Genomic DNA, 111578 nt, shown 5'->3' with positions numbered 1-111578 from the left:
AAGCCGACCACCTCGCCGAGGATGGTGGCGCCGCGCGCCTGGGCATGCTCCAGGCTTTCGAGCACCACGGCACCGCCGCCGCCCGACAGCACGAAACCGTCACGGTTCGCGTCATAGGCGCGGGAGGCCTTCTCGGGCGTGTCGTTGTACTTGCTGGACATCGCGCCCATGGCGTCGAACAGCAGTCCCATGCCCCAGGTGACCTCTTCGCCCCCCCCTGCGAACATCACGTCCTGCATGCCCCAGGCGATCTGCTGGGCTGCCGCGCCGATGCAGTGCGCCGACGTGCTGCAGGCCGAGGTGATCGAATAGTTGATCCCCTTGATGCCGAAATTCGTCGAAAGGCAGGCCGAGACGGTGGAGCTCATGCAGCGCGTGACCTGGTAGGGCCCCACGCGGCGAATGCCCTTGGAGCGCAGAATGTCCGCGGACTCGATCTGGTTCTCGGGCGAGCCTCCACCCGACCCCATGATGAGGCCGGTGCGCGGGTGCGAGACCTGGTCTGGCTTCAGGCCCGCCTGGGCGATGGCGTCTTCCAGGGCGATGTGGGCATAGGCCGCGGCATCGCCCATGAAGCGCAGCTGCTTGCGGTCGATGCGCGCCTCCAGGTCGATGTCGGGCACGCCAGCCACCTGGCTGCGCATGCCCAGCTCGGTGAACTTCGGCATGGCACGGATGCCCGGGCGGCTCTCGCGCAGCGAGGCCTCCACGGCGGCGAGGTCGTTGCCGATGCAGGAAACGATGCCCGCGCCGGTGATGACGACACGCTTTCTCATGCTCATGCCCCCGCCTCCTCCCGCGCCGGCGCAGCCGCCGCGGCGTCTTCCTTCTTGAACAGGCCCACACGCAGGTCGGAGGCCACGTAGATTTCCTGGCCGTCGGCCAGGAGGCGCGCATCGCCGATCGCCATCACCAGCTTGCGCTTGATGACGCGCTTGATGTCGATTTCGTAGGTCACGCGCTTGACGTTGGGGCCCACCTCGCCGGTGAACTTGACCTCGCCTGCGCCCAGCGCGCGGCCCCGGCCCGGCAGTTGCAGCCAGGTCAGGTAGAAACCGATGAGCTGCCACATCGCGTCCAGCCCCAGGCAGCCCGGCATGACCGGGTCGCCCTGGAAGTGGCAGTCGAAGAACCAGAGATCCGGCCGCACGTCGAGTTCGGCGCGAATCCCCCCCAGCCCGTGCGCGCCGCCGTCGGCGTCGATGTGCGTGATGCGGTCGAACATCAGCATGGGCGGCAGCGGGAGTCGTCCGCTGTCAGGGGTGAACAGCCTGCCTTCGCCCGAGGCGATCAGTTGTTCATAGGAAAAGGATTCAGCCATTGTCAGTCGTGCTCCAGGTCGGCGCGCAGCGCCGCGTTTCGTGTGCGCGGCCCCAGGCATCGCCGGGGCCGCGGATGCGCATTATCCAGTCTGCGGCGGGCGCAGCCACCACGCAGGGGCGACAGACCCCATGCGGCAATACCGCGCCGGCTTGACGCCGCGCAATAAAAAGGGCCGCACGCGGCGGCCCGGAGGGTCATCGGGCCCGGTGGCGCAGAGGCCGCCGGGCGCGCGGCCGAGCCGCTCAGTATTGCCAGAAGATGCGCTGCAGCTCCTGGCTGGTCTGCGGCTTGGTCAGGGCCACGGCCGCCAGGATACGGGCCTTCTGGGGATTCAGGTCGTGCGCGACCACCCAGTCGTACTTGTCGTCGGGCTGCTCGGCGTTGCGCAGTACGAAACCATCGGCCACTCGCGAGGAGCGCACGATCTGCACGCCCTTGCCGCGCAGTTCCTGCAGGGCAGGCACCACGCGGTCGGCCACGGAACCGTTGCCCGTGCCGGCGTGGATCAGGGCCTTCACGCCCGTATTGCCCACGGCATCGATGGTCGAGCGCGGCACGTTGCCGTAGGCATAGACGATGTCCACGGGCGCCAGGGTGGCGATGTCATCGATGTTGAACTCCGACTGCATCGTGTGGCGCTTGACGGGGGCGCGGAACCAGTAGGTCTTGCCCTCCACCACCATGCCCAGCGGGCCCCACTGGCTGCGGAACGCCTGGGTCTTGATGTTGACGCCCTTGGTCACGTCGCGGCCGCTCTGGATCTCGTCGCTCATGGTCACGAGCACGCCCTTGCCGGCCGACTCCTTGCTGGCGGCCACCGTGACGGCTTCCAGCAGGTTCAGCGAGCCGTCCGCGGACAGGGCGGTGCCCGGGCGCATGGAGCCGACGACGACGATGGGCTTGTCGGTGTGGACGACCAGGTTCAGGAAGTAGGCGGTCTCTTCCAGCGTGTCGGTGCCGTGGGTGACGACGATGCCGTCCACGTCGGCTTGCTTGGACAGCGCGGAGACGCGCTTGCCCAGTTGCAGCAGCTGGTCGTTGGTGAAACTCTCGGAAGCGATCTGGAAGACCTGCTCGCCCTTCACCGCTGCCACGTTGGACAGCTCCGGCAGCCCTGCCAGCAGCTTGTCCACCGGCACCTTGGCCGCTGCATAGGAAGCGCTGTTGGCGGCCGTGGCGCCCGCGCCGGCGATGGTGCCCCCGGTGGCCAGCACCACGACGTTGGGCTTGGCAGCCGGCTGCACGGGCGCTGCAGACTGCGTCTGCGCACCGGCCACGAGACCACAGGCAGCGAAGGCCGCGCCGGCCAGCAGGCGCTTGATATTCATTTGCGGGAACATGACTTGCTCATCTCCTTGGATTAATTGTTACAAGCCCGTTGTACGGGTGCCGTATGGTAGGAAGGACGCAACACGGCAGTGGGGAATAATCCGAGGCTGGGTATGAATGGAATTCATACCCCTCCCCGATCCGCCTCCCCAAGCCATGAACCTACGGCAACTCGAAGTCTTCCAGGCCGTCATGCAGGCGGGCAACATGAGCGCCGCCGCCCGGCTCGTCAGCATCACGCCGTCGGCCGTCAGCAAGACCATCGCCCATGCCGAGCTGCAACTCGGCTATCCGCTGTTCAACCGCGTGCGCGGAGCACTGGTGCCCACGCCCGAAGCGCAGGCATTGTTCGCGGCATCGGCCCAGGTCCACCGCCAGCTCGACGAACTGCGCCGCACCGCCGTCAACCTGCGCCAGCCCGAGGGCGGCCAGGTCCGCGTGGGCGCCATCCCCTCGGTCACGCACACCTTCCTGCCCACGGTGCTGGAACTGCACGTGCGCGAATCCCCCCGCGTGAAGGTGGAGGTGCGGACACTGCACCCCGACCAGATGGCCCAGGCGCTGCTGACCCGGGCGGTGGATTTCGCCCTGGGCTTCTATCCGCACCCGCACCCGCAGGTGTGCAGCGCCATCCTGGTCAGCGGCCCGCTCTCGATCGCGGTGGGCCGCGACATCTGGCAGCGGGCCGTGCGCCTGAGCCGCAACGACCCGATCTCGTTCCTGTCCAACACCCCGATGATCCAGTTGCTGGGCGACGACCCCATGCGCGCGCCCATGACCGAACTGGCCCGGGACCTCGGGGTGCACACCGAACTGGGCATCCAGGTGCAGACCTCGCAGCTGGCGGTGGAGCTGGTGCGGCGCGGGCTGGGCTGGACGGTGGTGGATTTCCTCACGGCCGGCAACCTGGATCCGGCCACGGTGGTGGCGGTACCGCTGCGCCACCTCCCGCCCATTCCCCTGCATGCCTACCATGCCGAGCATCGCCCGCCGGACCGGCACGCGGCCCGGATGCTGGCGCGGCTGCCGGGGCTGCTGCACGCGGTGCTGGCGCGCGCGCCCTCGACGGAACAGCCGGCGCCCACCGGCGGATGACCGGCGGCCGGACCGCGGCCCGCCGTGTCAGCGCGCGCGGGAGCGTGCCGCGAATGCCGCGGCCACGACCAGCCCGCCCAGGAGCCACAGCGGCCACAGGCCGGCCCGAGCCGCCCACCAGGCGAACGGCGTGGGCGGCCCGTCGCGGCCCTCCACCTCGCCGCGCAGGATGCCGCGCTGCACCGAAGGCAGCCGCGCGGCCACCACGCCGCGATGGTCGATCAGCGCGGTGGCGCCGGTGTTGGTGGCGCGGACCATCGGCCGCTCGAACTCCAGCGCCCGCATGCGGCTGATCGACAGATGCTGGTCGATGGCCACGGAGTCGCCGAACCAGGCGATGTTGCTCACGTTGACGAACACCGTCGGAGCGGCGGCGCGGTCCGCGAAGCGCGCGGCCAGTTCCTCTCCGAACAGATCCTCGTAGCAGATGTTCGGCGCCAGGCGCTGCCCGGCCCAGGCGAAGGGCGCCTGGACCATGCCGCCCCGGTTGAAGTCTCCCAGAGGGATATTCATCAACTCGGTGAACCACCGGAAGAACGGCGGGACGAACTCCCCGAAGGGTACGAGGTGGTGCTTGTCGTACTGGTAGGGCGCCGCCTGGCCCGGCGCATAGCCGATGACGGAGTTCGTGTAGCCCCGCTCCGGATCGCCCAGCGGGATCCCGATCAGCGCGGCCCGGCCGCCCTGCGGGTTGCTGCGGGTAAAGTGTTCGGCAATGGACTCCAGATACCCCGGCACCAGTTGCTGGGGCAACAGCGGAATGGCGGTTTCCGGCGCCACGACCAGGGCGGCATCCGCTTCGCGCAACGCGTCGCCATACCAGCGCAGCGCCATGGGCACGCCGCTGCCGGCCTGGAATTTCTCGTCCTGCGGGATATTGCCCTGCAGCAGCGCAACGGACAGCAGGGAGGGGGCTGCGGCCACCGGGGTGCCGCAGCGGTCCACCGCGCAGTGGCGCTGCGCGGCCAGCCCTGCCCAGGCGCATGCCAGCGCCACGGCCGCGGCCCAGCACCGCGGACGGCGCAGGTCCGCCACCCGCAGTTGCACGGCCAGCATCGCCAGCAGGGCCGCCACGGCGCCGATGCCATACACCCCCACCCAGCGCGCAAGCACCCGCAAGGGGCCCTCGACGTGCGCATAGCCACCGGCACCCCAGGGAAAGCCGGTCCACCACACGCCGCGCGCCAGTTCGGCCAGCAGCCAGAGTGCCCCGAAGGCGGCGGCCAGCCACCCCCTGCGGCGCGGGAGGCGGTCGCGCAAATGCACGAACACCGCCGACGCGGCCGCGTAGTAGCTGCCCAGGAAGGCCGCCAGCGCCAGCACCGCCAGCGCCGCCAGCGGCGCTGCCAGGCCGCCGTAGGTGTGCATGGAAATGAACAGCCACCAGAAGGTGCCTGCGAGCCAGGCCGTGGCGAAGGCGGCGCCGAGGCCAGCCCCCTGCCCTGCCCCGCGCGCCGACAGCAGGATGCGCGCGAAAGCCGCCAGCGAGGCGAGTTGCAGCCACCAGAGCGGCTCGCCGCCCCAGGGCCAGGCGATGGAGGCCGCCTGCGCCAGCCCGGCCAGCACGGCAGCCGTCCACAGGAGCGCCGCGGGCGCACGCGGGCGCCCGGTGCCATGGGCTTGCAGCAGCATGGTCAGCCGGCGTCCGGTTCGGCGCCCGGGGGCTGCGGCGACACCTTGAACCAGCGCACCGCGCCCCCCTTGGTGTGCAGCACGACGAAGCGCAGGCCGCCGAGGTCCAGCGATTCGCCGCGGCGCGGCGCATGGCCCAGCTCGTGCGCGATCAGGCCGCCGATGGTCTCGAACTCCTCGTCCCTGTCGGAGCCCTCGAGGGCGGGCAGGTCGAACGCCTCGGCCACGCGCTCCACGGGCGTGTCGCCGCTCACGCGGTAGGTCCGGTCCGCCAGGGCGAAGATGTCGCCCTCGTCCTCGGGAATGTCGAATTCGTCTTCGATCTCGCCCACGATCTGCTCGAGCACGTCCTCGATGGTGACCAGCCCGGCCACCCGGCCGAACTCGTCGATCACCACCGCCATGTGGATGCGGTTGGCGCGGAACTCGCGCAGCAGGTCGTTCAGGCCCTTGCTCTCGGGCACATACACCACGGAGCGCAGCAGCGCCCGGAGGTTCAGCTCGGGCGCCCGCTGCAGCTTGAGCAGGTCCTTCGCCATGAGGATGCCGATGATGTTGTCGCGCTCCCCCTGGTACACCGGGAACCGCGAATGGGCGGTATCGATCACCTGGTGCAGCAGCGCGTCGAACGGCTGTTCGATGTCGATCAGGTCCATGCGCGGCGCGGGCACCATCACGTCGCTGGCCGTCATCTCGGCCATGCGCAGGACGCGTTCGAGCATCACGCGCGCATCGGCATTGATGACGTCGTTGTCCTCCGCCTCGGCCAGGGTGGCGATCAGTTCATCCTTGGAATCGGGGCCGGGATGGATGAATTCGATGAAGCGCTGCAGGAGCGTGCGCTTGTCTTCGCGGTCGGAGGGGCGCGCGGGGTGGGGGTCGGACACGGTCTCGGTGTGCAGGACGTGCGGTGGTTGTCAGGCCTCCAAGGATAGCGGATGCCCGCGACACCCCCCGCTGGCGTGCCGCGGGCCGGCCCTCACACCCTGACACAAGTTCGGCCGGCGCAGCCCGGCCGCTGCGGGCTGCCGCTTCCTATCATGCCGCCTTCCGGGGCGGCGCCGGCGCCATGTGCGGCGGCAGCCGGCAGCCCCTGTGCACAGGCAATGCGACAGGATATCACCAGCATGGGAGGCATGGCGGCGGCGAGGCAGGCGGACGAGATAGGTCACGTGTCGGTGTGGGCGAGGCTGGCGCGGGTGGGGTTGAGGCTGGCGTCGGGCCGGGCTGCGATGCGTGCGGTGGCGGATGCGGCGGTGTGCCGCGACCATGGGCAGCCCAACGCCAAATTCATCGCCGAGGGCTCGGACTCCGTCTTCATCGAAACGTACCCGGCCGCGCGCAAGGGCGACAAGATGATGTGCGCGGCGCAGATCGCCAGCGGCTCGGACGACGTGCTGGTGGGGGGCAACAAGACGGCGTACCTGGAGATCGCCGATGACCGGGCGTGGTGGGAGACGGCGCTGGAGATCGGAGTGGGCCTGGCGATGGGCCGGGGCAGCTTCCTGGGCAAGGTGGGGTGCCTGGCGCTGGGGGCGGTGGTGGGCTACGCGCTGGGGCGGGGCTTTCGGGCGCTGATCGGCTACCCGGTGCACCCGGCCACGGGCGGCAAGGTGCTGGACGGCAGCCGGGACACGGACTTCGTGCTGCCCGGGCCGCTGGCGATTGCCTGGCGGCGCTTCTACAGCAGCCACGACCACCGGGAGGGCACGCTGCATGGCGCGGGCTGGAGCGTGCCCTACGAGATCGAGCTGCACGTCGAGCGGTGCTGGGCCGCATCGTGGCCGAGCATGCACAGGATGCGGCGAGCGGGCAGGTGCACACGCTGCGGCACGAGCACGACGCGCTGGGCAACCGCACGCGCACGCAACTGCCGGCCGTGGGCGGCGGCCGATCGGGACAGATGGGCCGGGCCGTGCTGCGGCGCAGCCTGAACTACCTGCACTACGGCTCGGGGCACCTGCACCAGATCAACCTGGGGCTGGCCGAGGAGGTGCTCGAAGGCGGGACGCACTGCACCGGGAGGTGCTGCGCACGCTGGCCACGCGCTACGCGCTGGATGCGCCGGGCCGGCGCACGGGCAGCTGGACGCGCTCCGGCGCGGGCCATAACATTGAAATCATATTCACCCATCCCGCCCAGATAAACGATCCTTTATATTTTAAAATAGATCCCGTCAAGGAATTCACAGAAGAAATCCCGCTTAGAAAACCAGCTTGCAGGCATGTCCATTCAGAATACAACCGCCCCTCAGGGCATTTCGCCTCAAATCCTCAGAAGGCGACTTCCTGGACATTGCCGCAGAAGGATCCAATATCAACACAGACTAGTCCATCACTCTCCCAGAGACCATTTAAAGAGCAACGAACGGCTGGCTTGTTGGCTGGACCAGCAGCCTACCCTAAAAATCCAGAACACCGTAAAGAACGAGCAACTGCGAATGATCGAATTAATTCCAGAAGATTTGTAATTTCAAATCAGCACCACCGGTGTCGAGATCACCTACTCCGTGCAGGAAGGTCTTTCCATCCAGCTCACGGTCATCAAGGACCACAGGACGGCTACTGCGAAGAGCTTATTCCCCATCGTTGCGGAATTCGAATGCGTAGGAATGAACCTCTATGACGCCCCGAAGCAAAGACTCGGGCTGGAGGAATACTATATACCCGGCAATGACCCATTCATCAGGGTCATTGCATCGAAATATCACATACAAATCGACAGAATTTAGTTCACCAGCACCTTGAAGGCCCGCCCCACTCCATATTGCATCAAGATCCCGTCATTACCGGATGCAGATGGCCGCGCCACGGCCTCACAAAACAGCGGAATTCAATGAACGCAAAAGGCTTCACGCCCCCGGCGGCGTACCACTCCGCGCAGCCTGCATCCCCGCCAGAAATGCCCGGAACTGTCGCGCCTGGCGCTTGAGCTGGTAGTCCATCTCGGCCAGGCGGTGCACCACCTTCTGGGCCATGCGCGATTGCAGGCCGGCAGGCGGGATCTCCAGGTAGGCCTCGGATTCCGAGCCGTCCCGGCGCACGACGGCGCCGGCCTTGCGGGCGATGCGCAGCATGGCGGTGTTTTCGCTGAGCGCGTGGATGAACACCATGCGCACGTCCCGGTTGCGCGCGTGCATCACGGCGCGCTCGAAAAGCCGGGCGCCGAAGCCGCGGCCCCGGGCCTGGGCGAGCACGGAGACGCCGAACTCGGCGCAACCGCGATGCTCGTTCGCGTCACCGTAGGCCAGGTGGGCGACGGCGATGAGTTCGAGCCGGCGGTTGTAGATGCCGAACACCTCGTCCCGCACGAAGTCGAGTTGCTGCACGTAGCGCAGCACCTGCTCGTCCGATGCGGCGTAGCCGAAGCGCAGGTAGCGGTCGCCGGGCTCCAGGCGCAACAGGTGGACGGCGATGCGTCCGCGGTGCTCGGGGCCCAGCGAGCGGATGGGCACCACGACAGGCGCACCGCGCCGCACGGGCGGGCGCGGAGGATGGGTGTCGGTGGCAGGCGCGGACATGCACGAATTTTAGGGTTTTCCCTAGCATATGGTGTGCCGTGGCCCGGAAACCACGCGAACTCCAGCCGTCCGACCGTCCGGGCATGGGCCAGCTCCAGACACCTGTCCCCCGGCGCTCGGTTGCTACCCATTCGATAGCGCATCTGTCGCCAAAGTGTCAGACGGGCACCGCGGTCGTGCTCTTCACGCGGTCGAGCACAAAGCTGGTCTTGCAGTCCTGCACGCTGGGATGCTTGAGCAGGGTGTCCATGATGAAGCGGCTGTAGTGGGCCATGTCGGCGACGACCACGCGCAGCAGGTAGTCCATCTCGCCGGTGAGCGCCGAGCATTCCACCACCTCGGGCCAGGTCTGCACGCTCGCGCGGAACAGGTCCATGGGGTTGCGCTTGTGGCTTTCGGTGTGTTTTTCGAGCCGCACGTTCAGGTAGGCCGTGAGGCCCAGGCCCACGGCTTCCGGCCGCACCAGGGCGACGTAGCGGTCGATCACGCCGGCATCCTCCAGGCGCTTGGCGCGGCGCAGCACCGCGCTGGGCGACAGGCCCACCTGCTCGCCGATGACGTCATAGGTTTCGCGGCCGTTGTCCTGAAGGCAGCGCAGGATCGCCCGATCAAGCCGGTCCAGTGCGTGGGAAGCGCTCATGGCACAGGATTCTACGAAGCCTCGCGCGCGCAGGCACGGCCCACCGCCACTTCCCCGGGTTTGTCCCGGTGGAACGCGGCCGTGGGCGGCGAATAATGGAATCCACAAAAAAGAACGATCGTTCTTTTTTGTGGACATCATTACAACGACGGAGACAAGCAACCATGAACGGAACCCTTCGCGGCCTCGGCCGCTGCAGGGCGCTGGCGGCGCGCGCCGCCCTCGCCTTTTCCATGGCCTGCGCGCTCTGCGCGCCGGCCGCCCACGCGCAGAGCGGCTACACGCAGACGCGCCATCCCATCGTGCTGGTGCATGGCCTGTTCGGGTTCGATTCGGCCCTGGGCGTGGATTACTTCTACGGCATCCCCGATGCCTTGCGCCGGGACGGCGCGCAGGTGTTCGTCGCCCAGGTGTCGGCCACCAACAGCACCGAGGTGCGCGGCGAGCAACTGCTCACCCAGGTCAGGCAGGTGCTGGCCGTCACGGGCGCGGCGAAGGTGAACCTGGTCGGGCATTCCCACGGCGGCCCGACCATCCGCTATGTGGCGGGCGTGGCGCCGCAGCTCGTGGCATCGGTCACGTCGGTCGGCGGGGTGAACAAGGGATCCCGCGTGGCGGATGTGGTGCGCGGCGTGGCCCCGCCGGGCTCGGTGTCCGAATCGGTGGCGAGCGCCGCGGCCGGGGCGCTGGCGCAGGTGATCAGCGCGGCGTCGGGCGGCTCCGGCCTGCCGCAGAAGCCGACGGCGGCGCTCGATTCGCTCACCACCGCCGGCGCGGCGGACTTCAACCGCCGCTTTCCCCAGGGGCTGGCCAGCGGCTGCGGGAGCGGCGCCGACGTGGTGAACGGCGTGCGCTATTACTCCTGGACGGGTACGCAGCCGGTCACGAACGTGCTCGATCCGGGCGATGCGGGCCTGGCCCTGCTGGCACCGTTGCACGGCGAGGCGAACGACGGGCTGGTGTCCGCCTGCTCTTCGCGGCTGGGCCGGCACCTGGGGGATTACCGCCAGAACCATCTGGATGAAATCAACCAGTTGGTGGGGCTGCGGGACCTGTTCTCACCCGACCCGGTGACGCTCTACCGCCAGCACGCCAACCGGCTGAAGCAGCAGGGGCTCTGACCCATGGCGGCGGCACGCGGGCGGATGGCTGCGGCGCTGCTGGCCGCCGCGGTGCCGGGCTTGGCCGGCTGGTGGGCGCAGCGCTCCACGGCGGACGGCGCAGACGGGGCGTCGGCGCGCGCCGCATCCGTTGCGGCGGTGGACGCCTCCGCCTTCGTGCGCCGGCCGTCCGGCGGCCCTGACCCACGGTTCCTGGCGTCCCGCTCCGCGGCCGAGCTGGAGGTGCTTCAGACCGACCCGCTGCTGGGCGCGGGCCTGCGCGACACGCTCGAAACCTTGATGCAGGAGGCCCTGGACGCCGGGCCGACCACCGATGCGGCCACGCTCAAGCGCCGGCTGGAGGGCCTGGTGGACCGCCATTTCCCGGCAGCGGTGCGCGAGCGTGCCCTGGCGCTGGCCGGCCGCTATGTGGACTACCGAGCCGCGCTCGGCACGGTGGCGCCGCCTGCGGACCTGTCCGACCCGAAGGCGCTGCGAGCCTCCATGGAGGAGCGCGACCGGCTGCGCGAGCGTTTCTTCGAGCCCGGCGAAGCCACCGCCTTGTTCGGGGGCGAAGCAGCGCTCGACCGCCACACGCTTGCACGGCTGCAGATCCTGCAGGACACCGCCCGCTCTCCGCAGGAGAAGGCCCGGGCGCTCCAGGCCGCGGAGGATGCGCTGCCCGCCGAACTGCGCGCCGCGCGGCAGGCGTATGCCACCCCGCAGGCGGTGGCGGAGCAGACGGCCGCGCTGGATGCCCGCCAGGCCGACGACGCGACGCGCCATGCGGAACGCAGCGCCCGCCATGGTGCGGCGGCTGCCAACGCCCTGGCGCGCCTGGACGGCGAGGAGCGGCAGTGGCAGCAGCGGCTGGACCAGTACCAGCAGGCCCGGGCCGCGCAGGGCGACGGTCCGGCGCTGCAGAAGCTGCGCGAGCAACTGTTCACGCCCGAAGAGCGGCTGCGCGTGGAAGGGGCCCTGGCGCTGCGGTCCACGCGCCCGGTCGCGACGGGCGGGGGCTGAAAGACGGTTTCGTGCCCATAGCCCGGCAGGGCCGCAGGCTGCGCACGACGGCATCACGGCGCAATTTTCCTGCGCGAGCCCGAAAGCTTCGCTCTGTTTACGCCAGAAACATGAGCCTCCGTGCGCCTACAGTGGCATGACGCAGATCAACGCGCCAACCCCGGAGACAACGCATGAACACCCCACTGCCCCACCCCGCCGTCCAGGACACCGCCGCCTGGGAGAACCCGATGGGTACCGACGGATTCGAATTCATCGAATACGCCGCCCCCGATCCGCAGGCCATGGGCCGGGTGTTCGAGGGCATGGGCTTCAAGCCCGTGGCGCGCCACCGCCACAAGAACGTGACGCTCTACCGCCAGGGCGAGATCAACTTCATCATCAACGCCGAGCCCGACAGCTTCGCGCAGCGTTTCGCGCGGCTGCATGGGCCCAGCGTCTGCGCCATTGCCTTCCGCGTGCACGACGCCAAGGCCGCCTACGAGCGCGCGCTCAACCTCGGTGCCTGGGGATACGCCGGCCAGGCCGGCCCGGGCGAGCTGAACATTCCCGCCATCAAGGGCATCGGCGACAGCCTGATCTATCTCGTGGACCGCTGGCGCGGCAAGAACGGCGCGAAGCCGGGCGACATCGGCAACATCGGCTTCTTCGACGTGGATTTCGAGCCGCTGCCGGGCGTGACGGCCGAGGAAGCGCTGAACCCCAAGGGCCACGGCCTGACCTATATCGATCACCTGACGCACAACGTGCACCGCGGCCGGATGATCGAATGGGCGAACTTCTACGAGCGCCTGTTCAACTTCCGCGAGATCCGCTACTTCGACATCGAAGGCCAGGTGACCGGCGTCAAGAGCAAGGCCATGACCAGCCCCTGCGGCAAGATCCGCATCCCGATCAATGAAGAAGGCAAGGAAAAGGCCGGCCAGATCCAGGAATACCTGGACATGTACAACGGCGAGGGCATCCAGCACATCGCCATGGGCTCGGACGATCTCTACGCCACGGTGGACGCGCTGCGCGCCTCCGGCGTGCGCCTGCTGGACACGATCGACACCTACTACGAGCTGGTGGACAAGCGCATTCCCGGCCACGGCGAGAGCGTGGAAGAGCTGCACAGGCGCAAGATCCTGATCGACGGCAAGAAGGACGCGATCCTGCTGCAGATCTTCAGCGAGAACCAGTTGGGCCCGATCTTCTTCGAGTTCATCCAGCGCAAGGGCGACGACGGCTTCGGCAATGGCAACTTCAAGGCGCTGTTCGAAAGCATCGAACTCGACCAGATGCGCCGCGGGGTGCTGCAGGGCGCTTGAAAGAACGCCTAAAAACATCTGCAAGCCGATTGACGTAACCAACTGCATCGGCATGGCGCCCGTCTCTATACTGCGCCCTCCCAATGAGCACGGAGAGAGAGACACCCATGTTGCGTCGCAGTTACCTTTTGGCCGTCCTGCTGGCGGGCGGAGCCTGGAGCGTCCAGGCCCAGAACGCCTCGGCGCCGCTGACCATCATTGTTCCGTACCCGGCCGGCGGGCCCGTGGACGCGTCTGCCCGCATCGTGGCGGAAGGCGTGCGCGGCACGCTGGGCCCGGTGGAGGTGCAGAACAAGCCGGGGGCTGGCGGCACGACGGGCGTGGCGCTGGTGGCCAAGGCCCCGAAGGACGCCAATTGGCTGGTGATGGGCGCGGTGGCGACGCACGCAGTGAATCCGTGGCTGCAGAAGGCCTTCCCGTACGACCCGCTGAAGGACTTCAAGCCGATCGCGCTGGTGGCGCGCACGCCCAACGTGCTCGTCATGGACGCGGAGCATGCCAAGTCGCTGGGCATCCGCACGACCGGGGAGCTGATGCAGTACCTCAAGAAGAATCCCGACCAGGTGCGCTACGGATCGGGCGGCAACGGCAGCATCGGCCACATCGCGGCCGAGATGTTCAAGTCGCTCACCAACACGCGCGTGGCGCATGTGCCCTTCCAGGGATCGGCGCCCGCGCTCAAGGCCCTGCAGTCGGGAGAGGTCGCGTTCGTGTTCGACAACCTGGCCTCGTCGCTGCCGCTGATCAAGGCCGGCAAGCTGAAGGCCCTGGGCGTGACCAGCCTGGGTCGGGACGACGAGCTGCCGGACGTGCGCAGCATCAACGACGAGGTGCCGGGATTCAACGTGGTGACGTGGTTCGGACTGTTCGCACCGGCCGCGCTGCCCGATGCGGATGCCCGCCGCTATGCGGCGGCCATCACCGCGGCGATGAAGGTGCCCGCCAGCGAGCAGAAGCTCAAGAAGATGGGCATCGACGCCGAGGACCTGACGCTGGAGCCCTTCGGCCAGTTCGTGCGCGCGGAGCACGCGAAGTACGGCTTCCTCATCAAGGCCGCGAAGATCAAGATGAACTGACAGCGCGGGGCGCCCTGGCATGGGCACTCCCGTGCATTGCATAACCAGGAGACATGCCATGGGACAAGCCCCCGTCGTTTACGGCCAATCCGACCGCCCCCCGCGCGGTGACTACGCCCGCGCCGGCAGCGACTACACCTGCCCGCAGGACTACGCGGCCTATACGCCGCAGGACCACGACACCTACCGGCGGCTGTACGCCCGCCAGTCGGCGCTGCTGCCCGGCCGCGCAAGCGAGGCCTTCATCGCCGCCCTGCCCTCGCTGGGCGCGAGCGACCGCATCCCGCGCTTCGACGAGATCAACGAGCGGCTGCAGCGGGCCACGGGCTGGGAGATCGTGGGCGTTCCGGGCCTGATTCCGGAGGTGCCCTTCTTCACGCTGCTGGCGAACCGCAAGTTCCCGGTGACGGACTGGATCCGCACGCCCGAGGAATTCGACTACATCGTGGAGCCGGACATCTTCCATGACCTGTTCGGGCATGTGCCGCTGCTGTTCAACCCGGTGTTCGCGGACTACGTGCAGCGCTACGGCCACGGGGGCCTGAAGGCGCACGGGCTGGGTGCCTGCGAGATGCTGTCGCGCCTGTACTGGTACACGATCGAGTTCGGCCTGATCCGCGAGCGTGGTGCGCTGCGTGCCTACGGGGCGGGCATCCTCAGCTCTTCCGGCGAACTGGAATATTCGGTGAACAGCCCCGAGCCGCAGCGCCTGCCGCTGCAGCTGGAGCGCACGATGCGCACGCGCTACAAGATCGACACCTACCAGCAGACGTATTTCGTGATCGACAGCTTCGAGCAGTTGTTCGCGATGACGGAGCCGGATTTCGGGCCGGTGTATGAACGCCTGCGCGGGCAGGCCGAATTCGCCGCGGACGAGCGCGAGGCCGTGGCGGCCTGAGCTCCCCACCCAGCCGCCCCGAACGGACCTCGCCCGGCCTGTTGCGGCGGCATGGGTGCCCTCTGGCGCCTGCACCTTCGCGCACCGGCAAAGCATTTCGGACGGCAAGGGCCGATTGCCGCCCGATGCGGCGAGGATGGCGGCAAACCCTTTTTGCCGCGCCCGCCGTCGCGGGACCGCTCCGTACGGCGCCGCCGGCCCCCCTTCTTGCATGAGGAAGCCGCCATGACCCGTGTCTCCGGCATCACATCCAACCTGCTGCGTCCGCCTCCAGGTCTTTCATCCGCGTCCCTGGAGGGCCGCGTCGCACCCGTCGCGCCGCTCGTCCGGCGCTTCCCTTCTCCCGCGCCCGAGCCCACCGTGCCAGGCGTCGCGCGCCGCACTTCGTCGGCCGCCTCGATGCCGCCGCGCGCCACTGCCGGCCTGCTGGCAGGGCCGGACGGCTTCGCACGGCATGGCCGGCTGCCTCCGCAGTTCCAGGCCCGGGAGCGGGCCCGGGCCTCGCGGCAGGCCACCCACGGCACGCCGCTCTGGAGCCCGCGCCCGGCGGCGGAGGCGCTGCTGGCGGCGCGCTCCGGCACGCTGCTGCACCGGCAGCCCCTCGCCGCCTGAAACGCACCTCACCGGAGACTGGCAGCCCGTCAGGGCTGCCCGGCGGTCTCCAGGCAGGCACGCACCACGTCCGGATGGAATGCCATGTGCACGTGGGCCGCGCCCGCCACGAAGCGGTTGTCCGCCCCGGCCAGCAGGGCCGTGCTGGCGGGATAGACCACGTTGTCGCAGTCCGAATGGAAGCAGGTGAAGCGCGCGCGCAAGGGCGGCGGCTCGGATGCATCCAGGGCCCGCAGCCACGGATGTCCGGGCACCATCTGCCGGCCGTTGTCCGAACGGCTGAACCGGGCCGCCTCGGTGCCGCCATGCGGCGTGCCCAGCGTGACCACGCGGTGCACCCGGCCGATGCCTGACGCGCCGCAGTCGCGCAGCCAGGCCCGGACCGCGAGGCCGCCCATGCTGTGGCCGATCACCAGCGGTGGCCGCCCTGTGGCTTCGGCCACCTGCCGCACGGCCGCATCGATGGTGGCGGCGTAGCCGTCGATCGCGCCGAAGGGCGGCTCCAGCGTCACGGCCACGAACGCATGGCCGCGGCGCCGCAGCAGCGCGAACCAGGGCATCCAGAAGCCGCGGTTGCACAGGAAGCCGTGCACCAGCACGACACCGCGCGGCGCGGGGGTGGAGCTGTCCGCCGCGGGCCGCGGGAGCCAGTCCGGCACGGCCGCGTGGCGAAAAGGCTGCCACCAGCCGAACACCCAGCTCGCCCACCGGGTTTCCGCCCACCAGGCGCGCAGCACGCGCCCCGCGGGAGGAGCCGGCACCGGATCGCTCCGGTTGGCATGCAGCATGACCAGGAACTGCAGTCCCAGCCAGAGACGGGGCCCCACCAGCCAGAGGGCGGCACCGGCCAGCGCCCCCGCGGGTGACCGGGGCCAGAACCAGGCCAGCCAACCCGCGGCCAGCGCGAACTGCGCTACCACCATCCATCGCTGCCACCTTGCATTCGTCACGTCGTTCCTTTCAGGTACCGGGGCCGATCGTGCCCCCGCCCAGCCCGCATCCTGTCACACAGGAAGGAGACGCGCAGCCGTGCGCGAGGCCCCGGCCCCGGGACTGTCCCGATGGACAGGCGCGCAGGGGTTTCCACAATCGCCTGCGGCCCCCGCCAATCGGCCCTTGCGCCCCTGCAATGCCGCATCAACCGCCCGCCGCCCGGCGGAGCGCGAAAGGAAAACGAATCCATGGACCGGATCTGGCTGAAGAACTACCCCCCCGGCGTGCCGCATGCAGTGGATCCCGAAAGCTACCGCTCGGTGGCGCACCTGCTGGAGGAATCGCTGCGCCGCCATGCGGACCATCCCTTCTCGGTCTGCATGGAGCAATGGATGGGCTATGCCGAGCTGGACCGCCTGAGCACCCGTCTGGGCGCGTGGCTGCAGGCCCAGGGACTGCAGCAGGGCGCGCGCGTGGCGATCATGCTGCCCAACGTGCCGCAGTTCGCAGTGGCCATGGCCGCGGTGCTGCGTGCCGGCTACACCTGCGTGAACGTGAACCCGCTCTACACGACGCGCGAGCTGGAGCACCAGCTGCGCGACTCCGGCGCGGAGGCGATCGTCATCCTCGAGAACTTCGCGCGCACGCTCTCCGAAGTGGTGAAGCGCACGGCCGTGAAGCACGTGGTGCTCACCGCGCTCGGCGACCTGCTCGGGCCCGTGCGCGGGCGCTGGATCAGCTTCGCGGTGCGGCACCTGGCGCGCATGGTGCCGGCCTTCGACCTGCCCCTGTCGGACGGCCGCCGCGTGACGACACTGCCCGCGGCCCTGGCCAACGGCGCGCGGCACACGCTGGCACCGAGCACCGCGACGCTGGATTCCACCGCGTTCCTGCAGTACACGGGCGGCACCACGGGGCTGTCGAAGGGCGCCGTGCTCACGCACCGCAACATCGTGGCGGCCACGCTGCAGGCGGAGGCCTGGTTCATGCCGGCGCTCTCGCGCATCGGCGACGTGCGCCAGGCCAACAGCATCGCGGCGCTGCCGCTCTACCACATCTTCGCACTCACCCTGTGCCTGCTGGCCATCCGCCAGGGCTCGCACCTCACGCTGATTCCGAATCCCAGGGACATCCCCAAGCTCGTGGCGGTGCTGAAGAAAAGGCCCTTCCACATGATGCCCGCGGTGAACACGCTCTTCAACGCACTGCTGCAGAACGCGGACTTCCGCACGCTCGACTTCTCGCCCCTGTGCGTCTCTCAGGCGGGCGGCATGGCCGCCTCGGAGAGCACCGCGCGGCAGTGGCAGAAGGTGACGGGCAGCACCATGATCGAAGGCTGGGGCATGAGCGAGACCTGCGCCATCGGCACCAACAATCCCGTGGACAACACGGAGTTCACCGGCACCATCGGCCTGCCATTGCCAGGCATCGATATCGCGATCAAGGACGACGCGGGCCAGAGCCTGCCCGTGGGCCAGTCCGGCGAGATCTGCATCCGTGGCCCGAACGTGATGGCAGGCTACTACCAGCAGCCCGGGGAGAACGCCCGCGCCTTCACGGCCGACGGTTTCCTGCGCACGGGCGACATCGGCGTGATGGACGACCGGGGTACCACGCGCATCATCGACCGCAAGAAGGACATGATCCTGGTGTCCGGTTTCAACGTGTTCCCCAACGAACTGGAGCAGGTCATCGCCCTGTGCCCCGGCGTGCTCGAGTGCGCTGCCATCGGCGTGACCGACGAGAAGCAGGGCGAGGCGATCAAGGTCTTCGTGGTGCGCAGCGACCCCTCGCTCACCGAAGAGACGGTGCTGCGCTACTGCCACGAACAGCTCACGGGCTACAAGCGCCCGCGCCACATCGAGTTCCGCGACGCGCTGCCCAAGACCAACGTGGGCAAGATCCTGCGGCGCGAACTGCGCGGCCCGGCGGCCTGAGCCCACGACGGAGGGAGCGACCAGCGGCGGCGAGTCGCCAGGATTTACGCCCCATCCCCTCTGCCCATCGCCAGGGCTTGCTGCAGCACGTTGCAGCTATGGTTTCGCATCCGGGCCGGTTTTCGCAGGAGATCAGCTTTTTTGCGTCCATATGTAAGCAACTTTGTGCATTGCCCGGGAAACGGACAAGTAACTCCTCGGCCCACGGATGAGCGCAAACGTTTGCGCAAACGTTTTCTTTGATTACCATAGCGGCCGCGCACCCGCTGCCACCAGAAGCCGGAGGCGCCTGCTGCCGACTTATTCTCTTTTTCCGCCATACCCACAGGAGACATCCATGCCTTTGACCCGCCGCACCCTCCAGACCGCCGCCGTGCTGGCCATCGCCGGCGGCCTGCTCGCGCAGCCCGCCTTCGCGCAGGACAAGCCCAAGGTCGCGCTGGTGATGAAGTCGCTCGCCAACGAGTTCTTCCGCACCATGGAGGACGGCGCCAAGGCGCACCAGAAGGCGCATGCCCCGGAATACACGCTGGTGGCCAACGGCATCAAGAACGAGACCGACACTGCCGCGCAGATCAAGATGATCGAGCAGGCCGTGGCGCAGAAGGTGAACGCCATCGTGCTCGCGCCCGCCGATTCCAAGGCCCTGGTGCCGGCCGTGAAGGCCGCGGTGGACAAGGGCATCCTCGTCGTGAACATCGACAACCGCCTGGATGCCGACGCGCTCAAGGAAAAGAGCCTGAACGTGCCCTTCGTCGGCCCGGACAACCGTGCCGGCGCCAAGCTGGTGGGCGACTACCTGGCCAGGCAGCTCAAGGCCGGCGACAAGGTCGGCATCATCGAGGGCGTGTCGACCACGTTCAACGCGCAGCAGCGCACGCTGGGCTTCCAGGACGCGATGAAGGCCGCCAACATCAACGTGGTGGGCGTGCAGTCGGGCCAGTGGGAAATCGAGAAGGGCAACACCGTGGCCGCCGGCATGCTGCGCGAGCACCCGGACCTGGTGGCACTGCTGGCCGGCAACGACAGCATGGCGCTGGGCGTCGTGGCCGCGGTCAAGGCCGCCGGCAAGGCCGGCAAGGTGCAGGTGGTGGGCTACGACAACATCAACGCCATCAAGCCCATGCTGGCCGACGGCCGCGTGCTGGCCACGGCCGACCAGTACGCCGCCAAGCAGGCGGTCTTCGGCATCGAGATGGCGCTCAAGGCGCTGTCGGCCAAGACGCCGCAGGCCCAACTGCCCGCCGAGGTCAAGACCGAGGTGGTGCTGGTGACCAAGGGCACCGGCAAGTAACACTGCGGCGCCACGCGGCGCCGCAGGGCGCCACGCGGCGCCGCAGGGCGCCGCGCTCGCCTTCCGCGCACCGCATGGCCGACGCCGCGCGCAGCCAGCGCGGCATTCCTCTTTTTTCCGGGTTTCCTTTTTTCCGGGTTCGCACACCGTGGCCGACCATTCCTCTCCCATTGCCGCCGCGCCGGCGCCCGCCCCCGTGCCTCTGCTGGAAATGCTGGGCGTGGGCAAGGACTACAGCGCCACCACCGTGCTGCACGGGGTCACGCTTTCGCTGCATGCCGGCGAAGTGCTCGCGCTGACCGGCGAGAACGGCGCGGGCAAGAGCACGCTGTCGAAGATCGTCTGCGGGCTGGAGCCCGCCACGCGCGGCAGCCTGCGCCTGGCGGGGCAGCCCTATGCGCCGTCCTCCCGCCGCGACGCGGAGCACCAGGGCGTGCGCATGGTCATGCAGGAGCTGGGTCTGGTGCCCACCCTTACCGTGGCCGAGAACCTGCTGATGGGCCGGCTTCCGCACCGCATGGGCTGGCTGCGCCGCCGTGCGCTGCACGATGCCGCGCGCGCGCAGCTCGCCAAGATCGGCCTCACGGGCATCGATCCGGCAACGCCCGTGTCCCGCCTGGGCATCGGCCAGCAGCAGATGGTGGAGATCGCCCGCAACCTGCAGGACGACACGCGCATCCTGGTGCTCGACGAGCCGACGGCGATGCTGACGCCGCGCGAGACCAATTACCTGTTCGAGCAGATCGCCCGGCTCACGGCCCGCGGCGTGGCCATCATCTACGTCTCCCACCGGCTGGAAGAACTGCGTCGCATCGCCGACCGCGTGGCGGTGCTGCGCGACGGCGCGCTGGTGGACGCCCGCCCGATGGCGGGACTGTCCGAGGACGACCTCGTGCAGCGCATGGTGGGACGCGCGGTGAACGACCTGGAGCACCGCCCCCGCCGCGCGGCCGGCCCCGTGGTGATGCGGGTGGACGGCATCGGCCGGGGCACCGCCGTGCAGGACGTGAGCCTGGCGCTGCGGGCCGGCGAGGTATTCGGCATTGCCGGCCTCGTGGGCTCGGGCCGCACCGAACTGCTGCGCCTGCTGTTCGGTGCGGACCGCGCCGACCGTGGCAGCGTGACGCTGGCCGCCGGGAGCACGGTCTCCGGCGAGGCCGCGGAGCGCACCTACGCGCGCGGCTTCCGCTCGCCGCTGGCGGCGATCGCCGCGGGCATCGGGCTCGTGAGCGAAGACCGCAAGTCGCAGGGCCTGCTGCTCAGCCAGCCGATCCGGGTGAATGCCACGCTGTCGGACCTGTCGGCCGTTTCGCACGCAGGCTGGCTGCGCCGCGCGCATGAGAGCGCGGTGGTGCAGGGCTTCATCCGCACGCTGCGGGTGCGCTGCCGCGGGCCGGAGCAGCCCGTGGGGCAGCTGTCCGGCGGCAACCAGCAGAAGGTGGTGTTCGCACGGTGGCTGCACCGCGACGGCCGCGTGCTGCTGCTGGACGAGCCCACCCGCGGCGTGGACGTGGGCGCGCGCGCCGACCTGTACGCCGAGCTCGACCGCATGGCCGCCGAGGGCCGCGCACTGCTCATGGTGTCGTCCGACCTGCGCGAGCTGATGGCCATGGCCGACCGCATCGGCGTGATGAGCGGCGGCCGCCTGGTCGCCGTGTTCGAGCGCGGCGAGTGGACCGAGCAGTCGCTGCTGGCCGCCGCCTTCTCCGAGGCCGAAGACCGTCCGCGCGCCGAAGGCGCCGGTTCCGCATCCCCCCTTTCCCCCGCTTCCGCATGACCGCCACCACGCCCCCCTCCTCCGCTTCCGCCGCGCCGTCGGTGCCGCTCTGGCGCACGCAGCTGGGCACCTACCTGGGCCTGGCCGCCGTGCTGGCCGGCATGGTGGCGCTGTTTTCCTGGCTGTCCGATTTCTTCTGGAGCGCCGAGACCTTCGTCACCATCGCCAACGAGATTCCCGCGCTGGCCGTGATGGCGGTGGGCATGACGTTCGTGCTCATCATCGCGGGCATCGACCTGTCGGTCGGCTCGGTGATGGCGCTGTCCGCGGCGACGTCGGCCGCAGCCATCCTGCAATGGAGCTGGAGCGTGCCGGCCGCGGCGGCCCTGGCGCTGGCCACCGGCCTGGTGTGCGGCACCATCACCGGCACCGTATCGGTCGCCTGGCGGCTGCCGTCGTTCATCGTGTCGCTGGGCATGCTGGAGGCGGTGCGCGGCAGCGCTTATCTGGTGACGGATTCGCGCACACAGTACGTGGGCGATGCGATCTCCTGGCTCGCCGCGCCCGTGGCGGCCGGCGTCTCGGTGGCTTTCGGCATCGCGCTGCTCATCGTGGTGCTGGCCCAGCTCGTGCTGTCGCGCACGGTGTTCGGCCGCTGCATGGTGGGCATCGGCACCAACGAGGAAGCCATGCGGCTGGCAGGCGTCGATCCGCGGCCCATCCGCATCGCCGTGTTCGCGCTCACCGGCCTGCTGGCCGGGCTGGCCGGCCTGATGCAGTCGGCACGCCTGGAGGCGGCCGACCCGAACGCCGGCGCCGGCATGGAACTGCAGGTGATCGCAGCCGTGGTGATCGGCGGCACCAGCCTGATGGGCGGGCGCGGATCGGTGGTGACCACGGCCTTCGGCGTGCTCATCATCGCGGTGCTGGAGGCCGGCCTCGCGCAGATCGGCGCGAGCGAGCCGAGCAAGCGCATCATCACCGGCTGCGTGATCGTGGCGGCCGTCATCATCGACACGCTGCGGCAGCGCCGCGCCGCGGTCTGACGCCGGCGCGCGGCATGGCAACCATCAAGGACGTCGCACGCGAGGCCGGGGTCTCGGTGACCACCGTCTCGCACGTGCTCAACGGCACGCGCCACGTGAGCGACGACGGACGCGCCCGCGTGGAGGCCGCCATCCGCCAGCTGGGCTATGTGCCCAGCGCGATCGCGCGCAGCCTCAAGAGCAACCACACGCGCACGCTGGGGATGCTGATCCCCAACAGCTCCAACCCCTATTTCGCCGAGGTGGTGCACAGCGTGGAGAACCGCTGCTTCGGCGCGGGCTACAACCTCATTCTGTGCAACACGCACGACGAGGCCCAGCGGCAGAGCTCGTACCTGCAGGTGCTGGCCGAACGGCGCATCGACGGGCTGATCTTGGTGACCACCGGGCAGGACGCGGCGCTCGCGCGCCAGCTCGAGGGGCTGGGCGTGCCCACCGTTCTGGTGGACCGCGAGATCGAAGTGCCCCGGCAGCCCTGCGACCTGGTGGAGACCGCGCACCGCGAAGGCGGCCGGCTGGCCACGCGCCACCTGCTCTGGCTGGGCCACCGCCGCATCGCCTGCATCGGCGGGCCATCGGACCTTGCCCCCAGCATGCAGCGCATCGAAGGCTGGCGCGACGCGCTGGCCGAGGCGGGCGTGAACGGCCGCAGCCTGCTGTGGCATGGCGACTTCACCAGCCAGAGCGGCTACGAGGCGATGCAATCCGTGCTGGCTTCACCCCACCCGCCGACGGCGGTGTTCGTGGGCAACGACCTCATGGCCATCGGCGCGCTCTGCGCGGTCCACGAACGCGGGCTCCGCGTGCCGGAGGCCATGTCCATTGTGGGTTTCGACGATATCGCGCTCGCCGCGTTCACAAGCCCCCCGCTCACCACCGTGGCCCAGCCCAAGCGGCAGATCGGCGTGGCCGCCGTGGACATGCTGCTCGAGCGCATCGACGGCGCGCGGCGCGAACCACGCCAGTTGCTGCTGCAGCCGGAGCTGCGGCTGCGCGCCTCGACCGCGGCCCTGCCCCCGGGCACCGCTTCCACCGCCGCTCCGCACGGCCGTTTTCCTTCCCGAAACCCTGCATGACCGCCTCTTCCCGCTCCGCTCCGGAGATGCTTTCCCGTTCCGCCGCACCGCGCATCGCGGTGGTGGGCAGCCTCAACATGGACATCGTCCTGCGCGTTCCCCGGGCTCCCGGGGCGGGTGAGACCGTGATGGCCGATTCACTGCACCACATCCCGGGCGGCAAGGGCGGCAACCAGGCCGTGGCCTGCGCACGCCAGGGTGCGAACGTGCATCTGCTGGGCCGCGTCGGGCACGATGCGCATGGCGCGGCGCTGCGTGCGGCGCTGGACACCGACGCCATCGACCACACCGGCGTGCAGACCGATCCGGAGGCCCCCACGGGCATCGCCTGCATCACGGTGGAATCCACCGCGCAGAACCGGATCGTCGTCGTCGGCGGGGCGAACGCCCGCTTCGGGATCGACGCACAGGCACTGGACGCGGCGCTGCAGGGGGCGAGCAGCCTGCTGCTGCAGTTCGAGGTGCCGATGCCGCAGGTGATGGCCGCCGCCAGGCAGGCACGCCAGCGGGGCTGCCCCGTGGTGCTCAACCCTTCGCCCATGCAGCCCGTTCCCGACGCCATGTGGCCGCTGGTGGACACCCTGGTGGCCAATGAGGTGGAAGCCGCGCTGTTCGCCGACTGCGACGTGGAGACACCCGACGACGCGGCCCATGCGGCGCGCCTGCTGCGTGCCCGGGGCCCCCGGCAGGTGGTGGTGACGCTGGGCGCTGCCGGCGCCGTGGCCTGCGACGGCAGCGGCTGCCGGCACCACCTGGGCCTGCGCGTGGACGCGGTGGACACCACGGCCGCCGGCGATACCTTCCTGGGCGCCCTGACCGTGGCCCTGGCGCGCGGCGAATCGCTCGACCTGGCCGTGCAGACCGGCGTCCGCGCCGCGGCGCTGTGCGTGACCCGTCCGGGCGCGCAGCCATCGATTCCCACGCGCGCCGAAGTGGCCGCTTCCCCCCTCCCCCCTGAATGGAGCCGCATCGCATGAAGCGCACCGCCCTGCTGCACGCCGACCTCTCCCGCGCCATCGCCGCCCTGGGCCATGGCGACATGATCGTGATCGGCGATGCCGGCCTGCCGATTCCGCCCAGTCCCCTGCGCATCGACCTGGCCGTGACCCCGGGGCTGCCCTCGGTGGCCGACGTGCTGGCCGCCGTGCTCTCCGAAATGCAGGTGGAGCGCGCCCTCGTTGCCACCGAGGCGGTGGAGCGCGCGGGCGGAGCCCTGCCCGGCTGGGCCGGCGCGCTGCCCATGGCCCCGCAGACCCTGTCCCACGAGGAATTCAAGCGCCTGACGCGCGATGCCCGCGCCGTGGTGCGGACGGGCGAATGCACGCCCTACGCCAACGTCATCCTCTGCGCGGGCGTGACGTTCTGACCGGACTTCAGGTGCGTCCCAGCGGCATCGCGCCGCGTGCGGGCCACCACAGGCCCAGCAGGCGCAGTGCCCGTCCCGCGCTGGCCCCGGCGAAGATGCCGTAGAGCAGGCTGGTGGCTCCGGCGAACACCGGGTCGCCCGCCAGCGCCGGCTGCAGGGCGAGCCCGACGACCACGGTGTACTTGGTGCAGAAGATGCCGAGCATCAGCAGGAGCGGGCGCACGCTGCCGGGCAGGTGGAAGACCGCGTCCACGGGATCGAAGCGCGTGCCCGCCGGTGCCGGACGCGACGCCACGAAGGCCGCCGCTGCCAGGGCCGCCAGGCCCCAGGCGGCCCAGGCGGCCGGCTGCGCGTGGCGCGCCGCCACCATGCCGTACAGCGAGAACGCTGCCATGGCCGCCGGCAGCAGCAGGGCCCGCCCGACGGTCCTGCGGGACGGGCGCAGCTGGCGCCCGCCCAGCGCGGCCAGGGCGGCCAGCAGCGCGAAGACCCAGGCAGGCGTCGCCTGGAGCATGTGGACGATGAAGGTCATGGGGATTCCTCGGCAGCGGCGCAGTGGTGCGATGGGGCACTGTCGGGCCTCCGGGCCGCCCGGGCCACCGCGGAGCGACGGCCTGCGCCGTGGCGGCGCGAAGGGTTGCGCCGGATGGATGAACGGCAGGGGCCGGTGCCATACTTTCATGCAGAGGCCCCGCATGCACATCCCCACGCCCCAGGCACCCACCGGCGCCACCCCGCCGCTCCTGCCACCCGGCACCATGGTGCTCGAACGCGGCTGGCTTTCGGCCAACAACATCGTCTGCGTGGGCGAGGACGCGGCGGCGGTGGTGGACACGGGCTACTGCGCGCATGCCGGCCAGACGGTGTCCCTGGTGGCGGCCACCCTGGGGGGCCGGCCTCTCGCGCTCATTGCCAACACCCACCTGCACAGCGACCATTGCGGTGGCAACGCAGCGCTGCAGCAGGCCTGGCCCGGTGCGCGCACGCTGGTGCCACCCGGGCAGGCCGCGCACGTGCGCGACTGGGATCCACAGGCCCTGAGCTATACCCCCACGGGGCAGGACTGCCCGCCCTTCCGCATGGACGGGCTGCTGGAGCCCGGAGGCACGGTGCGCCTGGGTGCGCACGACTGGCAGATCCATGCCGCGCCCGGGCACGATACCCATTCGGTGGTGCTGTTCGAGCCCCGGCACCGGGTGCTGCTCTCGGCCGATGCACTCTGGCAGAACGGATTCGGCGTGGTCTTCCCCGAACTGGAAGGCGAGCATGCCTTCGCGGATGTCGCGGCCACCCTGGACCTGATTGCCGGGCTGGCTCCGCGTACCGTCGTGCCCGGCCACGGCCCCGTGTTCACGGACGTGGGACCTGCGCTCGATGCCGCCCGGCGCCGTCTCGACGGCTTCGTGCGCGATCCGGCCCGCCATGCGCTCTACGCCGCGAAGGTGCTGCTCAAGTACAAGCTGCTCGAATGGCAGAGCGTGCCGCTTGCCCGGCTGCACGCCTGGGCTGGTGCCACCCCGTATTTCGGCCTGCTCCATGCCGGCCATTTCGCGGACCAGCCGCGCACTGCGTGGCAGGAGGCACTGGTGCACGAACTGGTGCGCAGCGGGGCCGCCCGGCTGGACGAGGAGACGCTGCACAACGCCTGAAGGGAGCCGCGGCGGGAGGGCTGGCGCTGCCCTCCGTGCTCAGGGCAGCTCGCGGCTCGGGTCCGGCGTGGCGGCGTCGCGCGGGCCCACGTTGCCGAGCCGGCCCTTGAGCGACTGGGGCTGGCCCGTCAGGATCGCGGCGTACATCGTGGTGTTGGAAAGCACCTTCTTCACGTAGTCGCGCGTTTCCGAGAAAGGGATGTTCTCGGCCCAGATCGCGGCCTCGAGCACCGGCCCGTTGCGCCAGTTGCGCGGCCGGCCGGGGCCGGCGTTGTAGGCAGCCGCGGCCATGGGCATGGAGCCGTCGAAGTCGTCGAGCGCGAGCTTGAGGTAGGCCGTGCCGATGGCGATGTTGGTGTCGCGGTCGTTGATCTGGTCGGGCGTGAAATCCGCCATGCCGATCTTGCGGGCCGTCCAGCGCGCGGTAGCGGGCATGACCTGCATCAGGCCGGAGGCACCGACGCCCGAGCGCGCATCCATGATGAAGCGGCTTTCCTGGCGGATGAGGCCATAGACGTAGGCCGGATCGAGCCCGATGGACTGCGCGCGCGCCACGACGGTGCTGCGGAACGGCATCGGGAAGCGCTGGCCCACGTCCGTGAAGGACCTGGTGCGCTCGCTGGTGTTGATGCAGCGATCCCAGATCTCGCGCTGGCAGGCGAGGTCGGCGGCAGCGAGCAGCTCGCGGTCGCCCATGCCGCCCGGCGAGTGCAGGTTGGTGGTGTAGTTCCACTCGCGCACGCCCTCGTGCCGCAGCCCCAGGCCGATGGCGTAGAGGCTGCGCACGAAGCCGGGGTTCGCGCGCGCAGCGGCCTTTTCCTCGGGCGTGGGCGGCAGCGGCGGCGCGGGCGGGACCACGCGCTGGCCGAGCTCTTCCAGCGCCAGTTGCTCATAGAAGCCGCCGGGGCCCGCGATGCGCTCGAGCAGTTCGCGCGCCTTCGCGCGGTCCTCGTCGCCTGGGCGGTTGGACAGCCAGGCGCGCGCGCGCCAGTAGGTCCAGGCGGGATCCTGCCGCCCGGCCGGGCTCATCGCGTCGATGGCGCGGGCCACCTGCTTCCACTGGCCTGCCCGCAGGGCGGCCCGCACCTTCCAGCCGAGCATGTCGTCGGTCAGGTCGGCCTCCCTGGAGACATTGCCGAAATAGCCCAGCGCATCCGGCGAGAGCGCCACGGCGGACTGCTTGCCGATCACGCCCCAGACCCAGTTGCGCTCCTCCGGGCTGAGCAGCGGTCCCCATTTGGAGTCCAGCAGCCGGGCCGCAGTGCCGGGGTCCGACATCGCCATCTTGACAAGGGACAGCACCACCAGTTCCTGCCGCATGCGGCCGGGTGCCGTGGCACGGCTCGCGAGGAACTTGGCGGGGGCATCGAACACCTCGCGCAGCAGGGGCAGCGCCTCGGGCGCGACGATCTCCACCGCGTTGCGCGTGGCGCGCGCCCGGTTGGCCTCGGCAGCCAGCCGTGCCTTGCGCCATACGTCCAGGGCCGCAATGCGCTTGTCGGAGTAGAACTCGGCCGCCGCATGCGTGCAGCCGTCGTCGGCCTCGCGCAGCGCATACCAGTTGCGCAGCACCTCGTCGGCCGCAGCGGCCGCAGCGGAGCCCTTGATCTGTTCCACCAGCAGGGCGTAGCAGCGCACCTCGCGGTCGTCGTTCATCCGGTAGAGGGCGTGCAGTTCGCTGAACTGCACCCAGTCGCGCCGCTGGCCGACGAGCAGCAGCCAGTCGTTGCGCAGCCGGTCCTCCTGGTAGGTGCCGGCAAAGCGCTGCAGGAAACCTGCCACTTCCTGGGACGTGGCCTGGTCGAGGCGGGCGCGCAGTTCCCAGTACGCTCCCCACGGTTCCAGCACATGCCCGCGCAGGTCGGGCAGCAGCTGCGTGAGCCGCGCGCGGTCGCCCTTGCGGTAGGCCTGCTGCATTTGTAACAGCGCGTCGTCGCCCCGGTTTTGGGCCTGGGCAGGCACCGCGGCAGTGGCAAAGGCCGCGGCGGCCAGGAGCGGTGTCAGAATCGTGAGCAATTGCATTAGGGAATTATGTGATGGACAAAGCAGCCCTGCGACGCGCATTGATCGAGGAACGCCTGAACCTGCCGGACCGCCTACAGCGCGCGGACCTTTTGCAGCGCGTGATGCGCATCTGGCTGGTGGACCGGCAGGACACCGTCATCGGCGCCTACTGGCCCATCAAGGGCGAGTTCGACCCCCTGCCGGCGCTGCACCGCTGGAAGGAGGACGGCGAACTGCTGGACGAACCGCAGCGCCGCCGCATCGGCCTGCCGGTGGTGAACAAGGAACACAAGACCCTCACCTTCCACGCATGGTATCCCGGCTGCCCTATGGAAGAGGATGCCTACGGTATCCCGAAGCCCAAGGACACCGAGATCATCGTGCCCACCCTCCTGTTCGTGCCCTGCGTGGGCTACGGCCCCGGCGGCTACCGCCTGGGGTACGGCGGCGGCTTCTATGACCGAACCCTGGCCACGCTCTACCCCCTGCCCACCACCGTGGGCCTGGGGTTCACCCACGGATTCCTGGAGGATTTCGAGCCCGAGCCGCATGACCTGCCGCTCGATGCCATCCTCAATGACAACGGAGTCGTCTGGCCACTGAAATAGGATTTCCCCCCTGAGTCGCCTTCGGCGCCTTCCCCCAGGGGGACGACGCCAGCGGCCCGGCGAAGCCGGTTCCGCGGCGTCCGCTGGCGTGGCCTGCTCCGCGGCCGTCTGATGGTTGAGGCCGTGCAGGCTCCAGGGCCGCACGCCGGGCAACCTCCGCCCGAAGCTATCCTCATGCCAACGCACTGAAGGTCGGGCAGTGACTGTCATGTCACCGTAGCCAGGTCGCTCGCAAAGGCGAAGCAGTCCGCCCCTTCCTGCGGGCCGCGGCGCTTGCTGGCGTACATGGCGGCATCGGCAGCGCGCAGCAGGGATTCCAGCGTCCGGCCGTCGCCGGGATGGCGGGCGATGCCCACGCTGAGGCCCACGGCCAGGTTCCGGCCCTCGAAGCCGAGGGGTGAGACCACGGCGTTGGCCATGGCGCGGGCCTTGTCCGCGAGGGCGGTGCGCGGCGGCGCGCCGGCCAGCAGCACCGCGAATTCGTCGCCGCCCAGGCGCGCGACCAGATCGCCGTCGCGCAGCAGGGCCCGCAGGCGCTGCACCAGGGCCACCAGCACGGCATCGCCTGCAGCGTGGCCGTGGGTGTCGTTCACGGCCTTGAAGCCGTCCAGGTCGAGCAGCATGAGCGTGAACGGCTCACCGGCCTCCAGCGCCGCTTCGGCACGGCGCGCCAGCCCCGCACGGTTGGCCGCGCCCGTGAGGGCGTCCGTGCCCAGCACCTCCACCAGTTCGCGGGTGCGCCGGCCGAGGGCCTGCTCGGACATGCGGAGCAGGCGCAGGCGCGACGCCATGGCGGCGGCGAAGATGACGGCTTCCGCCACAAGCGCGGCCTGCGTCAGGTCCATCTGGCCCGGCGTCCATGCCAGCCAGCCCCAGCTCGCGACGATGATCGCGCAGATACCCAGCAACAGCAGGAGCACGCCAGCGCTGTAGAGCACGGCGGGCCAGTAGCGCCGGCGCACCGCGATCAGCGCGCCGGCGGCCAGCACCGTGGTGGACACCATCACCGACGCCTGCACGGCCCGGAACAGCCAGAGCGGATGGGGGCCGAAAAGCCCGTACACGGTGGCCGCACCCAGCACCGCGACCAGGGCGAGCACCAGGCGGTCGATGCGCGGCGCATAGTGCGAGAGGCGCAGCAGGCTGCGCCCGAACAGCAGCTTGGACATCGCCCACAGCGGCGGAGCGAGGGTGTAGAACAGACCCGCCGCCGCCGGCGAGTGGGCAAACGGGTAGCGCAGCGTGTGCCCGTTCAGGCTGGCGAGCGCCAGCAAAGCGCAGGCGCACGAGAGCGAGTACCAGGCATAGATGCCCTCGCGGAACACCAGCAGCATCGCGAGGCTGAAGGCCAGCAGCCCCAGCAGCAGGCCATAGCAGGCGCCGTCGAACATGCGCTTGTCCTGGGTGGACTGCAGGTAGTCGGCCAGGTCCCAGGCCGTGACCGCGTAGAAGCGCGCGAAGGTCGACTCCACCCGGAAATAGGCCGTATAGGTCTGCGCGTCCGGCAGGCGGAAGCGCCAGGCCATCTGCTCCGATCCTGCCGGCCGCGTGGCCCATGGATGGCGCATGCCCGTCACCACCGGCGGCGCCAGTGCGCGGCCATCCGGGCCGCAGGGCCCGTAGAAGCGCAGTTCGTGGGTGGAAATGGTGGGCACGACCAGCAGCCATTCGCGCTGCGCATCCGCCGGATCGGCCAGGCGCAGCTGCACGCGGAACCAGAGCACCCGGTCGGATTCGGCCCCCCGCAGAGGATCGTCGGGATGGACGAAGCGCGCCGCGTTCCCGGGCGAGAGGATGTCGCCGATGCCGAGGCGGCGGCCCGGGTCTTCCAGCACCTCCATGTGGGGCACGAGCGAGACTCCGCCCTCGCGCGCAGCGAGCGATGCCGGCTCGACAGTAGCGGCACGCGCGGCCGGATGCACCAGCGCGAGGCAGAGCCAGGCCAGGGCGGCACGCAAGAGCAGCAGGCGGGAGAACGGGAAGACCGGCACGGATCGCTGAAAAAGCAGGGGCGGATTGTGCCGCAGGCCGCGCAGCAGTGCATTGATGCACGGCACGTATCAATCGGCGGGCCAACCGGCATTGGCAGGCGCGGCGCATGGCCCTAGCATCGGCCTTCCCTTTCCACTCCTGCGAGTGCGGTCCATGCTCCAGCTCTACATCGGCAACAAGAACTACTCCTCCTGGTCCATGCGCCCCTGGGTGCTGCTGCGCGAGGCCGGGATTCCCTTCGAGGAAGTGGCTGTGCGCTTCGACAGCTTCGAGCCCGGCTCGCGCTTCAAGCAGGCCCTGCAGGACGTGAGCCCCACCGGCAAGGTGCCCGTGCTCGTCGATGGCGGCATCACCGTGTGGGACACGCTGGCCATCGCCGAATACGTCGCGGAACGCCATCCCGACAGGCACCTGTGGCCGCAGGACGCGGCGGCCCGTGCGCAGGCGCGCAGCGTGGCCGCCGAGATGCACAGCGGCTTCGGCGCGCTGCGCAGCGCCTGCCCCATGAACATCGAGGCCCATCTGCCGGAGACGGGTGCCCTGCTCTGGCGTGACCGGCCCGGCGTGCGCGCCGACGTGCAACGCCTGGTGGAAATGTGGGGCGCCCTGCTGCGCGAGCACGGCGGCCCGCTGCTTTTCGGGAACCACTTCACCATCGCGGACGCCTTCTTCGCGCCGGTCTGCATGCGCCTGCGCACCTATGCCCTGCCCGTGCCGGAGCCGATCGCCGCCTATGTGGAGCATGTGGCCTCGCTGCCCGGCGTGAAGGCGTGGATCGACGCAGCACTGGCCGAGCAGGACTTCCTGGATTTCGAGGAACCCTACCGGCTCGGGCGCTGAACGCCCCGGCCGCAGCAGCCCCGGTCGTTTCCGCCCGAGTCAGCCCTGGCGGAACTGCTTGCGCAGGAAGGCGCGGTGCCGCGCGATGTGCGCCATCTGCGCCGGGGCGATGGAGCCGCCCAGGTCCTCGTCCTCGGTATTGAGCACCCGGTTCGCGAAGGCCAGCGCCCGGGCCACCACCTCTTCCTGGGGCACGCCCTGCTGCGCGGCGAGTTCCATGGCCACGCTGCGCATCGCGCGCTGCGACAGCACCCACATCGCGGCGAAGGCATCCCAGGCCGCGGCCGTTTCCTTGAACCGGTCGCGTTCGGCCAGGATCTCGCTGAGCGGCTTGTCCAGCACCTCCTGCAGCGACTCCAGCCGCTGCAGGAGGGCTTCGGCCTCCTCCTCGCGCCGCAGCGCTTCCACGGCCGCGTTGGCAGCGGCGTCCGGCGATTCGGGCACGGGCACGCTGCCGTCGGGGTTCATCTGGGCGATGGTGAGGGAGGAAGACAGGGACATGGCAGACGGGCAGGAAGGATCGCCGCCGAATATACCGAGACCGGCCCCTTACACTGCCCGCATGCAGATCTACATGGTGGGCGGCGCCGTGCGCGACCGGCTTCTGGGCCGCCCGGTGAACGACCGCGACTGGGTGGTGGTGGGTGCCACGCCCGACGACCTGGCCGCGCGCGGCTTCCTGCCCGTGGGGCGGGATTTTCCCGTCTTCCTCCACCCCGAGACGCGCGAGGAGTACGCGCTGGCGCGCACCGAGCGCAAGAGTGGCAGGGGCTACCGCGGCTTCGTGGTGGACACCGCCCCGGACGTGACGCTGGAACAGGACCTGTCGCGCCGCGATCTCACCATCAATGCGATGGCGGTACGCGGCGAGGATCCTGCGGCATGGGAACTGGCCGATCCCTACGGCGGCGCACGCGACCTGCAGGCGAAGCTGCTGCGCCACGTGACCGATGCCTTCCGCGAAGACCCTGTGCGCATCCTGCGCGTGGCGCGCTTCGCCGCGCGCTTCGCCGATTTTTCCGTCGCTCCCGAGACGATGGCGCTCATGCGGGAGATGGTCGATGCCGGCGAGGTGGCCGACCTCGTTCCCGAGCGTGTCTGGCAGGAGATCGCGCGCGGCCTGATGGAAGCCGCCCCGTCGCGCATGTTCGAGGTGCTGCGCGGCTGCGGCGCCCTGGCGGTGCTGCTGCCCGAGCTGGACCGGCTCTGGGGCGTGCCCCAGCGTGCCGAATACCACCCCGAGGTGGACACCGGCGTGCACGTGATGATGGTGCTGGACATGGCCGCGCGGCTGCAGGCACCGCTGCCGGTGCGGTTCGCCTGCCTGGTCCACGACCTGGGCAAGGGCACGACGCCGGCCGACGTGCTGCCGCGCCACATCGGGCACGAGCAGCGCAGCGCCACGCTGCTCGCCCGCGTGTGCGAGCGCCTGCGGGCGCCGGTGGAGTGCCGCGAGACCGCGGACGTGGTGGCGCGCGAGCACGGCAATATCCACCGCAGCGCGGAACTGGGTGCAGCGGCCCTGGTGCGGCTGCTGGAGCGCTGCGACGCGCTGCGCAAGCCCGCCCGTTTCGCCGACGTGCTGCTGGCCTGCGAATGCGATGCGCGCGGCCGGCTGGGATTCGAGGAGAAGCCTTACCCGCAGCGCGAACGCCTGCTGGGCGCGCTGCGGGCGGCGCGCTCCGTCGATACCGCCGCCGTGGCCGCACGGGCCCAGGCCCGCGGCGCCGCCGGCCCGCAGGTGGGCGACTGGATCCGCCGGGCGCGCGGCGACGCCGTGCAGGCTTGGATGGCGGCGCAGGAGCCCGCGGCCGGAACCTGACGGCCCCGTCCGCTCGAACGCGCCTTCAGGCGCCGCCGGCCGTCCGTACCCAGCGCACGATGTCGGCCGCCCCCAGCGCGCCGGAAATACGCGCGATCTCCTGCCCCTGGCGGAACATCACCATCGTCGGGATGCTGCGGATGCCCAGGCGCGCGCCGATGGCGGGATGCGCCTCGGTATCGAGCTTCGCGAGCCGCACGCCCGGCTCGAGCGTCCGGGCCGCCTGCGCGAAGGCCGGTGCCATGGTGCGGCAGGGACCACACCAGGGCGCCCAGAAATCGACCACCACCGGAATATGGTTGCGTTCGGCATGGCGCCCGAAGGAGGCATCGTCGAGCGCGACGGGTTCTCCCGTGAAGAGCGGACGGTGGCACTGCCCGCAGTCCGCCTCGACCGAGCCGGCCGGCGCGGCCAGGCGGTCGGCCGCGATGCGGTTGGTGGTGTGGCAGTGCGGGCAGACGACGTGCAGGGACTGGGGCATGGCGACAGATGCGCGGCGACGCCCGTGTTTTCAAGGCGCGCCGGCGGTGGCTGCGGCACGCCTACAGGGCACCAGCCTCGCGGCCTACAGGCTCGGCAATGCCATCTGGTAAGGTATGCGCCAATGCAAAAGCCACCGTTGCTGACCGCGCGCCATGCGCTGTTTCTCGACTTCGACGGCACGCTTGCCGACATTGCACCGCACCCCGATGCGGTGCAGGTACATCCTGGCGTGGTGCCGGCCCTGCGGGTCCTGCACGAGCGCCTGGAGGGCGCCCTGGCCATCGCCACGGGCCGCACGCAGGCCGATATCGATCATTTCCTCAGCCCCCTGCAGCTGCCGCTGGCCTGCGAACACGGCGCCCAGTACCGAATGGGCAACGGCGTCGTCGGCGGCGTGCCGGCGCCCGACCTCGCCCCCGTGGTGCGTGCCGTGCAGCCGCTGCTGGACCGCTATCCCGCGCTGGTGCTGGAACGCAAGAGCGCGGGCATGGCCCTGCACTACCGCCAGGCGGTGGAGCTGGAGCCGCTGTGCCGCGCGGCGCTCGAGCATGCGCTGGCGCAGGCGCCCGGCCTGGAGCTCATGCAGGGCAAATGCGTGCTGGAGATCAAGCCCTCCGGGCCGAACAAGGGCCGGGCGATCGCCGATTTCATGCGCCAGGCGCCCTTCGCAGGCCGCATCCCCGTGTTCGCGGGAGACGACGTGACCGATGAATACGGCTTCGAAGCCGCCCAGGCGCTCGGCGGCATCGGCATCAAGATCGGAGCCGGCGGCACCCGTGCGCTCGCGCGCTGCGACGACACCACGGAGCTGCGCGAATGGCTGTTCCAGATGGCATCGCCGGAAGGGTTTCCCGCATGACCTCGCCCACCTCCACGCCACCGTCCTCCCCGCCGCCCCCGGCATCCGCCGCCGCCAGCGCCGCGGCGGCCGCAGCGGCCAGCGCACCGCCCTTCGCCGACGGCAACCTCGGGCTGTCGCACGATCCGCTTCCGCGCCCGCCCGGCTTCGCTGCGCCCGGGGAGGTTTCTCTGTCTCTGGGCATGGTCGGCAACTGCTCGGTCAGCGCGCTGGTGGACGCCAACGCCCACATCGTGTGGTGCTGCCTGCCGCGCTTCGACGGCGATCCGGTGTTCAACGCCCTCATCCAGCCTGGCGAGCAGGGCAGCCGCTTCGCGATCGAACTGGAGGACCAGGTCGAGAGCCGCCAGTGGTACGAGCCCAATACCGCGGTGCTGCGCACGCGCCTCACGGACCGCTCGGGCAACAGCATCGAGGTGACCGATTTCGCGCCGCGCTTCCATGCGCGCTCGCGCTTCTTCCGCCCGATGCTGCTGGTGCGCCGCGTGCGCCCGGTGCAGGGCTCGCCGCGCATCCGCGTGACGGCGAACGTGCGCTTCGGCTGGGGCAGCGAGAAGCCCGGCATCACGCGCGGCAGCAACCACGTGCGCTTCGTGGGCGCGGACCAGACGCTGCGGCTGAACACCGATGCCCCGCTCTCGCACGTGCTCTCGGGCCAGCCGTTCGTCCTATCGCGCGAATACAACTTCCTGCTGGGAGCGGACGAATCGCTGCCCTTCGGCATCGCGGACACCGCCCGCTCCTACGAGCAGGAGACGGTGGCTTACTGGCGCCAGTGGACGCAGCGCCTGGCGGTGCCGCTGGAATGGCAGGACGCCGTGATCCGCGCGGCCATCACGCTCAAGCTCTCGCTCTACGAAGACACGGGCGCGATCGTCGCGGCCATGACCACGAGCATTCCCGAGTCCGCCCACAGCGGCCGCAACTGGGATTACCGCTACTGCTGGCTGCGCGACGCATTCTTCGTGGTGCGCGCGCTCAACAGCCTGTCCGAGACGGCCACGATGGAGGATTACCTGCGCTGGCTGAGCAACGTGGTGGTGGAGACCAGCAGCGGCCACATCCAGCCGCTCTACGGCATCGGGCTGGAGCGCGACCTGCCCGAGTATTTCGTGCCGCAGCTGGCCGGCTACCGCGGCATGGGCCCCGTGCGCGTCGGCAACCAGGCGGCGGAGCATTTCCAGCACGACGTGTACGGCAACATCGTGCTCGGCGCGGCCCAGGCCTTCCACGACCGGCGCCTGCTGCATCCCGCCGGCCCGGCCGAGTTCGCGCGCATGGAGCACATCGGCGAGCTGGCGGTGAAGGTGTACGGCACGCCGGACGCGGGCATGTGGGAGCTGCGCACGCGCGCGCGGGTGCACACCTCTTCCGCGCTCATGAGCTGGGCCGCATGCGACCGCCTGGCCAAGATCGCCGACTCGCTGCAGCTGTCCGACCGCGCCGGCTACTGGCACGGCCATGCGCGGCGCATGCGGGACGAGATCCTGGAGAAATCCTGGAGCGACAAGCGCCAGGCCTTCGCGGAAAGCTTCGGCGGCAATGAACTCGATGCCAGCGTGCTGCTCATGGCGGAGGTAGGCCTGATCGACCCGCGCGACCCGCGCTTCGTGAGCACGGTGGACGCCATGGAGCATACGCTCTGCGACGGCCCCTACATGCGCCGCTACGAGGCGGCGGACGACTTCGGCAAGCCCGACACGGCCTTCAACATCTGCACGTTCTGGCGCATCGACGCCCTGGCGCGCATCGGCCGCCGCAGCCAGGCCCGCGAAATCTTCGAGGCCATGCTCGCCGCCCGCAACCCGCTGGGCCTGCTGTCGGAAGACACGCACGCGCAGACGGGCGAGATGTGGGGCAACTTCCCGCAGACCTATTCCATGGTGGGCATCATCAATGCCGCGATGCGCCTGTCGGCGCCGTGGGACAGCGTGATCTGACGGACGGCCCCTGGATTGAATAACAAGGAATTCCCATGAGCCGACTCGTCGTCATTTCCAACCGCATCGCCGATCCCCGCAAACCCGCCGCGGGGGGGCTGGCCGTGGCCCTGGGCGAGACACTGAGCCGCACGGGTGGCATGTGGTTCGGCTGGAGCGGCACCATCACCGAGGACGGATTGCCCGGCGAGGGCAAGCTGCAGACGCGGCAGGCGGGCAGCGTGACGCTGGCCACGGTGGACCTGTGCCAGGAAGACCACGACAGCTACTACGCGGGCTACAGCAACAGCGTGCTGTGGCCGGTGTTCCACTATCGGCTGGATCTGGCCGATTTCAATGCGGGATACATCGCGGGCTACCGGCGCGTGAACCAGATGTTCGCGCGCAAGCTGCTGCCGCTGCTGAAGGAGGACGACATCCTCTGGGTGCACGACTACCACCTGATCCCGCTGGCGGCCGAGCTGCGCGCACTCGGATGCAAGCAGCGCATAGGCTTCTTCCTGCACATCCCCGTGCCGCCGCCGCTCATCATGGCCGCCATCCCGCAGCACGAGTGGCTGATGCGCTCGCTGTTCGCCTACGACCTCGTGGGCCTGCAGAGCGAGGCGGACGTGTCCCACTTCACGCAGTACCTGAGGACCGAAGGCGGCGCCGAAAGCGTGGGCCCGCAGCGGCTGCGCGCCTTCGGCGGCACGGTGCAGGTAGGGGCCTTCCCGATCGGCATCGACGTGGACGAGTTCTCGCACCTCACCGCCGCACCGGACGCCGTGCAGACCTACGAGGCGATGAAGAACGAGTATTCGCGCCGCCGCCTGCTGATGGGCATCGACCGGCTGGATTACTCCAAGGGCATTCCGCAGCGGGTGCGGGCCTTCCGCGAACTGCTGGCGCGCTATCCCGAGAACCAGCACAGTGCCACGCTCATCATGATCGCTTCCCCGACGCGCGACAGCGTGAACGCCTATGCCGACCTGCGGCACGAGCTCGAAGGCCTGTGCGGGGCCATCAATGGCGACCACGGCGACCTGGACTGGATGCCCGTGCGCTACATCCACCGCACCGTGGCCCGCAAGCGCGTGCCCGGGCTGTGCCGGGCTGCCGCCGTGGGACTGGTCACGCCGTTGCGCGACGGCATGAACCTCGTGGCCAAGGAATACGTGGCGGCGCAGGATCCGGAAGACCCGGGCGTTCTCGTGCTCTCGCGCTTCGCGGGGGCGGCGGAGCAGATGAAGGAAGCGCTGCTGGTGAATCCGTACGACACCCAGGGCATGGCCGACTGCATCCAGACCGCGCTGCGCATGCCGCTCGCGGAGCGCCAGCAGCGCCACCAGGCCCTGATGGACCGCATCCGCCGGCACGACATCCACTGGTGGCGGCGCACCTTCCTGGAGGCGCTGGAGAAGGCATAGGACTGAGCCGACACGCGGCACAATGCGCGCATGGCCCAAGGCAAACGCATCTCCGTGGACATCGCCGAGGACGCCCTCCAGGCGATCCGCGCCCTGGGCGCGGCGGCAAAACGGGCGCGCCTGGCGGCAGGCGACGGCCAGGCTGCGGCCGCAGCGCGGCTCGGGGTGCACGTGCAGACCATCGGCCGGATCGAATCCGGCGAGCCCGGTGTCGCCATCGGGCACGTGGTGGGGCTGCTGGCGCTCTACGGGGTCACTGCCACCGCCATTTCCCCGGCCACCGGGCCCTGAGCCTGCGAGGCCAGGCAGCCCCTTGCGCTCAGCCGGCCATGGCGAGCGCCGCGTAGTCCCCGATCTGATGCCCCAGGCCGGCCGGCACCACGAGCACCCCACCGGTGAGCGCGGGCAGGTGGCCCGACACTTCGGCCTGCAGCCGGGGCAGCAGGAAATCCTGGTGGTGCAGGAACACGCTGCCGCCGACGCTGATGCGCTGCAGGTCCAGGATGGCGACGAGGTTGTAGAGCATGCGGCCGAGCACGCGGCACATCTGCGCCACGGCCTCGGCGGCAGCGGCGTCGCCCTCGCGCGCGGCGCCGATCAGGCCGCCAGCATCGCGGCCCCAGCGGCGCGGAATGGCGTTGCCCGCCACCAATGATTCCACGTCGCCCACGTTGCCGCATCCGCAGGCGGCATCGGGCGGGCCGTCGCTGGAGAAGCTGTGGCCCGCGTGCCCCGCATTGCCGTTCTTGCCCCCCAGCACGCTGCCGTCCACGCACAGGCCCACGCCGACGCCGGTGCTCCAGGTGACGTAGGCGCAGTGGTCCTGCCCCTGCAGCGCACCCCAGCGGCGTTCGGCCACCAGGGCCGCCACGGCATCGTTCTGCACGTTCACGCGGCCCAGGGCCTTGGCCAGCGGGGCCTGCAGCGGAATGCGCGTCCAGTCGTTGGGCAGCAGGCTGCGGTCGGCGCCAGGCAGGCCGCCGCAGATATTGGGGGTGGATACCTCGACCATGCCGTCCTGCAGGGCGAAGGGCCCGCAGCTCGCCACGCCGGTGGACTGCAGCTGTGCGCGCGATATGCCGGCCTCGGCACAGGCCTCGTCCACCATGCGCAGGCACTGGCGCGCGAGCGCGTCGGGCGGCCCTTCCTTCAAGGTCGGCTCGCTGCGCCGCGCCACGAGCGCGGCCCGGTCCGTTCCCGCGGGCGCCAGCGCCACCGCGACCTTCGTTCCCCCTATGTCGATACAAGCTCTCATCGCCACCTCGGTCGATCGGAAAAGGCGGCGCGCCATGCCGGCGCCCGCCGCGAAACATCGAGCCGGCAGTATGGAGGCAACCGGCGTGCTTGCAGTGTAGGCCGGGGGCGCCGGAGGCCCGGAATGGGGCCGCCATCGCAGCGTAAGGCCTGCCCGGAGATTACGCGGACTGCCAGCCACAGGCTGAGCTGATCCTGTCCCAGTTTCCTGCGAGTCCCCTGCGCAGTCAGGCAGTGCTTGCTTCATGACTCCTGGACTGCTTGTATGCAGCACCAAATATTCTTTCCAAATTATTTTTATATCAAATCAATACTATTATTATTGTCGCCAAGGTGACAAACCCATATTTCCGTTGTATTCTCAGGCTGCAAAAAACGACAGGGAATCCACGATGCATTCCCAGGACAATCCACAAAACACCAATGGGCATTGACTGGAAATCCACACCTCCGAACCCGATGCATGTGCTTGCTATTGGTCCATGAGGTGTTTTTCTTGTGAACTGCATCTACCGGCCACTCGGATTTTTTCGTCTCGCCGTGATACGCACCATGTGTCGTCAAAAACCAATTCTGCCTCCTGATTCGACGGACGCTCCAGCAGGGATACTGCAGTTTCCCGTCCTGCATTCGCAGTTCACTGAACCACGCCGACGCTATCTGACGGGGAAGCCTCCATTCACTCCGATACCCCGACATCAAAAGCTTTGGCAGTTATTGTTCGGATTTCCCCCATTGCCTGGCGATTTCGAAAATCCTGTGCACCCATTGATGCCATATCTTACGAAATCCGGAAATCCCCCCAAACCTTCCGCACATGTATTTGATCCAATCCCGCCTTGGCAAGGTGACGTACCTGTTTTTTGTTTGCGCATCCCTGGCGGGATCGCACGCGGCCATGGCCGCGAATTCCGGGATACCGGTCCGCTTGGCCATAGCAACCAAGGCAGCGCCCGCGTCCTCCCCGGCAGCGGCACCGGATTTACGCCCGGTTGTACTGGTTCCGAAGTCCGTACCCGCCACGGCTCGTACCGTCAAGGCTTCGGACAGGGACCCGCACTACATCACCCGAAACGGCATGCATTTCACATACAGGTGCCACGTTCCCTGCACCCTTCCCGGCCAGGTGGCGGCCATCGAGGTCTGCGAAATCGAGCCAGTGGGTCTGGAAATCCTGCCGTGGCCGGAAACAGAGGTGATCCACATCATGCAGGGCATGGTGACCGTCACCGGAACAGATGGCTTGGGCAAGACCTATTCGGCAGGAGACATCTTCGTGCTGCCTCAAGGACTCAAGGGGTACGTGGAGCCAGACCCGGAAGCTCCTCAAGGTCGCTGCACGGCAGCCGCTGTATTGGAAGGAATGAAGGTGCCCTGCCAGGAAGCAGCAACATGACGGCGGCTCGTTCACACAACGCTGTGCCACGCAGGCCCGTCCATATCGGAGCGGCCTGCTACGCGGCGGGGCCGCTGGTGCCCCTCGAAGAAGCGATCAGCGACAAGGCCATGCGGACCAGGCTGCGCAATCCGAACCACGGTTCAGATACGTTCCCCGAATGGGACCACGACATCGCCGATCTGGTGGAATCTGCCATCACTCAGTGCATGGCATCGGCCGGCCGGCAGGCATCGCAAATCGACGCCGTCTTCCTCACATCCAACGGGCTGGACGCCCGGGACAACCTGGATGGAAGCTGGCTGGGCGTCCTGGATGCCCGCCTGGGCCTTTGCCATGCTCCGCACTACCAGTTGGGCATGGCTGGATGCGCAGGCTTTCACTGGGCCGCGAAGCTCGCAACGGGCCTGATCGAATCGGGACAGTGCGATCACATCCTTGTCGCCAGTTTCGACAAGGCACAGGACGGATTGCAACGCCTGTATGCGGAGAACCCGGACTTCCCCTACCTCACCGGCGATGCGGCCGCAGCATGCATCTTCAGCAGTTTTCCGGCATCACTGGATTACCGGCTGGTCGGGCGCATCATCAACAAGTGGGATGGACGACAAGCCATCCGGACATCCTTCAAAGAAGAAATCCGCTGCATTGCCCGCCTTATGGAAGAGACCCTCGAAAGCGCGACGATGCGCGCCGACGAGATAGACCTGCTCATCTCCAACAACTATTCGCTCGACATCAGCCGTCTCTACTGCCAGATCGCCGGGCTGGACTATGCGAAGGCATTCACGCACACCATCGCCAGCCACGCGCATTGTTTCGGCTCGGACAACCTCATCAACCTCCACCACGCCGGTCGCCTGACAAGGGTCGGCACAGGCCAGAAGACCATGCTTTTCAGTGCCGGACCGTTCCAGTGGGGTGCCTGCATCCTCGAAAGAACCGACGTTTTCGGGGAGGGGGCATGACCAGTGTGATGCACCGGCTCTCGGAAATCGTGCGTCGGCAGCCTCAAGCTGCGGCGCTCATCTCCGATGCACAAACGGTCAGCTACCAGGACCTGGGCCTGCGCATTGCAGAAATCGCCCGATCGATCGACATCTGGTTCCAGACGCACCTCGGCCGCGAAGCGGGCAGCGGCGACGCCATCGGCATCTGCATGGGAAAGAGCACCGATCTCTATGCGTCGATCCTGGCCATTCTCGCCACAGGCGCGAGCTATGTTCCTGTCGATCCCTCGCTCCCTGCGCAATGGCAGGCGCACATCCTGGAGACCTGCAAATGCAGGCTGGTTCTGGCGGCGGCCGGCACCCGGCTCCCGGTCTCCGGGGTATGCGTTGCCCCGCCCGGAGAAGCCGCCGACAGCCGTCCATCGCAGTCCGCAGCGTGGGCATTCCCATGTCGTGCAACGGGGCAGGACCGCTGCTACACCATCTTTACGTCCGGATCCACCGGGCGCCCGAAAGGCGTGCAAATCCGGCATCACGGCGTACTGCACCTCGTCGACTGGATGCTCCGCGAGATGGCGCTGAAGGCATCCCACCGGGTACTGCAGTACTCCACGATCAACTTCGACGCCTCGGTACTGGACATCTTCCCTGCGCTCCTGGCAGGTGCCACCCTCTGCATTCCCCACGATGACCAGCGGCTGTCCGCCACCGGGCTCGCGGAGTTCTGCGCGCGCCACGGGATCCATCAGGCGTTCCTGCCGCCAGCCATGCTCTCCGTGCTCGACCCGCAGCAGTTCCCGTCCCTGGAGACCCTGCTCACGGGCGGAGAAGCCTGCAGTCCTGCGGCCATCCAGGCGTGGGCGGCGGAGCGGCGGTTCTACAACCTCTACGGCCCCACGGAGTGCACTGTCCTCGTGGCGTTCAAGCGCATGGAGGCATATCAGGCGCGGACCAACATCGGGCAGCCTATCGACGGCGCACGGTTGCATGTCCTGGATGAACAGATGCAGCCGACAGTTCGGGGAGAACTGCACGTCGCCGGCTTGATGGTGTCACCGGGGTACATGGGCGACTCTCTGGCGACCGCGCGGAAGTTCGTCCTTTGCCCCGAAGTGGATGAAGGCCGCCTCTACAAGACTGGAGACATCGTCGAACGGGATGTCCACGGTGATCTTCATTTCCTGGGGCGCCTGGACCGGCAGGTGAAGGTCCGCGGATTTCGCGTGGAACTCGAGGAAATCGAAGGCGCCCTGGTGCAGTCGGGGTGTCTGCAGGCGGCGGTCAGGCTGTCACCGGAGGGACAGTTGGTCGCCTATGTCGCACTGCCCCCGCAGATAGGGCTGGACGCACTGCGCCAGCAGCTTGCTCAGCACTTGAGCGACTACAAGGTACCGCAGTGCTTCATCCCGATACAGCAGCTTCCCCTCAAGGCCAGCGGCAAAGTGGATTTCGATGCCCTGCCAGCCACTGCGCCACGGCATGTGGCGGGTGCTTCCAGCCGGCCCTGCGAGCCCATCCTGTCCCTGTGGGAGGAAATCCTGGATCTCCCGCAGGGCTCGCTGGATGCCCATTCCGACTTCCAGGAGGTCGGCGGGAACTCCATCAAGGCGATCCGCCTGCTGAGCGCCATGGAGGAACGCTTCGGAACGCGCATCCGGTTCTCGGAGTTTCTCGATAACCCCACGCCCCACTTTCTGTACAACGCGATACCTCATCCATGACAACGCCCCTGCTCCCCCAGCTGAACCACATTGGCCTGACAGTCCACAGCATCGCGGACACGATCGCCTTCTATCGACAGATCACCACGGTCGAAATCTACGAGGAGCCGGTCCACATTAGCGGCGACGGAGTGGGGCAGATCATTCGGGTCGAGAAGCCGGATTACCACTCGTGCATGGCCCGCATCGGCCAGCGCAATTTCGAACTCATCGAACACCACACCTCCAAGGGCCGGCATCTCCTGGCAGCCCACAGCGACGTCTGCGGCATCCATCTCGCTTTCATGGTCGAGGACATCGAAGGCGTTTTCCAACGGGTGAAAGCGCTGGGCATCGATCCCACCACGCCGGAGCCCTACACGGCCCACGAACTGGGAGGCTACAAGGCATTTTTCTTCCGGGATCTCAATGGTGTGCAGGTCGAAATCGGGCAAGTCCACTAACCCCCCACGGAATCAACATGCAAGTCATCCAATGCACCCTGGAACAACTCGACGTTCTGGCAGGCCTGTTCAACGACTACCGGATCTTCTACGAACAGGAAGACGACCTTGCGGCCTCTCGCGCCTTCATCCAGTCCAACCTCGAGAAAGAACGCTCGAAGATCTTTCTGCTGCTCGACGGGGACCGCAAGCCCGTCGGCTTCTCGCAGCTCTATCCGGCCACATGCTCTCTGGCCATGCGGCCCTATTACTACCTCTCGGATCTCTACGTCGCCAAGGCCGCGCGTCAGCATGGGTACGCGCGATACCTGATGAACTACATCACCGACCAATTCGCGCGCGAAGGCGCCCAGCGGTTGACGCTGGACACCGCCACGACCAACCAGATCGCCCAGCGCCTTTACGAATCCTTGGGATACGAGCGGGAGCAGGTCTACATCACCTATCACCAGATGCTCGAATGCCCGGCCGCGTAAGCATCCCGCACCTGCAAGGGGTGCTGGTCGACTCCCGTGCTCCAGCAGGTAAAGCCAGGTGAGAAGGCGGCGAGGATTCGCCGGCCTTCAGCCAGTGGCCAGTGCAGGTTACTGCGCGGGCTGGCGGCAAACAAACACGCATTGCAGATGCGCAGGAAGTGCCATGAATATGAGCGATGGGCAAGAAGCCGAAGACATACTCGACCTCATTGGGATCGGCATAGGTCCGTTCAATCTGGGGCTGGCAGCGCTGCTGCACCCCATCGATGCCGTGAAGGCGATATTTTTTGACACCAGGGGCACATTCGTCTGGCACGAAGGACTGCTGCTGGATAACTGCTATCTCCAGGTTCCCTTCATGGCAGACCTGGTCACCATGGTCGATCCCACCAGCCCCTTCAGCTTTCTCAACTACCTGAAAGAGCACGGGCGCCTCTACCAGTTCTACTTCTACGAGAGGTTCCACATCGCCCGCACGGAGTACAGCAGGTACTGCCGCTGGGTTGCCGAACAGCTCCGCAGCCTGCGGTTCTCGATGGAAGTCGTGGACATCGAGGCGCAGGATTCGATATTTTGCGTGACGGTAAGGAACACGGCGACCCGGGCACTCTCGAGGCATCTCGCGAAGAACATCGTCCTGGGCATAGGCACGGTCCCTTCGACGCCGGATGCACTGTCGGCCCTGCTGAACGGTACGGATTTCATCCACTCGTCGCAGTATGCATTCGCCAGGCCCCATCTGCATGCGAAGCGGAGCATCACGGTCATAGGGGGCGGGCAAAGCGCCGCGGAATGTTTCCTGGACCTGCTGGAAGGCCGGAAGCAGTTCGGATACGAACTGAACTGGCTCACCCGTGGCAGCGGCTTTCTCCCCATGGAGTACTCGAAGCTGGGATTGGAGCATTTCTCGCCGGACTACATAGAGCATTTCTTCGGACTACAGGAAGCGAAGCGCAAGGAAATACTCTCGAAGCAGGGCCATTGGTACAAGGGCATCTCGTTCAGCACCATCGCGGCCATCTACGACCGCATGTATGAGCAATCGGCGGACGGCGCGGAAACACACACCGTCCTGCAGGCCCGAAGCGAGCTTCTCACAGCATCCGGCACCCGCAACGGCTGGAAGCTTTCGTTCCGGCACCTCGATCTCCAGGAAAATTTCGACCTCCACACCGAGGCCGTGGTGCTGGGATCGGGCTATCGGTATGTGTTCCCTCCCTGCGTGGACAGACTCAGGCCGTTGCTCGCCTTCGACGGGCAAGGCCGCCCGGCCGTGCGGCGCGACTACACGCTGAAGGCCCGATGGAACGGTTCAGGCCGGATCTTCGTTCAGAACGCTGAAATGCACACCCACGGCATCGCTGCTCCGGATCTCGGACTCGGCGCCCATCGCAACGCCGCCATCGTCAACGGCTTGCTGGGGTTCCCGCGCTACCCCACTTCCCACAAGACCGCCTTCCAAACCTTTGGCATCGAAGATCGCTGGAAGGAAGAAGCCTCCAGCCGGCGGCCCACCATGGCAGGCACAGCATCATGAACAACCCTCTGGATTTCACCTTCCCGGCACCGCAGGACATCGGCGGCCCCATTGAACCCACTCCCCAGCGCCGGTTCCAGCAGGGAGTGGAACTGAGGAACCAGGAGCGTCTGGAATCGGAGGTGCGGTCCTACCCCCGGCGCTTTCCCATGGCAATCCGCAGGGCCCAGGGAGCCATCGTTGAAGACACGCTGGGCCAGCGCTATCTGGATTGCCTGGCCGGAGCCGGAGCACTGGCACTCGGTCACAACCACCCCGAAGTGACAGGAGCGGTGGTGGCCGCGATCCAATCAGGCATTCCCCAGCAGGCACTTGACGTGGCGACACCTTCCAAGGACGCGCTCATACAGGAAGTCATGGGATTTCTTCCTGCCAGCTTCACCCAGGACTCCTGCATTCAGTTCTGCGGTCCGTCGGGATCGGACGCCGTGGAGGCTGCCATCAAACTGGCGAAGCAATGCACGGGACGCCACAACATCGCCGCGTTCCATGGCGCCTACCATGGCATGACGAACGGTGCGCAGGCCCTGATGGGAAACCTGGGCGCGAAGCAGCGGCGCACCGGGCTGATGCCCGATGTGCATTTCTTCCCATTTCCCTACGGCCTGCGCTGCAAGTTCGGCCTCGGCGGAGAGGCCGGTGAACGGGCATCGATCAGGTACATCGAATCCGTGCTGCATGACCAGGAAAGCGGTATGGTCAAGCCCGCCGCCATGATTCTGGAACCCATTCAGGGCGAAGGAGGGGTTCTACCGGCCTCGGACTATTGGTTGCGGGAAATCCGGCGCATCACATCCGAACTGGGTATCGTTCTCATTTTCGACGAAATCCAGTGCGGAGTTGCTCGCTCCGGACGCCACTTCGCTTTCGAACACGCGGGTGTGGAACCGGACATCCTCGTACTGTCGAAGGCTATCGGTGGCGGGCTCCCTCTTTCGTGCCTGGTGTTCAAGAAGCGGTTCGACAACTGGACCCCGGGGGAGCACGCGGGCACCTTCCGGGGCACCCAGTGGGCCATGGTTGCCGGCACCAGAACATTGCAGATCATCCAGCGCGATGGCTTGGCCCTGAATGCGGACCGCATGGGAGCCAGCCTGAGCAGCAGGCTGGCAGCGCTACGGCAGGACCATCCGTGTATTGCGGAAGTCCGCGGCAAGGGTTTGATGCTGGGCCTTGAAATCGTTGACCCGAAACGCGTGGATGCGCTGGGTCAACCGCTTGCCGACGGGCAGCGCGCGGCCCGGATTCAGGCCGCGGCCTTGCGGCATGGCCTGATGATAGAAAAGGGTGGACGGCATGGCGCGGTCTTGCGCTTCCTCCCCCCATTGAACATCACGGATGATCAGATCGATTTTGCGGCCCGGGCCTTCACACACGCCATGCAGGCCACGGAGCAGGCACGGTGACGGAATCGTGGAAAGAGCATTTCATCCGGACGGGCAGCGGAGGTGCTGATCGTTATCGTGCCGTGATGGCGTCCTGCGTGGAGGAACTGTCGAGTCTTTTCGAGACTGCGGCGCGCCCCTATTCGGGCAGGGAGCCGTCCGATCTGCGCGAGCAGGTCTTCCGGCGTGACCTCGGAGTGCAAGCGGTGGCACCGCTGCAGCGGGTGATCCGGGAAGTACGCCAGGACATCGCTGCGCATGCCATCATCGTCCAGCATCCGCATTGCATCGCCCACCTGCACACGCCACCACTCCTGAGCGGCATCGCTGCGGAAAGCTTCATCGCGGCACAGAATCTTTCGATGGATTCGTGGGACCAGTCGGGCTCCGCCACTTTTGTCGAGCAACGGGTCGTGGACCACCTCTGCGCATTGTTCGGATACCCCCCCGGGGCGGACGGTGTGTTTACCAGCGGAGGTACCCAGGGCAACATCATGGCCCTGCTCACGGCGCGGGACTGGTTCCTGTGGACGTACCACGGGCACCAGGCCAGGCGTGACGGCATGCCCGATTTTTTCCCCAGGCTGAGGATCATCGCCTCGGCCAAGAGCCACTTCACGGTGGACAAGGCAGCCTTCATCATGGGGCTGGGGCAGCGCGGCGTGGTGAAGGTGCGGACCGGAAACGACGGCACCATCGACGTGGACGAGTTGACATCAACGGTCGAGTCGCTGCGGCAGGAGGGCCTGATCCCCTTTGCCGTGGTGGGAACGGCGGGCACCACGGACCATGGCGCCATCGACGATTTGCAGCGCATGGGCGAAATCGCCCGGGCGCACGGCTTATGGTTCCATGTGGATGGCGCCTACGGCTCTGCCCTGGTGCTGGGCCGCCACAGGCACCGGCTCGCCGGTATCGAGCAGGCCGATTCGATGGTGGCCGATTTCCACAAGCTGTGGTTCCAGCCCGTGAGTTGCGGGACCCTGCTGTTCCGCGAAGGGGAACGCTTCAGGCACCTGCTCTACCAGGCCGAATACCTGAACCGCGAAACCGATGATCTTCCCAACCTCGTGGACAAGACGATCTCCACGACGAGACGCTTCGACGCCTTGAAGGTCTACATGATGCTCCGGGCGGTCGGCACCGAAGTGCTGGGAGAGATGATCGACCACCTGCTTGGACAGGCGCGCGAGGTTGCCGAGGCCATACGATGCCGCAGCATGTTCGAGCTCCTGGCCGAGCCGAGCCTGACAACGATTCTTTTCAGGTACACCGGCCCCATGCCCGGTACTGATATCGACGATTTCAACCGCAGGCTTCGTGCCGAACTTCTCAAACACGGCATAGCCGTACTGGGGGAGACGACTGTCCAGCAACACGCGGCGCTGAAGCTGACCCTGTTGAACCCTTGCCTTGCCGCGGAGGATTTCGACAGCCTCCTGGACAACATTGCCGCCTTCGCAACCCGCGCGTCTACAGCGAGTAGCCGAGCATCATCGCCACACCCGCTTCCTTGTTGGGACGGCTGAAGCCCTCGCGCGTCAGGCGGCCCACCGGGATGGATATCTGGTCGTTCAGGAACCACTTCTTGTAGATGGGATCGATCTCGCGGCTGGTGTAGAGCCTGCCGAGCGTGCGGTCCACCACAGCCATGAGCGCGGTGTCGCTCTTGCGCGCCATGATGGCGTAGGGCTCCACGGACAGGACGAAGTTGCTGAGCGCCAGGGCATCCTGCGCCTTGTTGCGGGCCACCAGGCCGAGCAGCAGCGAGTCATCCTGGGCGAAGGCCGTCACCGTGCCGGCGCGCAGGGCTTTGAACGCGTCGTCGTTGTTGTCGAAGACCTTGACCGTGGCCTTCACCTCGTTCACGGTGAGCTGGGTGAGCAGCTTCTCGGAGGTGGAGCCCTTGCTCACGGCCACCGTCATGCCGGCAAGGTCCTGCACCGTGTCGGCCTTGGTGCCCTTGGGCACGAGCACGCGGATGCCCGCCACGAACATGGTGGGGCCGAAGGCCACCCGCTCCTGCCGCGCCTTGGTGTTGGTGGTGGAGCCGCACTCCAGGTCGATCTCCCCCGCTTCCAGCTTCGGGATGCGCTCGGCGGCGCTCACCGTGCGGTACTTGACCTCCAGGTCCTTGAGCTTGAGCGTGTTCTTGATGTCCTCGACGACCGCATGGCACAGGTCCACCGAATAGCCGGCCGCCTTGCCCCCGTTCTGTGCGTCCACGAACGCGAACGGCCAGGCCGACTCGCGCACCCCCAGGGTGATGGTGCGGGTCTGCTGGATGCGGGCCATCGTGTCGGCGGGCGCCTGGGCCAGCACGGGAGCGGAAAGGGCGGAAAAGGCCGCGGCGAGCGCCAGCAGCCGGAAAGAGCGGCGGATCATGGGAGAGGACCGGATCGAGGAGGAAAAGGAAGAAGGGACGGTGGAGCAGAAAGCGAGGCAATCACTGTGCCAGGAGAAAACGCCGTGCATGTGACGCCCCTCCCCGTGCTCAGATCCACCGGGCGATCAGGCTGGCCACGGCGCTGAGCAGCAGGGTGCTGACCAGGGGCAGCTGCCACTCCCGCCCGAACAGGCGGAAGTGGAAATCCCCCGGCAGGCGGCCCACGCCCAGCCGCCGCAGGAACGGCGCCAGCCCCTGGATCAGCACCAGGGCGAGGAAGACGACGATCAACCAGCGCAACATGCCGCGAGTGTAGGTGCAGAGCCGGTTCGCCGCATCCCCCGGTGCGCCGGGCGCGCGGGCCGACAGGCCGGGTTTTCCGCGTGCGGGAATACGTGTCGCACCTCAGAGGGACGGCAGCACGCCGCGCACGTGGTCGGCAAAAGCCTGCGCCAGCGGCGTCGCCCGCTCCTGGGCGAAAGCCAGGCTGATGCCCAGCCAGGGCAACTCGGGCAAGCCGGCATCGGCGGTCAGCACCTGCAGATCGGGCGGCACGGCGCAGCGGGTGAGCACGGCCACGGCCGAGCCCGCGCGCACCACGGCGGTCAGCCCGGTAAGGCTGCCGCTGGCATAGGCCACGCGGTACGCACGGCCCTGGGCCTGCAGGCCTTCGCAGGCGGCGCGGTGGTCCAGCACGTCGGGGTCGGAGAGGGCCAGCGGCAGCGGGTTCCAGCCCGCCACCGCCGTGCCCGGGCTGGCCACCCAGACCAGGGGCTCGCGCCGCAGCGGCGCCAGCGTACCGGACGGCGGTGCGTCGCCCCAGGGTAGCGAGACCAGGGCCACGTCCAGCGCGCGCGTGGCCAGGCGTTCGCGCAGGCGGGGGGTGGGTGCGCACACCACGTCCACCCGTGCCAAGGGATGCTGCTGCGAGAAGCCCCGCAGCAGGTGGGGCAGGAAGGCGGCGGCGTAATCATCCGGGCAGCCGACCGCCAGGGAGCCGGCCAGGCCCGTCCCCGCCAGGTCCGCCAGGGCTTCGTCATGGTGGTGCAGGATGCGCCGCGCATGCACCAGCAGGCGCTCGCCGTGGCTCGTCAGCCGCACGCCGCGCCCCGTGCGGTGCAGCAGCGGCTGGCCGCAGGCCTCCTCCAGGCGCTGCATCTGCATGCTCAAGGCGGACTGGGTGCGGCCCACGCGCGCGGCGGCGGCGCCCAGCGTGCCAGTCCGGGCCACGGCGGCAAAGCTGCGCAGCAGGTCGATGTCGAGGAGGGACGCCAAGATATCAATCAGTCTGATGTCAGGCTTTAAAATTATTCGTTTTACTGGAATCCGGCAAGTCCCTAGAGTCCCCTCAGCCTTCTTCCTTTCCTTTTCCCTGCCCAGGAGCCTGCATGTCCCGCAACGACGATCCCGATTTCTGGAACCGCGCCCGCCGGCACCTGGTGCGCTATGGCGGCAGCTTCGCACCCATGGTGATCGAGCGCGCGGCCGGCAGCTTCGTTTATGACGCGGACGACCGGCCCATCCTCGATTTCACGTCGGGCCAGATGAGCGCCGTGCTCGGCCACTGCCATCCGGAGATCAGCGCCGTGATCGCCGATTCCGCCCATCGGCTGGAGCACCTGTTCAGCGGCATGCTGTCGCGCCCCGTGGTCGATCTGGCCGCCGCACTGGCCGCCGTGGCGCCCGGCGCGCTGGAGCGCAGCCTGCTGCTGACCACGGGCGCCGAATCGAACGAGGCCGCGATCCGCATGGCCAAGCTGGTCACGGGCCGGTTCGAGATCGTGGGCTTCGCCCAGTCATGGCACGGCATGACGGGCGGCGCGGCCTCGGCCACCTACAGCGCCGGGCGGCGCGGTGTGGGCCCGGCGGCGGCCGGCTCGCTGGCCATCAATGCGCCCTTCGGCTTCCGGCCGCGCTTCTTCGATGCGAGCGGCGCCTACGACTGGCGGGCCGAACTGGACTACGGGTTCGATCTGGTGGACCGCCAGTCCTGCGGCAGCCTGGCCGCCTTCATCGCCGAACCCATCCTCAGCTCGGGCGGCATCATCGACCTGCCGCCAGGCTACATGGCGGCGCTCAAGAAAAAGTGCGAAGAGCGCGGCATGCTGCTGATCCTGGACGAGGCGCAGACCGGCGTGGGACGCACGGGCACGATGTTCGCGTGCGAACGCGACGGCGTGGTGCCGGACATCCTGACGCTGTCCAAGACCCTGGGCGCCGGCCTGCCGCTGGCGGCCATCGTCACCACGGCAGAGATCGAGGAGCGCGCCCACGAGCGCGGCTACCTTTTCTACACCACCCACGTGAGCGATCCGCTGCCCGCCGCCATCGGCCTGAAGGTGCTGGAGATCGTGCAGCGCGACCGCCTGGCCGACCGTGCCCGGGTGGCGGGCGCACGGCTCGAGGCCGGCCTGCGCGCGCTGCAGGAGCGCCACGAATGCATCGGCGACGTGCGCGGTCGCGGCCTGCTGCTGGGCCTGGAGATCGTCCGGGACCGCGCCACCAGGGAGCCCGCCGACGGACTGGGCGCCGCGATCACGCGCGAGTGCATGCAGCTCGGCCTGTCGATGAACGTGGTGCAGCTGCCCGGCATGGGCGGCGTGTTCCGCATCGCTCCGCCGCTGACGGTGAGCGACGCGGAGATCGACCTGGGCCTGGACCTGCTGGGGCAGGCGATCGCGCGCTGCGCGTGAGGCGCTGCAGCCCCTGCTACCGCTGCACGCCCCAGCGCCGCACCGTGAGCCGCTCCAGCGTGTGGAAGCCCAGGCTTTCCACCAGCAGGCCGATGAGGATGACGAGCACCAGCCCCGCGAAGACCTTGTCGGTGTAGAGCTCGTTGCGGTTCTGGAAGATGTACCAGCCCAGTCCACCCTGGCCGGAGGAGGCGCCGAAGACCAGTTCGGCAGCGATCAGCGTGCGCCAGGCGAAGGCCCAGCCGATCTTCAGGCCCGAGAGGATGGCCGGCAGCGCGGCGGGCACGAGGATCTGCAGCACGTAGCGGATGCCGGTGAGGCCGTAGTTGCGGCCGGCCATGCGCAGCGTCTCCGGTACGGCCTGGAATCCCGCATAGGTGTTGAGGGCCAGCGGCCACAGCACCGAGTGCACCAGCACGAAGACCAGGCTGCCCTGCCCCAGGCCGAACCACAGCAGCGCCAGCGGCAGCAGGGCGATGGCCGGCAGCGGGTTGAACATGGAGGTGAGCGTGGACAGCAGGTCGCGCCCGAACTGCGTCGAGACGGCCAGCGTGGTCAGCACGAAGGCACCTGCGATCCCGGCCAGGTAGCCCTTGAGCAGCACCGACAGCGAGATGGCCGTCTTGCCCACCAGTTCGCCGCTGGCCAGCCCGTCCCACAGCGCGCGGGCCGTCTGCAGGAAGGTGGGAAGCAGCAGGTCGTTGTTCTGCCAGCGCGCCGCGGCCTCCCACAGCACGGCCAGCACTGCCAGGATGACCAGGCGCCGCACGCTGCCCAGCTGCCAGATGCGCGCGGCCAGCGGCAGTGGCTGCACGGGGGCGATGCCCTGCAGCGGCGGCAGGACGTGTTCGGCTTCGGGGCGCACGGGCGGCACGCGGGGAGCGTGAAGAATGGGGGCGGACGAAGGCAGGGCGTGGCTCATACGGCGATCCGGAAAGGCAGGTGGCCCGGCACGGGCGTGGACACGGGTGGCGGGCGTTGCGCCAGCTGCACGGCATCCGCCGCCACCGAGCCCGGCGCGGACGCCGGCTCGTCGAACAGCAGGCGGTGGATGCGCCGGGCCGTGGCCTGAAAGTCCTGGCCGCCCAGGCTGTGCAGGCCGAACTGGTGGCTGTTGATCTCGGCGCGCAGGCGGCCGGGGTGCGGCGACAGGATGGCGATGCGGTTGCCCACCACCAGCGCCTCCTCGATGGAGTGGGTGACGAAGATCAGCGTGAAGCGGAACTCCTCCCACAGCGCGAGCAGTTCCTCCTGCATGCGCCGGCGTGTGAGCGCGTCCAGCGCGGCAAAGGGTTCGTCCATCAGGAGCACGCGCGGCTGCGCGGCCAGCGCGCGGGCGATGGCCACGCGCTGCTTCATGCCACCCGAGAGCTGGTGCGGGTGCACGTCGGCGAATTTCGACAGCCCCACCTTGTCCAGGTAGAGCGAGGCGCGCTCCGCGGCCTCGGCCCGGCCCGCGCGGCGCGATGCCAGCAGCGGGAACATGACGTTCTCGCGCACGGTCTTCCAGGGCGGCAGCTGGTCGAACTCCTGGAAGACGACCACGCGGTCCGGCCCCGGCCGCGTGACCGCCTGGCCGTCGAGCAGGATGCGCCCTTCGCTCGGCGCGATGAAGCCGGCGATGGACTTCAGCAGCGTGGACTTGCCGCAGCCCGAGGCGCCGAGCAGCACGAAACGGTCGGCCGCGTGCACGTCGAACCCCACACGGTGCGTGGCGCGCACCACCCGCTCGTGCGTGCGGTAGTCGATGCTCACGCCCTCCACACGCAGCAGGGGCTGCGCGATCGCCGCATGGCCAGCTTCCGCCGCGCCCACACGGCGTTCCGCGGTGCCGACCGGGAGATCGGCGCCCGCATACGAGCCCACCTCTTCCTGCACGCGCTCCAGCAAGGCGGTGGACACCGCGCCCCATCGTTGCATGGCCACCATGGTCATCGCTCCCCGGGCTGCCCGCTCAGCTGCCGCGCGCCGTCAGCGCGTCGTCGAAGAAATAGTCCTGCAGCGACCCGGGCTGGTTCCTGATCGCGCCCACGCGGTGCATGAACTGGCCCAGGCCCAGCGTGTTCTCGGGCTGCACCTTGAACTGCACCTCGGGGTTCTTCAGGATCTTGAGCAGCAGTGCGCGGTCGGTCTTCGCGCCCGTCACCTTGAGGTAGATGTCTGCGGCTTTCTCGGGGTTTGCGGCGACGAACCGGGCCGCCTCGTCCAGGCCCTCGATGAACGCCTTGTAGGTCCTGGGGCTTTCCTTGCGGAACTTCTCGGTCGCGTAGAGCACCGTGGCGGATGCGGGCCCGCCGAGGACGTCGTAGGAGTTGAGCACGATGCGGGCGTTCGGGTTGCCGGCCAGTTCCTGCTCCTGGAACGGCGGGTTGCCGAAATGCCCGGTGATTTCGGTGCCGCCCTTGATGATGGCTGCGGCGGCATCGGGGTGCGGCACGGCCACCTGGATCCTGTCGAGGCGGTTGAACTCCTTGTCGCCCCAGAGCTTGGCGGAGGCGAACTGCAGCACGCGCGATTGCACCGACACCCCCACGGCCGGCAGTGCGATGCGGTCCTTGTCCGTGAAATCGGCGATGGTCTTCACGGCCGGGTTGTTGCTCACCAGGTAGTAGGGGAAGTTGCCGAGCGAGGCCACGCCCTTGACGTTCTGCCGTCCCCGCGTGCGGTCCCACAGCGTGAAGAGAGGCCCCACGCCCGCCCCGGCGATGTCGATGCTGCCCGAGAGCAGCGCGTCGTTCACCGCGGAGCCGCCCGAGAGCTGGAGGAATTCCACCTGGATATCCACCCCGGCCGCCTTGCCGTGCTTCTCGATCAGCTTCTGGTCCTGCGCCACGTTGAGCAGCAGGTACACGATGCCGAACTGCTGGGCGATGCGCAGCCTGCCCTCTTCGGCCTGGGCCATGCCGGGCGCCGCCAGGCCCGTGGCCAGCAGGCCGGCCGCCGTGGCGAGGGAGGCGGTTTTGCGCACGAAGGCGCGGCGCAGAAGAGAGACGGTGATGAAACGTGGCATGGATCAGGCTTCCCAATGGATATCAAAATGAATGCGCGCGTGCCCTTCGAGCACTCCACCGCCCTCGCCCGTCGAGAGGCCGCGGAGCAGGCCACGCCAGCAGACGCCGTGGAGCGGGCTTCGCCCGGCCACCGGCGGCGTCCCCCCCTCCCACGCGCAGCGTGAGAGACAGGGTGAAAGCGCGCAGCGCCTCAGGGGGGTGTTCCCTCTCTACAACGGAAGATCGCCCTCCACCGTGGTGCGGTAGAGCTTGCGGCGCTCGCTGTCGGGCGTGCCGGCGGCCAGGTGCTGCACGGACCGGTTGTCCCAGAACACGAGGTCGTGCGGCTGCCACACGTGGCGATAGACGAACTCCGGTTTCACGGCGGCGGCGAAGAGTTCGGCCAGCAGGCTGCGGCTCTCGTCCTCGGGCAGGCCGACGATGCGGGTGGTGAAGTGTTCGTTCACGAAGAGGGCGCGGCGCCCGGTCTCCGGGTGCGTGCGCACCACGGGGTGCACGGCGGGCGCCACCTCGGCGATCTGCGCGGGCGTGAGCGCGGGGCGCCAGGGGCTCCGGGCGCGCAGTTCCTCGTACCGGGCCAGGTAGCTGTGCTCGGCCCGCAGCGGGGCGATGGCACGCCGCAGCGCCTCGGGCAGGGCTTCGTAGGCGGCGTGCTGGTCGGCGAACAGCGTGTCGCCGCCCTCGCCGGGCAGCTCCTGCGCGTGCAGCAGCGAGCCCAGGCTCGGACGCTCCTTGTACGACAGGTCCGAATGCCAGAAATGGCCGGCATCGCCCAGGCCGAGGGGCTGGCCGGCCGCGTCCTTGATGTTGGAGACGATGAGGATTTCCGGATGGTCCGCCAGCTGGAAGTTCTTCAGCACGTGGATCTGCAGGGGACCGAAGCGCCGGCTGAAGTCGATGTGCTGGCGCGGCGTGATGCGCTGGTCGCGAAACACCACCACGTGGTGGTCGAGATGCGCCTGGTGCAGGCGCGCGAAATCCGCATCGCCGAGAGGGCGCGAGAGGTCGAACCCCACCACCTCGGCACCCAGGGGCGCGCCAGGCAGCGGACGGACTTCGAAGCCTTGCGGCGGCGCATCGCCCGGCGGGGGTACATCAACTTCGGCGGCACGGGACAGGACGGCGGACATGGCGTGGGATCTCCAGGTGGCACCGCGCCGGAAACACATCGGGGTGGGCCGGCAGCAGGTGGTTTATGCACACTCTATGCAAGAGTGTTCATACCTGGAACGAATGATTTTTCAGTTGTTTACTACCAAATCAGCTAAGCATCCCCCGATGCGGCCGCTTCAGACGATGGCCGCATGAGCTTGTGAGCCCAAGTTCCCCACGCAAACTTGCTCGGAAAACGCGCTTCGCGCCGCGCGCACCGGCTTCCAGAATCCGCCCACCCCCTTTTCCTGGAGCCATCCGTGAGCACTGCGAGCACTCCCGCGCACCCCGTTTCCGACGCATCGATCGACACCTCCTTCGGCGACCTGCGCATCCGCCGCGTGGCGGGGGCCCTGGGCGGCGAGGTGCTGGACCTGGAGCTGTCCGCCGGACTGGACGACACGACCATCGGCCACCTCACGGCCGCGCTCGTGCGCCACAAGGTGCTGTTCTTCCGCGGGCAGCACCACCTCGACGATGCCCGCCACCAGGCCTTCGGCGAGCGCCTGGGCCGGACGGTGGCGCATCCCACGGTGCCGGCGCGCGAGGGCACGCGCATCTTCGAGCTGGACGCCTCCAAGGGCGGCGGCCGTGCGGACTCCTGGCACACCGACGTGACCTTCCTGGACGCATTCCCCAAGTACGGCATCCTGCGCGCCGTCACCGTGCCGGCCTATGGCGGCGACACGGTCTGGGCCAACACCGCCGCGGCCTACGAACGCCTGCCGGAAGACCTCCAGCGCCTGGCCGACAGCCTCTGGGCCGTGCACAGCAACAACTACGACTACGGCGCCGACCGCGTGGTGGTGGACGAAACGCGCCTGCGCCACCACCGCGAGGTGTTCGCCTCGGAGGTCTATGAGGCCGAGCATCCGCTGGTGCATGTGCACCCGGTATCGGGCGAGCGGGCGCTGCTGCTGGGCCACTTCATCCAGCGCATCCAGGGTTTTTCCTCCACCGAATCGGCGCGGCTCTTCGAGCTGCTGCAGAACCGCGTGACGCGGCTGGAGAACACCGTGCGCTGGAGCTGGCGGCAGAACGACGTGGCCATCTGGGACAACCGCGCCACGCAGCACATCGCCGTCAACGACTATGGCCGGCAGCCGCGCGTGGTGCGCCGCGTGACCGTGCACGGCGACCCCGCCGTGGCGGTGGACGGCCGCCGCAGCCGCACGCGCCGCCGCCCCGAGGCGACGAACGACGCGCACATCGACACGCTGATCGCGACCACGGCCTGACCCGCTCCCTTCCATCCGCCCGACCTTCGCCTTCCGCACCCATGACGCAACGCCGCCACCTCCTGCAAGCCGCCACCGGCATCGGGGCTTCCCTTCTGCTGCCGGGGCTCTCCGGCGCGCAGCCCGGCGGCGCCCGCCGCTTCCAGGGCACGACGCTGAACGTCTCCACCTTCAGCGCCGCCTACCCCCGGCTGCTGCAGCAGTGGCTGCCGGAGTTCGAGGCGCTGTCGGGAGCGAAGGTGAATTTCGATGCGCCCTCGTTCCCGGTGTACAACCAGCGCGCGGACCTGGAGCTGTCCACCAAGGGCTCGGCCTACGACGTGGTGAACGTGACCTTCATCTACTCCAGCCGCTGGATCGATTCCGGCTGGCTCACGCCGCTGGACGAATTCATCGCCAACCCGCAGCACACGCCGGCCGACTGGGACCTGAACGACTTCCTGAGCGGGGCGCGCGCGCCCGAGACGGGCCGCGACGGCAGGCTCTACGGGATTCCGTGGACGGCCGAGGCATTGCTGTCGGTCTCGTCGCGGTTCGACCTCGTGCAGCAGGCGGGCCTGGCGTTTCCCGACACCACCGATGACCTCGTGAAGGTGCTGCGCGCCGTGAACAGGAAGGAGCGCGTGGCGGGCTTCGTCTCCGACAGCCACTACGGCTGGACCTTCGTGCCCTACCTGCACGCCTTCGGCGGCGACGTGTTCCGCAAGGCGCCCGACGACCTGTTTCCCACGCTGGACACGCCCGAGGCCGTGGCCGCTGCCGACTACTATGCAAATCTGATCCGCGAATTCGGCCCCGATGGCGCGATCACCTACCAGCCGGACCAGGTCACGCAGGCGCTCAAGCTCGGGCGAGTCAACTTCTCCGACGCGGGACAGCTGCACCTCGCGCAGCTGGGCGACGCGGCCACCAGCAAGACGCTCAAGACGGTGAAGTTCGGCTTCGTGCCGAAGGGCCCGGCCGGGCGGTTCCCGGGCACCGCCGTGCACGGCCTGGGCATTCCCGCCGGGTCGCGCAACAAGGAGGCCGCATGGGCCTTCATCCAGTGGGCGCTGTCCAGGCAGACCACGCGGCGCGCCGTGGCGGCGGGCTACGGCTCGCCCGCGCGGCGCTCCGACATCGACTCGCCCGAATTCCGCAGCCGACAGCGCATCAACGGCAGCGACCTCGCGCAGCTGTCGCTCGACTCGATCAGCCAGGCCGAACACACCGGCCACATGAAGTACCGCACCGTGTCGGTCTATCCGCAGGTGGACCAGCAGCTCAACAAGGCCATTGCGCTCATCGCCTCGGGCCAGGCAAATGCGCGGCAGGCGATGCAGCAGGCGCAGGCGCAGTCCATCGCCGAGCTGCGCCGCGCGGGCCAGAAGATCTGAGCCATGGGCGCCGCCAACGCACTCGCCGCATCCGCAACGACGGGGGCGCAGGCATCGCCCGGTTCCCGGGGCTGGCAGGCCGCGCGCCGGCGCGCCTTCGCGTTCGGGCTAGCGCCGGCGCTCATCGTGCTGCTGGCGATCACCCTGGTGCCGGCCGCGGCACTGGTGGTGGCCAGCCTCACGCCGCTGAGCCTCACCGACCCGGCGGGCACCTTCCACTTCCGCGATCCGCTGGGCAACTATCGGCACCTGCTGGAAGACGCGCGCTTTCTCGGCTCCATCGCCACGCAGCTCAAGCTGTCGGCCGCCAGCGTCGCGCTGCAGCTGGCCGTGGGGCTGGGACTGGCGATGCTGCTGAACCGTCCGTCCCGGGTGCTGGGTGCGGTGCGCGGGGCCTTCCTCATCCCCATGGTGCTGCCGCCCATCGTGGTGGCGCTGATCTGGAAGATCCTGTTCACGCCCGATGTGAGCCCGGTGCACCGCGCGCTGGAGGCCGCCGGCTGGCCCGTGCGTTCGCTCATCGCCAACCCGGACACCGCCCTCTGGGCCATCGCCTTCGCCGACACCTGGCAGTGGTTCCCCTTCACCATGCTGATGGTGCTGGCGGCGCTGCAGATGATGCCGGCCGATCCGCTGGAGGCCGCGAGCCTCGATGGCGCCAACCGCTGGCAGTTGTTCCGCCACATCGTGTTCCCGCACATCCGCCCGGTGCTGGTGGTGTGCGGGCTGTTCCGGCTGATCGACAGCTTCAAGGCGTTTCCGCTGATCTTCGTGCTGACCGACGGCGGCCCCGGCAACGTGACCGAGGTGACCAACTACTACGGCTTCATACAGGCCTTCAATTTCTCCTACTGGGGCTACTCCAGCGCGATCGCCACGGTGATCCTGGCGGGCGTCTTCGCACTGAGCTGGCTGGTGGGGCGGCTGGGATGGAACGACCATGCCAGGCACTGACGCCGCACTGCCGATCCCGGCACGGGACGGCGCGCCCGCCGGACACCGCACGCGCCGCGGCTGGCTGCGGCGCCATGCACGCGCCATCGCCGCGCTGGCGCTGCTGGCGGCCGCGCTGTTCCCGTTCCTCTGGCTGGTGCACCTGGCCTTCAAGCCCGCGGCCGACCTGTTCGAGGACAGCCTGCTGTTCATCCCGACGCTGGACGGCTTCCGCGCCCTGCTGCAGGGCAGCTTCCCGCGCTCGTTCCTCAACAGCCTGGCGGTGAGCACGCTCTCGACCGTGCTGTCGCTGGCCATCGGCGTGCCCGCGGCCTACGCGCTCACGCGCTGGCAGTTCCCGGGCCGCCGGCACGTGGCGCTGTGGATCCTGGTGACGCGCATGGCGCCGCCGATCGCCTTCACCATCCCGTTCTTCCTGGCCTACCGCTGGCTCGGGCTGCAGGACACCCTCTTCGGCCTCGCGCTGGTGTACCTCACGTTCAATCTCGCCATCGTCATCTGGCTCATGCAGACCTTCTTCGAGGCGGTGCCTACTGCGCTCGAAGAAGCGGCGTACATCGACGGCTGCGGCGTCTGGCAGGCGTTCTGGCGCATCACGCTGCCGCTGGCCGCGCCGGGCGTGGCCGCCACCGCGGTGCTGTGCTTCGTCTTCGCGTGGAACGACTTCTTCTATGCCCTCATCCTCACCCGCACGCAGGCCGTGACCGCGCCCGTGGCCATCGTCAACTTCCTGCAGTACGAGGGCTGGGAGTGGTCCAAGATCGCCGCGGGCGGCACGCTGGTGATGTTCCCGGTGGTGGTGTTCACCGTGCTGGTGCGCAGGTACCTGGTGCACGGCCTCACGGCGGGCGGCGTCAAGGACTGAACCCCTTCCTTCGCAAAGAGAGAGAAACCCTCCATGGCTGCGCTCACGCTGCATCACATCACCAAGCACTACGGCGACACGCCGGTCATCCACGGCGTGGACATCGGCATCCGCGATGGCGAATTCGTGGCCCTCGTCGGCCCCTCGGGCTGCGGCAAATCCACGCTGCTGCGCATGATCGCGGGGCTCGAATCCGTGACCGGTGGCGAGATCCGGCTGGGCGGGCGCCTCGTCAACGACACACCGCCGCGCGACCGCAACATCGCGATGGTGTTCCAGAACTACGCGCTCTACCCGCACATGACCGTCGCCGAGAACCTGGGTTTCGCGCTCAAGCTGCAGGGACAGCCGCGCGATGCCATCCAGCGCCGCGTGGGCGAGGTGGCTGCCATCCTGGGACTGGAGGCGCTGCTCGGCCGCACCCCGCGCCAGCTCTCGGGCGGCCAGCGCCAGCGCGTGGCCATGGGCCGCGCCATCGTGCGCCAGCCCGACGCCTTCCTGTTCGACGAACCGCTCTCCAATCTGGATGCGCAATTGCGCGTGCAGGTGCGCACCGAGATCAAGGCGCTGCACCAGCGCCTGGGCACCACCACGGTCTATGTGACGCACGACCAGGTCGAGGCGATGACGCTGGCCGACCGCATCGTGGTGCTGAAGGATGGCCGCGTGGAGCAGGCCGGCGCGCCGCTGGAGCTCTACGACCGCCCGGCCAACGCTTTCGTCGCGCGGTTCATCGGATCGCCCTCGATGAACTTCATCCACGGCCGGCTGGAGCTGGACGGCCGCCCCCGCGTGGTGACCGATGACGGCCTGCAGCTGCCGCTGCCGCGGGCCCCGCGCGCGCGACAGGGCGACCGTGTGCTGTACGGCGCGCGGCCCGAGCATTTCGCGCTGGCGAATGGCGAAGAGGATGGCGAGGGCGGGGACGCCGCCCTGCCCGCCCGCGTGGTGGTGGTGGAGCCCACGGGCGCCGAGACTCAGGTGGCGCTGTCGGTGGGTACCGGAGGCCATGGCGTGATCGCCGCGTTCCGCGACCGCATCACGGTGCGGCCCGGCGAGCCGCTGTGGCTGCGGCCCCAGGCGGCGCAGGCGCATGTGTTCGATGCGGCCAGTGGTGCGCGGCTGAACTGAAGCGAGGCGGGCCGCCTACAGCCGGTGGGTGCGGTCGCCGCGCGCGAAGCCCATCGGCGTCCACGCCGGCACGCCCGCGCCCACGGCCAGCACCTTGAAAAGCTCGCCCATCTCGTGCTCCATCATGAGCTTGGCGGCCTGCGCCCGCTGCGCCTGCGGCAGCGGCTCCAGCAGGGAGAGCAGGCCGCAGTTGATGAGGAAATGCGCCTGCGTGGTGTAGCCCAGCACCTCCAGCCCTGCCTCCTGCGCGGCCACGGCCATCGCAGTGAAATTGACGTGCGCGGTGATGTCCTTCGCGCCCACGTCGGCGAGCGGATCGGAATCGACCTGGTGGGCCCGGTGGCACACCAGCGTGCCCATGTGGCGCTGGGGGTGGTAGTACTCGGCCTCGGGAAATCCGTAGTCGATCAGGAAGGCCGCGCCGCGCGCGAGTCGCTGCCCCAGCATGCGCAGGAAGCCCTCGCCCTGCGCATGGATCTCGGTCAGGTAGTCCTGCGGGCCCTCGGGCTCGAAGGGCGGGCGCAGCGCCGTGGGGCGGTCTTCCCAGGCGAAGCGGGGTTCGGCGCCGCCGCACTCTTCCACGACCACGCCACGCTCGTGCCACCTACCGCCTTCCGCGCCGCCGTGGCGGGCCAGCAACTGCACCGGCATGGCGTCGAGCACTTCGTTGCCTGCCACCACACCCTCGATGCGCTCCGGAAGCGCCTGCGCCCACTGCACGCGGTCGCTCCAGGGCGCGAGCCGCTCGCGCTGGCGCTCGCGCAGGCTGCCCGACAGGTCCACGATGGTGTAGCGCCGCACGCGGTCGCCCAGCGCCTCCAGCAACTGCGCGGCCAGGGCGCCGGAGCCTGCGCCGAACTCCCACACCTCGTCGGTGCCCGTGGCGTCCAGCGCCTCGCGCACCTGCCGCGCCAGGGCCTGGCCGAACACGGGGGAGAGCTCCGGCGCGGTCACGAAATCGCTGCCCGACTGCGGCAGCGCGCCGAACTTCGGCAGCGCGTTGGCGTAGTAGCCCAGGCCGGGCGTGTAGAGGGCCCATTCCATGAACCGGTCGAAACCGATCCAGCCGCCGGCCTCGGCGATACCATCGGCGATGCGCCGGGCCAGGGCGCTCGATAAACTGGGGGGCTGTTCTGTCGTCGTCACGGCCCGATTGTCCCCCATGCCCTCTTCTGCTCCCCCCCGTACCGTGCTGGTCACCGGCGCCGCCCGGCGCCTCGGCCGCGAGATCGCCCTGGCGCTCGCCGCCGCGGGCTGGCGCGTGGCCGTGCATTACCGCGGCTCGCGCGAAGATGCGCTGCGCACGGCTGCCGACTGCGCCGTGCTCACGCCGGGCAGCGCCGCCTTCGGTGCCGACTTCCACGAAGAAGCCGCCGTGCGCGCCCTGCTGCCGCGCGTGGCCGAGGAACTCGGTACGGTGGATGCCGTGGTCAACAGCGCTTCGCTCTTCGAGCACGACGATGCGGCGAGCTTCGGCTTCGCGGCCCTCGAAAAGCACCTGCGCAGCAACACCGCCGCGCCGATCCTGCTGGCGCAGGCGCTGCATGCGCATCTCGCCTCGCGCGACGGCGCACGAGCCGACCCACCGCAAGGCGCGGTCGTGAACCTGCTCGACCAGAAGCTCTGGAACCCGAACCCCGACTTCCTGAGCTACACGCTCTCCAAGGCCGCGCTCGAATCGGCCACCACCCTGCTCGCCCAGGCCCTGGCCCCGCGCGTGCGCGTGGTGGGGGTGGCGCCCGGGCTCACGCTCACCAGCCACATGCTGTCCGATGAGAAATTCCGCGAGCTGCACCGGCAGAGCCCCCTGGGCCGCTCCTCCACGCCCGAGGACGTGGCCGCCGCCGTGCGCTTCGCGCTGGAGAACCGCTCGATCACCGGCACCACGCTGCTGGTGGACGGCGGCCAGCACCTGATGCGCTTCGAGCGCGACTTCTCGCTCATGTGAGGCGCGGCGCACAAGCCTGGCACGCCTTTCCATTCACTCATTCTGCTTTTGCTTCCAGCCACCATGCCCATGCACCACGACGGCGGCCTCCAGATCCTCACGCTCACCGGTTTGCGCTTCGACGCCAACCTGGGCATCCTCGACCATGAGAAGACCGCGCCCCAGCCCATCCAGGTCGATGCCGAACTCAACCAGGGCCGCCAGCCGCTGCTGCCGCACGACGACGACATCGGCCACGTGCTGGACTACCGCAAGGTGCGCCAGATCATCATCGACGAATGCACGGCCGAGCACGTGAACCTGCTGGAGAGCCTGATCGGCAAGCTCACGCGGCGCCTGATGCAGCTGCCCGGCGTGCTCGGCGTGCGCGTGAAGATCGCCAAACTCGAAATCTTCGGCGACTGCGAAGTGGCGATCCGCATGGAGTGCGGGGAGTGGTGATCCCTGCGGCCTGACCTTCAGCAGCAGCGCCCGATGCGCCCGTTGCCACCGTAGCGCGCGTCCTGGCGCTCCCGGAAGAACTCGGCATAGCTCATGACCGGCTCGCCGGGATGCGTGCGCTCGCGGTGGGTCAGATAGGCATCGTAGTCGGGCAGGCCCACCATGAGGCGCAGCGACTGTGCGAGGTAGCGCCCGCCCGTGGCGACGGCCTGCACGGCGTCGCGCGCGGCCTGCAGCGGCCGGCCCGCGGCGCTGCAGCCGCCGGCATTGCCGCTGCCGTCGGCCGCCGGTTTCACCGCGCGCCCTCCGGCAGGGCCTCGAAGGGCGTCTCCTGTGCCGTGGGGCGGTGGGCGGCGCGGGCCTGCAGGCAGGCGCGCACGCTGTAGACCAGCACGCTCAGCACCACGAAGATGAACAGCGCGCACAGCCCGGCGTTGATGCGGTCGTTGAGCACGATGCGCGACATGGCCTCGGCCGTCCTGGCCGGCGCGATCACCGTGCCCTGGGCGATGCCGTCGGCGTACTTCGCGGCGTGCGACAGGAAGCCGATCTTCGGGTCGGCCGAGAAGATCTTCTGCCAGCCGGCCGTGAGCGTGCATGCCAGCAGCCAGGCGGCCGGGGCGATGGTCACCCAGGCGAAGGCCTCGCGCTTCATGCGGAACAGCACCACGGTGCCCAGCATCAGCGCCACGGCGGCCAGCATCTGGTTGGAGATGCCGAACAGCGGCCACAGCGTGTTGATGCCGCCCAGCGGATCGACCACGCCCTGGTAGAGGAAGTAGCCCCAGGCGCCCACGCACAGCGCGGTGGCCACCAGGTTGGCCGGCAGCGAATCGGTGCGCTTCAAGGCCGGCACGAAGCTGCCCAGCAGGTCCTGCAGCATGAAGCGGCCCGCACGCGTGCCGGCGTCCACCGCGGTGAGGATGAACAGCGCCTCGAACAGGATCGCGAAGTGGTACCAGAAGGCCATCATGGCCGGCCCGCCCACCACCTGGTGCAGGATGTGCGCCATGCCCACGGCGAGCGTCGGCGCGCCGCCGGCGCGGCCCAGGATGGTGTGCTCGCCCACGTCCTTGGCAGTCTGCACCAGCATGTCGGGCGTGATCACGAAGCCCCAGGTGGAGAGCGTCTGCGCCACGGCCTCGGGCGTGGTGCCCACGAGCGCCGCCGGGCTGTTCATCGCGAAGTAGATGCCGGGGTTGATGCACGAGGCGGCCACCAGCGCCATCACGGCGACGAAGGATTCGGCCAGCATGCCGCCGTAGCCGATGTAGCGGGCGTGGGTCTCGTTCTCCAGCATCTTGGGCGTGGTGCCCGAGGAGATCAGCGCGTGGAAGCCCGACACCGCGCCGCAGGCGATGGTGATGAAGAGGAACGGGAACAGGCTGCCCGACCACACCGGGCCGTTGCCCTGCGCGAACTGCGTGATGGCCGGCATCTCCAGTGTGGGCGCCACCACCACGATGCCGATGGCCAGCGCCACGATGGTGCCGATCTTCAGGAAGGTGGAGAGGTAGTCGCGCGGCGCCAGCAGCAGCCACACCGGCAGCGACGCGGCCACGAAGCCGTAGCCGATCAGCATCCAGGTGAGCGTGGTGCCCGAGAAGGTGAAGGCCGGGCCCCAGGTGGGGTGCGCGGCCACGGCCTGCCCGCCGAAGATGGCGGCCATCAGCAGCACGAAGCCGATGACGGACACCTCGGCGATGCGGCCCGGGCGCAGGAAGCGCAGGTACACGCCCATGAACAGCGCCACGGGAATGGTCGCGGCCACGGTGAACGCGCCCCAGGGCGACTCGGCCAGCGCCTTGACCACGATCAGCGCCAGCACGGCCAGGATGATGATCATGATCATGAAGGTGCCGAAGAGCGCGATCAGGCCCGGAACGGTGCCCATCTCCTGCTTGACCAGGTCGCCCAGCGATCGGCCGTCGCGCCGCGTGGAGATGAAGAGCACGATGAAATCCTGCACGGCGCCGGCGAACACCACGCCCGCCAGCAGCCACAGCAGGCCGGGCACGTAGCCCATCTGCGCGGCCAGCACCGGGCCCACCAGGGGCCCTGCGCCCGCGATGGCGGCGAAATGGTGGCCGAACAGCACGTGCTTGTGGGTGGGCACGTAGTCCAGCCCGTCGTTGTGGCGCCAGGCCGGTGTAGAGCGCTTGGCGTCCAGCCCCAGCACGCGCTGGGCGATGAACAGGCTGTAGTAGCGGTAGGCGATCAGATAGACGCAGACCGCCGCGACGACGATCCAGAGCGCGCTGACGGCCTCGCCGCGCGTCAGCGCGACGGTGCCGAGCGCCCAGGCGCCGAGCACGGCGATGCAGAGCCACACCAGGTGGCGGCGGATGAGGGGCATGGGATTTGTCTCCTGAATGCGGGAAAGGCCCCGGTGGTCCGGGGGCCGCCCAGTATCCCGGCCGGGGTCGCGCCGCGCATCCGCCCTGCCACGTAGGTGGCCCGGGTGGAATTTCGTAAGGGACAACCCTAGGATCTGGCGACAGGCCCTGGGCGTCAGCGGCCCGTATCGAAGCGCTTCGCGTGCTCGACGGCATAGCGGATCAGCTCCGCCAGGCTGCCCAGTTCCAGCCGCCGGCGGATGTTCTGCCGGTGCGCCTCCACCGTGCGCACGCTCAGGCCGAGGCCGCAGGCGATCTGCTTGCTGGACGCGCCGCGGCCCAGCGCCGCCAGGATCTCGCTCTCGCGCGGGGTGAGCAGCGGCTTCGGGGCCTGGTTGCGGAAGAGCCGCTGCGACACGGCCGGGCTGAGGAAGGTGCCGCCCGCGGCCACCGCCTCCAGTGCCGCGACCAGTTCTGACGCCGGCGCATCCTTGAGCACGTAGCCGCTGGCGCCCACCTGCAGGGCGCGCTGCACGTACTCGGGGTTGTCGTACATGCTGAGCATGAGCACCCGCGGGGCGCCGTTGCCGGCCAGCAGGCGGGCAGCGAGGTCCAGCCCGCTCACGCCCTTCATGCCCACGTCCATGAGGACGATGCCGGGTGCCAGCCGCGCGATCAGCGGCTCCGCCTCGTCCGCGCCGGAGGCCTCGCCCACGATCGCCACCCACGGCAGGCTGCCCAGGCGCGCGCGCAGGCCGTCGCGCACCAGGGCATGGTCATCGACGAGGAACAGGCGGACGGGGCGCTCCAGGGGCGCGCTGGCAGCAGGGGTCATGCGGGCTCCATCCTATCCGTGGGCACCTCGGCCACCACGCGCGTGCCGCCCGCGCCCGACCGCACCTGCAGCCGGCCGCCGATCGCCGCCATGCGCTCGTGCATGTTGCGCAGGCCGATGCCGCGCCGCGGATCGTGCTGCAGCGCCGCGGGATCGAAGCCCCGCCCGTCGTCGCGCACCTCCAGCTGCACGCCGCCGCCCACGCACTCCAGCGTCACATGCACCTGCCGCGCCTGCGCATGCTTGCGCACGTTGGTGAGCGCCTCCTGCGCCACGCGGAACAGCGCGGTGGTGACGTCCTGCGGCAGCGGCCCCGGCGGCTGGGCCACGTCGGCGGTGGCCGCCACCGGGCCATGCTCGCCGAAGGCGCGGGCCAGGTACTCCAGCGCGGCCGGCAGGCCGAGGGTGTCCAGCAGCGCCGGGCGCAGTTCGTGCGACAGGCGCCGCACCTCGCCCAGGGCCTCGTTGAGGTGCTGGAGCGCGGTGCCGAGGGTGGCCGGCGCCGGCCGCTCGCGCTCGATCTCCTCCACCGCCGATTCGATGAGCAGCTTGGCGGAGACCAGGGTCTGGCTGGTGCCGTCATGCAATTCGCGCGCCAGGTGGCCGCGCTCCTCCTCCTGCGACTGCACCACGCGGCGCGCGAGCAGGCGCAGGCGGGCCTCCGACAGGCGGTGCTCGCTGAGGTTGAGCAGCAGCCCGCAGGCGCTGATCGCCGCAAAACCCAGGGCGGCGAAGCCCGCGATCCACCACATCGTGGTGCCCACGTTGGAGCCCACCTGCCGCTCCAGGCCGGCCTGCGTGGCCTCGATGTCGTCCAGGTACAGCCCCGTGCCCACCATCCAGTTCCAGTGCGGCAGCGCGATCACGTAGCCCAGCTTCGGCGCGAGCTGCCCGCCGAGGGACGGCTTGGGCCAGGAATACTCCACGAAGCCGCCGCCGGCCTGCGCCTGCGCGATGAGCTGCTGGATGGTCGGCCGCCCCTGGGGATCTCGCAGGTCCCACAGCATCCGGCCCACCAGTTCCGGCTGGCGCGAGTGCATGAGGGAGCGGCCCTGCAGGTCATAGACGAAAAAGTAGCCGTCGCTGCCGTAGTCCAGCGCGGCCAGGCGGCGCATGGCCTCCTCCCGCGCCTTCGAGTCGTCGCCGCCCGCCTCGTAGAGCGGCCGCACGGTGCTCACCGCCAGGTCCACGTAGCTGCGCAGCTCGCTGCGGCGCTGCTCCAGGTAGGACTGCTCGACCAGGGCGCGCTCGCGCCGCGCGAGGTCCTGCGCCTGGTGGCGCACCAGGGCCGTCACCAGCGCCAGGGTGACGAGCAGCGGCACCACGGCCAGCGCCACGATCTTCGTGCGCAGGCGGGCCGCGGGGTCCGCCGCGCCGGTCGCAGGCGCGCCGTCCGGCGGGGCCCCGCGAAATACGTCCTTGCCTGTTCCCATGCGCCTTCCATCCGTCCCGGAAATGCGTTCCCGCCGTAAAATCGGCGGTCACCCGCCCCTTGAACGGGCGCCGCCGCACGGCTGCGCCGCGCGGAAGCGGGAGGCGCCGCGCAGCCCGCGCCGTGCCCTTCCTGCCTCCGCGGACCCGATTGTCTCCCCTCCCATGACCGCCCTGCCCCAAGACACCGATTGGACCGCCGACGCCTCCCGCCCCGCGCAGGCCCGGATCGAACGCGAGGCGCACAAGCTCGAGAAGCGCCTGTGCCGCGAGGTCGGCCGCGCCATCGTCGATTACCGCATGATCGAGGAGGGCGACAAGGTCATGGTGTGCATGTCCGGCGGCAAGGACAGCTACACCCTGCTGGACATCCTCATCAAGCTCCAGAAGCGTGCGCCGATCCATTTCGACCTGGTGGCCGTGAACCTCGACCAGAAGCAGCCGGGCTTCCCCGAGCACATCCTGCCCGGGTACCTGGCCGCCACCGGCGTGCCCTTCCACATCGAGAACCAGGACACCTACAGCATCGTCAGGCGGGTGGTACCCGAGGGCAAGACCACCTGCGGCCTGTGCAGCCGGCTGCGCCGCGGCATCCTCTACCGCGTGGCCGACGAGCTGGGCTGCACCAAGATCGCGCTGGGCCACCACCGCGACGACATCCTGCAGACGCTGCTGCTCAACATGTTCTTCGGCGGCAAGATGAAGGCCATGCCCCCGAAGCTGGTCAGCGACGACGGCCGCCACGTGGTGATCCGCCCGCTGGCCTACGTGACCGAGAAGGACACCACCCGCTGGGCGCAGCAGCAGCAGTTCCCGATCATCCCGTGCAACCTCTGCGGCAGCCAGGAGAACCTGCAGCGCAAGCAGGTGGGCGAGATGCTGCGCGACTGGGACAAGCGCTTCCCCGGCCGGGTGGACAACATGTTCAACGCCCTGCAGAACATCGTGCCCTCCCACCTGCTGGATGGAACGCTGCACGACTTCCAGCATCTGAAGGCCACGGGTGTTCCCACCGACGACGGCGACAAGGCCTTCGACGCGGAGGAGTTTCCCCCGGCGCCCGCCCTGCCGGGCCTGCAGGTGGTGCAGATCTCCTGACACGCCGCGGCCCTCCGAGCGACCCGTGAAGCCTTTCCCTTCGTACCGGACTCCAGGAGACCGCCCATGAACGCCACCGCCGCCGGACTGCCCCGGCTCCTCCGCTGCCTCTGGCTGCTGCTGGCCACCGCCGTGCTGGCCGGCTGCGCCAGCACCCGCACGGTGGACAGCACCGTGTCCACCTACTCCACCCTGCCGGGGCTGCCCTCTCCGCCCACCTACCGCCTAGAACGCCTGCCTTCGCAGCAGGCGCAGTTCGCGCAGTTCGCTCCCATCGAGGCGCTGGCCCAGCAGTCGCTCGCGCGCGTGGGCCTGCAGCGCGACGACGCCGACGCCCGTGTGGTGCTGCAGATCGGCGCCAGCGCCAGCACCACCTGGCCCGCCTCCTGGCCCTATTACGGCCCCGCCTACCCCGGCTGGGGCTGGGGGGTGGGCTGGGGCGGCCGCGGCGGATGGGGCTGGGGCATGGGCACCGGCTGGATGATGGACCGCCCGCCCACGCTCTACCGCCGCGAGGCCAGCCTGGTGCTGCGCGATGCGGCCACGCAGAAGATCGTCTATGAAACCTCGGCCGTCTATGAAGATGTCTGGGTGAACGATCCGGCCATCTTCGGCATCCTGTTCGACGCCGCGCTCACCGGGTTCCCGGCGCCGCCCGCCGGGCCGCGCCAGGTGCGCACCACCTTCGCCCCGGCCGGCCAGGGGCCGGCCCCCGCCGCCTCCGCGCCCGCCACGCCGGGGGTGGTCGTGGCCCCTGCACCGGGCCGCGCCCCCTGACCGCCGCATGCAGCAAGCCACCCGCATCATCGCCATCCGCCACGGGGAAACCGCCTGGAACGTGGACACGCGCATCCAGGGCCACCTCGACATTCCCCTGAACGACACCGGCCTCTGGCAGGCACGGCAACTGGGCCGGGCCCTCGCAGACGAGCCCGTGGCCGCGATCTACGCGAGCGACCTGCGGCGTGCCCATGCCACGGCCCAGGCCGTGGCCGAGGCCACGGGCGCACCCCTGGCCACCGACGTGCGGCTGCGCGAGCGCGCGTTCGGCCTCATGGAGGGACGCACCTTCCGCGAGATCGAGGCCGAGCTGCCCGACCAGGCCCGCCGCTGGCGGCAGCGCGACCCGGATTTCGAGCCCGAAGGCGGCGAATCGCTGCTCGCCTTCCGCGAGCGCATCACCGCGGCCACCCATGCCCTCGCCCGCCGGCATCCGGGCGAACTGATCGCCCTCGTGGCGCACGGCGGGGTGATGGACGTGCTCTACCGCGCCGCCACCGGCCAGGAACTGCAGGCGCCGCGCACCTGGCTCCTGGCGAACGCCGCCATCAACCGCCTGCTCTGGACCGAAGACGGGCTCACCCTGGTGGGCTGGGCCGACACGCAACACCTCGAGGATGCCGCCCGCGATGAAAACCATGCCTGATCCCGCCGCCGCGCTACTCGCCACCATCGGCCAGCGGGTGGACCTGATCGACACCCCTGCCGCAGTGGTGGACCTCGACGCCATGGAGCGCAACATCCAGCGCATGGCCGATTTCGCGCGCAAGCACCAGGTGCGCTGGCGCCCCCACGCGAAGATGCACAAGTGCGCCGAACTGGCGCTGCGCCTGCAGCAGGCCGGTGCCGGCGGCGCCTGCGTGCAGAAAGTCTCGGAGGCCGAGGCGCTCGCCGCCGGCGGCGTGACGGACATCTACATCAGCAACGAAGTGATCGCGCCGGCCAAGCTGCTGCGCGTGGCGCGCCTGGCCCGGCAGCTCGCCGGCCTGGGCGGACGCCTCGCCATCGCCGTGGACAGCCTGGAGGGCATCGCCCGCCTGGCCGAGGCCATGGACGCTGCCGGCCCGGATGGCGCCGGCATCGACGTCTTCGTGGAGATCGACGTCGGCCAGGGCCGCTGCGGCGTGCCGCCAGGCGGGGCGGCGGTGCCGCTCGCGCAGGCGGTCGGGGGCCATGCCCGGCTGCGCTTCGCGGGCCTGCATGCCTACCATGGCCGGGCCCAGCACCTGCGCGGCACGGCCGAACGGCGCGATGCCGTCGCCGCCGCCGTGGAGGCCGCACGTGCCACGCGCGATGCCATCCAGGCGGCCGGCCTGCCCGTCCCCCTCGTCACCGGCGCGGGCACAGGCACCCTGGTGCACGAGGCCGCGAGCGGCGTGTACGGCGAACTGCAGGCCGGCTCTTTCCTGTTCATGGATGCGGACTACGCGGCCAACGAGCGCGAGCCCGCGCAGCCGGCCTTCGAGCATGCGCTGTTCATCAAGACGCAGGTCATTTCCAGCTGCGGCACGCACGCCGTCTGCGACGCGGGCCACAAGAGCCACGCCATCGATTCCGGCCTGCCGCAGGTCGCCTTCCTGCCGCCCGAGCGTGCGCTGCGCTATGCCAACGGCGGCGACGAGCACGGCCTGCTGTTCGCGGACAGCCCCCGCGCCCGGCTGCCGGCCATCGGCCGGATGCTCTGGCTCGTTCCCGGCCACTGCGACCCGACGGTGAACCTCCACGGCCACCTCGTCGGCGTGCGCGGCGGGCTCGCGCACGGCGTGGTCGAGCGCATCCTGCGCGTGGACGCCCGGGGCGCGGTGACCTGAGAGGATGGATGCTCAGTCGGGCCGGGGCGGGAACAGCCCCTGCACGCAGATGATGAAGGCCACCGTCAGCGACGGCTGCAGGGTGCCCATCGTTCCGGACGCCGCCACGGGCAGGGCCAGGGGCTGCTGGGCACCCGCCGGGGCAACGGTCACGGCAGCATCGAAGGGCCTGAGGTTCGCGTTCGGGGCATCGCTCGTCCATTCCTTGACATCGAAATTGCCCCCCTTGCCCTTGCCCTGCACCGACCCCGGGCCGGGCGTTTCGGTCACGTTGACCAGTGTCGGCGCGCTGTTCGCGGGAATGCCCAGGGATGCGCTGCCGCCCACCGGCGGCAGCTGGCTGGCGGAGACCATGCCCGTCGCCGCTCCGGTGAGTACCACGGGATGCGACGCGGCCCCTGTCGGGCCGGGCTGCTGGTCGGCCGTCTGCAGACCCATGGGCACCCGGTTGCGCAGGTCGGGCAGCTGGAAGGTGGTGCGGCCGTCACCGCCGAAGCGGTTGCCCAGGATCGCGAACAGGGCCGGGTTCTGCGTGATGTTCAGGATCGACCCGTCGCACAGCGCCCAGCCGCGCGGTACGAAGGCCGCGGTCCACAGCAGGACGGTGCCGATGTAACTCTCATCCATGATTTCCCTCTTTCCTCAAGATGTCTGGAACGGCCCGCGGGCATGGTGGACGGATCAGGGCCGGTCGGGGTAGAGCCCCAGCAGGCAGATGATGAAGTTCAGCGTCAGCGAGGGCTGGATGGTGCTCACCTGGCCCGACAGCGACACCGGCAGCGACAGGGGCTGCTGCGCGGAACCCTGGCTGATGGTGACGGGCGCGTCGAAGGGCTTGAGGTTCGTATTGGCGGTATCGCTCGTGTAGATCTTGGCGGCGAAGTTGCCCGCCGTCCCCTTGGCCAGCACGCCGGTGGGGCCAGGAACGTCGGTGAGGTTCGCCGCGACCGGCGCGTTGTTCACGGGGATCGACACCGACGCCTTGCCGCTCATCGGCGGCAGCTGGTTGGCGGCGATCATGCCCGTGGCGGCCCCGGTCACCGTCAGGACCTGCGACGCCGCGCCCGTGGCCCCGGGAGCCTGCGACGCCGCCTGCAGTCCCATGGGCACGCGGTTGCGCAGGTCGGGAAGATTGAACGTGGTGCGCGCATCGCCGCCGTAGCGCACGCCGATGAGGGAGTAGAGCGCCTGGTAATCCATGATCTTCAGCTGCGTCCCGTCGCACAGCGCCCAGTTCCTCGGCACCCAGCTGCCGGCCCACAGCACGATGGTGCCGATATACGCTTCATCCATGGTTTCCCTCACTTTCGGTTGGACATTGCTTTGGATGGTCCCGCGCGACTGGCGCGGGACGCACCGCTCCGCAGCCCCCTGCAGAGGCTGGCGGATGGTTTGGCGGAAAGCGCCGCGGCGTCCAGCGGAGCCGGACGGGCGCGCCCGGCCCCTCAGTTGCGAGAGGGGTAAATGCCTTCGGTGGCGATGATGAAGTTCAGCGTGACGCCCGGCTGCAGCGTGCTCACCGTGACGGGAATGCTCACGGGCACCGCGGGCGTGCCGGAAGCCTGCGCCGTGAGCACGGGCAGGTCCACGTCGAAGGGCTTGAGCGTGGTATCGGCGGCCGTGGCGCCGTAGATCTTCGTGGGGAAGTTGCCGGCGGTGCCCTTGCCCAGCACGAGGCCGTTGGCCGGTGCATTGGTGTCCGCGGCCGCGCCGGCATTCGCCGGGACGGCGACGCTCAGCTTGCCGTTGCCGGCGGCGGTCACCGCATGCGTGTGGGGCGGGAGCTGGCTCGCCGCGAGCGTCACGGTGGCCGTGGTGGACGCCGTGGCGGCGCCACTGGTGATGCCCACGTTCACCGGGCTTTGCGAGCCTACGGGCACCCGGTTGCGCAGGTCGGGCAATGCGAAGGTGTTCACGCCATCGCCACCATAGGTGGTCCCTATGAGCGAAAACAGCGCCACATTCTGCTGGATGCTCAGCAAGGTGCCATTGCAGATGGCCCAGCCGCGCGGAATCCACGGCGTGGCCCACAGAATGATCTGTCCGAGAATCGGATCCATCGTCATTTCCCTCTCATCCGTTCGTTGATTGCTCTTAGTGCCCAGCCTTAGCGCGAAGCATTGTTTTCAATGCATCGCATAGCGACTGGTTATCGCAGTAGACACCATGCGCATGGCAAAGCGCACGGGATTTCCCCGAATGACGCCTTATGGCAACACCGTTTTCGGAACGCTTGCGGGAAGGGGCGCTGCAGCCCCAGGATGGAAGGCGGAAACCGCCATGCGCCGCCGGCTCAGGCGGGGCCGAACAGGTCCGTGTGCTGGCGCGAGGGCGCCACGCCCAGGTGGCGGAAGGCCGCCAGGGTGGCGATGCGGCCGCGCGGCGTACGCTGCAGGTAGCCCTGCTGGATGAGGTAGGGCTCGATGACGTCCTCGATGGTGCCGGGCTCCTCGCCGATGCTCGCGGCGATGTTGTCCAGCCCCACCGGGCCGCCGTCGAAGCGGTGCACCACGGCCTCCAGGAGCTTGCGGTCCATCACGTCGAAGCCCTGCGGATCCACGTCCAGCATGGCCAGCGCGCGCTGGGCGATGTCCTGCGTGATGCGGCCGTCGCCCTTCACGTCGGCATAGTCGCGCACGCGGCGCAGCAGGCGGTTGGCGATGCGCGGCGTGCCGCGCGAGCGGCGCGCGATCTCGAAGGAACCCTGCGCATCGATGGGCGCGTTCAGCAGCCCGGCCGACCGCGTGACGATGCGCGACAGCTCTTCGGGGGTGTAGAACTCCAGCCGCGCGACGATGCCGAAGCGGTCGCGCAGCGGGTTGGTGAGCATGCCGGCGCGGGTGGTGGCGCCGACCAGGGTGAAGGGCTGCAGGTCGAGCTTGATGCTCCGCGCGGCCGGCCCCTCGCCGATCATGATGTCGATCTGGTAGTCCTCGAGCGCGGGGTAGAGGATTTCCTCCACCACGGGCGAGAGGCGGTGGATCTCGTCGATGAAGAGGACGTCGTTCCTTTCCAGGTTGGTCAACAGCGCGGCCAGGTCCTTGGGCTTTTCCAGCACCGGCCCGCTGGTCTGCCGCAGGTTCACGCCCAGCTCGGCCGCGATGATGTGGCTCAGCGTGGTCTTGCCCAGCCCGGGCGGGCCGAACAGCAGCACGTGATCCAGCGCCTCCTCCCGCTTGCGCGCGGCCCCGATGAAGATCTCGAGCTGCTCGCGCGCCTTCGCCTGGCCGACGTATTCCTGCAGCAGCTTGGGCCGCAGCGCGCGCTCCAGCGCCTCCTCCTGCGGGGAGGCGGGTGCGGCGGAAACCACGCGCCTGGGCGGCGCGGGCGCGAAGTCGTCGGTCTGGATGCTCATGGGCGCGGATGCGTGTCGGGGAGGAGGGGCCGGGCCGTCAGTTCGTCCAGGCGTAATACGCCACGCCTTCGTACTTGAAGACCGGGTAGGTCGCGATCACGAAGTCGCGCTCGGCCTGGCTGATCGTGTAGAAGTGTGTGCTGGTCTTCGTGTTGAAGAAGCGGTACATCGCCGTGGAGCCGTTGCCGGCGCCCGTCTGGGCGTACCACACGGGGCCTTCGTACTTGAAGACCGGGTAGTTGGCGATCACGGAATCGCGCTCGCCGGCGTTGATGGTATAGAAGTGCGCGCCGGTCGAGGTGTTGAAGAAGCGGAAGACCGCGCTCTGGCCGTCCGTGGCGCCGCCGTAGGCATAGAAGCCCACGCCCTCGTAGCTGAACGCCGGGTAGGTGGCGATCACGAAATCGCGCTCGCTGGCGCTGGAGGTGTAGAAGTGCGCCCCCGTGCTGCCGTTGAAGAAGCGGTAGATGGCGGTGCGTCCGTTCGTGCTGACGGCAGGCGAGAGCCACTGCTGCAGCGCCGCGCCGTAGGCGATGTCGAAGCGGCCGTAGAAGTCCGATCCGCCATTGCTGGTGCAGGTGATGCTGCCGCCGTACAGCGTGCCGACCAGGGCGCCGTTCACGAACAGGCCCGATCCGCTGCTGCCGCCTTCCGTCACGCCCTGGGTCCAGTTGATGCGGTAGAAGTTGCCCGAGGAGCCGCTGCACGAGAAGGTCGTGCTCGATTCGGTCAGGGCGCTGCAGGAGCTCAGCGACGCGACGTTGCCAAAGGAAATCTTCTGCAGGTCGCCCTTGGGATGGTGGATGCCCACGGCCGCGCTGCCCAGGGACTGGGTGCCCGCGTTCCACGCGGCGAACACCGCGCCCGCGGGCGGCGTCTCGTTGAGACGCACGAACAGCGTGTCGGTGCTGGAGCTCGCATACAGCAGCGTGGCGCCGCCGGTGCGCGTCACGGAGCTGGACGACAGCGCATTGCTGTTGCAGCTCGGGGAGCGGTAGAACCAGTCCGTGCGCAGGCTGGACGCCACGGTCTGCGACGAGAAGCAGTGGTTGGCCGAGATGAAGTACGGCGTGCCCGTGCCGTCGCGGTCATTGAGCAGCGTGCCGGTGCAGAGGTAGGCATTGCCGTCGGGACGCACGAAGACCATGCGCGCCACGGCGTTGCGCTGGCTGGCATAGGCGTCGTAGCAGCTCGAGTCGAGGTTGCAGGAGCCCGACTGGCCGATCTTGGCCTGTTCGCCTTCGTCCGCCGTCGGCAGGGACAGGTTGGTGTAGATGTGAGACAGCCGCGGGATGGCGATGTCCAGGGCGCTGGCGGGCGTGCCCGGCGGCAGTTCGATCTCGAGCGTGGCCTCGTCGCCGCCGGTGTCGGGCGTCCACCAGGTGCGGCCCGCGTCCGACGTGTCGCCCGCCGCGATGTTGCGGTCGATGGTCTGCAGGACTTCCTGGCCGGAAATCTCGTACGCCGCGGACTGGCGGTCCTGGCGATAGACACGCAACTGCGCACCGCCGGGAAGCGCATGCACCAGCACGCCCAGGCGCAGGCCGTGGGCGTCCTCGGCGGTGAAGCTGATGGCGGCGGCGAGGCCGCCGGCCGCGGTGGGCGTCCAGTGCAGCTGCCCGGCCAGCGCGGCGGGGGTGGCCGTGGCCTCCACGAAACGCGCGGCACCGATCTGGCGCGAGCCGACGGCGGCTGCGGCCTCGCCGCGCGACTCCAGCAGGGCGCCCAGCGAAACCCGCGCGGGCGCCAGCGCGGGCCGTGCTGCCAGGTCCTTGACCCGCACGACATCCTGCGCGGCCGTGGCCGGCTGCTCGCGCGACTCCACGCTCAGCACCACCGCCCTGGGCAGGGCCGCGACAGAGGCGGAGGCACCTGCCTGCGCATCGCTGCTGCTGCCACCACCGCCACCGCCTCCGCAAGCCGCCAGGAGCGCGGCAGCCCCCAGCACCATCACCGCTCGAACACTTCGCAGCCTGAAATCCATGGCTTCTGCTCCTGTTGTGGCTTCGACGGGCACCATGCCCGCCGCTGCCCATCAATGTGCCACGGCCGCGTTACCATGGGCGAGCGCGGCCGCAGCAAAACGAATCTGCCCGGCCGTTCCGTTGCGGGCGGCACACGCCCGGCGAGCGGCCGGATCAGGTCACCCCTGCGCCACGGAGGCGGCCTCCTGAGGAGCGGCCGGCGTGCCATGGCCGCTGTGGCCGTGGTGGGGAAGCACACGCGGCTGGTGGCCCCGGTGGCGGGCGGGGGTCGCCGGGGACAGCCATTGCTTGAGCGCCGCCTGGTAGGCGTGGTCGAAGCGGCCGTACACCCGCACCCCGTCCACCGAGCATTGCCCGTCGCCCGAGAAGCCGTAGAGCGTGCCGATCACCCTGCCGCCCTGGAATAGCGCCGAGCCGCTGCTGCCGCGCTCCACCGTGCCGCGGTCCAGGCCGACATCGTAGTAGTTCGCTGCGTCGCCCGTCGCGGAGTCGCAGGTCAGGCTCTCGAGGTCGCCGGAGCACGAGAGCGTGCCCATGATGCTGCCGAAGCTGATCCTCTGCAGGTCGCCGCGCGGATGGTGGATGCCGACGATCGCGGAAGACTCGGCCTGCGGGCCCGCATCCCACGCCGCGAACACGGCGCCGGGCGGCGGTGCGTCGTTGAGGCGCAGGAAGGCCGTATCGGTGTCGGCGCCCGAGTAGAGCAGCACGGCACCGCCGGTGCGCGTCGCCGCGCCCGGCGACAGCGTGCGGCTGTTGCAGGACGACGACCGGAAGAACCAGTCGGTCTGCAGCGTGGACGCCACCGTCTGGGACGGGATGCAGTGGTTGGCGGTGAGGAAGTACGGCGTGCGCGTGCCGTCGCGGTCGTTGAGTAGCGTGCCGGTGCAGAAATGCGCCCCGGTGGAATCCACGAAGACCATGCGCGCCACGGCGTTGCGCTGCTGCGCATAGTCGTCATAGCAGGTGGAGTCGAGGTTGCAGGCCACGGCGTCGCCGACGTTCTTGGCAACCGGCGCATCATCACTGCCGGAAGACAGCGAGAGGTCCTCCTGGATGTGCACCAGCGACGGAATGGCGATGTCGAGCGCATCGGCAGATGTGCCGGGTGGCAGGTCGATCTCCAGAGTGGCTTCGCTGCCGCCCGTGTCGGGCGTCCACCAGGTTTTCGCCGCGTCCGACAGGTCGCCGGCCGCTGCGTTGCGGGCCAGGATCTGCAGAACGTCGCTGCCCCGCGTCTCATAGGCGGCGTCCGGCCGGTCCTGCCGGTACACGCGCAGCAGCGCCGTCCCGGGCAGCCGGCGCACCAGCACGCCCAGGCGCACGCCGTAGGCATCCTCGGCGGTGAAGCTGATGGCGGCCCGCAGGCCGCCGTCCGCCGCTGGCGTCCATTGCAGGCGGCCGGCCAGTCCGGCGGCCGAGGCCGTCTCGGGCACGGTGCGCAGGCTGCCCACCTTGCGCGGGCCGCCGTGCCGTTCTGTTTCTTCCGCCTGGGCGGACTGCAGTGCCGCCAGCGCCACCCGCACGGGCTGCGGGGCGGCCCCGGAACGTGCTGCCGCGCGCGCCGGCATGGCGGCGTCCGCGGGCTGCACCGCAGACTCCACCCGCAGCACCGCCTCGCCGGACGAGGACGCCGTGGCAGTGGAGCCGCCCCCGCCGCCGCATCCTGCGATGAGCAATGCTGCCGCGATGCCGGCCAGCACACCGCCCCGGCGCGCGATCTTCCATTCGGAAACCCTGTGATTTTTCATGTTGTGGCTCATTTTTTCTCGCCCCTCCCCCAGCGTCCGGCACTGGCGTGCCGGGACGGGCCTACTTCACTTCGCCAGTGCCTTGAGCGCCAATTTGATGCCCTCGCTAACCCCCACGTCCTTCGGCAATGCCTTGAGCGCGGCGGCGCCTTCCTTGTCGTTGTATCCCAGGGCCAGCAGGGCCTGCAGGATGTCGGCCTGCGCGTCGTTCGCAGCCTCGGGGCGGGCGCCTATGTCCACGCCCAGCTTGCCCTTGAGCTCCAGCAGCAGGCGCTCGGCGGTCTTCTTGCCGATGCCGGGCACCTTCACGAGGCGCCCGCCCTCCTGCAGCGACACGGCCTGGGCCAGGTCGTCCACGCCCATGCCGGAGAGGATGGCCAGCGCCGTGCGCGGCCCGACGCCGGTGATCTTGATGAGCTCGCGGAATGCCTGCCGCTCCGGCGCGCTGCCGAAGCCATAGAGCAATTGCGCATCCTCGCGTACGATGAACTGCGTGAGCAGCTGCACGCGCTCGCCCACGGCGGGCAGGTTGTAGAAGGTGCTCATCGGCACCTGCACTTCATAGCCCACGCCATGGCAGTCCACCAGCACCTCGGGCGGGTTTTTCTCCAGCAGCGTGCCGGTGAGTTTGCCTATCATCTTCGTCCTGTCTTTTTGTCCTGCCGACGTCCAACCGGAATTATCCGCGTGATCCTGCGCCACACATTCACTCCCCACAACAACACCCGGCTCACGCACCTCTGCGGCCCCGCCGATGCCCACCTGCGCACCATCGAGGCGGCGCTGTCCGTCGGCATCGCGCACCGCCACGAGCAGTTCAAGGTGGACGGCCCCAAGGCCCGGGCCACCCAGGCGATGGAACTGCTGCAGGCGATCTACGAGATCGCCGACCGTCCCGTCACCGAAGAGCACGTGCAGCTCATGCTGGCCGGCGACGGCGCCCTGCGGGAGGCGGCCGACGGGGCCGTGGTGCTCAACACGCGGCGCGCCGACCTGCGCGCGCGCACGCCCACGCAGAGCGTGTACCTGGACAACATCGCCAGCCACGACATCACCTTCGGCATCGGCCCGGCCGGCACCGGCAAGACCTACCTCGCAGTGGCCTGCGCCGTCGATGCGCTGGAGCGCAGCGCGGTGCAGCGCATCGTGCTCACCCGCCCCGCGGTCGAGGCCGGCGAACGCCTGGGCTTCCTGCCCGGCGACCTCACGCAGAAGGTGGACCCCTACCTGCGCCCGCTCTACGATGCGCTCTACGAGTTGATGGGCTTCGACCGGGTGCAGAAGGCGTTCGAGCGCAACGCGCTGGAAATCGCGCCGCTCGCCTTCATGCGCGGGCGCACGCTCAACAACGCCTTCGTGATCCTCGACGAGGCGCAGAACACCACGCCCGAGCAGATGAAGATGTTCCTCACGCGCATCGGCTTCGGCGCCCGGGCCGTGGTGACGGGCGACGTGAGCCAGATCGACCTGCCCAAGGGCGCGATGAGCGGCCTGATCGACGCCGAGCGCGTGCTCAAGCGCGTCAAGGGCATCGCCGTGACGCGCTTCACGACCGCCGACGTGGTGCGGCACCCGCTGGTGGCGCGCATTGTGGATGCCTACGACGCCCAGCGCAGCAGCCGTTCCGGCGCGGCATGACCGGCAGATCACTTGGCGCCTATCGGGGATGGTCATGCCGGAGGCTCCGTATTGGGGCAACCCGGTATCTGCGCCGCCTCCGTGCATTCCTGCGGGATGTTCTCGAAGACAACCTCCTTGCCCACATAGACTTTGTTGGCTTGCACGGGCGGGTCGAGCTGCCAGCGGATCTCACGGCCGGCCGCAAGGTCGACCACCTGGCTTTCCCTCAGCCGCTCCCGGGGATCGATCCGGTAGAGGCGGACGACGGACGGAACCTTCTGGTCGCGGTGCACGATGCGCTGCCACGGCGATGCGTGGTAGATCTCCAGCCGATACACATAGTGGGGGCTGTTGTAGCTGTTGAACAGTGTCGGCGTGGTCACATACCAGCCCAGCGCCACGCAGGCATCCAGCGCCAGACACCAGACAATGCAGGACACGGTGTTGGGTCGGGGCAGTTTCATCGGCACTCCATCGGGATAGGAAGAGGAAGGCGCGCAGGGCGCTTCGCGCAAGTGGTTATTCCGCGGGCTGGGTGCGGGGGCAGCTCGGTATCCGCGCCGCCTCCGTGCATTCCGGTGGGATGTTCTCGAAAACCGCGTCGCGGCCCACGCGGACCCGGCCCGTATCCACCGGGGGATCAAGATACCAGGCAGTCGCGCCTCCAGACCACAGATCGACCACCTCGCTTTCTCCCAGCAGTTCCCTGGGTTCAACCCGGTACAGGCGGACGATGGCCGGATCCTTCTGGTCGTAATGCACGATGCGCTGCCACGGCGATGCGTCGTAAATCTCCAGCCGATATACATAGTGGGGGCTGTTGTCGATGGTGAAAAGCGTCGGCCGGGTCGCATACCAGCCCAGCGCCACGCAGGCATGCAGCGCCAGGCACCAGACGATGCAAGGCACGTTCTTGAGTCGGGACAGTTTCATCACCACTCCAGCGTGATCGGGAACGCGAGGCGCACGCGGTGCACATCGGAGACGACCATGAAATCCCCGCCCCGGCCATGCAGGGCGCGCCATTGCCGGAAATGCCGGTTCTGCACCAGATAGCTCTGGCGGCTCGCGTCGTCGGCATCGGCGTATATCCACTGCTCGTCGAGGGGAATATCCACTGCGGACCGGGGGGAACGCTTCACGCCGAGAGGCCCCCATAAGCCCAGCGGCTGCGACAGGAAGGAATCGTCGTTGAAGTCATACGAGTCGCGCAGGTAGAAGGCCAGTTCGTCGATCTCGATGGACACCTTGCCGCGCTCCCTGGGCGTCACCAGGCCCGACACCGCGATCTTGAGCGTGGCCTCGCCCATAGCGCCATAGAAGTCGTCCAGGGGATCGCTGAGTCGGCCCACGCTCAGGAAATTCACCTGGCAGGTGTCATCCAGTATCTTGGCCGGCCGGTTCAGGTTGCCGAAACGCCAGGGCGGGGTCTGTCCCCTCGTCTGCTGTTTGACTCGATCTTGTAGCTCTGCCATCCCCGCAGGGCTGATCCATTGCGCCTGCAATTGGGACACGGCGGCCCGCACACGGGAGAAGCCCAAGGCCCAGCCCATGCTGACCACGTTTTCTTCCAATTGCGAGGCGGGCAACTGGTGTAGCTTATTTGGTGACCGGCTGCGCTTGATCGACGGACTGATCGCAAACCCCACGCCCCTGAACCACCGCGCCATCAACGCTGCCGCCACCGGCCACCCCAGGTGCAAGCGCATCACACCCGGAATCTCATCGAGCCGGAAGCGCCGGACCTTGGGCGGCAGTTTCTTTTCGAGTTCCGCGCGAAGCTTCTCTCTATCGACCTGAACAATAGGGTCCATCACCCTTCCCTCTCCTCGTTTTCGGGGCCGGATTCTCCGGGCAAAGGCGCCCGGGATCGGAGGGATGGAGCGGCGGCGTGGTGACGGCGTGTAACGGCGCCGGGCAACCGCGCCGATGGGGGGACCGGCCCTGACGGGAATCGCTTCTTCTTTCATAGCGAACTATCGATATTTTTCAAAGGCACGGGGGCAAAATGGCTGGACGCGCTTGGGCACACCCGCGACAGCCGGGGGGGGGAACGCCCGGCGCACTCCGCCGCGCAGCCTGCGATGCAGCGCCTCGCCAGAACCGCTTCGCCGGGTTCCGTCGGCGGCTTTCGCATCAAATAGCGAACCATTCAATCCATACGACGACGCTAGGCTCCCATGGCCCTGAACCAGCTCAACCTTTCACTGCAGTTCGCCCGGTTCGCCGGGGTGCAGGCCCACCGCGACGCCCTGCCCCGCCATGCCGTGGCCCGCTGGATCCGCCACGCGCTCGCCACCGACGCGGAGATCACCGTGCGCATCGTCGATGCCGAGGAGGGCCAGGCCCTGAACCGCGAGTACAGGCACAAGGACTACGCCACCAACGTGCTCACCTTCGACTACGCGCAGGAGCCCGTGGTCATGGCCGACCTCATCCTCTGCGCCCCCGTGGTCGAGCGCGAGGCGCGCGAGCAGAACAAGGCCCTGCACGAGCACTACGCCCACCTGCTGGTGCACGGCACCCTGCACGCCCAGGGCTGGGACCACGAGACCAGCACCGAGGACGCCGACGAGATGGAGGCCTACGAGACGGCCATCATGGAGGAGCTGGGCTTCGCCGACCCCTACGCCGACTGAGAACGACTCACGGAGCCCTTCCGGCGTCGTTGCCGCATCTTGTCGTACTCATCGTACTGCCTGCGATGCAGCGCCTCGCCAGAACCGCTTCGCTGGGCCCCGTGAGCCGTTCTAGGAGCCGTTAATGGTGCCCGGCGGGGCGATCCGCAGGGGGATCGTCACCGGCCCGTCGTTGACGAGGTGCACCTGCATCTCGGCCGCGAAGCGCCCGGTTTCCACCACCGGGTGCAGGGCCCGGGCCCGCTCCACGAAATAGTCGTACAGCCTGCGGCCGTCCCCGGGCGCCGCGGCCTGCGCGAAGCTGGGGCGGTTGCCGCCGCGCGTGTCGGCCGCCAGGGTGAACTGACTCACCAGCAGCAGTCCCCCGCCCACATCCTGCACGCTGCGGTTCATCTTGCCTGCCTCGTCCGCAAAGATGCGCAGCTTGAGCAGCTTGTCCAGCAGGCGGCCGGCCTCGGCCTCGGTATCGCCGCGCTCGGCGCAGACCAGCACCAGCAGGCCCGGGCCGATGCGGCCCGCGATCTCTCCGTCGATCTCCACGCGCGCCTCGCGCACGCGCTGCAGCAGGCCCATCATGGGTGCAGGCTCCTCGTTTCTTCGTCTTCCATGGGGGTGGCCACCGCCTCCACGCCGGTCGGAAGCAGTTCGATGGTGGCGCGCAGGCCGGGCACGGCATCCACCAGCGCCTGCTCTACCGCGCCCCGCAGCCGCGCGGCCCGGGCCAGGCTCCAGTCGCCGGGCACGTGCAGGTGCAGGGACACGTGCCGGCGGCGCCCGGCGCGGCGCGTGGCCACGTGGTCGAAATGCACGCCGGGCTGGCGCTGCGCGAACGCCGCCAGCGCCCCGTCGATCGCCGCGCGCTCCCCGGGCTCCACGGCTTCGTCCATCAGGCCCTGCGACGCGCGCCAGACGAGGCGGGAGCCTTCCCGCATGATGTTCAGCGCCACGGCGATCGCCACCACGGGATCGAGCCAGAGCCAGCCCGTGGCCATCACGCCGAGGATGCCTGCCACCACGCCGGCCGATGTCCAGACGTCCGTGATCAGGTGCCGGGCATCGCCCTCCAGCGCCACGGAGCGGTAAGCCCGCGCCGAGTGCAGCATCATCCAGGCGAGCAGGCCGTTGAGGGCCGAGCTGGCCACCGACAGCGCCAGGCCCCAGCCCAACTGCTCGATGGGTGCGGGCACCAGCAGCCGGTGCACCGAGGCCCAGAGGATGGCCAGCGCCGCGCCCAGCACGAGGATGCCCTCGAAACCGGAAGAAAAGTACTCGGCCTTGTGGTGGCCGAAGGGATGGTCGCCGTCGGCCGGTCGTTCCGCCACCGTGACCATCATGAGCGCGAACACGGCGCCCGCCAGGTTCACGAACGATTCGAGCGCGTCCGACAGCAGTCCGACGGAGCCGGTCAGGTACCAGGCGGTGCCCTTGAGGCCGATGGTGGCGAACGCCACGCCGACCGAGATCCAGAGCAGCGTGCGCGGCGGCAGGGGCTTCATGCGCGGCCCCCGTGGCGTGCGGTGCGGCGCCGGCAAGGCGGGAGCAAAAGGGTCTGGATCATGGCCGTCAGGAGAGTCTGCCCGGATTCTGCCCGAGAGACATGTCACCCGGGCCCGCAGCCCTCAGGCGTAGAGATCCCCGGCCCGCTGCCGCGCCGCTTCGGCGGCCTCGATGCCGATCGCTTCCACGACCGGGGCCCACACGCTGGGGTAGTCCGGCAGCCGGTCCGGCGCGAAAGCGGTGTGCGGCCAGTCCGACCCCCACACCATGCGCTGCGGCATGCGGCGCGCCACGCGCTCGATGTGCGCGCGCAGCGCCGTGTAGGGGGCCTGGGCGCGCAGCCGGTACCAGCCCGACAGCTTCACCCAGGCGCCCAGGCCGGCCAGGCGGTCCAGGTGGTTCCAGGCCGCGTCCTGCGCCGGCAGTTCGGCATGCAGGCCCGCCAGGTGGTCGAGCACGCAGCCCAGGCCGCTGCGCTCGTGCCACGGAGCGATGCGTTCGAGATCGGCGGCATGGGCGTACCACTGCACGTGCCAGCCCCGTTCGCGCAGGCGCGGCGCGAGCGCGTCGAGGTCCTGCGGGCCGTTGCCCACGGGCGACACGAGGTTGAAGCGGATGCCGCGCACGCCCGCGGCATGCATGCGATCCAGCTCCGCGTCGGCGATGGAGGGATCGACCACGGCCACGCCCCGGTGCACGCCGGGGCGACCGGCCAGCGCCGCCAGCATCACGCCGTTGTCGGTGCCATAGACACTGGGTTGCACCAGCACCAGGCGGCCCACGCCGCGGGCGGCGGCCAGTGCCTCGATGCGCGCGAGCGGCTGGTGTGCCGGACGGTAGTGGCCCGGCTGCACGGGAGCCCCGGCATCGAACACGTGCACATGCGCATCCCAGCGCCCGGCCTCCGCCGCACCGGGTGCCGGGGAGGAAAGTCCAGACATGTGGCTCATCCCACCGAAATCCTGCGCTCGCGGACCACCTGGGCCCACTGTGCCTGCTGCGCCTGGATGAACTTCCCGGCGCTCGCCTGGGAGGCATCGGCGAACACGTCGCCCCCCAGGGCGCGCACCCGTGCCAGCACCTCGGGATCGGCCAGCGCCTTGCGGATGGCGCCCACCAGCGTCCCGCGGGTGTCTGCCGGCAGCCCCGCCGGCGCCAGCACGGGGTTCCATTCCAGCACCTCGTACTGGGGCACGCCCACCTCGGCCATGGTCGGTACCGTGGGCAGCGAGCGGGCGCGCACCGGCGCCGTCACCGCGAGCGCCCGCAGCTTGCCGGACTGGATGTGGCCCAGGGCGGACGCCACGTTGGCGAAGAACAGCGGCACCTGCCCGCCCATCACGTCGTTCATGGCCGGGCCGCCCCCGCGGTAGGGAACGTGCGAGAGCTTCACGCCTGCGCGCTGCTCGAACAAGGCGCCCGCGAGGTGCTGCGCGGAGCCGTTGCCCGACGAGGCATAGGCGATGTCGCCGGGGCGCTCGCGCGCCATGCGGACCACGTCCAGCACCGTGCGCGCCGGGAAATCCGCCGAGCACACGAGCACGTTCGGGAAGGTGGCCAGCACCGCCAGCGGCGTGAAGGCCTTGTCGGAGTCGTAGGCCATCTTCGGATAGAGCGACGGGTTCACCGCGAACGACGAAGCGTCCACCAGCAGCGTGGCGCCGTCCGGCGCCGAGCGCGCCACGAAGGCCCCCGCGATCTGCCCGCTGGCCCCGGGCTTGTTGTCCACCACCACGCCCTGGCCCAGGGCCTCGCCCAGGCGCGGCGCGATGATGCGGGCCATGAGGTCGGCGCCGCCGCCGGCGGGGTAGGACACCACCAGGGTGACCGGGCGGCCGCCCGCGACAGGCGCAGCGCGGCTGGCGCCCCAGGGAGCGCAGAGCGCACCGGCCGCGGCGCCGAGCACGATGCCGCGGCGCGAAAGCCGCCCGGCGGGGACGGGGCCGGCGGGCGGCAGGGAGGAATCGGTCATGGGGGCAGTCTCCGGGAGCTGTGTCACACGAGCGTGACGGTGTAGTGGAATGCGTGGGCATCGCCGCGCGTGGCGCGCCACTCCACGCAGCGGCCCGACAGGTCCATGGCGCGCCGCGTGACGAGGGCGCAGGGATGGCCGGCCTGCAGCCCGAGCGCCTGGGCCTGCGGCGCGGTGAGGGCGGCGAAGCCGATCTCGTCCACCGCGCGGTGCACGTGCACACCCAGCCGGGATGCATAGAAGGGATAGAGCAGGTCGCCCCAGTCCTGTGGATCGCCCTCCTCCAGCGCCGCGAAAAGGTCCAGCGGCAGCCAGATCCGCTCGAGCAGGCAGGGCTCGCCATCGACCAGCCGCAGGCGCTGCAGGCGCAGTGCGCTCTCGCCGGCGGCCAGGCCCAGGGCCCGGGCCACGGCACCGGGGGCCTCGGCCCGCTGGCGCGACAGGATGCGCGAAGCCGGCACGCCCGCCGGCCCTTCGCCGAAGCGGAAGAAACGGAGCATCGAGGCACCCGCGATCCCGCTGCGCACGAAGGTGCCGCGGCCATGGATGCGCTCGATCAGCCCCTGCTCCACCAGCAGTTCCAGGGCCCGGCGCAGGGTGCCCAGCGCCACGCCGTGCTCGGCCGCCAGGGCCTGCTCGGCCGGCAACGCGGAGCCGGGAGGCCATTCGCCCCGCACCACGCGGCGGCGCAGGGTTTCCGCGAGCGCAGCATAGCGCGCGAGGCCCGGCTGGCCTGCGGTATCCAGCGCGATCACTTCAGACATCATTTACTCCTCTAGATGACTGGAAGTCTAAATCGCCCGCTCATTCACTGGAGGCAGGGCAAACCCTCAGGGCGTGCACGGGACCGCCCCGCGGCAGGATGCCCGGGGCGGAAGCGTCAGGCGTCGCCGTCCTCGACCAGCCGCGCCTTGACGCTGCGGCCCTTCACACGGCCGGACGAGAGCCGCTGCGCGGCCTGCCGCGCCACGCTGCGTTCCACCGCCACGTAGGTGGAGAAGTCGTTCACGTTGATCTTGCCCACCTGCTCGCGGGTGAAGCCCATCTCGCCGGTGAGCGCGCCCAGCACGTCGCCCGCGCGGATCTTCTCCTTGCGGCCGCCGATGATCTGGATCGTGGCCATGGGCGGCTGCAGCGGCCCGCCCGGCGCGGGGGTGAGGCCGGAGAGCGGATGCCACTCCGACGGCCGGCCCTGCAGCACCTCGATGCGGCCCACCTGGCCCATCTCCGGCAGGCTCGCCAGGCTGAGCGCCAGGCCCTCCGCGTCGGCACGGCCGGTGCGCCCGATGCGGTGGATGTGCACTTCCGGATCGGGCGCCACGTCCACGTTGATCACGGCCTGCAGCCCGGCGATGTCGATGCCGCGCGCGGCCACGTCGGTGGCCACCAGCACGCTGCAGCTGCGGTTGGCGAACTGCACCAGCACCTGGTCGCGGTCGCGCTGCTCCAGGTCGCCGTGCAGGGCCAGGGCGCTGAAGCCCTGCGCGTGCAGCACCTCCACCAGGTCACGGCACTGCTGTTTGGTGTTGCAGAAGGCGATGGCGGATTCCGGCCGGAAATGGTTCAGCAATTGCGAGACGGCATGCAGGCGCTCGCGCTCCTTCACCTCGTACCAGCGCTGCTCGATCTTGCCCGCGGCATGCTGGGCCTGCACCACGATGCGCTGCGGATCCTTCATGAACTGCCGCGCGATCCGCTCGATGCCTTCGGGATAGGTGGCCGAGAACAGCAGCGTCTGGCGGGTGTCCGGGCAGCGTCGCGCCACCTGGGCGATGTCCTCGGAAAAACCCATGTCGAGCATGCGGTCGGCCTCGTCCAGCACGAAAGTGGCCAGCGCGTCCAGGTCGAGCGTGCCGCGCTCCAGGTGGTCCATCACGCGGCCGGGCGTGCCGACGACGACATGCGCGCCGTGCTCCAGGCTCGCGACCTGCCCGCGCAGCGGCACGCCGCCGCACAGGGTGACCACCTTGATGTTCTCCTGCGCGCGGGCCAGCCGGCGGATTTCCGCCGCCACCTGGTCGGCCAGCTCGCGCGTGGGGCAGAGCGCCAGCGCCTGCACGGCGAAGCGGCGGGGATTGAGGCGCTCCAGCAGCGCGAGGCCGAAGGCGGCCGTCTTGCCGCTGCCGGTGCTGGCCTGGGCGATCAGGTCGCGGCCCAGCAGCGCGGGCGGCAGGCTGGCGGCCTGGATGGGCGTCATGCGGTCGTAGCCGAGCTGGCGCAGGTTGGCCAGCACCTCGGGGGCGAGCCCGAGGGCGTCGAAGCCTGCGGATGCCGCGGCGGCGGCCTGGGGCGCCGGGGAGGAAGGGGAGGGTTGCATCGCCCGATTATCCCGGCCCGGCCCTTTCCCGGGCACGCCATGCGGCGGGCGTGGACAATACGCCCATGGCCCAAATACCAGAATTCACAGAGCCCACCTTCCACACCGATCCCGCCGACGCGCTGGCCCAGGTCCAGCGCATCTACCAGGAGCAGATCGGCCACCTGAGAAACGCCATGCAGCGCTTCGTGGCCGGCGAGACGCCGAACGGCCACGTGCGGGCCTTCTACCCCTTCGTGCGGGTGCAGACCACCACGGTGGCGCGCGCTGCCACGCAGCTGGCCTACGGCTTCGTGGAGGGGCCGGGCCGCTACGAGACCACCCTCACCCGCCCGGACCTGTTCGCGCGCTACTACGCCGAGCAGTTCCGGCTGCTGCGCGCCAGCCACAACGTCGAACTGGAAGTGGGCATCAGCAACCAGCCCATCCCCATCCACTTCTCGTTCGCCGAGCACGACCACATCGAGGGCACCCTGTCGGCCCAGCGCCGCATGCTCATGCGCGACGTGTTCGACCTGCCCGACCTCGCCGCCATGGACGACGGCATCGCCAACGGCACCTGGGAGCCGCGCGCGGGCGAGGCGCAGCCGCTGTCGCTGTTCACCGCGCCGCGCGTGGACTATTCGCTGCACCGCCTGCGCCACTACACGGGCACCGCGCCCGAGTGGTTCCAGAACTTCGTGCTGTTCACGAACTACCAGTTCTACATCGATGAATTCGTGCGCCTGGGCCATGCCGAGATGGCGAACCCCGACAGCGAGTACGTCGCCTTCATCGAGCCCGGCAACGTGGTCACCCGCCGCACCGGCCTGCCCGCCGAGGCGGGCGACGACCTCGGCTCGCCGCCGCCGCGCCTGCCGCAGATGCCCGCATACCACCTCGTGCGCGCCGACCGCAGCGGCACCAGCATGGTCAACATCGGCGTGGGCCCGTCCAACGCCAAGACCATCACCGACCACATCGCCGTGCTGCGGCCGCACGCCTGGATGATGCTGGGCCACTGCGCGGGCCTGCGCAACAGCCAGCAGCTGGGCGACTACGTGCTGGCGCACGCCTACGTGCGCGAGGACCACGTGCTCGACGAGGAACTGCCCCTGTGGGTGCCGATCCCCGCGCTGGCCGAGATCCAGCTCGCGCTGCAGCAGGCGGTGGCGGACGTGACCCAGGTGCCCGAGGACCAGCTCAAGCGCATCATGCGCACCGGCACCGTGGCCAGCACCGACAACCGCAACTGGGAGCTGCTGCCCCACAACATGCCCCAGCGGCGCTTCAGCCAGAGCCGCGCCGTGGCGCTGGACATGGAAAGCGCGACGATCGCCGCCAACGGGTTCCGCTTCCGCGTGCCCTACGGCACGCTGCTGTGCGTGTCCGACAAGCCGCTGCACGGCGAGATCAAGCTGCCCGGCATGGCCAACCACTTCTACCGCGAGCGCGTGGACCAGCATCTGCGCATCGGCATGCGCGCCATCGACATCCTTCGCGCCGGCGGCGTGAGCCGGCTGCACAGTCGCAAGCTGCGCAGCTTCGCGGAAGTCGCTTTCCAGTAGCAGGGCGCTGCGGCGGAATGGCACTGGATTTCGCCACGCTGCTGGCCGTCACGGCCACCAACCTGCTGATGCTCTCGATCGCCCTGCCGCTCATCATGGGGCGGGAGGTGAGCCGGGCGGCACGCTTCGCGCAGGCCAGCGTGGTGCTGCAGGCCGCCTCCTGGGCGGCGATCATCGCGTCCTCCCACCTGTGGGACCAGGCGCTGTCCACGCTCTCCATCGCCAGCGCGGCGGCCGCCCAGTGGTCGCTGTTCACCGCGCTGCAGGAATGGCTGGGGCCGCGCCCGGGGCGGCGGTGGCTGCCCTGGCTCGTCGCCGCGATACCACTCGGCTACACCCTCGGCTTCGGCAGCTACCCCTTCCGCGTGGGTTGGGCCAACCTGCTGCTGGCCGTGCTGCTGGCCACCGTGGCGCGGGCCACGCTCGCGCCCTGGCGGCCGTCGCCCCGGCACTGGCGCCTGCTGCTGTGCGCCTGCCTCGTCGCCATGGCCGGCTTCACGGGCGCACGCGGCGTGCTCGGTGCCTTCACCGACGCCTACCCGAGCTTTCGCACGCCGCACCCGGTGAACATCGCCGCCGCCGTCGCCGCCAACGTGACACTGGTGCTGGGCACGGTGGCGCTGCTCGTCGCATGGCGCACCGAGGCCGAGGACAAGCTGCGCGCACTGGCCAAGACGGATGCGCTCACCGGCGTGCTCAACCGGCGCGGCTTCGACGCCCGGGGCCGCGCGCTGCTGGCGCATGCGCTGCAGCATGGCCTGCGCGTCACCGCCGTGATGCTGGACGTGGACCACTTCAAGCGTGTGAACGACACGCATGGGCACGGCACGGGCGACCATGTGCTCACGTTCTTCGCGCGGCTGCTGCAGGACGCGACGCGCACGGGCGACGCGGCGGGCCGCATCGGCGGCGAGGAATTCGCCGTGCTGCTCGCGCATGCGCCGGGCGACCGCGCCGCCGAGAGCTTCGACCGCCGGCTGCGGGCGCGGCTGGCCGCCGACAGCCCGCAGGCCCTGGGATTCCCGGTCGGCTACAGCGCCGGGGCCGCCACGCTGGAAGCCGGCCTGCCAGCCCCCGGCCCCGTGGCCGTCGCACCGCTGCTCGCGGACCTCATGGCGCGCGCCGACGCCGCCCTCTACGAGGCCAAGCGTGCGGGGCGCGGGCGGATGCAGGTGCAGAACCCGGCGGCGGGCGCGCCGGACTGAGCGCGCCCGCCGCCGCGACGGCCGCGACGGCCGCACGGTCAGAACCGGTGGCGGATGCCCATGGCCAGCGTCGTGCCGCGGTCCAGGCCGGAGGCCTTGTCGAACAGGGTCGCCACATACACGTCCGTGCGTTTCGACAGGCCGTGGTCGTAGCCGAGCGCGACCGAGGTGCGTTCTGGTCCTGCGACGACGCCTCGGTCTTCTCCGTGCGCGCCACGCTGGCCAGCACCTTGCCGGCGCCCAGGGGCACCGCGGCACCCAGCTGGGCCGTCTCCAGGCGGACCTTGCCCCCGGTGCCTTCCAGGCGCGCGTGGCGGTACTGGCCGAACAGCCTGACGGCGCCGAAGTCGTCGCTGGCCCCCACGGTGCTACTGGTGAAGTCCCGCAGGGTGACCACGCCCGCGGCAGGATCGGACACCGGATTGCGGCGCGGGAACGTGGCCGCGGCGCCGCCGGTCTTCTCGTAGCTGACCCCCAGGGAGAATGTCGACGCGGGCGCGCCGTAGATCGCGCCCAGGCCCAGCCGCCGGCCGGCGCCCGAATCCTCGCGGGCCGCGTATTGCGCGCTGGCCGCCACGTCGGCGAAGGAAGGACTGGTGTAGGCCACCGAATCGCTCCAGCCGGAATCGAGGAATCCGTCGGACGCCATCAGGGACTGGGACGGGCTGGGCAGGTAGTTGTGCAGCAGGAAAGGACTGAGCACCGCCGAATCCCCGAAGGGGTTGAACCGCACGGCCTGCTGGAAACCGGCGATGGGGATGCGGCCGAGGCGGACGGACCCCGCCGTGGCCGATGCGAGCCCCACCCAGGCGGCACGGGCCCAGTACGGCGGCGGCGAAGACCGGAGGCTTCCTATCGTTTTCCTGTGGAGTGTGGGATGGATGGGTCGCTCACTTCGACAGCAGCGCGTCGCGGGGCATGGGGCCCGCCGCCGACCGGCCGTGCTGGATCAGCAGCACAGCGACCATGCCGATGACCGCGGGGATCGCGATGGCGACGAAGTTCTGCTGCAGCGGCAGGCGCATGCCCACGAGCATGCCGATCAGGATGGGCGCCAGGATGGCGCCGCTGCGGCCGATGCCCAGGGCCCAGCCCAGGCCCGTGGCGCGCACCGCCATGGGGTAGAACTGGCCGGCATAGGCGTTCGCGACGATCTGGGTGCCGATGGTGGAAGCGCCCGCCAGGCCGAGCAGCACGAACAGCACGGGCGTGGAGGCCGGCTGCCCCAGCAGCGTGAGCGACACCGCTGCCAGCGCGTACATGCCGGCCAGCACGTACTTGATGTGGAGCCGGTCGGCCAGCCATCCGCCACCGACCGCGCCTGCCACCGCTCCGATGTTCATCACCAGCACGAAGTTCAGCGCCGAGCCCAGGCTGTAGCCGGCGCCGGCCATGAGCTTGGTGAGCCATGAGCTGAGCGCGAACACCATGAAGAGGCACATGAAGAACGCGATCCAGAACATGACCGTGCTGAAGCCCCGGCCGTTGCTGAACAGCTGGCGGATGGGCGCCGCGGCGGCCTTCTCGTGGGCGGGGATGGTGAAGCGGTCGCCGTCCTGCGGCGTGTAGCCCGGGTCCAGCCGGGCGACGATCCGCCGCAGTTCATCGGTACGTCCCCGGGCCAGCAGGAACGGCATGGACTCGGGCAGCGACTTCAGGATGAAGGGCACGAGCAGCAGGGGCAGGCCGGCGGCGAAGAACACCGACTGCCAGCCATAGCTCTCCAACAGGCCCTTGCCCAGCAGCGCCGCCAGCATGCCGCCGAGCGCATACCCGCTGAACATCAGCGTGACCAGGGTGGCGCGCATCTTCCTGGGCGCGTATTCCGTCATGTGCGCCACCACGCTCGGCATCACGCCGCCGATGCCCAGCCCCGCGAGGAAGCGCATCGCGCTGAACGACACCGGCCCCTGCGCCAGGCCGGCCCCCGCGGTGAAGACGCTGAACAGCGCCAGGCAGATGACGATGGCCCAGCGGCGCCCGATGCGGTCCGCCACCGTCCCCAGCAGGATGGCGCCGAACATCATGCCGAACAGCGCCGAGCTCACCATGAAGCCCGCGTGGGTGGCGTCCACGCCCATCTTGGCCATGATCGATGGCAGGGCGATGCCGACGACGGCCAGGTCGTAGCCGTCGAACACGATGATCAGCGCGCACCAGAAAAGCACCAGTGCGTGGAACCGGTTGAAGCGGGCGGTGTCCGCCAGCTGGTGGAGGTCGATAGGTCGCACGTCCGTTGTCTCCGCTGCGTTGTCCTTGGAATTCCCGCCGATCTTCTGCACGGCAAAGCGCCGGGTCCAACGCATTTTCAGGATGTCCTGTATGCGCCCCGGAAATGATGGGGCGGGTCTTCCCATGGGGCGGTGCCCGCCTGCCGGGGCACCCCGGCCCCATGCGATTGGTGAATGCGCGCTATCACGGAATTTCGTTCGACCCGCAGGCCAGCGCTCCCTACATTCCATGCACTTATCCATCACACGGCGCCCGCAGGCGCGGCAAAGGAGACACCCCATGCAGGGAAAGATCGGCCTGGAAGAACATTTCGCCATTCCGGAGACGCTGCAGGATTCGGCCGGCTTCGTGCCCGGCGACTATTGGAAGGAACTGAGCCTGCGCCTGCTGGACATCCACGAGCGGCGGCTGCGCGAGATGGACGCCAACGGCATGGAGATGATGATCCTGTCGCTCAACGCCCCTGCCGTGCAGGCGATCCCCGACACGCAGAAGGCCGTGGAGATTGCCGTGCGCGCCAACGACTTCCTGGCCGAGCAGGTGGCCCGCCGGCCGGACCGATTCCAGGCCTTCGCGGCATTGCCGATGCAGGACCCCGACCTGGCCACGCGGGAGCTGGAGCGCTGCATGCAGGACCCGGGCTTCCGCGGCGCGCTGGTCAACGGCTTCTCGCAGGTCGGCACGCCCGGGAACGTGGTCTATTACGACGCGCCGCAGTACGGCGATTTCTGGGCCGCCGTGGAACGGCTGGACGCGCCCTTCTACCTGCACCCGCGCAACCCCATCGCCAGCTGGGCGCAGATCTACCAGGGCCACCCCTGGCTGATGGGCCCCACCTGGGCGTTCGCGCAGGAGACCGCCGTGCACGCGCTGCGCCTCATGGCCAGCGGCCTGTTCGACCGGCACCCCGGGCTCAGGATCATCCTGGGCCACCTCGGCGAAGGCCTGCCCTACAACATGTGGCGCGTGGACCACCGCAACGCCTGGGTGGACATGCCCAAGGGCTACCCCGCGAAGCGCAAGCTGTGCGACTACTTCCACGAGAATTTCTACCTGACCACCTCGGGCAACTTCCGCACGCAGACGCTGATCGATGCGCTGCTCGAGGTGGGCGCGGACCGCATCCTGTTTTCCACCGACTGGCCCTTCGAGAACGTGGACCATGCCGCACACTGGTTCGACGGTGCTGCCATCAGCGAGGCCGACCGCCTGAAAATCGGCCGCACCAACGCCCTGTCGCTCTTCAGGCTGCCGCAGGGTTGAGACACGACACACAGCGAGGAAGGCCCCCATGATCGACATCGACGAATGGACCATCACCCAGGCCGTGCTGAAGGTGCAGGCCGGCACGCAGGATGCGCGCCTGCGCCGGGTGCTGGACAGCCTGGTACGGCACCTGCACGATTTCGCGAGGGAGGTGGAGCTGACCGAGGCCGAATGGGCGCAGGGCATCGACTTCCTCACGCGCGTGGGGCACATCACCGACGACCGGCGGCAGGAATTCATCCTGCTCTCGGATGTCATGGGCCTGTCCACGCTCGTCACGGCGCAGAACAACCGCCGCCCTGCGGGCTGCACGGAAGCCACCGTCTTCGGCCCGTTCTACGTGCCCGATGCGCCCGCCTGCCGCAATGGCGACGACATCGCCAACGGCGCCCGTGGGCAGCCGTGCTTCGTCAGCGGCACGGTGCGCGGCATCGGCGGCGAGCCGGTGGCCGGCGCCACCATCGCCGTATGGCAATCGGACGAGGACGGCACCTACGACGTGCAGCGCCCGGGCCTGGACCACGCCGAAGGCCGGGGCCGCCTGGCCAGCGCAGCGGACGGGCGCTACCACTTCCGCTCCATCCTCGCGGTGCCCTACCCCATCCCGCACGACGGGCCCGTCGGCCAGCTGCTGGAACGCACGGGGCGGCATCCCTGGCGGCCCGCGCACCTGCACTTCATGATCCAGGCGCCGGGCTACGAGACGCTGGTCACCCACGTGTTCCGCGCGGGCGACGAGTACCTGGAGTCGGATGCGGTGTTCGGCGTGCGCTCGTCCCTGGTGGCCGACTGGCAGCCCCACGGCCCCGGCACGGCCCCCGACGGCACCCGCATGGACACGCCCTTCCACACGCTCGATTACGACTTCGTGCTGAACCCCGCGGCCCCCGCCCCACAGGCACCGTGAGGACGGCCATGGAGGCCGACTGCGCGCTCGCGGTGGGCGGTGGATCGACCATCGGCCTGGGCAAGGCCATCGCCCTGGAAAGCGGCCTGCCCATCGTCGCGGTGCCCACCACCTACTCAGGCAGCGAGGCGACGCCGATCTACGGCATCACCGAGGCCGGCCTGAAAAAGACCGGCCGCGATGCCCGCGCGCTGCCGCGCACGGTGGTGTACGACCCCACGCTCTCGCTCACCCTGCCCCTGCCGCTCACGGCGACCAGCACGCTCAACGCCATCGCCCATGCCTGCGAAGGCCTGTACGCCCACGACGGCAACCCGGTCGCGGCCCTGATGGCCGAGGAAGGCCGCCGCCGCCCCGCAGGCCATGGAGCGCATCGCGCGTGCGCTGGGCGCGGACGACGCGCCCCTGGCCTTGCACCGGCTCGCAGAGACGCACTGCGCGCCGCTGTCGCTGCGGGAGATCGGCATGCCGGAATCCGGCCTCGACCGGGCGGCGGAACTGGCCGCCGCGCAGCCGTATCCGAATCCGCGGCCCCTGGAACGGGCGGCGCTGCGCGGACTGCTGGACGCGGCATTCCACGGCAGACCGCCCGCATAGGGGGTCCGGCCGGGGGCCGCCCGTGGCTTCAGCCCGCCGGTTCCGGCGGCACCCCCGCCGGGCCGCCAGGCGCTGCACCGGCGGCGGGCTCCGGGGCCCGCCGCGACTTCTCGTGGAACAGGCCGAACATCAGCTCGCGCAGCCAGCGGTTGCCGCTGTCCTGGTGGAAGCGCTCGTGCCACTGCTGGCTGATCTCGAAGGGCGCCACCTCGAACGGCGCATTCAGGATATGCAGGTCGGAGCGTGAAGCCACCATGGCCTGCGCGAGGCGCTGGGGCGCGGTCAGCACCAGCCCGGTGGTGGCGACGATGGACGACAGGCCCAGCGAATGCGCGGCGGTGAGCACCACGCGCCGCCGGTCGAGGGCGCCCACGCGCTCCAGGGCCTGCTGCAGCTGGTGGTCGGTGGTGCCGCGCGGCCGGTAGGCGATGTGCTCGGCCGCCAGGTAGTCGTCCAGCGTGATGGAATCGCGCGCGCCCAGCGGCGACGCGCGGGCCACGAGCACCACGAAGGTCTCGTCGAACAGGCGCTGCTGGTAGAACGACGGACCCATGGGTTCCCAGCTGCCCAGCGCGACATCGATCTGGCCGTGCAGCATGCGCTGGCGGGCCTCGGCCCGGGGCACGTCCACCGTCTCGAAGCGGATGCCCGGCGCCAGGCCCCGGGCCAGCGACAGCAGCCGGGGCATCATCACCAGTTGCCCGATGTCGTTGACCGCGATGCGGAACAGGCGCCCGGAGGTGCCCGCCTCGAACGTGCGGCCCTGGTCCACCGCCTGGGAGAACGCGGCGAGCCCTTCCTCCACCGGGCCGATCAGCCGCTCGGCCAGCGGCGTGGGCACCATGCCCTCCGCCGAGCGCACGAACAGCACGTCGTTGAAGCGCTCGCGCATGCGTTTGAGCGCATTGCTCACCGCCGACTGCGTCATGCCCAGCCGCTCGCCCGCCAGCGTGACGCTGCGGGTCGCGAAGATGGCCTGGAAGACCAGGAACAGGTTCAGGTCGATCGAGTGGATGTTCACCGCACCGCCTCCTTGCCTTCGTGCACGCCGCTCACTCCCGGTCCAGCGCGGCGAGGTTGTCGTAGAGCAGGCGCAGCATGTCGCGCAGCGACTCGGCCCGCGCGTGGGTCAGCCCCCCCAGGGACACCCGCTCGTACAGCTGCGCCAGCGGAATGATGCGCAGGGTCAGGTCGTGGCCCGCGGGGGTCAGGCTCAGCGCCAGCGCGCGGGCATCCTCGCCCGAGCGGTCGCGCACCACGAGGCCGCGCTGCAGCAAACCATCGACGACGCGCGACAGCGTCGAGGGCTCCGTCGAGGTGTGCAGCGCCAGGTCGGAAAGCCGCTGGTGGGGCTGGTGGTGCAGCGCCACGCACACGCGCCAGTCCGTCAGCGACAGCTCGAACTGCCGCAGCTCCCGGCTGAACGACTGGCCCATGCGCGAGCCTGCACGTGCCAGCAAATACGGAATGGCGCGCTCCAGGTCGTGCCGCACTTCTTTGCCTGCATTTGCAATGGATTCCGTGGCAGCGTAAGGCGCTGCGACTGCGCGCCTGGGCGCCTTGGAGGCCGCAGTCTTCACGGTCTCCGGGGTCTTTTTTCGGGTGGCCATGGCCCATCTTACCGATACCGAGCCCGTCGAACATCCGTGGAAGTCCCGCAGGCATGCGTGAAAACCCCGAGCTCCAATTAATTGCAAATGCAAATAAAAAGCTCTCCAATCGCTGCACAGAAGACGGCTCAACCATTCCATCCGGAGACACCATGCAACCCGCCACCGCCCATCCGTTCACCGCGCTCAACCACGTGGACCTTCCCGCCCCCGGCCGCCACTCGCCCGTGGCGGGTGCGCCTTCCCTGGCTTCGATCGTTGCATCCGCAAGCGATCTGGTCCCCGTGCTGCGCGCCCGGGCCGAGCAGACGGAACGGGACCGCCGCGTTTCCGACGAGACGACGCGCGCCTTCCACGACGCGGGCTTCTTCAAGCTCATGCAGCCGGCACGCTATGGCGGCTACGAATACGGCTTCACCGCCTTCATCGACGTGGTGAGCGAACTGGCGCGCGGCTGCACCTCGTCGGCCTGGGGCTGCTCGCTGGGTGCCATCCACCAGTGGCTGGTCGGCACCTTCCCCGAACAGGCGCAGGACGACGTGTGGCGCGACGACCCGTCGGCCATCGTGTGCGGCTCGTACGCGCCGGCCACGATGGCGCAGAAGGCCGATGGCGGCTACCTCGTGCAAGGCCAATGGCTGTTCGCCTCCAACGTGGACAACTCGCAATGGGCCCTGCTGGGCGTGCAGTTTCCGCCCGAAGTCCAGGGTGCGCCGCCGTCCGCCGGCTTCCTGCTCGCGCCGCGCGCCGACTGGCGGATCGAGGACAACTGGCACGTCGCCGGCCAGGCGGGCACCGGCTCCAAGGCCATCGTCATCGACCAGCCGCTCTTCATTCCCGGGCACCGAAAGCTGACCTTCGCCGAAGCGTCGTCCAACCATCCGCCCGGCGCGCGGGCGAACACCCACCCGATCTACCGCATCCCGTTCCTGTCGGCCGTACCGGTGTGCCTGACTTCGCCGATCCTGGGCACGGCCCAGGGTGCGGTGGACGCGCTGATCGAACTGGCCGGCGTGCGCGTGACGCGCGGCGCCGTCTCCGGCGGCGGCAGCCGGCTGAGCGAATTCTTCCCCGTGCAGTCGCGGCTGGCCGAAGCCTCGGCCAGCGTGGATGCCGCTCGCCTGCTGGTCTACCGCGACACCGCGCAGGTCGAGCAGATGGCCATGGACGGCCAGGCCATCGACGTCGCGCAGCGCATCCGCAACCGGCGCGACCACGCCTTCGCCGCGCGCCTCTCGCGCGATGCCGTGGAAGCCGTGTTCGCCAGCGTGGGCGGCGCGGGCCTGGCGCTGGACCAGCCCATCCAGCGCATGTGGCGCGACGCGAATGCGATCTCCCGCCACATCAGCCTGAACTGGGATGCCGTGTCGTCCATGGTCGGCCAGTACCTGCTGGGCCTGGAGCCCAAAGGGCAGTATTGAGAGGAGAGCCACGCCATGTATTCCTGGGCCCTCATTACCGGCGACGCGGCCGACACGGTCGATGCACGCGCGCTGCGGCAGGCGCTCGGCGCCTTTCCCACCGGTGTGTGCCTCGTCACCACCGCCACGCCCGATGGCAAGCGCGTAGGCATGACCATCAACTCCTTCGCGTCCGTCTCGCTGGACCCGCCCCTGCTGCTCTGGAGCATCCGCGACGACGCACGCAGCGCCGATGCCTTTCTGGCGGCGCGCGCGTTCAATCTCAGCGTGCTGGCGGCCTCGCAGCGCGACCTGGCCTGGCACTTCGCCAAACCCGCGCCGGACAAGTTCGAGCGCTTCGAGGACGGTTTCGACACCGCCGGCAACGGCTGCCCCCGCCTGCGCGAGAGCGTGGCCACCTTCGAATGCAGCACCTACTCGCGCCACCAGGAGGGCGACCACACCGTGCTGCTCGGGCGCATCGAACGGTTCACGCGCAGCGACGCACCGCCACTGCTGTTCCATTCGGGGCAGATGGGGTCGCTGTGGGAACTCGCGGGGACGCTGGCGCAGCCGGCGTGAGCCGACACCCGTGGACTGGCCCCAACCCGCCGCCGATCCCGCTGGATCAATACCTGTGGAAGTAGGGCTTCGTGCAATCCGTTCCGCGCACCTTGCACTCGGTGCCGCCGGCCTTGCGGCAATCCTCCAGCGCCCGCTCCTGCGCCGCGGGGATGCTCACTGCACTGATGATCTTGCCGATCGCGCGCCCGGAAGTGGATTTCGAGCTATCGACCACCGCGACGCACTGGTTGCGATAGGTGTGCGAGACGACGCAATCCGAGTTGCCGAGCTTGGTGCAGAGCTGCATGGCGCCCTGGCGGGCCTCCTCCTCCGAGAATTTCCCGGTGCTGCTGCCGATGTCCCCGCTGGACGAGGAGGTCGCGATCGCGCCCCAGGTCTTGATCCACTCGCCTGTAGGCCGCGGTGGCGCCTCCTCGCCGCCGCCGCTCGGCCCGCAAAGTGCGCTGCCCGCCGCCACGCCCGAGGGGCATGCGGTCTGGGCGAAGGCACCGAAGGAAATCAGGCAGCAGACGGCGACGAGGCCCAGGGACAGGGGCAATTTCATGGTGACTCCAACGCAGGGCCGGAGGGAACGGTTCCAGAGCATGCTGCAAGCGTAACCGCTCCGCATCCAGGACACGGCGACCAGCGTACCGATCAAGGCGCCTCGATGTATCCAGCGGCAAGGTTATGCAACGTCGGGAAACAGGTGTTTACACATCGAACCCTGCCGATAGCATGGCCCGTTCAAACCAAAGGAGGAACGGGCAAGGCATGGACATCGACAAAACCGGAAAAGTGCAGCATCCCCGTGTACGGCTCGCGATCCACGGAGCCATCCAGCGCGGCGAGATGAAGGTGGTCCACGGCATCATCGTCCACCAGACGGGGGCTTCCACGGCGCAGTCTTCATTCAACAGCTACAAGACGGCCAACCCCAACGGCGCGCACTTCCTCATCGACAAGGACGGCACGATCTACCAGACGGCCTCCATCTACCAGAAGACCCACCACGTGGGCTTCATCAAGTCGCGCTGCATGGAAGAGCACAAGTGCACGCCGGCCGAAGTCGCCGCGCTCAAGGGCAAGACCGTGGGCCGCCAGATCGGCATGGTTGAAAAGCAGAAGCCCTTCCCGCAGCGGTACCCGGACAACAACGACTCCATCGGCATCGAGATCGTCTCGGGTGTGCAGGGCCAGACCTTCGAAGCCGTGACGGGCGCGCAGCAGGTCTCGCTGACGTGGCTGACCGCGCAGCTCACGTCCACGCTGGGCATCTCCACGCGCGAGATCTACCGGCATCCGCAGGTCTCCTGGAAGAACGCCACCGAAGCGAGTACGGCCCAATGGTGAAACGACATGCAATCCTGCTCGCACTCGCCGGCTTCGCGGCAGTGCCGGCCTCCACCCATGCCGCCGAATCCTGGATGCGCGCGCAGGTGGAAGCCCTGCCCGCCTCGGTGCGCCAGGTGCTGCCCTGCGGCCAGTGGACGGAAGCGTCCCGGCAGGGCACCTACCGCGTGGTGGAGGCGAACGTGAACGAGGGCGCAGGCAGCGAGCTCTACGTGCAGTGGGTGACCGACCCCCTGCAGGGCGAGCCGTCGCGCGTCACGAAGACCGTCGCCTTTTCCGAGCTGAACGACGACCACAGCCAGTACCGCTTCGAATCCGTGCAGTGCCGCGCCCGCGGCGCGGCGATCGAGATCACGGTGAAGGCCCGCTACGAGCACGACGAGGACGACCGGCTGCGCACCTTCAACGTGCGCGTGGAGCCGGGGGGCGGCTACCGCGTGAACGAAGCCGGAGCCCGGAAACGCCGCTAGCGGCCGCTCCGGGCAAAGGCCGAAGCGCGCGCGAGCTGCTCGTCGCTCGGGCGTACGCCGGTGTACAGGACGAACTGCTCGGCCGCCTGCAGTGCGATCACTTCGGGGCCGGTGATGGCGGGACGGCCCTGGCGCCGGGCCTCGGCGATCAGCGGGGTTTCCGCCGGCATCGCCACCACGTCGAACACCCAGGCCGCGGCGGCCACCTGGTCCGGCGTGAACGCCATCGCTCCGGCCTCGTTTCCGCCCTCCATGCCGATGGGCGTGGCATTGACCAGCAGACCGGCCTCGATGGCGCCCGATTCGTCCTGCCAAACGTAGCCATGGGCGGCGGCCAGCGAACGGCCCGCGGCCTCGTTGCGGGCCACGACCACGCCGTGGGCGAAGCCTTCGTCGGCGAGGGCGGCCAGTACCGCGCGGGCCATGCCGCCGCTGCCGCGCAAGGCCACCCGCAGGCCGCGCGGCACCGCATGGCGCTGCAGCAGCGACCGCACGGCCAGGTAGTCGGTGTTGTAGGCCACGAGGTGGCCGCCGCCGTTCACCAGCGTGTTCACCGACTGCAGCCGCGCCGCGGACGGGGACAGCACGTAGGCCAGCGGAATCACGGCCTCCTTGAAGGGCATGGAGATCGCGCAGCCGCGCACGCCCAGGGCCCGGATGCCGGCGATGGCGGCCGGAAGGTCGGTGGTGGAGAAGGCCTTGTAGACGTAGTCCAGGCCAAGTTCCTCGTACAGGAAATTGTGGAAGCGCGTGCCGAAGTTGCTGGGCCGCGCACTCAGGGACATGCACAACTGCGTATCCCGGGTCAGGCGCAGTGTCATGCTGCGGCCCCTGGCGCCGCCAGGCGCTTCTTGAACAGCCCCAGCGCCAGCGCCGTCACCACCGTGCCGGCCAGGATCGCGGCCGCATACAGGACCACATGGTTCACCGCGTTGGGAATGGCCAGCACGAACACGCCGCCGTGCGGGGCCTGCAGGCCGATGTTCCAGGCCATCGAAAGGCCCCCGGCCACGGCAGAGCCCAGCACGCAGGCCGGGATCACGCGCAGCGGGTCGCGCGCCACGAAGGGAATGGCGCCTTCGGTGATGAAGGCCAGGCCCAGCACGGCGGAGGCCTTGGAGGCTTCGCGCTCTTCGGCGGTGAAGCGGCTCTTGAACAGCCAGCAGGCCAGGGCGATGCCCAGCGGCGGCGTCATGCCGGCGGCCATGGCGGCGGCCATGGGGTTGGCCACGCCGCTGGCGATCAGGGTGGTGGAGAAGACATAGGCCGCCTTGTTCACCGGCCCGCCCATGTCGAAAGCCATCATGGCGCCCAGGACCACGCCCAGCAGCACGGCGCTGCCGGTCTGCAGGCCCTTGAGCCACTCGGTGAGCGCGCCCATCACGGCGGCCATGGGCGCACCGATCACCATCATCATCAGCACGCCGACGATGGCCGCGCCCAGCAGCGGCAGGATCAGCACGGGCTTGAGCCCGTCCAGCCCGCGCGGCAGGCGGATGAAGCGGTTCAGCCAGTGCACCGCATAGCCGGCGATGAAGCCCGCCGCGATGGCGCCCAGGAAGCCCGCGCCCACGGTGCCGGCCAGCATGCCGCCGATCATGCCGGGCGCGATGCCGGGCCGGTCGGCGATGGAGTAGGCGATGTAGCCGGCCAGCGCGGGCAGCATGAGCGCGAAGCCCGCCTTGGCGCCGACCTGGAACAGCACCCAGCCGAGCGTGCCCTTGTGCGCGTCGTCATAGACGTAGATACCGCCCAGCGCGAAGGCCAGCGCGATCAGCAGGCCGCCCGCCACCACGAAGGGCAGCATGAAGGAGACGCCCGTCATCAGGTGCTTGTAGGCGCCCGTGGATTCCCGCCTGCCGGCCCCTGCCGGGGCGGCCGGCGCCGTGCCGCCAGCCGCAGGGGCAGGCGATGCGGAACCACCCCGCACCTGGGCCTGGGCACGTGCCTGGGCGAAGACCGCCGCCGCATCGTGGATGGCGGCCTTGGTGCCGGTGGCGTAGAGCCGCTTGCCGGCGAAACGGTCGCGGTTGACCTGCGTGTCCGCGGCGATCACGACGAGATCGGCCTCGGCGATCTCGCCCGCGGTGAGCGCGTTCTGCGCGCCCACCGAGCCCTGCGTCTCCACCTTGATGGTGTGGCCCAGCGCGCGCGCGCCCTGCTCCAGCGCCTCGGCCGCCATGAAGGTGTGGGCCACGCCCGTGGGGCAGGACGTGATGGCGACGATGCGCAGGGGGCCGTCCTGGGTCGCGGCGATGGCGGGCGGAGCCGCTGCAGGTGCGGCGGGCGGCAGCGGCGCGGCGGCCTGCACGGGCATGCCGCCCGCACGGGCCAGGGCGGCGCGCACCACGCGTTCCGCATCGGCCAGCACCTCGTGCGGGGCGGCTTCGTGCACGGGAGCCGATGCCGTGCCCAGCAGGTCCTGGCGGTCCACGGGCATGTCGGCAGCGATGATGGCCGCCGCGGCGGCCGCGAGTTCGCCGTCGCTGAATCCGCCCTGGGTTCCCAGGCTGCTGTGCACGCTCACGGCGATGCGGTGGCCGAGCGATTCGGCCGCGGCGCGCAGCGCCTCGGCCACCATGAAGCTGTGCGCCGGGCCGGCCTGGCTCGCGGCGATGGCGATGAGTTGGGCCATGGTGTGGGTCTCCTGATTGCTTTAGAGCGGCATGGCCTGGATGGATGCGGCCAGGGCATCCACCTCGGCGCGCGGCGGCAGGCCCGGCGCGATGCGCTGGATGCGGGCGGCTGCGCAGGCCATGCCGAAAATCGCCGCGCCGGGCATGGCCCGGCCCTGCGACACGGCGGCGAGCGTGCCCGCCACCAGCGCGTCGCCCGCGCCCACCGTGGTGGCGACGGGCACACGGGCGGCCGCGGCCTGCCAGCAACCATCGGCCGTCGCGATCACCGCGCCTTCGCCGCCCAGGGACACGGCCAGCTGCCGCACCCCGTGCACGCGACAGAGCGCGCGCGCGGCCTGCGCCACATCGGCGGGCGTGGGCAGATCGCGGCCGGCCAGTTCCTCCAGTTCCGCCCGGTTGGGCTTGATGAAGTCCACCGGCACCACGGCGCCGCGCGCCGGGTCGGCCAGCGCCTGCAGCAGCTGCCGCAGCACGGCACCGCCCGTGTCGATGGCGATGCGCGCGCCGCGCGCGGCCACGGCACGGGCGATGCGCTCCCACACGGCGGCATCCGCGCCGGGCGGCAGGCTGCCGGCCAGTTCGCACCAGTCGCCGGCCCGCACCTGGGCGCAGAGCGCGGCGGTCAGGTCGGCCTCGGCGCGCGCGAGGGCCGCGGGCTCCAGGGCCAGACCGGGGAGGTTGATGTCGGTGGAGTCGCCGCGCGCGGCGTCCGCGATCTTGATGTTGGTGCGGGTGGCGCCCGGCAGGCGCAGCATGCCGTCCGCGATGCCGCGCGCGGCGAAGGCGGCGGCGAACACCGCGTCGTTGTCCGCGCCCAGCCAGCCGGTGGCCGTCACCGGCACGCCCAGCGCCGCGAGCACGGCCGCCACGCCCACGCCCTTGCCGCCGGCTTCCACCTGCTGGCCGAGCGCGCGGTGCACGTTGCCGGGCACGAGCGCCTGCACGCGCATGGTGTGGTCGATGGCCGGGTTGAGGGTGACCGTGAAGACCCGGGGCGTCGCGTGATCAGCCATGGTCGGCCTCCTGCCCGGGGGCCTGCGCGGCCGGCCGCAGCGCGGCGCCCAGGGCGCGCACTTCGTCGGCCGTGTCCACGTCGAGCGCACTGCGCGCCAGCGCCTGCAGCTCGGCCAGGGAATGGCGCCGCAGCAGCGCCTTGACGGTGCCGATGTCGCCGGCACTCATGCTCAGCTCCTGCACGCCCAGGCCCACGAGCAGCGCCGCGCCCAGCGGCTCGCCCGCCAGGCCGCCGCACACGCCCACCCATCGGCCGTGCCGCGCCGCGCCGGCCACGGTGCGCTCCACGAGGCGCAGCACCGCGGGATGCAGGCTGTCGGCCATGCCAGCCAGTTCCGGATGCTGGCGGTCCACCGCCAGCGTGTACTGCGTGAGGTCGTTGGTGCCGATCGAGAAGAAGTCCACGTGGGCCGCCAGGCGGTCCGCGGCCAGCGCCGCGGACGGCACCTCGATCATGATGCCCACCGGCACCGCGGGCGCCTGCAGCTCGGCGCGCACGGCCTCCATGCGCGCGCGCAGTTCGCGCACCTCCTCCGCGGTGCTGATCATCGGGAACATCACCTGTAGCGGGCCGTGCTGCGCGGCGCGGTAGAGCGCGCGCAGCTGGGGCACCAGCAGGTCGTCGCGCCGCAGCGCCAGCCGCGCGCCGCGCACGCCGAGGAAGGGGTTTTCCTCCACGGGCAGGTCCAGGTGGGGCACGCGCTTGTCGCCACCGATGTCCAGCGTGCGCACCACGAGCGGCCGGCCCTGCAGCGCCTCGACCATGCCGCGGTACGCCTGGTACTGCGCTTCCTCGTCCGGCACGGTGTCGCGCTCCAGGAAGAGGAATTCGGTGCGCATCAGGCCCACGCCTTCGGCGCCGGATTCCAGCGCCTTCGCGACCTGGTCGGCGCGGTTCACGTTCGCGGCGATCTCCACCGTGTGGCCGTCGGTGGTCGTGGCGGGCTCGCGGCGGCTGCGGGCCTCTTCCTCCTGCCGGCGGGCCAGGCGCGCCATGCGCTCGCTCGCTTCCACCAGGGCGGTTTCGCTGGGCGCCACATACAGCCGGCCGCGGTAGCCGTCCAGGATGGCCGGCGTGCCGCCCAGTGCCGGCCCTGCGCCGTCCCGCGCGGGCAGCACGCCCGGGCCGGCGGCCACCACGGCGGGCAGGCCCAGGGCGCGCGCCAGGATGGCCGTGTGCGCCGTGGGGCCGCCGCGTGCGGTGCAGAAGCCTCGCACGCGGCCGGTGTCGATCTGCGCCGCCATCGAAGGGGAGATGTCGTCGGCCAGCAGGATGGCATCGTCGGGCCAGGCGGCCCCAGCCGCATCCGGCCCGGCCGCCTCGCCGCCCAGACCCAGCAGGTGGCGCAGCACGCGCTCGCCCACGTCCTGCAGGTCGGCCGCGCGGGCGGCCAGCGTGGCGTCCGGCAGCGCACGCTGCGCGCCCACGCGCTCATGCACCGCGTGGCGCCACGCCCAGGCGGCGCCGTGCCGCTGCACCACGGTGCGGCTCACGGCCTGCATCAGTTCGGCATCGCGCAGCAGCCCCTGGTGGGCCGCGAAGATGCCGGCCTGCTCGGCCCGGCCGGCGGCCCTTGCCCCGGCGGCCAGTTGCTCCAGCTGCGCCTGCGCGGCGGCGAAGGCCCGGTCGAGCGCAGCGGCCTCGGCGGCCACGGAAGTGAAGCGGTCCTCCACGTCCAGGGCGGCCGCCTCCGCGTGCACCAGGGTACCCACGACCAGGCCGGGGCTGGCGGCGATGCCGGTGAAGGTGTGCCGCGCCGCGGGCTGCCAGTCGCCGAGTTCGCGGCCCAGGCCCTGGGCCTGGGCCTGCCGCGCGGCCGACAGTTCGGCCTGCCGCGCCTCTTCCTCGCCCAGCCGCACGATGGTGGCGGCCAGCATGGACAGCGCCGCGGCCGCGTCCTGCCCCTGTGCGGACAGGCGCAGCTGTGCGCCACGCCCGGCCCCCAGGCCCAGCAGCGCGGCCACGCTCTTGGCGTCGGCCACGGAATCACCGCACCGCACATGCACCCGCGCCTGGAAGCGCCCGGCCACGCGGGCCCATTCGCCGGCCGGCCGCGCGTGGAGGCCGCCGGGGTAATTGAGGGAGAGTTCGCGGCCCAGCGGGAAATCCTCGAGCGCCGCGCCCTGGGCACCGGCACCCGCAGCGCCATCGGGCGCATCGGCCGTGAGCACGCGCACGATCTCCTGCGCATCGCCCGTGGTGGCCAGGCGCTGCATCAGGGCGGAGTCGCGCATCACGCGCGTGAGCCGGCGCAGCACCTGGATGTGCTCGTCGGATGCCGCGGCGATCGCCACCACCAGCTTCGCCTGCTTGGCGTCGTCGCCCCAGCGCACTCCGGCCGGCACCTGCAGCACGGCCAGCCCCGTGCGGCGCACGAGGTGCTTGTCTTCCACCATGCCGTGCGGAATGGCCAGCCCTTCGCCCAGGAAGGTGTTGGCCACCTTCTCGCGCTGCAGCAGGCTGTCGACATAGGCGGGCTGGATATGGCCGGCCTGCGCCAGCAGTGCGCCGGCGGCGCGCACGGCATCTTCGCGGTTGTGCGGGGCCGCTCCCAGGCGGACCTCGACCGGAATGGTGGACATGGGTATGTCTCCTGAATTTGGTATCGATTCCAAGCGCGATTATGAAGCGGCGCCTTGTGGCCGGGCAAGCGGTCCCGCCCCCCGGCTCCCGCAAAAACCAGGGAAAACACCTAGTAAATCACCTTATCCTCAGCGCTTTTCCACGGGCGGCGGCGACAGCGGACGCCATGGGCCGGAAAACCGCGCCAGCACCACTTGCCAGACAGTTTCTGGAATCGTTACCATCCAATGCACACCTGACGGAGGTCCCCGGCCCCGGCGCCCTCCCCCGTTGTCCCACCGTCTTGTACAGGAGTCCGGATTGGCCAGCATCAAGGACGTCGCCCAGCGCGCCGGCGTCTCCACCACCACCGTCTCGCGCGTGCTCACCACGCCGGACGCCGTGCGCTCCCCGCTGCGCGACCGCGTGGAGCAGGCCATCGCCGAGCTGGGCTACCGGCCCAACCTCGCGGCGCGCCGGCTGCGCCAGCGCCGCGCCTCGATCGTCGGCCTGATCGTCTCGGACATCCGCAGCCCTTTCTTCACCGACGTGGGCCGCGCCGTGGAGGACGTGGCCTACCGGAACGGCTTGCGGCTCATTCTCTGCAACAGCGACGAGAACCCCGCCAAGGAGCAGTCGTACCTGGAGCTGATGGCCGACGAGCAGGCCAGCGGCGTGATCCTGTCGCCGACCATGGAAGGCCTGCAGCGCCTGCGGCCCGGGGACTGGCCCTTTCCGCTCGTGCTCGTGGACCGCGCGCTGGAAGGCTCCCGCGTGGATCGCGTGGTGCTGGACAACCACGCCGCGGCGCGCCGCGCCACGGAGCACCTGCTGCAATCGGGCTGGCGGCGCATCGCCCTGCTCGCCGGCATCCACAGCACCACCGGCCAGCAGCGCCACGCAGGCTATGCGGAGGCCCTGGCGGCGCACGGCCTCGCGCCGCGGCCGCTGTGGCTCGACCCCACGCGCGACGCGGGCGAGCGCGCCACCGCGCAATGCCTCGCGGCGCCGCCCGCCGAACGCCCCGACGCGCTGCTCGCCACCAACGGCCTGCTGCTGCTCGGCGCCCTGCAGGCCGTGCAGGCCGCGGGCCTGCGCACCCCGCAGGACATCGGCATCGCCGGTTTCGACAACAACGACTGGACCGCCCTGCCCGCGCTGGACGTGACCACCATCGCCCAGCCCACCTACGACATCGGACGCACCGCGGCGGAACTGCTGCTGCAGCGCATGCAGGACCCGGCGCGGCCGGCGCGGCGCGTGGTGCTGGAGGGAGAGCTGGTGGTGCGGGGGTCGAGCAGAGGCCGGTAAAACACCGGCAGCACCGAAAAACAAGCGGCCTCGCTGGCACTTGCCCCGCTTCGCCATGCTCCTTCCGTTGCACCACGGCAATGGCTTTCCGGGCGCACACCCAGCGACGGCGCCTCCATGCAGCGCAACCCATCGTCCAGACAGGCAACCCACCGGCGGTCCTGCCCGCACTTGGCCCCTTGCAAGCCTGTCTGGCCCGGCACGACATGGAAGGCCGTGCCGTCCGGGAACCTCTCACAACCCCTGATCCGAGCCCAGCATCAAGGCTATCCGCACACATTCACCTGCTTCGGGAGCGCGATAGCAACTGCCCTGGGGACGATCCCCGTGCTCAGGGGCCTTTCGGCCCCAGCGACTCATGCGTTCGCCGTGCGCGGGCGCACCTGTGCCTTGCAGGCGCCGCTTTTGGGTTTGAAGAATGCATCCACTCCCCGGTCCAGGAAGGACGCCAGGCGCTTCATGTTGTAGCAGGCGGCCATCATCGTCATGCCAACCGTGGCCCGTGCCTGCCCGATCGTGCGCACGAACTTGCCGCCCAGGTGACGGAGACCGGCAAACACATGCTCCACCTTGGCACGCTTCT

105 protein-coding genes and 2 pseudogenes (1 of these 107 running past the window's edge) are annotated in these 111578 nt (G+C 69.6%); 55 read left to right on the top strand and 52 right to left on the bottom strand.

What is annotated here, in order from left to right; all coding sequences use genetic code 11:
• From fabB to BLR05_RS04460, 3 genes are all read right to left on the bottom strand, one after another.
• Positions 1-782, bottom strand: partial view of a beta-ketoacyl-ACP synthase I gene (gene fabB / locus BLR05_RS04470; RefSeq protein ID WP_092832624.1) — the 5' portion only. Its footprint begins 445 nt before the window's first position; 782 of the gene's 1227 nt are visible here — the first part of the coding sequence; its start codon is at positions 780-782; its stop codon lies beyond the left edge, outside the window.
• On the bottom strand, positions 779-1321 hold the full coding sequence (fabA, locus tag BLR05_RS04465; protein ID WP_092832623.1) for a 3-hydroxyacyl-[acyl-carrier-protein] dehydratase FabA: 543 nt from the start codon (positions 1319-1321) through the stop codon (positions 779-781). Before fabA ends, fabB begins: the two co-directional genes overlap by 4 nt.
• A 244-nt stretch (positions 1322-1565) precedes the next feature.
• A complete protein-coding gene (locus BLR05_RS04460) occupies positions 1566-2663 on the bottom strand; it encodes a type II asparaginase (protein WP_092832622.1) in 1098 nt (365 codons plus the stop codon).
• A gap of 145 nt (positions 2664-2808) precedes the next feature.
• On the opposite strand from BLR05_RS04460, the gene BLR05_RS04455 reads away from it, so the two are divergent.
• Positions 2809-3747: a LysR family transcriptional regulator gene (locus tag BLR05_RS04455; RefSeq protein ID WP_092832621.1), complete on the top strand. Its 939-nt coding sequence runs from the start codon at positions 2809-2811 to the stop codon at positions 3745-3747.
• A 27-nt stretch (positions 3748-3774) separates the two neighbouring features.
• Here the strand turns inward: BLR05_RS04455 and lnt are convergent, their stop codons facing one another.
• A complete protein-coding gene (gene lnt, locus BLR05_RS04450) occupies positions 3775-5379 on the bottom strand; it encodes an apolipoprotein N-acyltransferase (RefSeq protein WP_092832620.1) in 1605 nt (534 codons plus the stop codon).
• Between the two features lie 2 nt (positions 5380-5381).
• Positions 5382-6266 carry a CorC family transporter gene (locus BLR05_RS04445; RefSeq protein ID WP_092832619.1) on the bottom strand — a complete coding sequence of 295 codons (885 nt, stop codon included), beginning with the start codon at positions 6264-6266 and terminating at the stop codon, positions 5382-5384.
• Positions 6267-6506: 240 nt separating this feature from the next.
• Between BLR05_RS04445 and BLR05_RS27455 the strand changes: the two genes are divergently transcribed.
• Positions 6507-7313: a PAAR domain-containing protein gene (locus BLR05_RS27455; protein ID WP_264080734.1), complete on the top strand. Its 807-nt coding sequence runs from the start codon at positions 6507-6509 to the stop codon at positions 7311-7313.
• A gap of 917 nt (positions 7314-8230) precedes the next feature.
• On the opposite strand, the gene BLR05_RS04435 is transcribed toward BLR05_RS27455, so the two are convergent.
• Both BLR05_RS04435 and BLR05_RS04430 read right to left on the bottom strand, forming a co-directional pair.
• Positions 8231-8899: a GNAT family N-acetyltransferase gene (locus BLR05_RS04435; protein ID WP_092832618.1), complete on the bottom strand. Its 669-nt coding sequence runs from the start codon at positions 8897-8899 to the stop codon at positions 8231-8233.
• A gap of 157 nt (positions 8900-9056) precedes the next feature.
• Positions 9057-9539, bottom strand: a complete 483-nt coding sequence (locus BLR05_RS04430) for an Lrp/AsnC family transcriptional regulator (RefSeq protein WP_013596422.1) — start codon at positions 9537-9539, stop codon at positions 9057-9059.
• 164 nt (positions 9540-9703) lie between these two features.
• Between BLR05_RS04430 and BLR05_RS04425 the strand changes: the two genes are divergently transcribed.
• The 6 genes from BLR05_RS04425 to BLR05_RS25690 all read left to right on the top strand — a co-directional run bounded on the left by BLR05_RS04425 (position 9704) and on the right by BLR05_RS25690 (position 15558).
• Positions 9704-10660: an esterase/lipase family protein gene (locus tag BLR05_RS04425; RefSeq protein WP_092832617.1), complete on the top strand. Its 957-nt coding sequence runs from the start codon at positions 9704-9706 to the stop codon at positions 10658-10660.
• 3 nt (positions 10661-10663) lie between these two features.
• Positions 10664-11662, top strand: coding sequence for a lipase chaperone family protein (locus BLR05_RS04420; RefSeq protein WP_092832616.1), 999 nt, complete (start codon positions 10664-10666; stop codon positions 11660-11662).
• Between the two features lie 173 nt (positions 11663-11835).
• On the top strand, positions 11836-12972 hold the full coding sequence (gene hppD / locus BLR05_RS04415; RefSeq protein ID WP_092832615.1) for a 4-hydroxyphenylpyruvate dioxygenase: 1137 nt from the start codon (positions 11836-11838) through the stop codon (positions 12970-12972).
• A gap of 107 nt (positions 12973-13079) precedes the next feature.
• Positions 13080-14048, top strand: coding sequence for a Bug family tripartite tricarboxylate transporter substrate binding protein (locus BLR05_RS04410; protein ID WP_092832614.1), 969 nt, complete (start codon positions 13080-13082; stop codon positions 14046-14048).
• Between the two features lie 58 nt (positions 14049-14106).
• Positions 14107-14946, top strand: coding sequence for a phenylalanine 4-monooxygenase (phhA, locus tag BLR05_RS04405; RefSeq protein ID WP_092832613.1), 840 nt, complete (start codon positions 14107-14109; stop codon positions 14944-14946).
• A 225-nt stretch (positions 14947-15171) separates the two neighbouring features.
• The gene (locus BLR05_RS25690; protein ID WP_143015857.1) at positions 15172-15558 is read left to right on the top strand and encodes a hypothetical protein; all 387 of its coding nucleotides are present in this window, start codon (positions 15172-15174) and stop codon (positions 15556-15558) included.
• A gap of 29 nt (positions 15559-15587) precedes the next feature.
• Here the strand turns inward: BLR05_RS25690 and BLR05_RS04395 are convergent, their stop codons facing one another.
• Complete coding sequence (locus BLR05_RS04395) at positions 15588-16508, bottom strand: esterase/lipase family protein (protein WP_092832611.1); 921 nt, start codon at positions 16506-16508, stop codon at positions 15588-15590.
• A 231-nt stretch (positions 16509-16739) separates the two neighbouring features.
• Here BLR05_RS04395 and BLR05_RS04390 point away from each other — a divergent pair, with 231 nt between their 5' ends.
• The 7 genes from BLR05_RS04390 to rbsD all read left to right on the top strand — a co-directional run bounded on the left by BLR05_RS04390 (position 16740) and on the right by rbsD (position 24927).
• On the top strand, positions 16740-18428 hold the full coding sequence (locus tag BLR05_RS04390; RefSeq protein WP_092832610.1) for an AMP-binding protein: 1689 nt from the start codon (positions 16740-16742) through the stop codon (positions 18426-18428).
• A gap of 337 nt (positions 18429-18765) precedes the next feature.
• The gene (locus tag BLR05_RS04385) at positions 18766-19722 is read left to right on the top strand and encodes a sugar ABC transporter substrate-binding protein (RefSeq protein WP_092832609.1); all 957 of its coding nucleotides are present in this window, start codon (positions 18766-18768) and stop codon (positions 19720-19722) included.
• Positions 19723-19870: 148 nt separating this feature from the next.
• Positions 19871-21499 carry a sugar ABC transporter ATP-binding protein gene (locus BLR05_RS04380; protein ID WP_092832608.1) on the top strand — a complete coding sequence of 543 codons (1629 nt, stop codon included), beginning with the start codon at positions 19871-19873 and terminating at the stop codon, positions 21497-21499.
• Positions 21496-22485 (top strand): ABC transporter permease, encoded by a 990-nt coding sequence (locus BLR05_RS04375; RefSeq protein ID WP_092832607.1) that lies wholly within the window; start codon positions 21496-21498, stop codon positions 22483-22485. The genes BLR05_RS04380 and BLR05_RS04375 overlap by 4 nt, the downstream gene beginning before the upstream one ends.
• Before the next feature lie 14 nt (positions 22486-22499).
• Complete coding sequence (locus BLR05_RS04370; RefSeq protein ID WP_092832606.1) at positions 22500-23561, top strand: LacI family DNA-binding transcriptional regulator; 1062 nt, start codon at positions 22500-22502, stop codon at positions 23559-23561.
• Entirely contained in the window at positions 23558-24538 is a 981-nt protein-coding gene (gene rbsK / locus BLR05_RS04365; RefSeq protein ID WP_092832604.1) for a ribokinase, read from the top strand. Before BLR05_RS04370 ends, rbsK begins: the two co-directional genes overlap by 4 nt.
• On the top strand, positions 24535-24927 hold the full coding sequence (gene rbsD, locus BLR05_RS04360; protein WP_092832747.1) for a D-ribose pyranase: 393 nt from the start codon (positions 24535-24537) through the stop codon (positions 24925-24927). The genes rbsK and rbsD overlap by 4 nt, the downstream gene beginning before the upstream one ends.
• A gap of 7 nt (positions 24928-24934) precedes the next feature.
• Here rbsD and BLR05_RS04355 read toward each other — a convergent pair whose 3' ends face one another.
• Positions 24935-25459, bottom strand: coding sequence for a DUF6622 family protein (locus tag BLR05_RS04355; protein WP_092832602.1), 525 nt, complete (start codon positions 25457-25459; stop codon positions 24935-24937).
• Between the two features lie 163 nt (positions 25460-25622).
• On the opposite strand from BLR05_RS04355, the gene BLR05_RS04350 reads away from it, so the two are divergent.
• Positions 25623-26576, top strand: coding sequence for an MBL fold metallo-hydrolase (locus BLR05_RS04350; RefSeq protein ID WP_092832600.1), 954 nt, complete (start codon positions 25623-25625; stop codon positions 26574-26576).
• Between the two features lie 39 nt (positions 26577-26615).
• On the opposite strand, the gene BLR05_RS04345 is transcribed toward BLR05_RS04350, so the two are convergent.
• Positions 26616-28598 carry a lytic transglycosylase domain-containing protein gene (locus BLR05_RS04345; RefSeq protein ID WP_092832599.1) on the bottom strand — a complete coding sequence of 661 codons (1983 nt, stop codon included), beginning with the start codon at positions 28596-28598 and terminating at the stop codon, positions 26616-26618.
• 14 nt (positions 28599-28612) lie between these two features.
• Here BLR05_RS04345 and BLR05_RS04340 point away from each other — a divergent pair, with 14 nt between their 5' ends.
• Entirely contained in the window at positions 28613-29188 is a 576-nt protein-coding gene (locus BLR05_RS04340) for a 5-formyltetrahydrofolate cyclo-ligase (protein ID WP_092832597.1), read from the top strand.
• A 206-nt stretch (positions 29189-29394) separates the two neighbouring features.
• Here the strand turns inward: BLR05_RS04340 and BLR05_RS04335 are convergent, their stop codons facing one another.
• Positions 29395-31179 carry a diguanylate cyclase gene (locus tag BLR05_RS04335; protein WP_225978992.1) on the bottom strand — a complete coding sequence of 595 codons (1785 nt, stop codon included), beginning with the start codon at positions 31177-31179 and terminating at the stop codon, positions 29395-29397.
• Positions 31180-31333: 154 nt separating this feature from the next.
• Here BLR05_RS04335 and BLR05_RS04330 point away from each other — a divergent pair, with 154 nt between their 5' ends.
• Positions 31334-32020 (top strand): glutathione S-transferase family protein, encoded by a 687-nt coding sequence (locus BLR05_RS04330; protein WP_092832595.1) that lies wholly within the window; start codon positions 31334-31336, stop codon positions 32018-32020.
• 39 nt (positions 32021-32059) lie between these two features.
• On the opposite strand, the gene BLR05_RS04325 is transcribed toward BLR05_RS04330, so the two are convergent.
• A complete protein-coding gene (locus tag BLR05_RS04325; RefSeq protein ID WP_092832594.1) occupies positions 32060-32521 on the bottom strand; it encodes a hypothetical protein in 462 nt (153 codons plus the stop codon).
• Positions 32522-32582: 61 nt separating this feature from the next.
• Between BLR05_RS04325 and BLR05_RS04320 the strand changes: the two genes are divergently transcribed.
• The gene (locus BLR05_RS04320; RefSeq protein ID WP_092832593.1) at positions 32583-33842 is read left to right on the top strand and encodes a multifunctional CCA addition/repair protein; all 1260 of its coding nucleotides are present in this window, start codon (positions 32583-32585) and stop codon (positions 33840-33842) included.
• 25 nt (positions 33843-33867) lie between these two features.
• On the opposite strand, the gene trxC is transcribed toward BLR05_RS04320, so the two are convergent.
• Positions 33868-34323, bottom strand: a complete 456-nt coding sequence (gene trxC, locus BLR05_RS04315) for a thioredoxin TrxC (RefSeq protein WP_092832591.1) — start codon at positions 34321-34323, stop codon at positions 33868-33870.
• 123 nt (positions 34324-34446) lie between these two features.
• On the opposite strand from trxC, the gene otsB reads away from it, so the two are divergent.
• From otsB to BLR05_RS04295, 4 genes are all read left to right on the top strand, one after another.
• On the top strand, positions 34447-35184 hold the full coding sequence (gene otsB / locus BLR05_RS04310; RefSeq protein WP_092832589.1) for a trehalose-phosphatase: 738 nt from the start codon (positions 34447-34449) through the stop codon (positions 35182-35184).
• Between the two features lie 182 nt (positions 35185-35366).
• Complete coding sequence (locus BLR05_RS04305; protein ID WP_092832746.1) at positions 35367-37124, top strand: glycoside hydrolase family 15 protein; 1758 nt, start codon at positions 35367-35369, stop codon at positions 37122-37124.
• Between the two features lie 35 nt (positions 37125-37159).
• Complete coding sequence (gene otsA, locus BLR05_RS04300; protein ID WP_092832587.1) at positions 37160-38533, top strand: alpha,alpha-trehalose-phosphate synthase (UDP-forming); 1374 nt, start codon at positions 37160-37162, stop codon at positions 38531-38533.
• Between the two features lie 30 nt (positions 38534-38563).
• Positions 38564-38824 carry a helix-turn-helix domain-containing protein gene (locus BLR05_RS04295; protein ID WP_092832585.1) on the top strand — a complete coding sequence of 87 codons (261 nt, stop codon included), beginning with the start codon at positions 38564-38566 and terminating at the stop codon, positions 38822-38824.
• Between the two features lie 28 nt (positions 38825-38852).
• Here BLR05_RS04295 and BLR05_RS04290 read toward each other — a convergent pair whose 3' ends face one another.
• Entirely contained in the window at positions 38853-39788 is a 936-nt protein-coding gene (locus BLR05_RS04290) for an ROK family protein (RefSeq protein ID WP_092832745.1), read from the bottom strand.
• A gap of 816 nt (positions 39789-40604) precedes the next feature.
• On the opposite strand from BLR05_RS04290, the gene BLR05_RS04285 reads away from it, so the two are divergent.
• The 8 genes from BLR05_RS04285 (at position 40605) to BLR05_RS04250 (ending at position 49224) form a co-directional block, all read left to right on the top strand.
• Entirely contained in the window at positions 40605-41183 is a 579-nt protein-coding gene (locus tag BLR05_RS04285; RefSeq protein ID WP_225978993.1) for a cupin domain-containing protein, read from the top strand.
• Positions 41180-42151, top strand: coding sequence for a 3-oxoacyl-[acyl-carrier-protein] synthase III C-terminal domain-containing protein (locus tag BLR05_RS04280; RefSeq protein ID WP_092832584.1), 972 nt, complete (start codon positions 41180-41182; stop codon positions 42149-42151). Before BLR05_RS04285 ends, BLR05_RS04280 begins: the two co-directional genes overlap by 4 nt.
• Positions 42148-43854: a non-ribosomal peptide synthetase gene (locus BLR05_RS04275; protein WP_092832582.1), complete on the top strand. Its 1707-nt coding sequence runs from the start codon at positions 42148-42150 to the stop codon at positions 43852-43854. The genes BLR05_RS04280 and BLR05_RS04275 overlap by 4 nt, the downstream gene beginning before the upstream one ends.
• Positions 43851-44297: a VOC family protein gene (locus tag BLR05_RS04270; protein WP_092832580.1), complete on the top strand. Its 447-nt coding sequence runs from the start codon at positions 43851-43853 to the stop codon at positions 44295-44297. Before BLR05_RS04275 ends, BLR05_RS04270 begins: the two co-directional genes overlap by 4 nt.
• Before the next feature lie 17 nt (positions 44298-44314).
• The gene (locus tag BLR05_RS04265; protein WP_092832579.1) at positions 44315-44773 is read left to right on the top strand and encodes a GNAT family N-acetyltransferase; all 459 of its coding nucleotides are present in this window, start codon (positions 44315-44317) and stop codon (positions 44771-44773) included.
• Between the two features lie 163 nt (positions 44774-44936).
• Complete coding sequence (locus BLR05_RS04260) at positions 44937-46310, top strand: lysine N(6)-hydroxylase/L-ornithine N(5)-oxygenase family protein (protein ID WP_092832578.1); 1374 nt, start codon at positions 44937-44939, stop codon at positions 46308-46310.
• Complete coding sequence (locus BLR05_RS04255) at positions 46307-47716, top strand: diaminobutyrate--2-oxoglutarate transaminase family protein (RefSeq protein WP_092832576.1); 1410 nt, start codon at positions 46307-46309, stop codon at positions 47714-47716. The genes BLR05_RS04260 and BLR05_RS04255 overlap by 4 nt, the downstream gene beginning before the upstream one ends.
• Positions 47713-49224, top strand: coding sequence for a pyridoxal phosphate-dependent decarboxylase family protein (locus BLR05_RS04250; RefSeq protein ID WP_225978994.1), 1512 nt, complete (start codon positions 47713-47715; stop codon positions 49222-49224). Before BLR05_RS04255 ends, BLR05_RS04250 begins: the two co-directional genes overlap by 4 nt.
• Here the strand turns inward: BLR05_RS04250 and BLR05_RS04245 are convergent.
• The 3 genes from BLR05_RS04245 to BLR05_RS04235 all read right to left on the bottom strand — a co-directional run bounded on the left by BLR05_RS04245 (position 49169) and on the right by BLR05_RS04235 (position 51356).
• Positions 49169-50080, bottom strand: a complete 912-nt coding sequence (locus tag BLR05_RS04245) for an amino acid ABC transporter substrate-binding protein (RefSeq protein ID WP_092832575.1) — start codon at positions 50078-50080, stop codon at positions 49169-49171. The two genes, BLR05_RS04250 and BLR05_RS04245, sit on opposite strands and share 56 nt — an antisense overlap.
• A 109-nt stretch (positions 50081-50189) precedes the next feature.
• Positions 50190-50384, bottom strand: a complete 195-nt coding sequence (locus tag BLR05_RS04240; RefSeq protein ID WP_092832573.1) for a DUF2905 domain-containing protein — start codon at positions 50382-50384, stop codon at positions 50190-50192.
• Positions 50385-50486: 102 nt separating this feature from the next.
• On the bottom strand, positions 50487-51356 hold the full coding sequence (locus BLR05_RS04235) for a LysR family transcriptional regulator (RefSeq protein ID WP_092832571.1): 870 nt from the start codon (positions 51354-51356) through the stop codon (positions 50487-50489).
• Positions 51357-51469: 113 nt separating this feature from the next.
• On the opposite strand from BLR05_RS04235, the gene BLR05_RS04230 reads away from it, so the two are divergent.
• On the top strand, positions 51470-52774 hold the full coding sequence (locus tag BLR05_RS04230; protein WP_019701621.1) for an aspartate aminotransferase family protein: 1305 nt from the start codon (positions 51470-51472) through the stop codon (positions 52772-52774).
• A gap of 16 nt (positions 52775-52790) precedes the next feature.
• On the opposite strand, the gene BLR05_RS04225 is transcribed toward BLR05_RS04230, so the two are convergent.
• From BLR05_RS04225 to BLR05_RS04210, 4 genes are all read right to left on the bottom strand, one after another.
• The gene (locus BLR05_RS04225) at positions 52791-53696 is read right to left on the bottom strand and encodes an ABC transporter permease (protein ID WP_092832570.1); all 906 of its coding nucleotides are present in this window, start codon (positions 53694-53696) and stop codon (positions 52791-52793) included.
• A complete protein-coding gene (locus tag BLR05_RS04220; RefSeq protein WP_092832744.1) occupies positions 53693-54694 on the bottom strand; it encodes an ABC transporter ATP-binding protein in 1002 nt (333 codons plus the stop codon). Before BLR05_RS04220 ends, BLR05_RS04225 begins: the two co-directional genes overlap by 4 nt.
• 34 nt (positions 54695-54728) lie before the next feature.
• On the bottom strand, positions 54729-55784 hold the full coding sequence (locus tag BLR05_RS04215; RefSeq protein WP_092832569.1) for an ABC transporter substrate-binding protein: 1056 nt from the start codon (positions 55782-55784) through the stop codon (positions 54729-54731).
• 210 nt (positions 55785-55994) lie between these two features.
• Positions 55995-56915 carry a TauD/TfdA dioxygenase family protein gene (locus BLR05_RS04210; RefSeq protein ID WP_092832567.1) on the bottom strand — a complete coding sequence of 307 codons (921 nt, stop codon included), beginning with the start codon at positions 56913-56915 and terminating at the stop codon, positions 55995-55997.
• 282 nt (positions 56916-57197) lie between these two features.
• On the opposite strand from BLR05_RS04210, the gene BLR05_RS04205 reads away from it, so the two are divergent.
• The 5 genes from BLR05_RS04205 to BLR05_RS04185 are packed head-to-tail and all read left to right on the top strand — an operon-like array spanning position 57198 to position 62501.
• On the top strand, positions 57198-58175 hold the full coding sequence (locus tag BLR05_RS04205) for a TauD/TfdA dioxygenase family protein (RefSeq protein ID WP_092832565.1): 978 nt from the start codon (positions 57198-57200) through the stop codon (positions 58173-58175).
• 41 nt (positions 58176-58216) lie between these two features.
• Complete coding sequence (locus BLR05_RS04200; RefSeq protein WP_092832564.1) at positions 58217-59551, top strand: ABC transporter substrate-binding protein; 1335 nt, start codon at positions 58217-58219, stop codon at positions 59549-59551.
• 3 nt (positions 59552-59554) lie between these two features.
• Positions 59555-60505 carry a carbohydrate ABC transporter permease gene (locus tag BLR05_RS04195; protein WP_092832563.1) on the top strand — a complete coding sequence of 317 codons (951 nt, stop codon included), beginning with the start codon at positions 59555-59557 and terminating at the stop codon, positions 60503-60505.
• Positions 60492-61370 (top strand): carbohydrate ABC transporter permease, encoded by an 879-nt coding sequence (locus BLR05_RS04190; protein ID WP_092832561.1) that lies wholly within the window; start codon positions 60492-60494, stop codon positions 61368-61370. The genes BLR05_RS04195 and BLR05_RS04190 overlap by 14 nt, the downstream gene beginning before the upstream one ends.
• Before the next feature lie 33 nt (positions 61371-61403).
• Positions 61404-62501, top strand: a complete 1098-nt coding sequence (locus BLR05_RS04185; protein ID WP_092832559.1) for an ABC transporter ATP-binding protein — start codon at positions 61404-61406, stop codon at positions 62499-62501.
• Between the two features lie 15 nt (positions 62502-62516).
• On the opposite strand, the gene BLR05_RS04180 is transcribed toward BLR05_RS04185, so the two are convergent.
• On the bottom strand, positions 62517-63665 hold the full coding sequence (locus BLR05_RS04180; RefSeq protein ID WP_092832558.1) for a class I SAM-dependent methyltransferase: 1149 nt from the start codon (positions 63663-63665) through the stop codon (positions 62517-62519).
• Between BLR05_RS04180 and BLR05_RS04175 the strand changes: the two genes are divergently transcribed.
• Entirely contained in the window at positions 63664-64449 is a 786-nt protein-coding gene (locus BLR05_RS04175; RefSeq protein WP_092832557.1) for an SDR family oxidoreductase, read from the top strand. The two genes, BLR05_RS04180 and BLR05_RS04175, sit on opposite strands and share 2 nt — an antisense overlap.
• A 69-nt stretch (positions 64450-64518) precedes the next feature.
• The gene (locus BLR05_RS04170) at positions 64519-64890 is read left to right on the top strand and encodes a dihydroneopterin aldolase (protein ID WP_092832743.1); all 372 of its coding nucleotides are present in this window, start codon (positions 64519-64521) and stop codon (positions 64888-64890) included.
• A gap of 17 nt (positions 64891-64907) precedes the next feature.
• On the opposite strand, the gene BLR05_RS04165 is transcribed toward BLR05_RS04170, so the two are convergent.
• The 4 genes from BLR05_RS04165 to BLR05_RS04150 all read right to left on the bottom strand — a co-directional run bounded on the left by BLR05_RS04165 (position 64908) and on the right by BLR05_RS04150 (position 69494).
• Positions 64908-65105 (bottom strand): YbdD/YjiX family protein, encoded by a 198-nt coding sequence (locus tag BLR05_RS04165; RefSeq protein ID WP_041828234.1) that lies wholly within the window; start codon positions 65103-65105, stop codon positions 64908-64910.
• Between the two features lie 77 nt (positions 65106-65182).
• Entirely contained in the window at positions 65183-67246 is a 2064-nt protein-coding gene (locus tag BLR05_RS04160) for a carbon starvation CstA family protein (protein ID WP_092832555.1), read from the bottom strand.
• Between the two features lie 155 nt (positions 67247-67401).
• Positions 67402-68061 carry a response regulator transcription factor gene (locus BLR05_RS04155; RefSeq protein WP_092832554.1) on the bottom strand — a complete coding sequence of 220 codons (660 nt, stop codon included), beginning with the start codon at positions 68059-68061 and terminating at the stop codon, positions 67402-67404.
• A complete protein-coding gene (locus BLR05_RS04150) occupies positions 68058-69494 on the bottom strand; it encodes a cache domain-containing protein (RefSeq protein ID WP_092832552.1) in 1437 nt (478 codons plus the stop codon). Before BLR05_RS04150 ends, BLR05_RS04155 begins: the two co-directional genes overlap by 4 nt.
• A gap of 163 nt (positions 69495-69657) precedes the next feature.
• Between BLR05_RS04150 and ttcA the strand changes: the two genes are divergently transcribed.
• The 4 genes from ttcA (at position 69658) to BLR05_RS04130 (ending at position 73181) form a co-directional block, all read left to right on the top strand.
• The gene (gene ttcA / locus BLR05_RS04145) at positions 69658-70590 is read left to right on the top strand and encodes a tRNA 2-thiocytidine(32) synthetase TtcA (RefSeq protein WP_092832551.1); all 933 of its coding nucleotides are present in this window, start codon (positions 69658-69660) and stop codon (positions 70588-70590) included.
• Between the two features lie 66 nt (positions 70591-70656).
• Positions 70657-71367: a DUF4136 domain-containing protein gene (locus tag BLR05_RS04140; RefSeq protein WP_092832549.1), complete on the top strand. Its 711-nt coding sequence runs from the start codon at positions 70657-70659 to the stop codon at positions 71365-71367.
• Between the two features lie 7 nt (positions 71368-71374).
• Positions 71375-72016: a histidine phosphatase family protein gene (locus BLR05_RS04135; RefSeq protein WP_092832548.1), complete on the top strand. Its 642-nt coding sequence runs from the start codon at positions 71375-71377 to the stop codon at positions 72014-72016.
• Positions 72000-73181 carry a DSD1 family PLP-dependent enzyme gene (locus BLR05_RS04130; protein ID WP_092832547.1) on the top strand — a complete coding sequence of 394 codons (1182 nt, stop codon included), beginning with the start codon at positions 72000-72002 and terminating at the stop codon, positions 73179-73181. Before BLR05_RS04135 ends, BLR05_RS04130 begins: the two co-directional genes overlap by 17 nt.
• Positions 73182-73193: 12 nt before the next feature.
• On the opposite strand, the gene BLR05_RS04125 is transcribed toward BLR05_RS04130, so the two are convergent.
• From BLR05_RS04125 to ruvA, 7 genes are all read right to left on the bottom strand, one after another.
• Positions 73194-73808 carry a phage tail protein gene (locus BLR05_RS04125; RefSeq protein ID WP_092832545.1) on the bottom strand — a complete coding sequence of 205 codons (615 nt, stop codon included), beginning with the start codon at positions 73806-73808 and terminating at the stop codon, positions 73194-73196.
• A 54-nt stretch (positions 73809-73862) separates the two neighbouring features.
• Positions 73863-74474 (bottom strand): phage tail protein, encoded by a 612-nt coding sequence (locus BLR05_RS04120; RefSeq protein ID WP_092832544.1) that lies wholly within the window; start codon positions 74472-74474, stop codon positions 73863-73865.
• Positions 74475-74626: 152 nt separating this feature from the next.
• On the bottom strand, positions 74627-75241 hold the full coding sequence (locus tag BLR05_RS04115; RefSeq protein ID WP_092832742.1) for a phage tail protein: 615 nt from the start codon (positions 75239-75241) through the stop codon (positions 74627-74629).
• Positions 75242-75474: 233 nt separating this feature from the next.
• Positions 75475-76536, bottom strand: a complete 1062-nt coding sequence (gene ruvB, locus BLR05_RS04110) for a Holliday junction branch migration DNA helicase RuvB (protein ID WP_092832543.1) — start codon at positions 76534-76536, stop codon at positions 75475-75477.
• Positions 76537-76573: 37 nt separating this feature from the next.
• Positions 76574-78520 (bottom strand): trypsin-like peptidase domain-containing protein, encoded by a 1947-nt coding sequence (locus BLR05_RS04105; RefSeq protein ID WP_092832541.1) that lies wholly within the window; start codon positions 78518-78520, stop codon positions 76574-76576.
• Between the two features lie 159 nt (positions 78521-78679).
• Positions 78680-80272: a trypsin-like serine peptidase gene (locus tag BLR05_RS04100; protein WP_244160042.1), complete on the bottom strand. Its 1593-nt coding sequence runs from the start codon at positions 80270-80272 to the stop codon at positions 78680-78682.
• A 66-nt stretch (positions 80273-80338) separates the two neighbouring features.
• Positions 80339-80911, bottom strand: coding sequence for a Holliday junction branch migration protein RuvA (gene ruvA / locus BLR05_RS04095; protein ID WP_092832538.1), 573 nt, complete (start codon positions 80909-80911; stop codon positions 80339-80341).
• Positions 80912-80959: 48 nt separating this feature from the next.
• Here ruvA and BLR05_RS04090 point away from each other — a divergent pair, with 48 nt between their 5' ends.
• Positions 80960-81910: a PhoH family protein gene (locus BLR05_RS04090; RefSeq protein WP_092832536.1), complete on the top strand. Its 951-nt coding sequence runs from the start codon at positions 80960-80962 to the stop codon at positions 81908-81910.
• Positions 81911-81942: 32 nt separating this feature from the next.
• Here the strand turns inward: BLR05_RS04090 and BLR05_RS04085 are convergent, their stop codons facing one another.
• The 3 genes from BLR05_RS04085 to BLR05_RS04075 are packed head-to-tail and all read right to left on the bottom strand — an operon-like array spanning position 81943 to position 83706.
• Positions 81943-82356 (bottom strand): hypothetical protein, encoded by a 414-nt coding sequence (locus BLR05_RS04085; protein WP_092832535.1) that lies wholly within the window; start codon positions 82354-82356, stop codon positions 81943-81945.
• A gap of 55 nt (positions 82357-82411) precedes the next feature.
• The gene (locus BLR05_RS04080; RefSeq protein ID WP_092832533.1) at positions 82412-82825 is read right to left on the bottom strand and encodes a hypothetical protein; all 414 of its coding nucleotides are present in this window, start codon (positions 82823-82825) and stop codon (positions 82412-82414) included.
• The gene (locus BLR05_RS04075) at positions 82825-83706 is read right to left on the bottom strand and encodes a DUF6402 family protein (protein WP_092832532.1); all 882 of its coding nucleotides are present in this window, start codon (positions 83704-83706) and stop codon (positions 82825-82827) included. The genes BLR05_RS04080 and BLR05_RS04075 overlap by 1 nt, the downstream gene beginning before the upstream one ends.
• Before the next feature lie 366 nt (positions 83707-84072).
• On the opposite strand from BLR05_RS04075, the gene ybeY reads away from it, so the two are divergent.
• A complete protein-coding gene (gene ybeY, locus BLR05_RS04070; RefSeq protein ID WP_092832530.1) occupies positions 84073-84531 on the top strand; it encodes an rRNA maturation RNase YbeY in 459 nt (152 codons plus the stop codon).
• Positions 84532-84642: 111 nt separating this feature from the next.
• Here ybeY and dtd read toward each other — a convergent pair whose 3' ends face one another.
• The 6 genes from dtd to dbpA all read right to left on the bottom strand — a co-directional run bounded on the left by dtd (position 84643) and on the right by dbpA (position 90317).
• On the bottom strand, positions 84643-85107 hold the full coding sequence (gene dtd, locus BLR05_RS04065; RefSeq protein WP_092832529.1) for a D-aminoacyl-tRNA deacylase: 465 nt from the start codon (positions 85105-85107) through the stop codon (positions 84643-84645).
• A complete protein-coding gene (locus BLR05_RS04060; RefSeq protein ID WP_092832528.1) occupies positions 85104-86027 on the bottom strand; it encodes a cation diffusion facilitator family transporter in 924 nt (307 codons plus the stop codon). The genes dtd and BLR05_RS04060 overlap by 4 nt, the downstream gene beginning before the upstream one ends.
• Before the next feature lie 123 nt (positions 86028-86150).
• Positions 86151-86969, bottom strand: a complete 819-nt coding sequence (locus BLR05_RS04055; RefSeq protein WP_092832741.1) for an amidohydrolase family protein — start codon at positions 86967-86969, stop codon at positions 86151-86153.
• A gap of 5 nt (positions 86970-86974) precedes the next feature.
• Positions 86975-88000: a tripartite tricarboxylate transporter substrate binding protein gene (locus BLR05_RS04050; protein ID WP_092832526.1), complete on the bottom strand. Its 1026-nt coding sequence runs from the start codon at positions 87998-88000 to the stop codon at positions 86975-86977.
• A 23-nt stretch (positions 88001-88023) separates the two neighbouring features.
• Positions 88024-88764, bottom strand: coding sequence for a GntR family transcriptional regulator (locus BLR05_RS04045; RefSeq protein ID WP_092832740.1), 741 nt, complete (start codon positions 88762-88764; stop codon positions 88024-88026).
• Between the two features lie 116 nt (positions 88765-88880).
• On the bottom strand, positions 88881-90317 hold the full coding sequence (dbpA, locus tag BLR05_RS04040) for an ATP-dependent RNA helicase DbpA (RefSeq protein ID WP_092832525.1): 1437 nt from the start codon (positions 90315-90317) through the stop codon (positions 88881-88883).
• Positions 90318-90382: 65 nt separating this feature from the next.
• Here dbpA and BLR05_RS04035 point away from each other — a divergent pair, with 65 nt between their 5' ends.
• The gene (locus BLR05_RS04035) at positions 90383-91864 is read left to right on the top strand and encodes an AMP nucleosidase (RefSeq protein ID WP_092832739.1); all 1482 of its coding nucleotides are present in this window, start codon (positions 90383-90385) and stop codon (positions 91862-91864) included.
• A 17-nt stretch (positions 91865-91881) separates the two neighbouring features.
• Positions 91882-93069 (top strand): GGDEF domain-containing protein, encoded by a 1188-nt coding sequence (locus BLR05_RS04030; protein ID WP_092832523.1) that lies wholly within the window; start codon positions 91882-91884, stop codon positions 93067-93069.
• Here the strand turns inward: BLR05_RS04030 and BLR05_RS04025 are convergent.
• Positions 92975-93874: a porin gene (locus BLR05_RS04025; RefSeq protein WP_244160041.1), complete on the bottom strand. Its 900-nt coding sequence runs from the start codon at positions 93872-93874 to the stop codon at positions 92975-92977. The genes BLR05_RS04030 and BLR05_RS04025 overlap by 95 nt on opposite strands.
• 85 nt (positions 93875-93959) lie before the next feature.
• Positions 93960-95300, bottom strand: a complete 1341-nt coding sequence (locus BLR05_RS04020) for an MFS transporter (protein WP_092832738.1) — start codon at positions 95298-95300, stop codon at positions 93960-93962.
• A 280-nt stretch (positions 95301-95580) separates the two neighbouring features.
• Here BLR05_RS04020 and BLR05_RS04015 point away from each other — a divergent pair, with 280 nt between their 5' ends.
• From BLR05_RS04015 to BLR05_RS27720, 3 genes and pseudogenes are all read left to right on the top strand, one after another.
• Positions 95581-96564 carry an amidohydrolase family protein gene (locus tag BLR05_RS04015; RefSeq protein WP_092832522.1) on the top strand — a complete coding sequence of 328 codons (984 nt, stop codon included), beginning with the start codon at positions 95581-95583 and terminating at the stop codon, positions 96562-96564.
• Positions 96565-96592: 28 nt separating this feature from the next.
• On the top strand, positions 96593-97474 hold the full coding sequence (locus BLR05_RS04010) for an intradiol ring-cleavage dioxygenase (protein WP_092832521.1): 882 nt from the start codon (positions 96593-96595) through the stop codon (positions 97472-97474).
• Positions 97471-98071 (top strand): annotated as a pseudogene (locus BLR05_RS27720) (iron-containing alcohol dehydrogenase); the annotation flags it as partial. The gene BLR05_RS04010 and the pseudogene BLR05_RS27720, both read left to right, overlap by 4 nt.
• A gap of 28 nt (positions 98072-98099) precedes the next feature.
• Here the strand turns inward: BLR05_RS27720 and BLR05_RS03995 are convergent.
• Positions 98100-99092, bottom strand: a complete 993-nt coding sequence (locus tag BLR05_RS03995) for a LysR family transcriptional regulator (protein WP_092832518.1) — start codon at positions 99090-99092, stop codon at positions 98100-98102.
• A 31-nt stretch (positions 99093-99123) separates the two neighbouring features.
• The gene (locus BLR05_RS03990) at positions 99124-99681 is read right to left on the bottom strand and encodes a MarR family winged helix-turn-helix transcriptional regulator (RefSeq protein ID WP_225978997.1); all 558 of its coding nucleotides are present in this window, start codon (positions 99679-99681) and stop codon (positions 99124-99126) included.
• 152 nt (positions 99682-99833) lie between these two features.
• Here BLR05_RS03990 and BLR05_RS03985 point away from each other — a divergent pair, with 152 nt between their 5' ends.
• Both BLR05_RS03985 and BLR05_RS03980 read left to right on the top strand, forming a co-directional pair.
• A complete protein-coding gene (locus BLR05_RS03985; protein ID WP_092832515.1) occupies positions 99834-101102 on the top strand; it encodes an acyl-CoA dehydrogenase family protein in 1269 nt (422 codons plus the stop codon).
• 15 nt (positions 101103-101117) lie between these two features.
• Positions 101118-101663, top strand: coding sequence for a flavin reductase family protein (locus BLR05_RS03980; RefSeq protein ID WP_092832513.1), 546 nt, complete (start codon positions 101118-101120; stop codon positions 101661-101663).
• Between the two features lie 46 nt (positions 101664-101709).
• Here BLR05_RS03980 and BLR05_RS03975 read toward each other — a convergent pair whose 3' ends face one another.
• Positions 101710-102210 carry a DUF4189 domain-containing protein gene (locus BLR05_RS03975; RefSeq protein ID WP_092832512.1) on the bottom strand — a complete coding sequence of 167 codons (501 nt, stop codon included), beginning with the start codon at positions 102208-102210 and terminating at the stop codon, positions 101710-101712.
• Positions 102211-102419: 209 nt separating this feature from the next.
• On the opposite strand from BLR05_RS03975, the gene BLR05_RS03970 reads away from it, so the two are divergent.
• Together BLR05_RS03970 and BLR05_RS03965 are read left to right on the top strand one after the other, a co-directional pair.
• The gene (locus BLR05_RS03970) at positions 102420-102998 is read left to right on the top strand and encodes a peptidoglycan recognition protein family protein (RefSeq protein WP_092832510.1); all 579 of its coding nucleotides are present in this window, start codon (positions 102420-102422) and stop codon (positions 102996-102998) included.
• A complete protein-coding gene (locus tag BLR05_RS03965; protein WP_092832509.1) occupies positions 102992-103468 on the top strand; it encodes a hypothetical protein in 477 nt (158 codons plus the stop codon). Before BLR05_RS03970 ends, BLR05_RS03965 begins: the two co-directional genes overlap by 7 nt.
• Here the strand turns inward: BLR05_RS03965 and BLR05_RS03960 are convergent.
• From BLR05_RS03960 to ptsP, 4 genes are read right to left on the bottom strand one after another with little or no spacing between them, the layout of a single operon-like run.
• Positions 103465-104289 (bottom strand): shikimate 5-dehydrogenase, encoded by an 825-nt coding sequence (locus tag BLR05_RS03960; protein ID WP_092832507.1) that lies wholly within the window; start codon positions 104287-104289, stop codon positions 103465-103467. The genes BLR05_RS03965 and BLR05_RS03960 overlap by 4 nt on opposite strands.
• The gene (locus BLR05_RS03955) at positions 104286-106103 is read right to left on the bottom strand and encodes a fructose-specific PTS transporter subunit EIIC (RefSeq protein WP_092832505.1); all 1818 of its coding nucleotides are present in this window, start codon (positions 106101-106103) and stop codon (positions 104286-104288) included. The genes BLR05_RS03960 and BLR05_RS03955 overlap by 4 nt, the downstream gene beginning before the upstream one ends.
• 21 nt (positions 106104-106124) lie before the next feature.
• A complete protein-coding gene (locus BLR05_RS03950) occupies positions 106125-107120 on the bottom strand; it encodes a 1-phosphofructokinase family hexose kinase (protein WP_092832504.1) in 996 nt (331 codons plus the stop codon).
• Entirely contained in the window at positions 107113-109704 is a 2592-nt protein-coding gene (gene ptsP, locus BLR05_RS03945) for a phosphoenolpyruvate--protein phosphotransferase (RefSeq protein ID WP_092832502.1), read from the bottom strand. Before ptsP ends, BLR05_RS03950 begins: the two co-directional genes overlap by 8 nt.
• A gap of 301 nt (positions 109705-110005) precedes the next feature.
• On the opposite strand from ptsP, the gene BLR05_RS03940 reads away from it, so the two are divergent.
• Positions 110006-110995: a LacI family DNA-binding transcriptional regulator gene (locus tag BLR05_RS03940; RefSeq protein WP_167361192.1), complete on the top strand. Its 990-nt coding sequence runs from the start codon at positions 110006-110008 to the stop codon at positions 110993-110995.
• A 356-nt stretch (positions 110996-111351) separates the two neighbouring features.
• Here BLR05_RS03940 and BLR05_RS03935 read toward each other — a convergent pair.
• Positions 111352-111578: pseudogene (locus tag BLR05_RS03935) on the bottom strand (IS5/IS1182 family transposase); the annotation flags it as partial.

Source organism: Paracidovorax cattleyae, from assembly GCF_900104515.1.
GTDB lineage: Bacteria > Pseudomonadota > Gammaproteobacteria > Burkholderiales > Burkholderiaceae_C > Paracidovorax > Paracidovorax cattleyae.
Note: the sequence above shows the minus strand (reverse complement) of the source record. Positions and strands in the feature narration are given on the sequence as shown.

Coding starts and splice junctions, on each gene's coding strand:
- BLR05_RS04105 (WP_092832541.1), bottom strand. CDS start 78,520: ATGGATTTCAGGCTGCGAAGTGTTCGAGCGGTGATGGTGCTGGGGGCT.
- BLR05_RS04460 (WP_092832622.1), bottom strand. CDS start 2,663: ATGTTCCCGCAAATGAATATCAAGCGCCTGCTGGCCGGCGCGGCCTTC.
- BLR05_RS04455 (WP_092832621.1), top strand. CDS start 2,809: ATGAACCTACGGCAACTCGAAGTCTTCCAGGCCGTCATGCAGGCGGGC.
- BLR05_RS03990 (WP_225978997.1), bottom strand. CDS start 99,681: ATGGCCACCCGAAAAAAGACCCCGGAGACCGTGAAGACTGCGGCCTCC.
- ttcA (WP_092832551.1), top strand. CDS start 69,658: ATGACCGCCCTGCCCCAAGACACCGATTGGACCGCCGACGCCTCCCGC.
- BLR05_RS04135 (WP_092832548.1), top strand. CDS start 71,375: ATGCAGCAAGCCACCCGCATCATCGCCATCCGCCACGGGGAAACCGCC.
- BLR05_RS04015 (WP_092832522.1), top strand. CDS start 95,581: ATGCAGGGAAAGATCGGCCTGGAAGAACATTTCGCCATTCCGGAGACG.
- BLR05_RS04340 (WP_092832597.1), top strand. CDS start 28,613: ATGGACAAAGCAGCCCTGCGACGCGCATTGATCGAGGAACGCCTGAAC.
- BLR05_RS04420 (WP_092832616.1), top strand. CDS start 10,664: ATGGCGGCGGCACGCGGGCGGATGGCTGCGGCGCTGCTGGCCGCCGCG.
- ruvB (WP_092832543.1), bottom strand. CDS start 76,536: ATGAGCATCCAGACCGACGACTTCGCGCCCGCGCCGCCCAGGCGCGTG.
- BLR05_RS04320 (WP_092832593.1), top strand. CDS start 32,583: ATGCAGATCTACATGGTGGGCGGCGCCGTGCGCGACCGGCTTCTGGGC.
- BLR05_RS04245 (WP_092832575.1), bottom strand. CDS start 50,080: ATGATCCGCCGCTCTTTCCGGCTGCTGGCGCTCGCCGCGGCCTTTTCC.
- BLR05_RS04240 (WP_092832573.1), bottom strand. CDS start 50,384: ATGTTGCGCTGGTTGATCGTCGTCTTCCTCGCCCTGGTGCTGATCCAG.
- BLR05_RS03980 (WP_092832513.1), top strand. CDS start 101,118: ATGTATTCCTGGGCCCTCATTACCGGCGACGCGGCCGACACGGTCGAT.
- BLR05_RS03965 (WP_092832509.1), top strand. CDS start 102,992: ATGGTGAAACGACATGCAATCCTGCTCGCACTCGCCGGCTTCGCGGCA.
- BLR05_RS04030 (WP_092832523.1), top strand. CDS start 91,882: ATGGCACTGGATTTCGCCACGCTGCTGGCCGTCACGGCCACCAACCTG.
- ruvA (WP_092832538.1), bottom strand. CDS start 80,911: ATGATAGGCAAACTCACCGGCACGCTGCTGGAGAAAAACCCGCCCGAG.
- otsA (WP_092832587.1), top strand. CDS start 37,160: ATGAGCCGACTCGTCGTCATTTCCAACCGCATCGCCGATCCCCGCAAA.
- fabA (WP_092832623.1), bottom strand. CDS start 1,321: ATGGCTGAATCCTTTTCCTATGAACAACTGATCGCCTCGGGCGAAGGC.
- BLR05_RS27455 (WP_264080734.1), top strand. CDS start 6,507: ATGGGAGGCATGGCGGCGGCGAGGCAGGCGGACGAGATAGGTCACGTG.
- BLR05_RS04330 (WP_092832595.1), top strand. CDS start 31,334: ATGCTCCAGCTCTACATCGGCAACAAGAACTACTCCTCCTGGTCCATG.
- BLR05_RS04060 (WP_092832528.1), bottom strand. CDS start 86,027: ATGAAGCCCCTGCCGCCGCGCACGCTGCTCTGGATCTCGGTCGGCGTG.
- rbsK (WP_092832604.1), top strand. CDS start 23,558: ATGACCGCCTCTTCCCGCTCCGCTCCGGAGATGCTTTCCCGTTCCGCC.
- dtd (WP_092832529.1), bottom strand. CDS start 85,107: ATGATGGGCCTGCTGCAGCGCGTGCGCGAGGCGCGCGTGGAGATCGAC.
- BLR05_RS03950 (WP_092832504.1), bottom strand. CDS start 107,120: ATGGCTGATCACGCGACGCCCCGGGTCTTCACGGTCACCCTCAACCCG.
- BLR05_RS04225 (WP_092832570.1), bottom strand. CDS start 53,696: ATGAGCCACGCCCTGCCTTCGTCCGCCCCCATTCTTCACGCTCCCCGC.
- BLR05_RS04280 (WP_092832584.1), top strand. CDS start 41,180: ATGACGGCGGCTCGTTCACACAACGCTGTGCCACGCAGGCCCGTCCAT.
- ptsP (WP_092832502.1), bottom strand. CDS start 109,704: ATGTCCACCATTCCGGTCGAGGTCCGCCTGGGAGCGGCCCCGCACAAC.
- BLR05_RS04385 (WP_092832609.1), top strand. CDS start 18,766: ATGCCTTTGACCCGCCGCACCCTCCAGACCGCCGCCGTGCTGGCCATC.
- BLR05_RS04170 (WP_092832743.1), top strand. CDS start 64,519: ATGCACCACGACGGCGGCCTCCAGATCCTCACGCTCACCGGTTTGCGC.
- ybeY (WP_092832530.1), top strand. CDS start 84,073: ATGGCCCTGAACCAGCTCAACCTTTCACTGCAGTTCGCCCGGTTCGCC.
- BLR05_RS04150 (WP_092832552.1), bottom strand. CDS start 69,494: ATGGGAACAGGCAAGGACGTATTTCGCGGGGCCCCGCCGGACGGCGCG.
- BLR05_RS03970 (WP_092832510.1), top strand. CDS start 102,420: ATGGACATCGACAAAACCGGAAAAGTGCAGCATCCCCGTGTACGGCTC.
- BLR05_RS04185 (WP_092832559.1), top strand. CDS start 61,404: ATGGCTGCGCTCACGCTGCATCACATCACCAAGCACTACGGCGACACG.
- BLR05_RS04210 (WP_092832567.1), bottom strand. CDS start 56,915: ATGTCCGCCGTCCTGTCCCGTGCCGCCGAAGTTGATGTACCCCCGCCG.
- BLR05_RS04255 (WP_092832576.1), top strand. CDS start 46,307: ATGAACAACCCTCTGGATTTCACCTTCCCGGCACCGCAGGACATCGGC.
- phhA (WP_092832613.1), top strand. CDS start 14,107: ATGGGACAAGCCCCCGTCGTTTACGGCCAATCCGACCGCCCCCCGCGC.
- BLR05_RS04270 (WP_092832580.1), top strand. CDS start 43,851: ATGACAACGCCCCTGCTCCCCCAGCTGAACCACATTGGCCTGACAGTC.
- BLR05_RS04100 (WP_244160042.1), bottom strand. CDS start 80,272: ATGAAAAATCACAGGGTTTCCGAATGGAAGATCGCGCGCCGGGGCGGT.
- BLR05_RS04215 (WP_092832569.1), bottom strand. CDS start 55,784: ATGCCACGTTTCATCACCGTCTCTCTTCTGCGCCGCGCCTTCGTGCGC.
- BLR05_RS04080 (WP_092832533.1), bottom strand. CDS start 82,825: ATGAAACTGTCCCGACTCAAGAACGTGCCTTGCATCGTCTGGTGCCTG.
- hppD (WP_092832615.1), top strand. CDS start 11,836: ATGAACACCCCACTGCCCCACCCCGCCGTCCAGGACACCGCCGCCTGG.
- BLR05_RS04195 (WP_092832563.1), top strand. CDS start 59,555: ATGGGCGCCGCCAACGCACTCGCCGCATCCGCAACGACGGGGGCGCAG.
- dbpA (WP_092832525.1), bottom strand. CDS start 90,317: ATGCAACCCTCCCCTTCCTCCCCGGCGCCCCAGGCCGCCGCCGCGGCA.
- BLR05_RS04350 (WP_092832600.1), top strand. CDS start 25,623: ATGCACATCCCCACGCCCCAGGCACCCACCGGCGCCACCCCGCCGCTC.
- BLR05_RS04305 (WP_092832746.1), top strand. CDS start 35,367: ATGGTCGGCAACTGCTCGGTCAGCGCGCTGGTGGACGCCAACGCCCAC.
- BLR05_RS03960 (WP_092832507.1), bottom strand. CDS start 104,289: ATGACACTGCGCCTGACCCGGGATACGCAGTTGTGCATGTCCCTGAGT.
- BLR05_RS04410 (WP_092832614.1), top strand. CDS start 13,080: ATGTTGCGTCGCAGTTACCTTTTGGCCGTCCTGCTGGCGGGCGGAGCC.
- BLR05_RS04115 (WP_092832742.1), bottom strand. CDS start 75,241: ATGGATCCGATTCTCGGACAGATCATTCTGTGGGCCACGCCGTGGATT.
- BLR05_RS04120 (WP_092832544.1), bottom strand. CDS start 74,474: ATGGATGAAGCGTATATCGGCACCATCGTGCTGTGGGCCGGCAGCTGG.
- BLR05_RS04390 (WP_092832610.1), top strand. CDS start 16,740: ATGGACCGGATCTGGCTGAAGAACTACCCCCCCGGCGTGCCGCATGCA.
- BLR05_RS04345 (WP_092832599.1), bottom strand. CDS start 28,598: ATGCAATTGCTCACGATTCTGACACCGCTCCTGGCCGCCGCGGCCTTT.
- BLR05_RS04160 (WP_092832555.1), bottom strand. CDS start 67,246: ATGCCCCTCATCCGCCGCCACCTGGTGTGGCTCTGCATCGCCGTGCTC.
- BLR05_RS04425 (WP_092832617.1), top strand. CDS start 9,704: ATGAACGGAACCCTTCGCGGCCTCGGCCGCTGCAGGGCGCTGGCGGCG.
- BLR05_RS03975 (WP_092832512.1), bottom strand. CDS start 102,210: ATGAAATTGCCCCTGTCCCTGGGCCTCGTCGCCGTCTGCTGCCTGATT.
- BLR05_RS04220 (WP_092832744.1), bottom strand. CDS start 54,694: ATGCAACGATGGGGCGCGGTGTCCACCGCCTTGCTGGAGCGCGTGCAG.
- BLR05_RS04140 (WP_092832549.1), top strand. CDS start 70,657: ATGAACGCCACCGCCGCCGGACTGCCCCGGCTCCTCCGCTGCCTCTGG.
- BLR05_RS04275 (WP_092832582.1), top strand. CDS start 42,148: ATGACCAGTGTGATGCACCGGCTCTCGGAAATCGTGCGTCGGCAGCCT.
- BLR05_RS03985 (WP_092832515.1), top strand. CDS start 99,834: ATGCAACCCGCCACCGCCCATCCGTTCACCGCGCTCAACCACGTGGAC.
- BLR05_RS04085 (WP_092832535.1), bottom strand. CDS start 82,356: ATGAAACTGCCCCGACCCAACACCGTGTCCTGCATTGTCTGGTGTCTG.
- BLR05_RS04055 (WP_092832741.1), bottom strand. CDS start 86,969: ATGTCTGGACTTTCCTCCCCGGCACCCGGTGCGGCGGAGGCCGGGCGC.
- BLR05_RS04260 (WP_092832578.1), top strand. CDS start 44,937: ATGAATATGAGCGATGGGCAAGAAGCCGAAGACATACTCGACCTCATT.
- BLR05_RS04295 (WP_092832585.1), top strand. CDS start 38,564: ATGGCCCAAGGCAAACGCATCTCCGTGGACATCGCCGAGGACGCCCTC.
- otsB (WP_092832589.1), top strand. CDS start 34,447: ATGCAAAAGCCACCGTTGCTGACCGCGCGCCATGCGCTGTTTCTCGAC.
- BLR05_RS04430 (WP_013596422.1), bottom strand. CDS start 9,539: ATGAGCGCTTCCCACGCACTGGACCGGCTTGATCGGGCGATCCTGCGC.
- BLR05_RS04045 (WP_092832740.1), bottom strand. CDS start 88,764: ATGTCTGAAGTGATCGCGCTGGATACCGCAGGCCAGCCGGGCCTCGCG.
- BLR05_RS04355 (WP_092832602.1), bottom strand. CDS start 25,459: ATGACCTTCATCGTCCACATGCTCCAGGCGACGCCTGCCTGGGTCTTC.
- trxC (WP_092832591.1), bottom strand. CDS start 34,323: ATGCCCCAGTCCCTGCACGTCGTCTGCCCGCACTGCCACACCACCAAC.
- BLR05_RS04285 (WP_225978993.1), top strand. CDS start 40,605: ATGTATTTGATCCAATCCCGCCTTGGCAAGGTGACGTACCTGTTTTTT.
- BLR05_RS04190 (WP_092832561.1), top strand. CDS start 60,492: ATGCCAGGCACTGACGCCGCACTGCCGATCCCGGCACGGGACGGCGCG.
- BLR05_RS04325 (WP_092832594.1), bottom strand. CDS start 32,521: ATGTCCCTGTCTTCCTCCCTCACCATCGCCCAGATGAACCCCGACGGC.
- rbsD (WP_092832747.1), top strand. CDS start 24,535: ATGAAGCGCACCGCCCTGCTGCACGCCGACCTCTCCCGCGCCATCGCC.
- BLR05_RS25690 (WP_143015857.1), top strand. CDS start 15,172: ATGACCCGTGTCTCCGGCATCACATCCAACCTGCTGCGTCCGCCTCCA.
- BLR05_RS03955 (WP_092832505.1), bottom strand. CDS start 106,103: ATGGCCCAACTCATCGCCATCGCCGCGAGCCAGGCCGGCCCGGCGCAC.
- BLR05_RS04370 (WP_092832606.1), top strand. CDS start 22,500: ATGGCAACCATCAAGGACGTCGCACGCGAGGCCGGGGTCTCGGTGACC.
- BLR05_RS04155 (WP_092832554.1), bottom strand. CDS start 68,061: ATGACCCCTGCTGCCAGCGCGCCCCTGGAGCGCCCCGTCCGCCTGTTC.
- BLR05_RS04435 (WP_092832618.1), bottom strand. CDS start 8,899: ATGTCCGCGCCTGCCACCGACACCCATCCTCCGCGCCCGCCCGTGCGG.
- BLR05_RS04230 (WP_019701621.1), top strand. CDS start 51,470: ATGTCCCGCAACGACGATCCCGATTTCTGGAACCGCGCCCGCCGGCAC.
- BLR05_RS04075 (WP_092832532.1), bottom strand. CDS start 83,706: ATGGACCCTATTGTTCAGGTCGATAGAGAGAAGCTTCGCGCGGAACTC.
- BLR05_RS04050 (WP_092832526.1), bottom strand. CDS start 88,000: ATGACCGATTCCTCCCTGCCGCCCGCCGGCCCCGTCCCCGCCGGGCGG.
- BLR05_RS04290 (WP_092832745.1), bottom strand. CDS start 39,788: ATGAGAGCTTGTATCGACATAGGGGGAACGAAGGTCGCGGTGGCGCTG.
- BLR05_RS04130 (WP_092832547.1), top strand. CDS start 72,000: ATGAAAACCATGCCTGATCCCGCCGCCGCGCTACTCGCCACCATCGGC.
- BLR05_RS04180 (WP_092832558.1), bottom strand. CDS start 63,665: ATGGGGGACAATCGGGCCGTGACGACGACAGAACAGCCCCCCAGTTTA.
- BLR05_RS04200 (WP_092832564.1), top strand. CDS start 58,217: ATGACGCAACGCCGCCACCTCCTGCAAGCCGCCACCGGCATCGGGGCT.
- BLR05_RS04010 (WP_092832521.1), top strand. CDS start 96,593: ATGATCGACATCGACGAATGGACCATCACCCAGGCCGTGCTGAAGGTG.
- BLR05_RS04035 (WP_092832739.1), top strand. CDS start 90,383: ATGGCCCAAATACCAGAATTCACAGAGCCCACCTTCCACACCGATCCC.
- BLR05_RS04175 (WP_092832557.1), top strand. CDS start 63,664: ATGCCCTCTTCTGCTCCCCCCCGTACCGTGCTGGTCACCGGCGCCGCC.
- lnt (WP_092832620.1), bottom strand. CDS start 5,379: ATGCTGCTGCAAGCCCATGGCACCGGGCGCCCGCGTGCGCCCGCGGCG.
- BLR05_RS04375 (WP_092832607.1), top strand. CDS start 21,496: ATGACCGCCACCACGCCCCCCTCCTCCGCTTCCGCCGCGCCGTCGGTG.
- BLR05_RS04125 (WP_092832545.1), bottom strand. CDS start 73,808: ATGGATGAGAGTTACATCGGCACCGTCCTGCTGTGGACCGCGGCCTTC.
- BLR05_RS04265 (WP_092832579.1), top strand. CDS start 44,315: ATGCAAGTCATCCAATGCACCCTGGAACAACTCGACGTTCTGGCAGGC.